This window comes from Aeromicrobium endophyticum, from assembly GCF_003586285.1.
GTDB classification, from domain to species: domain Bacteria; phylum Actinomycetota; class Actinomycetes; order Propionibacteriales; family Nocardioidaceae; genus Aeromicrobium; species Aeromicrobium endophyticum.
Genome location: NZ_QUBR01000002.1, coordinates 1181016 through 1294649, shown reverse-complemented (window position 1 = coordinate 1294649; position 113634 = coordinate 1181016). Strand labels below are relative to the sequence as shown.

Here is a 113634-nt window from a genome sequence, read left to right as displayed (position 1 = left end):
AGCGCGTGACGCTGGCCCACGCCATCATCGGCTGGGTGCGCGGCACCGGGCTCATGGGCGCCAACGACCCGCTGGTCGAGGCCGTCGAGGCGGCGGGCGTCCGCACGTGGACGCCGTCCGACATGGCAGCGGCCCTGCTCGCGACGTGCGAGCCGGCTGCTCGGGTCGCGGCTCTCGACGAGCCCCTCACGGTGGATCTGACCGGCGGGCTCGGCGGCACCAAGATCGACATGGCCGCGCTGGCCGAGGGCATCGAGCGTCCGGTCACGGTCGCGCAGGACGACACCGGCACCATCACGGCGCTGGCGCCGTCGCCGGCCCAGCTCGACCGCGTCGAGCAGCTCGACTGGGCACCCGTCGACACGCGTCCGGAGGACCTCGTGGTCATCGTGGGCGCCGGCGAGCTCGGGCCCTACGGCTCGGCACGCACCCGCTTCGAGGTCGAGGTGAGCGACGAGCTGTCGGCCGCCGGCGTCCTCGAGCTGGCCTGGTCGACCGGGCTGGTCAGCTGGGACACGCAGGGTGGCGGCTGGTTCGACACCGCGACGCAGGAGAAGGTCGACGAGGCCGATCTCGTCGAGCGGTACGAGGAGACGGTCCGCGAGGCCGTCGGCATCCGCCGCTACGTCGACGAGGGCGCGATGGTCGACAACACCGCGCCGCTGCTGACGTCGGTCTACCTCGACGACGACCTGTCGTTCTCGGTGGGCAACGAGGCCGAGGCCCGCGCGCTGCGCGACGCCGACCCCGAGCGGACCGTCATCGCGGCGTCCGCCGACGGAGACTGGACCGTGACGCGCAAGGCCGGCACCGAGATCCGCGTGCCGCGCCGCATGAAGCTGACCCGCACGGTCGGCGGCCAGATCCCGACGGGCTTCGACCCGACGGTCTGGGGCGTCCCGGCCGAGATGGTCGAGTCGATCGACCGCGTCGCGCTCTGGAACCTCATCTGCACGGTCGACGCCTTCCTCTCCAGCGGCTTCACGCCGTCCGAGCTGATGCGCTGGGTGCACCCCGCGCTGGTCGCCAACACCCAGGGCACCGGCATGGGCGGCATGCAGTCGATGCAGTCGCTCTACATCGACACGCTGCTCGGCGAGAGCAAGGCCAACGACATCCTGCAGGAGGCTCTGCCGAACGTCATCGCGGCGCACGTCGTGCAGTCGTACGTCGGCTCGTACGGTGCGATGGTGCACCCCGTCGCGGCCTGCGCCACGACCGCCGTCTCGGTCGAGGAGGGCGTCGACAAGATCCGTCTCGGCAAGGCGGAGTTCGTGGTCTCGGGCGGCTTCGACGACCTGAGCATCGAGGGCATCGTCGGCTTCGCGGACATGTCGGCCACCGCCGACTCGGGCGCGATGAAGGCCAAGGGCATCGAGGACCGCTACTTCAGCCGCGGCAACGACCGTCGCTACGGCGGCTTCGTCGAGTCGCAGGGCGGCGGCACGATCCTGCTGGCCCGCGGCGACGTCGCGGCCCGCATGGGCCTGCCCGTGCTGGGTGTCGTGGCCTACGCCGGCTCGTTCGCCGACGGCGTCCACACGTCGATCCCGGCTCCGGGCATCGGTGCACTGGCCGCCGGTCTGGGCGGACGTCGCTCGGCGCTGGCGCGCGGTCTGGCGTCGGTGGGCCTGACGGCCGACGACGTCGCGGTGCTGTCGAAGCACGACACGTCGACGGGCGTCAACGAGCGCAACGAGTCCGAGCTGCACGAGCGGCTGGCGGCGGCGATCGGTCGCAGCGACGGCAACCCGTTGTTCGTGGTGTCGCAGAAGACGTTGACGGGTCACGCCAAGGGTGGTGCGGCGGCGTTCCAGATCATCGGCCTGTGCCAGGTGCTGACGGGCGGTGTCGTGCCGCCCAACCGCAGCCTCGACTGCGTCATGGACGACCTGGCCGAGCACGAGCACCTGGTGTGGCTGCGTGAGCCGCTGCGCACGGGCCAGCTCAAGGCCGGTCTGGTCACGAGCCTCGGCTTCGGACACGTCGCGGGCCTGCTCGCGATCGTCCACCCGCAGGGCTTCGTGGCGACGCTGTCGGACGACGAGCGCGACGCGTACCTGGCGCGGGCCGAGGAGCGGCAGATCGAGGGCCGCATGCGCCTGGTGCGCGCGATGTACGGCGGTGCGCCGCTGTACTCGCGTCCCGGCGACCGCCGGCTCGGCACCGACGGCGTCCGCACGCGGGAGGCGGGCATGCTGCTCGACCCCGCCGCGCGGCTGGGCGACGACGGCGCCTACTTCGGGGCTGCCTGCGAGTGACGGTCGTCGGGGTCGGGGTCGACCTGGTCCACGTGCCGTCGTTCGTGGACCAGCTCGACCTGCCCGGCACGCGGTTCGAGGGCGCCTTCCTGCCCGGTGAGCTGCGCGACGCCCGGGGTCGCACGACCGACCCCGGGCGTCACCTCGCGGCCCGCTGGGCGGCGAAGGAGGCGGTCGTGAAGGCCTGGTCGGCGTCGATGCACGGCGAGGCGCCGGTGATGTCCGAGCACGTCCACCACCTGATCGAGCTCGTCGCCGACGCTTGGGGGCGTCCGCGCATCCGCCTGCACGGCGAGGTGGCGCGTCACCTTGCAGGTCACGCGATCGAGGTCTCGCTGAGCCACGACGGCGACTACGCCGTCGCCTACGTGATCCTCACCCGCCCCTAGGCCCACCCGACGGCCCTCGCGGTTTACCACGCCGGCAGGGCAAACCGATTTCGCGGTTCACCACGCCGGCAGGGCAAACCGGGCGGGGGCACGGCAGGCTTGCCACGCCCGGACACGGGTTGCCGCGTCCGGGCGCCTTGTCGTACGTCAGCTCAACGGGATGTGGACGGCGTTGCGGGTGTACAGCGTGCGAGACCGCTCGATACCGCGCTGGATCATGCCCGCGGTCTCGGGCTGGACGTGATCGTCGAGGCCGTGCCAACTCCAGCGCGACATGCCGAACAGCTGCTCGCGCACGGCGTCCTCGCGCACCTTCTCTGCGACGACGGTCGCGCCGGGGTCGCTGCGGTCGGGGTTGAGGCGTCCGTACTTGGAGAGGCCGTCGAACTCGCCGGTGTGACGCGCAGCCAGCCACGTGAAGTCGGTGCGCGCCACGAAGCGTCCGTCGGCGTCCTCGATGACGTGCTGGAGCTCGGGGCGGGGGATCGCATGGCGCCACATCATGTGCAGCGACCTCACCTCGCCGACGGTCTCGAGGCGGCCGTCCGAGAGGCGGATGGCAAGGCGCGCCCGCCGCGAGCCGAGCCAGTGGGCGAACTGTTGGCCCGCCTCGAGCATCGTCTCGGCGTCGATGCCGTGGTCGCGCATGGCGGAGCTGGCCACCACCATGCCCGCCTCGACGGAGGACTGGCTGCACGTCTCGAAGACCGCACGGATCGGCGCGACGACGAGCAGACCGCCCACCGTCCGCACGTCCTCGTCGGGCACGACGGTGCCGCGATGGAAGACGACCCCAGCCTCCCTGCGCCCCGACCGCCCGTCCAGGCGCGTCACGTGCACGGTCGCGAGGTCGGCGCCGTAGACGTCCAGCCCGAGGAGCGCGGCTGCGGTGTGGTGGCTCGCGACGTATCCCGGTCCTAGCTTGTCGAGCACCGAGCGGGCCAGGACGCAGTGCCGCTGGGTCGGAGACAGGTGGGACCACGCTGCCTCGAGCACGTACGTGCCGTGCCGGATGCGGCGAAGGATGCCGGCACGCATCGCCCGGCGGATCGTCGCGTCGTCGTGCCCGATGTCGTTCAGCTGGTGTCGCATGACGTAGCCGCTGTTGATCTCGATCACGAGGCGCAGGTCATCCACCCATCGACCATCTCGACTGGTCGGGGCGGGGGCTATCGGCATCCGGAGCGCTGTGGACAACCGGACGGCGGCAGAGCGCTGTGGACAGCCTCGTCAGGGCGCGGCAACCGTCGTCCGGACGAGGCAGGCTTGCCCCGCCGGGACCCGGTTTGCCCTGCCGGCGTGGTAAACCGCAGCGGGCGGGGCGGGGCTAGCTGTGCTCGGCGCTGAGGAGGTAGGACGCGAGCAGGCGCTTGAGCTCGATGATCGACTCGCTGTGCTCCTGGCCGTCGCGGATCGAGAAGTTGAGCATCGAGTAGGCGACGTGCACGAGCACCTCGGCCATGATGGTGCGGCGCTCGCGGGGCGTGCCGGGGGTCAGGGGCGCGAGGGCGCGCGAGACCTCGGCAGCCAGCTCGCGCTCGGTGACGGCGGCCGTCGCCCGCGTGGCCGGCGTCGACTGCACGGCGAGCCACACGGCCCGCCGCGACGGGTGGCTGACCCACAACGCCGCCATGTGGTCGATCAACCGGTCGAGGAACTTGAGCCAGTCGAGCGTGGGGATCGCCTCGGCGAACGTGCGCAGCTCGCTGCGCACCGCGACGGCGTCGACGCGGTCGAGCTCGCACACGATGACGTACTTGTTCTGGAAGAACTGGTACAGCGTGCCGATCGGCAGGTTGGCGCGGCTGGCGACCTCTTCGCACGTGAACGACTCGAAGCCGACCTCGAGCAACAGCTCACGCGACACCTGGAGCAGGTGGTCGAACTTCTTCTGGCTCCGCTCCTGCGTCGGGCGGCGCCGGGGTTCGAGGATCTCGGCCGTCACCCGCGCCACCCTAGCGTGAAGCGGCGATACCCGCCTCGATCAACGGTGCGATGGCGTCGCCGATGCCGTCGAAGCCCGTGCCCACGGTCTGCCCGTGCGCGTGCCGGTAGTGGATGCCCTCGAGGATCACCGCGAGCTTGAAGTACGCGAGCGACAGGTGGTACCCCATGTCGCTGACGTCGCGTCCCGAGCCCGCCGAGTAGCGCTCGATGACGGCGTCGCGGTCGAGGTAGCCGGGTGCGTTGGCGGCATCGGTGACGAGCGCGCCGGAGCCGGGGTTGAGCTCGGCCAGCCCTTGGTAGGCCAGCATGAGGGCGACGTCGCTGAGCGGGTCGCCGAGCGTGCTCATCTCCCAGTCGAGGACGGCCGTGATGCGGTCGTCCTGCACCAGCGCGTTGTCGAGCCGGTAGTCGCCGTGGACGATCGTGCCCTCGCCGCTGTCGGGCACGCCGGCGTCGAGGTGGGCCACCAGCTGGTCCATGCCGGGCAGCTCGCGGCTCGTGGACGCGGCGAGCTGCTTCTTCCAGCGCGACACCTGACGTCCGATGTAGCCGTCGGGCCGGCCGAACTCGCCCAGCCCCACCGCGCGGTAGTCGACGGCGTGCAGCTCGACCAGCGTGTCGACGAGCCGCTCGCTGATCAGGCGCGTGCGCTCGGGCCCGAGGGGCTCGAGCTGGGACGCACGGCTGTACGGGGTGCCGGCGACGCGCTCCATGACGTAGAACGGTGCGCCGATGACCTCCACGTCGTCGCACAGGGCGACCATCGCCGGCACCGGCACGGGGGTGGTCGCCAGCGCCGCCATGACGCGGTACTCGCGCGACATGTCGTGCGCCGTGGCCAGCACGTGCCCCAGGGGAGGACGCCGCACGACGTACTCGTGGTCGCCGTCGGTGACCAGGTAGGTCAGGTTCGACTTGCCGCCCGTGATGAGTGACGCCTCGAAGGTGCCGCTCACGGCGTCGGGGGAGACGCCGGCCAGCCAGTCGGCGACGGCGCGGGTGTCCAGCCCCTGGGGATCGGTGCTCATGGGCGTGTCAGTCCTTCGGTCCGCCGGCGACGTAGATGACCTGGCCGGAGACGAAGCCCGCGCCCTCGCTGACCAGGAACGACGCCGTGTGGGCGATGTCCTCGGGCTGACCGACGCGCTGCACCGGGATCTGCTCGGCGCTGAACTTGATGAAGTCGTCGAAGTCGACCTTCATGCGGGCCGCGGTCGCTGCGGTCATGTCGGTCTGGATGAAGCCGGGCGCGATGGCGTTGGCGGTGATGCCGAACTTGCCCAGCTCGATGGCCAGCGTCTTGGTGAACCCCTGCAGGCCGGCCTTGGCGGCCGAGTAGTTGGCCTGGCCGCGGTTGCCGAGAGCGGACGTGCTCGAGAGGTTGACGACGCGGCCGTAACCCGCCTCGGTCATGTGCTTCTGGGCGTACTTGGTCATCAGGAACGAGCCGCGCAGGTGCACGCCCATGACGAGGTCCCAGTCCTCGACCGTCATCTTGAACAGCAGGTTGTCGCGCAGTATGCCGGCGTTGTTGACGAGGATCGTCGGGGCGCCGAGCTCGTCGGCGATGCGGGTGACCGCTGCTGACACCTGCGCCTCGTCGCTCACGTCGGCGCCGACGGCCAGGGCGGTGCCACCGGCGGCGGTGATGGCGTCGACGGTGCCCGCGCAGGCGGCCTCGTCGAGATCGACGACGGCGATGCGGTGGCCGTCGGCGGCCAGGCGCTGGGCGACGGCTGCGCCGATGCCGCGGGCGGCTCCGGTCACGATCGCGGTACGGGATTCGGTCACGGTGTGCTCCTCAGGGCCAGGTGGTTCTAAGCGCTTGCTTAGTCCGGACGTCAGCACGTTATCGCACCGACGGTCGGGTGCGCGAGATCACCGGCCGACACGGTGCGCAAAGATGAGGGGTTCCTCATCTTTGTGTATAGTTGAGGAAAACCTCATGTTTAGGAGCCGATGTGCCGAAGCTCGATCGTCCGGCGGTCGCCGACGCCACGGTGTCGACCGATCCGCACGAGCTGCCCGATCAGCGCGCCATCCTCGCCGAGCGCCGCACCAGCCGGTTCGCCCGCGTCGAGCCCAAGGGCAAGCGGGTCTACACGGCGCGTGAGCGCGCCGAGATGCTGGTGGACCCAGGATCCTTCGTCGAGATGACGCCGATGCGCTCGGCGTCCCCCGGCGCGGGCAGTGGTGTCGTCTCCGGCTGGGGCACGACCGACGGGCACTCGGTCGTCGTCGTCTCGCACGATGCAGCCGTCGCCTCGGGTGCGATCGGCGCCGTGATGGCCGAGGCCATCCAGAAGGCCCAGCGGTTCGCCATCGACAAGGGCTACCCGATCGTCTACATCAACGACTCGGGTGGAGCCCGCATCCACGACGGCATCTTCGCGCTGCACGGCTGCGGCGGCATCTTCGCGCTCAACATCGAGGCCCAGAGCCGCATCCCGCAGATCTCGCTGATCCTCGGACCCTGCGCCGGAGCGGCCGCCTACTCGCCGGCGCTGACCGACTGGACGATCATGGTCAAGGAGCAGGGGCAGATGTTCCTGACCGGCCCCGACATCGTCAAGGCCGCCACCGGCGAGGACGCGTCCGCCGAGGACATCGGCGGCTCGCAGCTGCACACGAAGGTCAGCGGGGTCGCACACCTCGAGGTCGACAGCGAGGAAGAGGCCTTCCACGCCACCCGCCTGCTGCTGTCGTTCCTGCCGACGCACAAGGGTGGCGCGCAGAAGCGCCACGACCCCGTGCCGGCCAACCCGCACTCCGTCGAGGCGCTGCCGACCCTCGTGCCCGAGAAGTCGAGCATCGTGTTCGACATGAACAAGCTGCTCGACGGCGTGCTCGACAACGGCGCCCGCCTCGAGCTCATGCCGGAGCACGCCCCCAGCATCCTGACGCTGTTCGCCCGCATCGACGGGCACGCCGTCGGCGTCCTGGCCAACCAGCCCAACGCGCGCGGCGGCATCCTCGACTCGAAGGCGTCGGTCAAGGCCGCCCGCTTCGTCGAGTTCTGCGGACGGTTCGACCTTCCCGTCCTCACGTTCGTCGACGTGCCCGGCTTCCTGCCCGGCACCGTCGAGGAGGGGCGAGGCGTCATCACGCATGGCGCCAAGCTCCTCAAGGCCTACGTCGACACCAAGAGCCCCAAGCTCACGGTCGTCGTCCGCAAGTCGTACGGCGGCGCCTACATCGCGATGGGCTCGGCCTCGCTCGGCGCCCACGCCAACTGGGCCTGGGCCAATTCCGAGATCGCCGTCATGGGGCCCGGCGGCGCCGTGGCGCTGCTGCACCGCCGCGCGCTCAAGGAGGCCGAGGAGCCGACGGTCCTGCGCGACGAGCTCGCCGCCGTCTACCGCGAGGAGGTCGCCCGTCCGTACCTGGCGGCCGAGGCCGGCATCGTCGACGACGTGATCCTGCCCGAGGAGACCCGCGACCGCATGATCGCCGCGCTCCGCATGCTGACGCACGGACAGGGGTCGTGATGCACCTCGCACGCGCAGAGATCGTCTCGAACGTCTGGAAGATCGAGGTCCGCGAGGGCGACCAGGTCGGGCCGGGCGACGTGCTGGCCGTGCTCGAGTCGATGAAGATGGAGATCCCTCTCGTCGCCTCGGTCCACGGGCACGTCGGCAAGATCCTGGTCGAGCTGGGCCAGATCGTGCAGGAGGGCGACCCCGTCATCGAGATCGACGAGACCGCCGGCGCCTGACGCCGCGCAGGTGCGGGCCGGCTGACATCATCGAGGACGTGCACGAACACCACATCCCGATGCGCTGGGCCGACATCGACTCGCTCGACCACGTCAACAACGTCGTCTACCTCACGTACGCCGCCGAGGCGCGCGCCGCGATGGTCGCCGCCGACGAGCTCGCGGACGGTCTGACCGCCGTCACGATGACGGTGCGCTTCGTGCGTCCCCTTCGCCTCGGGCGCCGACCCGTGGTGGTCGTCGGCGAGGTCGACGGCGACGACGTCGTGCAACGCATAGCGCTCGACGGCGAGGCCGGCCGCACGGTCTTCGCCGAGGTCACGACCCGCATGGGGGAGCGCAGTCCCGCGGCACTGCGCGACGACGTGCCGACCACCCCGCTGAGCCTGCGCCGCGACGACCTGGGCCCCGGCGGCCACGCGTCGTCGGCGAAGGTGTTCGAGCTGTTCCAGGAGACCCGCGTGCTGCACATCTCGACGGCTCTGTCGTCGATGCGTCCGGGACGGTTCGTCGTCGGCACGTCGGCCGTGACGTTCCGCGACGACATCGGCTGGAGGCCCGAGCCCCTGCGCGCGTCAGCCTGGATCAGCCGCGTCGGCAACGGGTCGTTCGAGATGCGCTCCGAGCTGTCGGACGGCCGTGCCGTGCTCGCGGAGTCGACGACCACGTTGGTCGGCTTCGATCCGGCCACGCAGACGTCGAAGTCGTTCGACGACGCCGAGCGTCAGCAGCTGCGCGACCTCGTCCCCGTCTCCGCCTCGTAGGCGGTGGGTCCGCCACCGTCTGGGACGTCAGAAGGGTGCGGATGCACCTCCCGCGGGGTCTACAAGGAGTTCACCATGCTCGCCTGTCGGTTCATGGTCGAACTCCGCCGCTGCGGTCAGCCGGCACGCTTCAGGCTCTACGCGGAGTTCACCATGCTCGCGTGTCGGTTCATGGTCGAACTCCGCCGCTGCGGTCAGCCGGCACGCTTCAGGCTCTACGCGGAGTTCACCATGCTCGTCTGTCGGTTCATGGTCGAACTCCGCCGCTGCGGTCAGCCGGCACGCTTCAGGCTCTACGCGGAGTTCACCATGAACTGCGCGGCGTGCTGGGCGTAGGCCCAGAACTGGGCATCGTGCTCGGGGGAGAGGGCGGCCCGGTCGAGCCCGGCGCGGAAGTGCACCAGCCAGCGGTCGCGGGCCTCGGGGGTCACCTCGAACGGCGCGTGCCGCATGCGCAGACGAGGGTGGCCCCGCTGCTCGGAGTAGGTGGTGGGGCCACCCCAGTACTGCTCGAGGAACATGCGGAACCGGTCGCTGGCCGGCCCGAGGTCCTCCTCGGGGTACATCGGACGCAGCAGGTCGTCGCCGGCCACCCCGGCGTAGAAGGTGTCGACGACCAGCTTGATGGTGTCGTGGCCGCCGATCGCCTCGTAGAAGGTCTGCTCGGTCGTGGGCTGCTCGGTCATCCCTGCTCCTGGTGGATCGTGGCGACGGGGAAGGTCGTCGGCATCGTGATGCCGGCCCGGTCGAACTCGGCCTTGATGCGCTGACGCATCGCGCGGGCGACGAGCCACTGCTGTGCGGGCGCCGTCTTGAGCACCACGCGCACCACGACGCCGTCCTTGTCGAAGCGCTCGACGCCCCACACCTCGGGAGCCTCGATGATGACGTCGTGGAACTGCTCGTTCTCGTACGTCGTGGTGGCCACCTCCTGCAGGATGCGCTGCACCTGGTCGAGGTCCGCGTTGTACGAGACCGTCACGTCGAGCACCGTCCGGGCCCAGTTCTGGCTCTGGTTGCCGACGCGCAGGATCTCGCCGTTGCGGACGTACCAGACGGTGCCGTTGACGTCGCGCAGGCGGGTGATGCGCAGGCTGACGGCCTCGACGGTGCCGGTGGCCTCGCCCAGGTCGACGGTGTCGCCGACGCCGTACTGGTCCTCGAGGATCATGAAGATGCCGGACAGGAAGTCCTTGACCAGGTTCTGCGCGCCGAAGCCGAGCGCGACGCCGACGATGCCGGCGCTCGCGATGATCGGCGCGATGTCGATGTGGACGGTCGACAGGGACGTGACGACCACGACCGCCAGGATCATCCCGGTCGAGACGCTCTTGAGCAGCGAGCCCATGGTCTCGGTGCGTTGCTGCCGCCGCGCGTGGTTGGCCGGTTTGAGCCCGTCGAGGAACTCGCCGGCGCGGCTGTCGGCGATGAAGCCCGGCATGTTGCCTCGCGCGGCACGGTGGACCAGGCGGTCGACGGCGCGGTTGATGAACCAGCGGAACGCCAGACCGATGACGATGATGAGCAGGATCCTGCCGGGCACGGCGACCAACGAGTCGTAGGCGAAGCCGTCCGGCAGCTTCCAGTCGATGTCGAGGTGAGGCATTGCTCCAGCCTACGGGTGGATACGATGGGGCCCATGAAGACTCCTGCTCGCGTGCTCGGTCTCGTGCTCGCCACCGTCGTGACGTTCATCGCCGGCTCGGGTGCGGCCTTCGCCGACGCCCCCACGGGCGGAGCCTGGCCCGAGGGCGAGGGGCGCAGCGTCCTCGACACGATCATCCTGTTCGGCGGCGGCACGGCCGGCCTGTTCATCGTGGTGGCGCTGTTCGGACTGCTCACGGCCCGCAACAACTACGTGCCCCCGTCCCCGGGCACCGAGATCGAGACGACGTCGAGCGACAACAGCCCCGCGCACCACTGAGGCGCACGGGGCCGCTCGGCTTCAGCAGGTCTCAGCGCGGCGCCATGCGCAGCGCACCGTCCATGCGGATCGTCTCGCCGTTGAGGTAGTCGTGGTCGACGATCATCGTCACGAGCTTGGCGTACTCGGCCGGCTCGCACAGCCGCTGCGGGAACGGGACGCCGGCGGCCAGACCGGCCCTGAACTCCTCGCTGACCGTCGCGAGCATCGGCGTGTTGACGATGCCGGGCGCGATCGTGCACACGCGGATGCCGTACTGGGCGAGGTCGCGAGCGGCCGGCAGGGTCATGCCGACGATGCCGCCCTTCGACGAGGCATAGGCGACCTGGCCGATCTGGCCGTCGTACGCGGCGATCGAGGCGGTGTTGACGATGACGCCGCGCTGGCCGTTCTCGTCGGGCTCGGTCTGCGCGATCGCCTCGGCGGCCAGCGCCAGCACCGTGAAGCTGCCGACCAGGTTGATCTGGACGATCTTGGCGTACAGGCCGAGATCGTGGACGCCCTTGCGGCCGAGGATGCGCGCCGACGGCCCGATGCCGGCGCAGTTGACGACGGTGCGCAGGGGCAGGGTCTCGGACGCCGTCGCGACTGCGGCCCGCACCTGCTCCTCGTCGGTGACGTCGGCGGCGAGGTAGGTGACCCCGGCGACCTCGGGTGCCGCCTCGATCGACGAGGCCAGGTCGATCGCGTAGACGGACGCACCCAGGTCGGCCAGGTGGGCCGCGGTCGCGGCGCCGAGTCCGGACGCGCCGCCGGTGACGATGGCCGCGGTGTCGTTGATCTGCATGGTTCTCCTTCTGGGAATGTCTCGATGGTGGGGGTCAGGCGCCGAGGTTGCGGCTGATGACGAGTCGTTGGATCTGGTTGGTGCCCTCGAAGATCTGCATGACCTTGGCCTCGCGCATGAACCGCTCGACCGGGAAGTCCTTGGTGTAGCCGGCGCCGCCGAGCACCTGCACGGCGTCGGTGGTGACCTTCATGGCGTTGTCGGTGCAGACCAGCTTGGCGATCGACGCCTGGCGCGTGTACGGGCGACCGGCATCCTTGAGCCTCGCCGCGGCGAGGTAGGTGGCACGGGCCGACTCGACGGCTGCGGCCATGTCGGCGAGGACGAAGGCGAGGCCCTGGTGGTCGATGATCGCCTTGCCGAACGCCTCGCGCTCGCGGGCGTAGGCGGTGGCGACGTCGAGCGCCTCCTGGGCCAGGCCGGTCGCGACGGCGGCGATGCCGAGCCGTCCGGCATCGAGCCCGGCCAGCGCGATCGAGAGTCCCTGCCCCTCGGCGCCCAGGCGGTGCGACTCCGGGACGCGGACGCCGTCGAACAGCATCGTCGCCGTCGTGGACGACATGAGGCCCATCTTCTGCTCGGGGTTGTCGGCGGTCAGGCCAGGCGTGTCCGCCGGGACGAGGAAGCAGGAGATCCCGCGACCTCCGTCGTCGCTGGTGCGCGCCATGACCTTGTAGAAGTCGGCCTGGCCGCCGTGCGTCGTCCAGGCCTTCGCGCCGTCGATGACGTACTCGTCGCCCTCGCGGACGGCCCTGGTGCGCATCGCGGCGGGGTCGGAGCCGGCATGGGCCTCCGACAGGCAGTACGCGCCCAGCTGCTCGCCCGACAGCATCCGGGGCAGCCACTCCTGCTTCTGCTGCTCGGTGCCGGCCGTGAACAGGCCGAAGCACGACAGGGCGTGCACGCTCACGCCGACGCCGACGCTGGCCGACGCCGACGCGATCTCCTCGAGTGCCTGCAGGTACACCTCGTACGACTGATTGCCGCCGCCGACGTCCTCGGGGTACGGCAGGCTCAGCAGGCCTGCGCGACCCAGCGTGCGGAACACGTCGCGCGGGAACTCGGCCCGCGCGTCGAGGTCGGCGATGACGGGTCGCAGCTCCTTGGCGACGATCGAGCGCGTCAGGTCGATCAGGTCGGCCGACTCCTCGGTGGGCATGAGTCTCTGGGCGGGCATGGTCCTCCTCGTGGCTGTACGCATTACAGTACCCCAGGCTCAACCCTGGTACAGTCGCCCCATGCAGGAGGGTGGCGAGGTGACCGGACGCGCGGCCGACCTGCGCGACGCCCTGATCGACATCGTGCTCACCGAGGGGTTCGCCGACCTGCAGATGTCCGACCTCGCGGCGCGGCTCAGCTGCTCGAAGTCGACCCTGTACGCGATCGCTCCCAGCAAGGAGCAGCTGATCGTCTCGATCGTGCGGACGTTCTTCCGGCGGGCCACCGAGCGGGTCGAGGCCGCCGTCGACCCCGCCGCGTCCGCCAACGACCGCATCCACGCCTACCTGACGGCCGTCGCGACCGAGCTGGCCCCGGCCTCGGCCCGCTTCTTCGCCGATCTCGAGCGCTTCGCCCCGGCCGGCGACATCTACCGGCAGAACACGCAGCTCGCCGCCGCCCGGGTGCAGGAGCTCGTGGTCGAGGCGGCGCCCGGCACCGACGCGGCCTTCCTCGCCGCGGTGGCCCGGCTGGTCATGGAGTCGATCCACCGGGGAGACGTGTCCCGCGCGACGGGCCTCGACGACTCGGCGGCGTACCGCTCGCTGGCCGACCTCGTCCTCGCCGGCCTGTCGGCACCGACCACCTAGACCGCCGACAGCGCTCAGGCCCGCAGGACGTCGTCCATCGGCGGACGCTGCACCGTCGTGGTGGTGCGCTCGACCAGCCGCATCTGCTCTCCGTCGCGGCGAAACAGCGTGGCTGTGCTGACGACCTCGTCGGTGCCACCGGGCCCCACGCGCAGGTCGAAGGCCGCACGCACGTGCTGCGTCATGGCGCTGAGGGCCGCGAGGTCCTGGTGGCGGTGCAGGCGCAGGCCGAGATCGACCTGCGCCATGGCCGACAGCCCGTGGTCGCGCAGCACGTCGATCATCAGCCCGATGTCGACGCCGTAGTCGGAGACGAACGGGATCGACCTCAGCGCCTCGACGCGGAAGGCGCACTCGCCGGCCAGCGGCTGCACGAAGCCCGAGAGCAGCGGTGCCCGTTCGAGGATCAGGGGCCGGGCCACCAGCTCGGTGACCCTCCCGCCGCCGGACGAGCGGGTGGTGCCCGCCGACCACGGACGGTCGTAGAACGCCTTGACGAACACCAGCCGGTGGTCGGTCAGCAGCGGTCCGAGCAGGCCGACGACGAAGTCGGCCGTGAACTCCTGCACGTCGGCGTCGAGGTAGACGCCGATGTCGCCGGTCATCACGGCGAGGGCCTTCCACATCGCCTCGCCCTTGCCGGTGCGGCTGCCGACCTCGGGCACGACGTCGTCGACGTGGACGACGCGGGCCCCCGCGGCGCGGGCGACGTCGGCCGTGGCGTCGGTGGAGTGGGAGTCGACCACGACGATCTCGTCGACGAGCGGGACGCGCTCGACCAGCTCGGCGCAGATCGTGGCGACGATGGCGCCGAGGGTGGCCTCCTCGTCGCGAGCGGGGATCAGCACGCTCACGCGACGGCCTGCCTTGGCCGCAGCCAGTGCGACCGCGTCGAACTGCTGTGCGCGGTAGGTGTGGGTGTCGAACCAGAGCGGGACCGGCGAGACCTCAGGCAAGGCCGCGCACCACCCTGGTCGGCGGCCGGTCGCCGCGGATGCTCGCCGTCATCTCGAGCACGCGTCGCGTGGCCACGACGTCGTGCGCGCGGAAGACCGCGGCGCCGGCTGAGGCCGCGAGCGCCGTGGCCGCCAAGGTGCCCTCGTGACGCTGGTCGACGGGCTGACCGAGGGTCTCGCCGATGAAGTCCTTGTTCGACAGCGCCATCAGCACGGGCCAACCGGTGGTGACGAGCTCGTCCACGCGGCGCAGCAGCTCGAGGCCGTGCCACGTGTTCTTGCCGAAGTCGTGCGTGGGGTCGATCAGGATGCCGGCTCGGGGCACCCCACGGGCGACGAGGTCGTCCGCAGCGGCGACGGTCTGCTCGACGACGTCGCGCACGACGTCGTCGTAGTGCACGCGATGAGGACGCGTGCGAGGTACGGCACCGCCGGTGTGCGAGCACACGTATCCGCAGCCGAACTCGGCCGCGACGTCGCCGAGGCCCGGATCGGCACCGGCCCAGGTGTCGTTGATGATGTCGGCGCCGGCGTCGGCACAGTGCCGTCCGACCTCGGCCCGCCACGTGTCGATGCTCAAGAACGCGTCGGGGAACTCCTCGCGGACGGCGGCCACGAACGGCACGGTCCGGCGGATCTCCTCGTCGACGTCGACGGCGTCGCCGGGGCCGGCCTTGACGCCACCGATGTCGACGATGTCGGCCCCTGCGGCGATCGCCCGGCGGACCGCGTCGCGAGCCGCCCCGTCGGCGTAGGTCGCACCGCGGTCGAAGAACGAGTCGGGCGTCCGGTTGACGATGGCCATGACGAGGGCGCGGTCCCGCTGGACGGGTCGACCCCGAAAGGTCAGGTCGACCGTCATCGCGCACCTCCCACGTGGCCTGGGGGTCAGGTCCTCGACGATTCTCCTATGCCCGGACAAGCCCTGCCCGGCGGGGCGACCGCGTGTGCGGCCGCCCCGCCGGGCAGGTGACCGTCTGGATCAGGACGCGGCCTGGGCCCGCAAGGCGCGTGCGAGGTCGTCGCGCCCCTCGGAGACGTAGCGCTTGGCCGCCGGGTTGGCCGAGGTGGACGCCAACCACGCATCGACCTTGTCGAGGGTCTGCTGCGAGGGGTTGGCCAGCGGGAACAGGTAGACCAGCGCGACCTGACCGATCCAGACGCCCATGTCGTCGATGATCGTGCCGGCCATGTCGAGGTAGCGGTCGACGAACGGCTCGAGCACGTCGGCCTGACCCGACACCTGGAACGCGAGAGCCGTCGACCGACGGGTCTCGTTGGGCGTGGACGGGTCGACCGCGGCGGTCTGCCACGCCGCTTCCTTGGCCTCGGTGGTCGGACGGATCGCCCGCGCGGCCGAGGCGTGCTCCTGACCGGAGATCGTGTTGTCGCGCTCGAGCTCGGCGGCGATCTCGGCCTCGTCGGCGTCGCCGATGCGTGCCAGCGCCGTCACGATCGTCCAGCGCAGGTCGGCGTCGAGGGTGAGGCCCTCGAGGTCGCCGGCGAGGATCGAGCGCAGCCGCTGCGGCTGGGACGATGCCGAAGCGAGGGCGCGCACGAGCGCCAGCTGGTGGTCGCTGCCCGGCTGGGCGGCGTCGACCAGCTGGTTGAGCCCGGCCTCCCAGCGCTCGGCGAGCGCCGGCCGCTGGTCGGGAGCGGTGTAGAGGTTGACGGCGCTGTTGCCCTGACGCAGGAGCGAGCCGACCGCGGTGAGGTCGGTCTCGGAGCCGACGCCTGCGAGCACCAAGGTGACGAAGTCGGCCCCGGACAGCTCGGCGTCGCGGGTCATGTCCCATGCCGATCCCCAGCTGAGCGCACGGGGCAGCGACTCCTCGAACGTCGCGATGCTCTCGGTGAGCGTGGCGAACGAGCGCTCGTCGAGCCGGATCTTGGCGTAGGTCAGGTCGTCGTCGTTGAGCAGGATCAGGTCGGGCTGCACCTTGCCGACCAGCTCGTCGATCGACGTCGACGCACCGCGGATGTCGGTCTCGACACGGTCGGTGCGCACGAGCTTGCCGTCGACGCGGTTGTACAGGCCGATCGCGATGCGGTGGCGCCGCAGCGTCGGGTAGGCCTCGATGGCGCTCTGCTCGACCGAGAACGCGGTGAAGGCACCCGACGCATCCGCCTCGAAGGACGCACGGAGCGTGTTGACGCCGGACGTCTGCAACCACTCGGCGGCCCAGTCGCCCAGCTCACGGCCGGATGCCGCCTCCAGCTCGACGAGCAGGTCGGACAGCTGCGTGTTGCCGAAGGCGTGCTTGCCGAAGTAGGCGCGCAGCCCCGCGAAGAAGTCCTTCTCGCCGACCCAGGCGACGAGCTGCTTGAGCGCCGAGGCGCCCTTGGCGTAGGTGATGCCGTCGAAGTTGGCCTCGACCGCGTGCAGGTCGTAGTTGTCGGCGGCGATGGGGTGCGTCGAGGGCAGCTGGTCCTGGCGGTAGGCCCAGTTCTTGCGCGCGTTGGTGAAGCTGGTCCAGGCCTCGGTGTACTGCGTCGCGTGCGTGGAGGCGTGCGAGGCGGCGAACTCGGCGAACGACTCGTTGAGCCACAGGTCGTCCCACCACTTCATGGTGACGAGGTCGCCGAACCACATGTGGGCCATCTCGTGCAGGATCGTGTTGGCGCGGCTCTCGTAGGCCGCGACGGTCTGGCGGCTGCGGAAGATCATCTCGTCGCGGAACGTGACCGCGCCGGCGTTCTCCATCGCGCCCATGTTGTACTCCGGCACGAACAGCTGGTCGTACTTGCCGAACGGGTAGCCCATCTCGAAGGCGCCCTCGAAGAAGGCGAAGCCCTGCTTGGTGACGGTGAAGATGTCGTCGGCGTCGAGGTGCGCGACAACCGACTGGCGGCAGAAGATGGCGAGCGGGATCTCGTCGTACGAGCCCTGGTAGGAGTCGGTGACCGACACGTACTCGCCGGCGACCAGCGCCGTGATGTAGGTCGACATCGTCTTGGTCTCGGCGAAGTGCCACGTGCTGCTCGGCTGACCGTCAGGGGCGTCGCCGGCGGGCACGGGCTCGGGGGTGGGGGAGTTGGACACCACGGCCCAGTGCGACGGGGCGGTCACGTGGAAGACGAAGGTCGCCTTGAGGTCGGGCTGCTCGAAGGTCGCGAACACGCGGCGGGCGTCGGGCACCTCGAACTGCGTGTAGAGGTAGACCCTGCCGTCGACCGGGTCGACGAAGCGGTGCAGGCCCTCGCCCGAGTGCGAGTAGGGCAGCGTCGCGCGGACGACCAGCTCGTTGGACTCGGCCAGGCCGGTCAGCGCGATGCGGCTGTCGGCGTAGGCCGAGAGGTCGACGGTCTCGCCGTTGAGGGTGATCTCGGAGACGTCGCCATCGACGAGGTCGACGAACGTCGAGGCGCCGGGCGTGGAGGTGAAACGGAGGGTCGTGACCGACCCGAACCGCCCAGGACCGTCGGGGGCTGCGGTGTCGTGGGTGAGGTCGAGCTGGACGTCGTAGGTCTGGGTGGAGACGACGGACGCGCGCTCGCTGGCTTCTTCGCGGGTGAGGTTGGTACCAGGCATGTTCGCCATGCTGTCACGTGCCCACGACACGGTCGAGGCGGGTGACGCGCGCGATCTCGGGCAGGATGGAGGCATGGCCTTGATCCCCTTCGCGACGTCCGAGCGCTCGACCGTCGGCATCGAGTGGGAGCTGGCGCTGGTCGACTCCGACTCCGGCGACCTGCGACAGGTCGCCCAGACGGTCCTCGACGCGGTGCAGCCCGAGGGGCTCGAGCAGCACCCGCACATCCGTCAGGAGCTGCTGCTCAACACCGTCGAGGTCGTCTCCGGCGTCTGCAAGACGGTCGGGCAGGCCGGCGCCGACCTGCAGCGCGCGATCGACGAGATCCGTGAGGTCACCGACCCGCTGCGGGTCGAGCTGATGTGCGCCGGCACGCACCCGTTCGCGAACTGGACGCACCAGAAGGTCACCGACAAGGAGCGCTACGCGACGCTGATCGACCGCACGCAGTGGTGGGGCCGCCAGATGCTGATCTACGGGGTCCACGTGCACGTCGGCATCGAGGACCGCGACAAGGTGCTGCCGATCAGCCGGGCGATGCTGGCCTACTACGGCCACCTGCAGGCGCTCAGCGCGTCGTCGCCGTTCTGGGGCGGCAAGGAGACCGGCTACGCGTCCAACCGCGCGCTGATGTTCCAGCAGCTGCCGACGGCCGGTCTTCCGTTCCAGTTCGAGCAGTGGAGCCAGCTCGAGGGCTACGTCGACGACATGCTGCACACCGGCGTCATCGACGTCTTCGACGAGATCCGGTGGGACCTGCGGCCGTCGCCGAAGTTCGGCACCCTCGAGGTGCGGGTGTGCGACGGCATCCCGACGATGGCCGAGCTCATGAGCGTCTCCGCGCTGACGCACTGCCTCGTCGAGCACTTCTCGTCCGAGCTCGACGCGGGACGCGAGCTGCCGACGATCCCGCCGTGGTTCGCCCAGGAGAACAAGTGGCGGTCGGCCCGCTACGGCATGGACGCGATCCTGATCCTCGACAAGAACGGCCACGAGGACCTCATCACGACCGATCTGCACCGCCTGCTCGAGCGCCTCGAGCCCGTCGCCGAGCGGCTCGGCTGCGTCGACGAGCTCGGCGGCATCCACGACATCATCGCCGGGGGAGCGTCGTACCAGCGCCAGCGCCGGGTCGCCGCCCTCAACGGCGGCGAGCTCGACGCCGTCGTCGGTTCGCTGGTCGAGGAAATGCGCGCGGGTCGTCCGGTGTTGACCCCGTCATGACTTCTACCGAGACCGTCGACTTCTGGTTCGACCCCCTGTGCCCGTTCGCCTGGATCACCTCCCGCTGGATGCTGGAGGTCGAGAAGGTGCGCGACGTCAAGACCGAGTTCCACGTCATGAGCCTGTCGGTGCTCAACGACGGCAAGGACGTCCCCGACGAGTACAAGGAGATGCTGGAGCGCGGCTGGGGCCCCGTCCGGCTGGCGATCGCGATCGAGCAGCAGCACGGACAGCAGGCGCTGCGCGACTACTACACCGCGATCGGCACCAAGCGGCACAACGAGCAGCAGGACTTCACCGCCGAGCTCTACGCCACGGTGCTCGACGAGATCGGGCTGCCGGCCGAGCTGGCGAAGGCCGCCGACGACACGTCGCTCGACGACGCCGTGCGCGCGTCCCACCAGGTCGGCATCGACAAGGTCGGCGAGGACGTCGGCACGCCGGTCATCGAGATCGCCGGCATCGCCTTCTTCGGCCCCGTGCTGCAGAGCATCCCCAAGGGCGAGCAGGCCGGATCGGTCTTCGACGGCGCGCGGCTGCTCGCCGGGTTCCCCGACTTCTTCGAGCTCAAGCGCACCCGCAAGGGCGAGCTGTCGTTCGACTGAGGTCGGCGACCTCGTCCTAGGCTGGGTCGCATGACGCTGCACCCCCAGTCACGTGCTCTGCTCGACGCGATGGGCGACGACCCGGCGCCCATGACGCCCGAGCAGGTCGCGGTGGTCCGTGCCGCGGCCCGGACGGCTGCCCTCGAGGGCACCCGCATCGGCCTCGACCACGTCGCCGACGTGACCGCCGACGGCGTGCCCTGCCGGCTCTACCGGCCCCGGCAGGGCGCACCCGTCGCGCTCTACGTGCACGGCGGCGGCTGGGTGCTGCACGACCTCGAGACCCACGACGCCTTCTGCCGCTACCTCGCCCACGTGACGGGCTGGGCCCTGCTCGCCGTCGACTACCGGCGAGCTCCCGAGCACCCGTACCCGGCACCGCTCGACGACGTCCAGACGGCCGCGGCGTGGCTGCGCGCCCACGACCGCGAGCACCGGGTCGACGCCTCGTTCCTGCCGGGCATCGGCGACTCGGCCGGCGCCAACCTCGTCGCGGGCCTGTGCGTGCGCGACGCCGCCGCACTCGACTTCCAGGTGCTGCTCTACCCGCCGGTCGACCGCCGGGCCGTCCTGCCCGCCGAGCTGCACAACGCGGCGCTGGGCGTGGACGGCATGGAGTGGTTCTGGGACGCCTACGCGCCCGGCGAGCTCGGCGACCACCCCGAGGTGTCGCCGGTGAGGGCCACCGACCTGGCCTCCCACCCGCCGGCGTACGTGGTGACCAACGAGCACGACGTGCTGCGCGACCAGGCCGAGGCGTACGCGGCGCAGCTGGGCGAGGCGGGGGTCGAGGTGCTGGCGCACCGCGTGCTCGGCACGGTCCACTCCTTCTGGCGTCAGCCCGAGCTGTTCGACGCCTCGCGGTCGACCGTCACCGTGGTCGGCGCGCTGCTCGACGCGCACCGGTCGCGCGGTCGCTGACTGGCATACTGTCCGCGTGCCTGACGAGTCCCTCCGCGAACGCTACGAGCGACGTCGGCTCCTCTTCGTCCACAGCCACCGCACCAGCCTGCGGGCCCGGCGCAAGGCCGCCACGATCGTGTGGGGCGCCGCGGCCGCACTGGTGGTGGTCGCGCTCGCCGTGCGCACCCTCGTCGACGGGCTGCCCGGCGTCGACGTCGTGCTGGCCTCCGTCCTCGCCTCGGCGCTCACCGCGGCGGCGCTGCGCAGGCCGGCCGTCGCCCCTCACGCGCACGGTCTCCCGGGCGTCCCCGACGGGCCGTGCCCGGCCACCGCGCCGGTTCTCGGCCCTTGGGTCGTCGGCAGCAGGTTCGCCGGACCCCTGACGCTGCTGGCGGTCGCAGCAGGCCTCTCCGCGCTCGTCGTCGCGGTCCCGCTCGTCGCCACGGTGGTGCTCGCGGGCCGCGTGCTGGTCTACGCCGCGGGCGTCCGGCTCCGCACGCGTGCCATCGCCAAGGCGCTGGTGGCGCACCAGCCGCGGTTCGCCATCGCCTACGCCGGCTACGGCGGAGGCCCCACCCACCTCACGATGTGGGAGGAGCCGCTGCTGAGCGCGGGGTTCCCGGGGGTCGTGCTCAACTTCCGCGAGCAGTACTGCGAGTACCTGAGGGCCAACACCGACCTGCGATCGCCGTTCGTGCAGCTGAGCCCCGACGCGGTCCGCGACCTGAAGGTCCTCACCGTGCCGAGCCTGAAGTGGTTCTTCTACCTGCACAACGCCAAGTCCAACGCGCGGTTCATGGCGATGCCCCACGTCACGCACGTCTGGCTGGGCCACGGCGACTCCGACAAGCCGGCGAGCGTGTTCGCCCGCCACGCCGACTACGACCTGCTCGTCGTGTCGGGCACGGCGGCGATCGAGCGCTACGAGAACGCCGGCGTGGTCATCCCGCGCGAGAAGTTCGTCGTCCTCGGACGGCCTCAGGTGCACGAGATCGAGGCACCGACCCGCAGCATCGCCGACGTCGACCGCCCAGTCGTGCTCTACGCCCCCACCTGGCAGGGCAAGCGTCGCCGGGTCAACTTCTCGTCGCTGCGGCAGGGCGGCGCGATCGTGGAGACGCTCATCGCCGCCGGCGCCGACGTGATCTTCCGCCCGCACCCGCTCTCGAAGCGCCACCACCGGCTCGAGAACTTCGTGCGCCACATCGACCGCGTCCTGGCCATCGACACCGAGAACCCCGAGACCCCAGGTCAGCACCACTACGGCGAGCTGCCCACCCAGGTCTGGACCCTCAACGACTGCATGAACCGGTCGGACGCCCTGGTGTCCGACGTGTCGAGCGTCGTCTCCGACTGGCTGCAGTCGGGCAAGCCCTACGCGATGGTGAGCACCCGCTGGCCCGCCGACGAGTTCCGCGAGCTGTTCCCGGTCGCCCGCGGCGCCTACGTCCTCCCGGGCGACATGCAGGGGGCCGACGAGATCCTGGCCGACATGCTCGGCGACGACTCCATGGCGCCCGCCCGAGAAGAGCTGCGCAGAGCGGTGCTCGGCGGCTTCTCGGGACGGGAGTCGGCCGAGGCGTTCGCGGCATACTTCCACGATCGCTTTGCCGGGGTCGCGCCCTGACGGTGGGGGCTGGAAGACTGGTGCCATGCGCATCCACATCGCCGCCGACCACGCCGGCTTCGAGCTCAAGACCCACCTCATCGCCTGGCTGACCGACCACGGCTACGAGCCGGTCGACCACGGGGCCCACGCCTACGACGCCGAGGACGACTACCCGCCGTTCTGCGTCGCAGCCGCCGCGGCCGCCGTCGCCGAGCCGGGCTCGCTGGCCGTCGTGATCGGCGGATCGGGCAATGGCGAGCAGATCGCCGCCAACAAGGTGCAGGGTGCCCGCGCCGCGCTGGCATGGAGCACCGAGACCGCGTCGCTGGCCCGTCAGCACAACAATGCGCAGATCGTGTCGATCGGCGCGCGCATGCACACCGCCGACGAGGCCATGGCGATCGTCGAGACCTTCCTGACCACCGCCTGGAGCGAGGCGGCGCGCCACCAGCGCCGCATCGACATGCTGCTCGACTACGAGAAGACCGGCCAGTTTGCCTGAGGGGCACACGCTCCATCGCCTGGCCCGCGACCTCGAGGCGGCGTTCGCCGGGCGACGGGTGCGATCGGCCAGCCCGCAGGGCCGGTTCGCGGCCGAGGCGGCACGGCTCGACGGCCGGGTGCTCGAGAGCGCCGAGGCGTTCGGCAAGCACCTGTTCGTGGCCTTCGCCGACGTGCCCGAGCAGGTGCACGTCCACCTCGGCCTCTACGGGTCGTTCGTCATCAGCCCGGGGGTCGGTCACCCCGTCGTCGGGCAGGTCCGGTGGCGTCTCGAGGCGCAGGCGTCGGCCGATCTCCGCGGTCCCAATGCCTGCGAGCTGCTGACGCCGCCCGAGGTCGATGCGGTGCTCGGCCGTCTGGGTCCCGACCCCCTGCGGGCCGATGCCGATCCCGACCGGGCCTGGCACCGCATCCACCGCTCGCAGGTGCCGATCGCGGCGCTGCTGATGGACCAGAGCGTGCTGGCGGGCGTGGGCAACGTCTACCGGGCCGAGGTGCTGTTCCGGCACCGGGTGGCCCCCATGACGGCCGGACGGCGTCTGCCGCGGGTGCGCTGGAACGCGATGTGGGACGACCTGCGCGAGCTCATGCAGGTCGGCGTCGAGCGGGGACGCATCGACACCGTCCGCCCCGAGCACGAGCCCGAGGCCATGGGGCGCGACCCGCGCGCCGACGACCACGGCGGCGAGGTCTACGTCTACCGCCGCGACGGCCAGCCGTGCCTGGTGTGCGCGACCCCGATCCGCCGCCGACTCGTCGCCGGGCGAAACCTGTTTTGGTGTCCGTCGTGCCAGCAACGCGGATAGGCTCGGACAGGTGACGTCCCCTCTGCGCCGAGCGCTGCCCTCCGTGGCGGACTACCTCGATCAGCGCATCGTGCGGTGGCGCACGGGCACGTCCGAGGGGCAGGTGGCGGTCGTCGTGGCGCTGGTGGCCCTGTCGGCGGTCATTCTGGCGGCGTCCCTCGTCTCGTACTCGACCTTCCCGGCGCCCACCTTCGTCGTCCCGCTGCTGCTGGGCACGATGCTGCTGCGCTACCGGCCGCTGCTCACGCTGGTGCTGCTCATCGCCGTGTGCGTCGCGGTGACGGTCACTGCCGAGTACGTGCGGGCCGTCGACGCGGGTCTTCCGGGCTTCACGCCCGGACGTGTCAGCACGCTCGTGACGATGGCGGTCGTCGCGATCCTCGTGCTGTTCGAGTCGAGCCGTCACCGCAGCGGGCTGCCGGGTCCGCTCGGCGAGGCCATGCTGGTCGACCTGCGCGACCGCCTTCAAGCGCAGGGGGTCGTGCCGCCGCTGCCCGACGGCTGGACGTCCCAGTCGGCGATGGTGTCGTCGGGGGGCACCAAGTTCGCCGGCGACTTCCTGGTGGCCAACCTGTCCGACGACGAGACCAGGCTCGAGATGGTCATGGTCGACGTGTGCGGCAAGGGCGTCGCCGCCGGCACCCAGTCGCTGCAGTTCGCCGGAGCGCTCGGCGGGCTGATCGGGGCCCTGCCGCCGCTGGGGCTGTTCGCGGCCGGCAACGACTTCCTGCTGCGCCAGAGCTGGGACGAGGGCTTCGCCACCGCGGTGCACGTCCTGATCGACCTGCGCACGGGCGACTACTCGATCATCAACGCGGGTCACCCGCCGGCGCTGCGGTGGGACGTCGCGACCGGCGAGTGGATCATCGACGGTGCCAGGGGCACGGCGCTCGGCATCACCAAGCGTCCCGACTTCCACCAGACCACCGGCCGGCTCGACGTCGGCGACGCCTTGATGTTCTACACCGACGGCGTCGTCGAGAGCCGCACACAGGACTTCACGTCGGGCATCGAGTGGCTGCGCACGACGGCCGCCGACATCGTCTCGAAGGGCTTCGACCAGGCCTCCCGCAAGATCATCAAGCAGGTCACCGCCGGCGACGACGATCGCGCGGTGCTGATCCTCAACCGCACGGTCGTCGCGGTCGAGACCGCGGTCGGCACGCCCGACGACGCGAGCAGCCCGCGCCAGAGCGTCTGACGCCCCGCCGCACGATCCGGGCGGGAACGACGAAGGGCCCCTCGGTGAGGGGCCCTTCAGCGGAGCGGACGACGAGACTCGAACTCGCAACATTCTGCTTGGAAGGCAGAGACTCTAGCCAATTGAGTTACGTCCGCAGGTGCTGCCGAAGCAGCGGGACCATGATGCCACATCGGTGCCCGGTGGCACCCATCCGGTGCCGGCGCCTACGTGCGGACGACGAGATCGGCGTGGTGCCGGGTCTGCTCGGCCGCGAAGTGCTCGGCCTCCTGGGCGGCCCACACGTCCCAGTAGGGCGCGTAGGTGTCGCCGTCGCGGGCCAGGGCGCGCTGCTTGCGGACGTCGGCGGGTGCCTCCACCCAGATCAGCAGGCTCAGGAACGGACGCAGCACCGAGGCGCCGCTGCCCACGCCGTCGAGCACGAGCAACCGGGACGGACGCACCCGCAGCTCGGCACCCGCGACCCCGCGCTGCCAGTCCCACCGGCGTGCCGAGCCGGTGTCGCCGACCGCGACGGACGCGAGGACGTCCGCGACGACCGGCGGCGTCAGGGCCAGACCGTGCCACCCGGGGTAGAGGTCCTCGAGGTGCAGCACGTCGGCCCCCGTCGCGTCGGCCAGTCCGCCGGCGAAGCCGGTCTTGCCCGCGCCGCTCGGACCGTCGACCGCGACGACCGTGGTCGTGCCGCACGCCGGGAGCCTGGCATCGAGGTGCGCGACGACGGAGTCGTACCGGTGGGCGTCCACGGCCCCAGTGTCCCCTAGACTGACGCGGCTACGGGATGTAGCGCAGCTTGGTAGCGCGCGCCGTTTGGGGCGGTGAGGTCGCAGGTTCGAATCCTGTCATCCCGACTCGGTCCAGATCCGCGGACCAGTGCACCGGATCGGGCCGGTGATCCGGTTCGTTCCTCCGCAGATCTGGGTCGGAGTGGACGGTTGCCCGACGCGTGACGTTCACCCTCTCCTGACGTTGCGGATGCGCTGACCTGCGGCACTGAGGTACGTGAGCATCGCACCGGTCGACGATCTCGGCCGCCGCAGGTTCCTGATGGGTGGGTTGGGCGTCGCCGCGGGGCTGGGGGTGCTCGGCCCGGCCGCCCTCGCCACCCCCGCCTCGTCGTCGCAGCCCCGCGTCTTCGCCCACGGCGTCGCATCGGGTGATCCCCTCCCGGATGCCGTCGTGCTGTGGACGCGGGTCACGCCGAGCCCCGAGTGCCTGCCGGGGGCGGGTCGAGGACCCGACGTCGACGTCACCTGGCAGGTCGCCCGCGACGACGACTTCGAGGACGTCGTCGCGAGCGGTGTCGTCCGCACCGGCCCGCGCCAGGACCACACGGTCAAGGTGGACGCCGCGGGGCTCCGGCCCGCCACCGACTACCGCTACCGCTTCGTGCTGGCCGGCCAGGCGTCGCCGGTCGGACGCACGCGCACCGCGCCGTCGCCGGGCGACTCGCCGGCGCAGCTGCGGTTCGGCGTGGTCTCGTGCGCCAACTGGCAGGCGGGGTGGTTCACGTCGTACCGGCACCTGGCCGAGCGCGGCGACCTGGACGCCGTCATCCACCTCGGCGACTACCTGTACGAGTACCAGCCCGGCAAGTACTCGTACGGCCACGACCAGGTCGACATCCGTCTGCACGACCCCCAGCGCGAGATCGTCAGCCTGCGCGACTACCGCCGGCGCCACGCGCAGTACAAGACCGATCCCGACCTGCAGGCGCTGCACGCAGCCGTCCCGTTCATCGTCACCTGGGACGACCACGAGGTCGCGGACGGCAACTGGTCGGGCGGCGCGTTCGAGCACCAGCCCGCGACCGAGGGTCCGTGGAAGAAGCGGGTGCGGGCCGCGCACCGCGCGTACGACGAGTGGATGCCGGTGCGCATCTCGGGAACGGCCGTGACCGGTGACGGCGACCGCATCTACCGCCGGCTGCAGTTCGGGCAGCTCGCCGACCTGTCGATGCTCGACCTGCGCAGCTACCGCAGCGAGCGGGTACAGCCGGGCGACCCCGCGATCGACGACGTGCAGCGCACGATCGCCGGCGGACCGCAGCTGGCCTGGCTCTCGGACAACCTCAGCACGTCGCCGTGCCGCTGGAAGCTCGTCGGCAACCCCGTGATGGTGGCGCCCGTGCTGATGCCGCCGCGTCCGCAGCGGGAGCAGGACGCCCTGAGCCAGCACGTCGCCACCTCGACCCGCCGCACCTCCGAGCCCAACACCGACACCTGGAACGGCTACACCTCCGACCGCGACCGGCTGCTCGGACGCCTCGAGGACGACGGCGTCACCGGCGCGGTGTTCCTCACCGGAGACGTGCACACCGCCTGGGCCACGGAGGTCCCGTCGCCGAGGACCGGTCGACCGATCGCCGCCGAGCTGGTGTGCAACTCGCTGACCAGCAACAACGTCGACGACTTCATGGGCACCCGGCCGCGCACGACGTCCCTGACCTTGGAGGCCGCGATCCAGCAGGAGAACCCCCACGTGAAGTGGGTCAACCTGGACGACCACGGCTACGCGGTGCTGCACGTCACCGCCGACGGCGTGCAGATGGACTGGCACGCCATCAGCGACCGGCGCGACCCGGACGCGACGTCGCGCGTGCTGGCGTCGTGGGCCGTGGCCGCCGGGAGCGCACGGGTGCGACCCGTGCGCGACCCGGTGACGGCCTGACGGACGACTACTTCGACGCGCTGGGCGCCGGGGCGTCCTGAGGGGCGGGCGGGGCCTGGCCGTCCTTCGGCGGCTTCGGTGCCTGGCCGTCCTTCGGCGGCTTGGGGGCAGTGGGCTTCTCCCCGTCCACCGGCGGGACGGGACGCTCGCCGCTCGCTGCGCCGGGCCCGCCCGGCCCGGGGCCCTTCGCGTCCGGTCCACAGCCCTCGGGAGCGGTCGGAGCCTTGCCGTCGGTGGGCGGGGCGGGGAGCGCCGCGCCGTCCTTGCCGCCGGCGCCGCCACCCTGGGTGCCGGGTGTCGCCGCCGATCCGCCGGCCCCCTCGCCGGACGTCCGCGGAGAAGCCGTCGGGGCGGGGTCCGACGAGCTGGCGACGGCGGCCGTGACGCCCAGCGCGGTGATGCCGACGGCGGCGGCCGCGCCGACCAGCAGCATCGTGCGGCGGCGTGGGGCGGCCTTCTTCGCGGCCGGCTGGTGCTGTTCGCCCGGCTGCACGGGCTCGAGCGGTGCGGTGTCGTTCATGTCGTGGTCGTTCATGGTGTCCTTCCGGCGGCACCCCGGTGGTGCCTCGTGAACGACGATGCGGAGCCAGCCTGAAGCCGACCTGAAGCACAGGGTGCTGACAGGTCATCTTCAGCGGGACTTCAGCCCGCCTGCGCATGATGGGTCCATGGTCAATCCCGCGCGCGTCCTGGTGGTCGAGGACGACGACACGATCCGCACCGCCCTCGTCGCGGCGGTCGAGTCGCGCGGGTGGGTCGCCTCGGCGATGGCCGACGGCGACGGCCTCGAAGGCGTGCTCGGCACGTTCCGCCCCGACCTCGTCCTGCTCGACTGGATGCTGCCCGGACGCTCCGGGATCGAGCTGGCGAAGGTCGTCTCGGCCACCGGCGACGCCGGGATGATCCTGCTGACGGCGCGCGACGGCGTCGACGACAAGCTGCAGGGCTTCGGTGTCGGCGTCGACGACTACCTGGCCAAGCCGTTCGTCATGGCCGAGCTCGTCGCCCGGATGACCGCGATCCTGCGACGCCGGGGCCGCGCGCCCGGCGTCCTCGAGATCGGGGACCTGCTGGTCGACCTCGATGCCGGGGCGGTCGTGCGGGCGGGGCAGGCCGTCGTCCTGACCGGCACCGAGCTGCGGCTGCTGGCGTTCCTGGCGGGCGAGCGCGGGCGGACGCTGTCGAAGACGCAGATCCTCACCCAGGTCTGGGGGTACGACAGCTACGACCCCAACCTGGTCGAGGTGCACGTCAGCTCGCTGAGGCGCAAGCTCGAGGAGAGCGGGGGGTCGCGGCTCATCCAGACCGTGCGGGGCATCGGCTACGTGCTGCGGGCCGCATGAGGTCGCGCGACCGCTCGGACGGCGTCCGCACCCGCTCGCTGCGCACCCGTACCGTCGCCTCGGTCCTCGTGGTGCTCACGGGCCTGCTGGTGGTGCTGGGCGTCACGGTCGACGCCGCACTCGGCTCACGCCTGCGCGGCGAGATCGAGCAGCGTCTGCAGGACCGCATCGAGACGGCCCAGGCCTTGAGCGGGTCGGTCGACGACGATGCGCTGGTCGACCGCCTGTCGGGGCAGGGCGTCTCGGCGTTCCTGCGGACGTCCGACGGGACGGTCCACACCTCGGGCCCGTCGCCCGAGGAGATCTCCGCCGAGCCCGGTCCGCCTCCGGGCGGCAAGGGACGACCCGCGCCGCGTCCGCCGGAGCCGACCGCCGCGAGCGGCCGGATCACCGAGATGGGCTCGGTGCTGACGCTGGACGCCGAGCTGGCCGACGGCTCGATCGTGCGCGTCGCGGCCGACTCGAGCCAGGTCGAGGCGACCCTGGCCCAGCTGCGGACGGTCCTGGTCGTGGCCTCGGTCGCGACGGTGCTGCTGGCCGCCGCCGTGCTGCTCGTGGTGGTGAGGCGGTCGCTGTCGCCCCTGGACGACATGACCCGGGTCGCCCGGTCCATCACGTCGGGCGACCGCGGGCGGCGCCTGCGCCCCGACCGTCCGCGCACCGACATCGGCCGCACCGCCCTGGCGTTCGATGCCATGCTCGACGAGGTCGAGGGTGCCGAGCGGTCGGCGCTGCGGGCCGAGCAGGGGCTCCGGGACTTCCTGTCGGACGCCGCTCACGAGCTGCGCACGCCGGTCGCGGGCATGCAGGCCGCGGCGGAGAGCCTGCTGCGCAACCAGGCGTCGCGGGCCGAGCGCGAGCAGCTGGCCGTGCAGGTGGTGCGCGAGGCGCGGCACGCGGCGCGACTCGTCGACGACATGCTGCTGATGTCGCGTGTCGACCAAGGGCTCGAGCTCGTGCTCGAGCCGCTCGACCTGGTCGCTGCGGCCCGCAACGCCGCGGACCGGCCGCTGCCGGGCAGCGCCGCGACGGTCGACGTGTCGGGCGAGGCGGTGTGGGTGCTGGCCGACGCCGATCGCGTCGCCCAGGTGCTGGGCAACCTGCTCGCCAACGCCGGCCGGGTCGCGGGCACGGTGCACATCGACGTCCGCGCGGTCGGCGGGCGGGCGGTGGTGGACGTGACCGACGACGGTCCCGGCGTACCGCCGGCCGACCGCGAGCGCATCTTCGAGCGTCTGGTGCGCCTCGACCAAGGACGCGACCGTCACGCCGGGGGAGTGGGGCTCGGCCTGGCCGTCGCCCGCGGCATCGCCGAGGCCCACGGTGGGAGCCTCACGTGCGAGCCGTCGGACGTCGGCGCGCGGTTCCGGCTCGTGCTGCCGGCGACCTCCGCCGCGGACGAGGTCGACGCAGGTGCATTCGGCGTCAATTCGCTCGCATGAGAGACTGGAGGGACGCTTTGACGGCCGACCGCGGCCGCAGCGGGTCAAGCAGACCCCCCACCGAGATCATGCAGGAGTCACCCACGTGAAAAGCACCACCGAGACACTGAGCCCGACACGGGTCAAGCTCACCATCGAGGTGCCGTTCGAGGAGTTCAAGCCCAGTCTTGACGCCGCCTACAAGACCATCGGCTCGCAGATCACCATCCCCGGATTCCGCAAGGGCAAGGTCCCCGCGGCGATCGTCGACCAGCGCGTCGGCCGCGGCCCGGTGCTCGACGAGGCCATCAACGCAGCGCTCCCCGGCTGGTACAGCCAGGCGTTGCAGGACACCAACCTCCAGCCGCTGAGCCAGCCCGAGATCGACCTGTCGAAGTTCGAGGACGGCGAGCCCATCGAGATCACCGCCGAGCTCGACGTGCGTCCTGAGCTGACGCTGCCCGACCTGTCCACGATCGAGGTCACGGTAGAGGACGCCGAGGTCTCCGACGACGACGTCGCCGAGCAGCTCACCGCCCTGCAGGAGCGTTTCGCGACGTTCGCCGAGGTCGACCGCGCGGTCGCCGAGGGCGACTTCCTGACGATCGACCTGTCCGCCGCGCAGAACGGCGAGGAGATCCCCGAGGCCCAGGCCAAGGGCATGCCCTACACGGTCGGCAAGGCCACGATGCTCGAGGGCCTCGACGAGGCCGTCATCGGCCTGTCGGCCGGCGAGACCAAGACCTTCACGACGCAGCTCGTAGGCGGCGAGCTCGCCGGCCAGGACGTCGACGTGACCGTCACGGTCGGCGACGTCAAGGAGCAGCAGCTGCCCGAGCTCGACGAGGAGTTCGCGCAGACCGCCTCGGAGTTCGACACGATCGACGAGCTCAAGGCCGACCTGACCGAGCGCGTCACCCGCGGCAAGCGCATGGAGCAGGCCAACGAGGCCCGCGACCTGGTGCTCGACGAGATCGTCAGCAAGATCGACGCCCCGCTGCCCGAGACCCTCGTCACCGAGGAGCTCACGAGCCGCCGTCAGCAGATCGAGCAGCAGCTCGCGATGGCCGGCGTGCCGTTCCAGCAGTACCTCGACGACGAGGAGCAGACCGTCGACGAGTTCGAGGCCGAGCTCGAGAAGCGCGTCCGCGACTCGCTGGTCGCGCAGTTCGTGCTCGACCAGATCGTCGCCGAGCAGGAGTTCGGCATCGACGACAACGAGCTCTCGCAGCACATCATGCGGCGTGCGCAGCAGTCGGGCGAGGACCCCAACTCGTACATCCAGCACATCATGGAGCACAACCACGTGCCCGAGATGGTCAGCGAGGTGCTCCGGGGCAAGGCGCTGGCATCGCTGGTCGAGGGCGCCAAGGTCACCGACAAGTCGGGCAACGTCATCGAGCTGTCGAAGCTGCGCGCCGACGGCACGATCGGCTCGGACGACGACGAGGCCGCCGACGACGCCGAGGGCGACGACAGCAAGTAGCAGGCAGTCCTCCGGTCCGGCCGGGGTGATCGACGCCTCCCCTCGGGGAGGTTCACATCCCGGCCGGATACCGGCAGTATGTAGAACATGTCCGCCGAGCCCGCACGTACCACCGACGTCGCGGCGCTGGCGCTCGACTACGGCGACCGGCTGATCGTCGGCACGGCCCGTGAGATGCACCAGGCCGTCGCCAGGCGGGTCTTCCGCGCCACCCGCCTGGTGGGCGGACGTGTGCCCGAGCCGCTGCACGATGCGGTCGTCACCTCGGTCTACGGGGCCGTCTCCGGCGTCCTGCGGGTCTCGAGCGGGTCCGTGCGCGCGCTGGCGTCACGAGGCGTCGGACGTCCGGTCGAGTCGAGCCACCGCGGGCGCCTCGTGGTCGCCGCGATCAACGGGCTGATCGGCGACGAGCTGCGCATGCTCGACGATCCCCAGGCCATCACGATGGCGATCCGCGCCGAGGGCGCCGACGTGCCCGCGAGCGGCTGGCCGCTGGCCGAGGCGTTCCGCGGTGCCACCAGCCACCCGGTGATCTTCCTGCACGGCCTGTGCGAGAACGACGAGTCGTGGTCCAACGGGGCCAGGACGATCGGCACGACGTACGCCGAGCGCATCGCCGCCGAGACCGACGGCACGCCCGTCATGGTCCGCTACAACACGGGCCTGCACATCTCCGAGAACGGCAAGCACCTCGACGCTCTGGTCCAGCAGCTCGTCGCCAGCTGGCCCGTCGACGTGACCCGCATCACGCTGGTCGGCCACTCGATGGGCGGCCTCGTGGCGCGGGCGGCCACCAACCACGCGACGGCGGCCGGCGAGACCTGGCAGCACCTGGTGCGCGACGTCATCTGCCTCGGCACGCCGCACGCCGGTGCCAACCTCGAGAAGGTCGCGCACCTCGGCTCGAGGCTGCTGCGGTTCTGGCCCGAGTCGCGTCCGTTCGGCTCGATCCTCGACGCCCGCTCGGCCGGCATCGTCGACCTGAGGCACGGCTACATCACGCGCGACGAGTGGGAGGGCCAGGACCTCACCGGGCAGTGGGGGCTCGACCGCATCGCCGCGGCCCCGCTGCCGCACGCCGAGTACCACTTCGTGGCGGCCACCTTGGGCGCGTCGCAGCGGCACCCGCTCAGCTCGGTGCTGGGCGACCTGCTGGTGCACTTCTCGTCGGCCACCGGCGTCGGACGCAACGGCCCCATCGTCGACGGCGCCCGGTTCGAGTACCTGTCGAGTGCGCACCACTTCGCCCTGCTCAACCACCCGCAGGTCGGCGACTGGATCGTCGAGTGGCTCACCGCGCGCACCCGCGACCCGCTGGCCATCGCGGCTCCCCGCCAGGCTTGACACCGTCCCCGTGCCTCGACAGGCTCGGGCCACCGACCGCAGGAGCAGCATGTCGAACCAACCGCTCATCCAGCACAGCATCGAGATCGCCGCACCGCCCGCCGCGGTGTGGGCCATCGTGTCCGACCTGCGCCGCATGGGGGAGTGGAGCCCGCAGTGCGTCCGCATGACCGTGCTGGGACGCGAGGTCGGGGTGGGCACCCGCACGATCAACCTCAACCGCGACGGCTGGAAGCGTTGGCCCACGAGCTCGCGCGTCGTGGTGTTCGAGCCCGAGCAGACGCTGGCCTTCCGCGTGCCGATCAACCGAACGGTCTGGACGTACGAGCTCGAGCCCAGCGCCTCGGGCACGGTGCTGACCGAGAGTCGTCGGGCGCCGTCGGGCGTCTCGAGGTTGTCGAACATCGCGGTCGGTGCCGCGCTCGGCGGCACCGAGGCGTTCGAGGCGTCGCTGTCCGACGGCATCCGTCGCACGCTCGAGCGCATCAAGGCCGAGGCGGAGGCGTCCTGATGGCAGGTCAGCCGCCCCTCGAGGCATCGCTCGAGATCGCCGCGCCGCCCGAGCGGGTGTGGGCTGCGCTGTCCGACCTCTCGGCGATGCGCCGGCGCAGCCCCGAGCTGGTCGGGACGCTCATGCGCGGCGCACCGCGGGTCGGACGCCGGGCCGTGCACCTCAACCGGCGCAAGGCCGTGGTCTGGCCGACGTCCAGCCGCATCACGCGCTGGAAGGACCCCGCCCACGACGGCGGCCACGGGGCGCTGGCCTTCCGCGTCTGGCCCACCGACGTCGAGTGGTCCTACGAGCTCGAGCCGTCGGCGGCGGGCACCCTGGTCACCGAGCGGCGCACGGCCATGCCCCGCCCGTCGCTGCTGGTGCGCGTCATGGCGCGCTACGCGATGGGCGGCGCCGACCAGCACGACGTCGAGCTGCTCGACGGCATGCACCGCACCCTCGCCGCCCTCCGCACCGACGCCCAACGTTGACGCGTGGGTTACGCCCCGTCGACGCGTGGGTTGTGCCCTGTCGACGCGTGGGTTTCGCCCCGCCCACGCGTGGGTTGCGTCGGCGCAACCCACGCGTCAAAGGTCCGGAACCCACGCGTCAAGGGTCCGGAACCCGCGCGTCAGGGGGGCGGAACCCACGCGTCAAGGGTCCGGAACCCGCGCGTCAGGGGGGCGGAACCCGCGCGTCAGCGGTCGACGAGGGTGAGCTCGAAGGCGTAGAGATCGGGACGGTAGGCGTGGCGGCCGTACTCGACGGCGCGACCGGCGTTGTCGTACGCCGTGCGCTGCATCGTCAGGAGGGGCGCGCCCTTGCGCTCGCCGAGCAGGCGGGCCTCGTCGACGGACGCCCCGCGGGCCCCGATGCGCTGGCGCGCCACCCGCATGACGATGCCGGACGCGCGCAGGTGCGCGTAGAGGCCGGTCTCGGACAGGTCGAACGAGTCGAGGTCGACGACGTCGATCGGGATGTAGTTGTGCATGTGCGCGAGCGGCTGGCGGTCGACAAACCGCAGCCGCTCGAGCGACCAGACGTCGGCACCCTTGGCGAGCTGCAGCTCGCGGGCCACGTCGTCGTCGGCAGCGATCTTGCCGACCGCGATGACCTCGGTACGCGGCTTCTGCCCGGCCGCGCTGAGGTCGTCGAACAGGCTCGTGAGCTCGACCGAGCGACGGATCTTGCCGTGGACGACCTGCGTGCCCACCCCGCGCTTGCGCACGAGCATCCCCTTGTCGACGAGCACCTGGATGGCCTGGCGCATCGTCGGGCGCGAGAGCCCCAGCCGCTGCGCGAGGGCCACCTCGTTGTCGATGCGTTCGCCGGGGGCGATCGTCCCCTCGAGGATGGCGCGCTCGAACTGCTCGGCGATCTGGAAGTACAAGGGCACCGGGCTCGAGCGGTCGAGGGTGAAGGTGGGGCCAGGCATGGCGACAATCTAGCGGCTATGTCCGCTTTGTCCATATGTCATGACAAAGGCTTGACAGTCTCCTGTGTCGTGAGACACACTCGCTCGAGACGAGTTTGTCACGACATATACACAGCACAGAAACGCGAGGACCCCGTGTCGACGACCCTTGAGCCCCAGGGCCAGGCCCCCCTCCGCATCGCCGGTGCACCCATCTCGTGGGGCGTCTGCGAGGTGCCCGGCTGGGGTTACCAGATGCCGGCCGACCGGGTCCTCACCGAGATGCAGTCGCTCGGCCTCGGTGCCACGGAGTTCGGTCCCGACGGCTTCCTGCCCACCGACCCCGCCGAGAAGGCCGCCTTCCTCGAGGGCTTCGGCCTCCAGGCCGTCGGCGGCTTCCTGCCCGTCGTGCTGCACGACCCGGCCCACGACCCCCTGACCGACGTCGACCCGTTCATCGACGCCTGCCTCGCGTCGGGCGCCGGCGTCGTCGTCCTGGCCGCCTCGACCGGCGCCGACGGCTACGACGCCCGTCCGGTGCTCGACGAGCTGCAGTGGAAGACGCTGCTCGCCAACCTCGACCGCATCGCCGACCACGCCGAGTCGCGTGGCGTCGTCGCCGCGATCCACCCGCACATCGGGACGCTCGTCGAGAACGCCGACGACGTCCAGCGCGTCCTCGAGGGCTCGCACGTCGGACTGTGCGTCGACACCGGCCACCTGGCCGCCGCCGGCGCCGACCCCGTCGCGATCACCTTGGCCAACCTCGACCGCGTCAAGCACGTCCACCTCAAGGACGTCGACGCTGCCGCCGCGGCCAAGGTCGTCTCGGGCGAGGTAGCCTTCGCCGACGCCGTCGCGGCCGGCATGTGGCAGGTGCTGGGACAGGGCGACGTCGACATCCGCGCCATGATCGACGCGCTGCGCAGCCACGGCTACGACGGCTGGTACGTCCTGGAGCAGGACGTCATGTTCAAGGACGGCGCGCCCCAGGGCGAAGGACCCGTCGCCGACGTACGCTCGTGCCTCGACTTCGTGAAGGATGCACTGGCGTGACGACTGCCCACCACGAGCTCATCACGATGGGCCGCGTCGGTGTCGACATCTACCCCGAGCAGATCGGCGTCGGCCTCGAGGAGGTCTCGTCGTTCGGCAAGTTCCTCGGCGGCAGCGCGACCAACGTCGCGGTGGCCGCCGCACGCTTGGGGCACCGCTCGGCCGTCGTCACCCGCACGGGCGACGACCCGTTCGGCCGCTTCATCCACCAGGCGCTGCAGGGATTCGGTGTCGACGACCAGTACGTCACGTCGGTGCCCGGCGTGCCGACACCGGTCGTGTTCTGCGAGATCTTCCCGCCGGACGACTTCCCGCTGTACTTCTACCGCGGCCCGAAGGCGCCCGACCTGCACATCAGCGCCGACGAGCTCGACTACGACGCGATCCGCGCCGCCGACATCTTCTGGGTCACCGTCACGGGCCTGTCGCAGGAGCCCAGCCGCGAGGCGCACCTGGCCGCTCTCGAGGCCCGCGCGGGTCATGGCACGACGGTCATCGACCTCGACTACCGCCCGATGTTCTGGGAGTCGCCCGAGGCCGCGACCGCAGAGATCGCCAAGGTGCTGCCCTTCGCGACCGTGGCGGTCGGCAACAAGGAGGAGTGCCAGGTCGCGATCGGCGAGACCGATCCGCAGGCCGCCGCCACGGCGCTGCAGGCCGCGGGCATCGAGCTCGCGATCGTCAAGCAGGGCCCGCTCGGCGTGCTGGGCGTGCGGGGCGACGAGTCCGTCGTCGTGCCGCCCGTCCCCGTCCAGGTCGTCAACGGCCTCGGCGCGGGCGACGCGTTCGGCGGCGCCCTCGTCCACGGGCTGCTGACCGGCGCCAGCCTCACCGACACCCTGTCCGGCGCCAACGCCGCCGGATCGTTCGTCGCCGGACAGCTGTCCTGCGCCGACGCGATGCCGACCGTGGCCCAGCTCGAGACCTATCTGCAGGAGAACGGCCGATGACCGCACCCACCACCGTGACCGCCGCCGACGTGCAGGCGATCACCACGACGCGCGCCACCGACCCGGGTCGCATCGCGCGTCTCTGGGCCGAGCGCCGTCAGCCCGCGCGCGGCCTGGTCGGCCAGAACCCCGACGGACGGCTCATGCTGATCGCCGCCGACCACCCCGCCCGCGGCGCGCTCCGCGCCGGCGACGACGCCCTGGCGATGGGCGACCGGTCCGAGCTGCTCGACCGCATGGTCCGTGCGCTGTCGCGCCCCGGCGTCGACGGCGTGCTCGGCACCGCCGACGTCATCGAGGACCTCCTCCTGCTCGGGGCGCTCGACGACAAGGTCGTCATCGGCTCGATGAACCGCGGTGGCCTCGCGGGGACGGTCTTCGAGATCGACGACCGCTTCACGGGCCACGACGCCGCGACGATCGCGTCGTTCGGGTTCCAGGGCGGCAAGATGCTGTTCCGCATCGACCCCAACGACGCCTCGACGGTGCGCACGATGGAGGCCACGGCCAACGCCGTCGCCGATCTCGCGTCGCGCGGCCTCATGGCGATGGTCGAGCCCTTCATCTCGGGACGCGGCGACGACGGCAAGGTGCGCAACGACCTGTCGACCGAGGCCGTCATCCGGTCGGCCACGGTCGCCGCCGGCCTGGCGCCGACCAGCGCCTACACGTGGCTCAAGCTGCCGGTCATCGACGACATGGACGCCGTGCTGGCCGCGACGACCCTGCCGGTGCTGCTGCTCGGCGGCGAGGTCTCCGCCGACCAGGGCGCCCAGCTCGCCACCTGGTCGAAGGCGCTGGCCAACCCTGTCGTGCGCGGCATGATCGTGGGCCGCAGCCTGCTGTTCCCGCCCACCGGCACCGTCGAAGAAGCCGTCGACGCGACCGTGGGGCTGATGCAGCGATGACGACGAACGTGCTGCGATCGGGCGAGGCGGCCAGTGGGCCGTTCGCGCTCGAGATCACCCCCGAGGTCGCGGGCTGGCAGTTCAGCGGCCTGCGCGTGCTCGAGCTCGCGGCCGGCCAGGCCGAGCAGCTCGACACCGGCGACTCCGAGGTCATGGTGCTGTCGCTGGGCGGCGCTGCCGACGTGAGCGTCGACGGTCAGGCCTTCGCGCTCGAGGGTCGCGCCACCGTCTTCGCCGGCCCCAGCGACGTCGTGTACGCGCCCCGTGACGCGAGCCTGACGATCGCCAGCACGGACGGCGGACGCTTCGCGCTGGCCTCGGCGGTCTGCCACGAGCGCCTCGAGCCGGCCTACCTGCCCAAGGCCGACGTGCCGGTCGAGATGCGAGGGGCCGGCCAGTCGAGCCGTCAGGTCAACAACTTCGGCGTCCCCGGCGTGCTCGACGCGGTCAACATGATCGCGTGCGAGGTGCTGACGCCCGGCGGCAACTGGTCGTCGTACCCGCCGCACAAGCACGACGAGGAGCGCGACGGCGAGACTGCGCTCGAGGAGATCTACTACTTCGAGGTCGCCGACGGGCCTGCGGGGCCGGGCATCGGCTTCCAGCGCGTCTACGGCCACGAGAACGCCGACATCGACGTCTCGGCCGAGGTGCGCACGGGCGACGCGGTGCTGATCCCGCACGGCTGGCACGGTCCGTCGATCGCGGCCCCGGGCTACGACCTCTACTACCTCAACGTCATGGCCGGCCCGGGCGACGAGCGGGCCTGGCTGATCTGCGACGACCCGGCCCACACGTGGATCCGCGACACCTGGGCCGACCAGCCCGTCGACCCCCGCCTGCCGTTCGGAACGACCGGATCACCCGGAAAGGGCGACCTCTGATGACCATCCTCACCGTCGCACAGGCGACCGTCCGCTTCCTCGAGGCCCAGTACACCGAGCGCGACGGCGTCGAGCGCCCGTTCTTCGCCGGCTGCTGGGGCATCTTCGGCCATGGCAACGTCGCCGGCGTGGGCCAGGCACTGCTCGAGCGCGAGCTCTCGGACGATCCGTCGCATCTGCGCTTCTTCCACGGCCGCAACGAGCAGGCGATGGTGCACGCCGCCGTCGCGTACGCCCGTCAGCGCGATCGCCTCGTGGCGATGGCCGTCACGGCATCCGTCGGCCCCGGCGCCACCAACATGCTCACGGGCGCGGCCCTGGCCACGATCAACCGCCTGCCCGTCCTGCTGCTGCCCGGTGACACCTTCGCCACCCGGGTCGCCAGCCCCGTGCTGCAGGAGCTCGAGAACACCCAGCAGGGTGATATCTCTGTCAACGACGCCTTCCGTCCCGTCTCGGCCTACTTCGACCGGGTCAACCGTCCCGAGCAGCTCGCGTCCGCGCTGCTGCACGCGACCCGCATCCTGACCGATCCGGCCGAGACCGGCGCCGTGACGCTCGCGCTGCCGCAGGACGTCCAGGCCGAGTCGTACGACTTCCCCGACGAGCTGTTCGCCAAGCGCGTGTGGCACGTCGCGCGCCCGGTGCCCGAGCCGTCCGCCCTCGACCGGGCCGTCGCGGCGATCCGCTCCGCCCGCAAGCCCTTGGTCGTGGCCGGCGGAGGCGTGACCTACTCGCAGGCCAACGACGCGCTGCGCACCTTCGTCGAGGCCACCGGCATCCCGGTCGGCGAGTCGCAGGCCGGCAAGGGCGCGCTGCCCTACGACCACCCGCTGTCGGTCGGCGCGATCGGTGCCACCGGCACGACCGCCGCCAACGCGCTCGCCGCAGAGGCGGACGTCGTGATCGGCATCGGCACGCGCTACAGCGACTTCACGACGGCGTCGCGGACGGTCTTCGAGAACCCCGACGTGCGGTTCGTCAACCTCAACGTGTCGGCCTTCGACACGCACAAGCACTCCGCCACCGGTCTGGTCGCCGACGCCCGCGAGGGCCTGACCGCGCTCACCGCGGCACTCGACGGCTGGACGGCCGACGCCGCCCACGGCGAGCGCGCCACGGCCCTGGCGGCCGAGTGGGACCAGATCGTGCAGCGGGCCTACGACGGCGAGGGCGCACCCGCCGTCGCCGAGGGCCTGGCCATCCAGTCGCAGGTCATCGGCGCGGTCAACGAGCTGTCCGACCCCCGCGACGTCGTGCTGTGCGCGGCCGGCTCGATGCCCGGTGACCTGCACAAGCTGTGGCGCACCCGCGACCGCAAGGGCTACCACGTCGAGTACGGCTTCAGCTGCATGGGCTACGAGATCGCCGGCGGCCTCGGGGTCAAGATGGCGGCGCTCGACCAGGCGCACGACGGCGACGACGCCGACCGCGACGTGTTCGTCATGGTCGGCGACGGCTCGTACCTGATGATGAACACCGAGCTCGTCACGGCCGTGGCCGAGGGCGTCAAGGTCATCGTCGTGCTGGTGCAGAACCACGGCTACGCCTCGATCGGCGCGCTGTCGCAGTCGCTGGGCTCGCAGCGCTTCGGCACCGCCTACCGCTACCGGGCCGCCGACGGCAGGCTCGACGGCGCGAAGCTGCCGGTCGACCTGGCCGCCAACGCCGCCAGTCTCGGCGCCGACGTGCTGGCGGTCCACGGCATCGACGAGTTCCGCGCCGCGGTGCTCACGGCCAAGGCGTCCACCCGCACCACCGTCATCCACGTCGAGACCGATCCGTTGGTCCCGGCCCCCGACAGCCCCGCGTGGTGGGACGTGCCGGTCTCCGAGGTCTCGGTGCTCGAGTCGACCCAGCAGGCCCGCGCCGTCTACGACGACCACAAGACCCGCCAGCGTCCGTACCTGACGCCGGCCCCCGACCAGACCGCCTCCACCGTGAAGACGGCCACTCCAGAGGAACTCTCATGACTCAGTACGACCACTACGTCGACGGCGCACCGTTCCAGGGCGAGAGCGACCGCTTCGGCGACGTCTACGACCCCGCCCGCGGCATCGCGAAGTCCCAGGTGCGGCTCGCGACCTCCGCCGACGTCGACGCCGTCGTCGTCTCGTCGGCGAAGGCCTTCGAGACGTGGAGCGAGACCTCGGTGACGGCGCGCTCGCGCATCATGTTCGACTTCCGCCAGCTGCTGGTCGAGCACGAGGACGAGCTCGCCGCGATCATCAGCTCCGAGCACGGCAAGACGATCGACGACGCCAAGGGCGAGGTCGTCCGCGGCCGCGAGGTCGTCGAGTTCGCCGCGGGCATCCCGCAGCTGCTCAAGGGCGAGTACAGCGACCAGGTCTCGGGCAACATCGACTCGCACACCTTCCGCCAGCCGATCGGCGTCGTCGTGGGCATCACGCCGTTCAACTTCCCGATCATGGTGCCGCTGTGGATGCACCCCGTCGCGATCGCCTGCGGCAACACCTTCGTGCTCAAGCCGTCCGAGCGGGTGCCCGGTGCGTCCGACCTGGTCGCGCGCCTCTACACCGAGGCCGGCCTGCCCGACGGCGTGTTCAACGTCGTCCACGGCGACAAGGTCGCGGTCGACGCGATCCTCGAGCACCGCGACGTCGCCGGCGTCTCGTTCGTCGGCTCCACGCCGATCGCCAAGTACGTGCACGAGAACGCGAGCCGCACCGGCAAGCGCGTGCAGGCCCTCGGCGGCGCCAAGAACCACGCCGTCGTGATGCCCGACGCCGACCTCGACTTCGCCGCCGACCACATCGTGGCCGCGGGCTACGGCTCGGCCGGGCAGCGCTGCATGGCCATCTCGGCCGTCGTCGCGGTCGGTCCGACCGCCGACACCCTCGTCGAGAAGATCCGCGAGCGCTCGACCGACCTGAAGGTCAGCGTCGGCACCGACCCGGACGCCGAGATGGGCCCGGTCGTGACCAAGGCCTCGCGCGACCGCATCGTCGACTACATCGGCCAGGGCGAGGCGGCCGGCGCGACCGTGGTCGTCGACGGCCGCGACCTGGTGGTCGACGACTACGAGGAGGGCTTCTTCGTGGGCCCCTCGCTGCTCGACCAGGTCACCCCTGACATGTCGGTCTACACCGACGAGATCTTCGGACCCGTGCTCACCGTGCTGCGGGTTCCGACGCTGGACGCCGCGATCGAGCTCATCAACTCGAATCCGTACGGCAACGGCACAGCAGTGTTCACTTCCTCGGGTGAGGTGGCACGGACTTTCCAGCGGAAGGTCCATGTGGGCATGATCGGCATCAACGTGCCGGTCCCGGTCCCCATGGCCTTCCACTCCTTCGGGGGCTGGAAGGACTCACTGTTCGGCGATCATCACATCCATGGTCCCGAAGGCGTGAGGTTCTACACGCAGGCGAAGGTCGTCACCACCCGGTGGCCCCACGTCAGCGAGGAATCGCTCGCCCAGCTCAACTTCCCGACGGCCCAATAGCCCTACTCCTTCCGGCGCCGGGAACAACCCAAGAGAACAGGAACACACCCACCATGAAGAAGATCAAGATCGTCGGTGCGATCCTCGCTGCCGGCACCCTGCTGGCCGCGTGCAGCGGCACGGGCAGCGACAGCGGAACGGCCGACACGGCCAAGAAGGACTACACGTACGCCGTCATCACGCACGGCGCGCCCGGCGACGCGTTCTGGGACCGGGTCAAGTCCGGTGCCGAGCAGGCCGGCAAGGACTACGGCGTCAAGGTCGAGTACAGCTCGGACGCCGACCCGGCCAAGCAGTCCCAGCTCATCGACGGCGCGGTCGCCGACAAGGTCGACGGCATCGTCGTCTCGATGGCCAACCCCGACGGCCTCGAGGCCAGCGTCAAGAAGGCCGTCGCGGCGGGCGTCCCGGTCATCACGATCAACTCCGGTGTCGACAAGTTCAAGGACTTCGGCGCGATCACGCACATCGGTCAGACCGAGACGATCGCCGGGCAGGCCGTGGGCGAGAAGCTCAAGGCCGACGGCTCGAAGAACGCCATCTGCGTCATCCAGGAGGCCGGCAACGTCGGTCTGGAGGAGCGGTGCAAGGCCGTCGCCGAGACGATGGGCGGCAAGGTCGAGAACCTGCAGGTCGACGGCACCGACGACAACGCCGTCTCGGCCACGATCACCTCGAAGCTGCAGTCCGAGACCGGCATCGACACCGTCGTGACACTCGGTGGCCAGTACGCCATCGACGCCGTCTCGGCGGTCAAGGACTCCGGCAGCAAGGCCAAGGTCGCGACGTTCGACCTGTCCGAGGACGTCATCAAGGACATCCAGGCCGGGACGATCCTGTTCGCGGTCGACCAGCAGCCCTACGTCCAAGGCTTCATGGGCGTCACGGGCCTGTACCTCAAGTCGATCAACGGCAACGACATCGGCGGCGGCCAGCCCATCAACTCGGGTCCGGCCTTCATCACCAAGGAGAACGCCGACGCGGTCCTGAAGTTCGCCGCGAACGGAACCCGCTGACCTGATCCGTGGGGCCCGGCACGTCCGGGCCCCGCGGCTCACCAGCCACCCCCTACATCCACGAGCTCTTCAGCCCACCCAGGGAGCACCCATCATGACCACAGCAACCGTGACCGACGAGCGCATCGCGCGCACGTCGACGGTCACCAAGCTCTTGAAACGACCGGAGATCGGCGCGCTCGTCGCGGCCATCGTGATCTTCGTGTTCTTCGCCGCCACCACGAGCGTGTTCGCCACCGCTCCGGGAGCCAGCACCTGGCTGCGCGGCGCCTCGACGATCGGCATCATGGCCGTCGCCGTCGCCCTGCTGATGATCGGCGGCGAGTTCGATCTCTCGGCCGGCGCCATGACGGGCTTCACCGGCCTCATCGTCGGCGTGCTGACGACCGAGTACGGCCTCAACATCTGGGCCGCGATCCTCGTGTCGCTGGCGCTGGCGCTGCTGGTCGGGTTCATCAACGGGGTGCTCGTGATGAAGACGGGGCTACCGAGCTTCATCGTCACCCTCGGCACCTTCTTCGTGCTGCAGGGCATCGACCTGGCCGGCACCAAGGCGCTCATCGGGCAGGTCGCGATCCAGGGCATGTCCAACGTCCCGTACTACGACTCGGCCAAGAAGGTCTTCGGCTCGGCGGCCGACATCGGCGGCGGGCTCGTGTACGCCTCGGTCTTCTGGTGGCTGGCCGTCACGGCGATCGCGACGTGGGTCCTGCTGCGCACGCGCACCGGCAACTGGATCTTCTCGGTCGGCGGTCAGCAGACCGCTGCACGGCAGATCGGCGTCCCGGTCTTCAAGACCAAGGTCGGCCTGTTCATGACGACCGCGGGTGCCGGCTGGCTCGTCGGCATGCTGCTGCTGTTCACGACGTCGACCGTCCAGAGCAACACGGGCGTCGGCCAGGAGTTCATCTACATCATCTGTGCCGTGGTCGGGGGCTGCCTCATGACCGGCGGCTACGGATCGGCGATCGGCGCCGCCCTCGGCGCGCTGATCTACGGCATGGTCAACCAGGGCATCGTCTACTCGGGCTGGGACAACAACTGGCTCAAGGCCTTCCTGGGAGTCATGCTCCTGGGCGCGGTGCTCCTCAACGAGTGGGTTCGCAAGCGAGCGGAGACGGCACGATGAGCGACAAGAAGACCGAGCAGGCGACCAACGTCGCGGCCCCCGCCGCGGCCGGCACGGCCGTGATCGAGGTCAAGGACATCGGCAAGCGCTACGGCAACATCATCGCCCTGAGCGACGTGTCGACGTCGGTGCGCGCGGGTGAGGTCACCTGCGTGCTGGGCGACAACGGTGCCGGCAAGTCGACGTTCATCAAGATCCTCGCGGGTGCTCACGAGCACAGCGACGGCGACCTGCTGATCGACGGGCAGGCCACGACGCTCTCGAGCCCGCGTGCGGCACTCGAGCTCGGCATCGCGACGGTCTACCAGGACCTCGCGGTCGTCCCGCTGATGCCGGTGTGGCGCAACTTCTTCCTCGGCAGCGAGATCACGAAGGGCTTCGGCCCGTTCAAGAAGCTCGACGTCGACGAGATGAAGCGCATCACCAAGGACGAGCTCGCCGCCATGGGCATCGACCTGCGCGACGTCGAGCAGCCCATCGGCACGCTCTCGGGTGGTGAGCGGCAGTGCGTCGCGATCGCCCGGGCCGTGTACTTCGGTGCCCGCGTGCTGATCCTCGACGAGCCCACCGCCGCGCTCGGCGTCAAGCAGTCGGGCGTCGTGCTCAAGTACATCGCCAAGGCCCGTGACCGCGGGCTCGGCGTCGTGTTCATCACCCACAACCCGCACCACGCATATCCCGTGGGCGACCGGTTCATGCTGCTGCGTCGCGGCAAGAGCATGGGTGACTTCCCGAAGGCCGAGATGACCCTCGAGGAGCTGACGTCGATGATGGCGGGCGGCGCCGAGCTGGAGTCGCTCGCGCACGAGCTCGAGAAGACGATGGGCGCCGACTCCGAGATCGCGCAGACCATGAAGGCCGACGTCACGTGAGCGCACGCCCTGTGACGGGCACGCCCGCGCTCCGCGTCGGGATCGTCGGCTTCGGCTGGATGGGCCAGGTGCACGCCCGTGCCCTGTCCCGTCTGCTGCAGCACTATCCCGATGCCCCGCTCGCGCCGCGACTGGTCGCTGTGGCCGACAACGCGCCCGACGACCGCACGAAGCGGGCGGCCGACGCCTACGGCTTCGAGCACCTGCTGACCGACTGGCGCGAGCTCGTCACGCACGACGAGATCGACCTGGTGTGCGTCACCGGGCCCAACTTCATCCACCGCGACGTGGCGGTGGCTGCGGCCGAGGCCGGCAAGCACCTGTGGGTCGAGAAGCCCGCCGGTCGCAACGCCGCCGAGACCGCCGAGATCGTGGCGGCCGTCGAGGCCGCCGGCGTCCAGGCGGCCACGGGCTTCAACTACCGCAACGTCCCCGCCGTCGACCGTGCCCGCGAGATCGTGGCGTCGGGACGCATCGGCACCGTCGAGCACACCGTCGTGCGGTTCCTGGCCGACTACTCGGCCGATCCGGACGCCGCGCTGTCGTGGCGCTTCCAGAACGAGTACTCCGGCTCCGGCGTGCTCGGCGACCTGGTGAGCCACGCGGCCGACCTGGTGCAGCACGTGGTGGGTCCGATCGCCGAGCTGGTCGTCGACCGCGCGACGTTCATCCCGCAGCGGCGGGCCGCGCTGCCCGGTGCGATGCACTACGAGAAGGGTGCCGGCGACCTCGGTGCGGTCGAGAACGAGGACTACGTCAACGCCCTCTTCCGGCTCCAGGACGGCTCGCGAGGCATCCTCGAGTCGAGCCGCACCGCCGTCGGCGAGCAGAACACGTACGGCTTCGAGGTGCACGGCACCCAGGGCGCCGTGCAGTGGGACTTCCGCCGCATGAACGAGCTGCGCGTGTCGAGCGTCGACCCGTCGGCCGGCCAGCCCTACCTCAACAGCTTCTACACGACCGAGTACGCCGGTCCGGGCGACGGCGAGCTCAGCGTCTTCCAGCCGGGCACCAACAACCCGATCGGCTTCGACGACCTCAAGGTCGTCGAGGCGCGCCGGCTCGTCGAGTCGATCGCGACCGGCCGTCCGGTGGGTGCCACCATCCACGACGCGTTGACCGCCGCCCAGGTGCTCGACGCGATGATCACCTCCTCCGACGAACGAAAGTGGGTCAGCCTGTGAGCCTTCGCGTAGGCGTGATCGGTGCGGGTGCCATGGGTGCCGATCACATCCGGACCATCTCGAGGAGCGTGCCGTCGGCCCGCGTCTCAGCGGTGTACGACTTCAACACCGACACGGCCAGGGCGGCAGCCTCGCCGGTGGGTGCCGACGTCGTCAGCTCGGCCGAGCAGCTCATCGACTCGGCCTCGGTCGACGCGGTCATCATCGCCTCGCCCGACCGCACGCACGCCGACCTGGTGCGCGCCTGCCTCGCGGCGGGCAAGCAGGTGCTGTGCGAGAAGCCTTTGGCCGTCACGGCCGACGAGGCCTACGGGGTCGTCGAGGCCGAGGTGGTCGGCGGACGCCGCCTGCTGCAGGTGGGCTTCATGCGCCGGTACGACCCGGGCTTCGTCTCGCTCAAGCGCACGATCACCGACGGGACGGTCGGCGAGGTGCGGATCGTCCACGCGATCCACCGCAACGCGTCCAGCAGCACCAGCACCGACGATGCCGGGCTGATCACGGGATCGATGATCCACGAGCTCGACACGATCCCGTGGCTGCTCGACGACGAGATCACCGATATCCGGGTCGAGTCGCCCGTCGTGGACGGCTTCCGTGACCCGCAGCTCGCGACGATCTGGACGAAGGGCGGTGTCATGGTCACGGCCGAGGTGTTCGTCAACGCCGCCTACGGCTACGACGTCCGGTGCGAGGTCGTCGGCTCGCGGGGCACCGCCTCGCTGGCACCGGCGGAAGCCGTCAGCACCCGGGTCGCCGGGGTAGACGGCGTCCCCGTGCGTGACGACTTCGTGGCGCACTTCGCCGACGCCTATCGCATCGAGCTGTCGACGTGGGCCGACGAGGCCCTCGCGGGTCGCACCACGGGCCCGAGCGCATGGGATGGCTACGTCGCCAACGCGGTGGCCGAGGCGGGAGTGGCCTCTCTGGCGTCCGGCGCCCGCGAGCGAGTCACGCTGAAGGACCGCCCCGCCCTCTACGCCTGACGTCGGCGCGGCGAGCGCCCGAGTGGTGCAGAGCTGTCGGCCGAGGACTCTCAGTCCAACAGCTCTGTGCCACTCGCAGGGCCGGAGGTGCTGCGGGCGACGAGGTGGGGTGCCAGGACGACCTCGCGCGGATCGCCTCCGTCGAGCAGGTCGAGGGCCCCGTCGATCGCGGCCTCGGCCATCTCGGCGGCATTCTGCGAGATCGTCGACATCTGGGCGTGCGGCCCGACGGCCAGCCGCGAGTCGTCGTAGCCGACGACGGACACGTCGCCGGGGACGTCTACCTGCCGGCGCACCAGCAGGTCGAGCACGCCCGCGGCGCAGCGGTCGTTGAAGGCGACGACGGCGGAGGGACGCGCGGGGGCGTAGAGCAGGGCCTCGGCGGCACGTGAGCCGTCGTGCTCGGTGGGCCCGCCTGGGACGATCTGCGCCTGCGACGTGAGCCCGTGGCGCTCGACGGCGAGCGCGAAGCCGCGCCGGCGGTCGTCCGCACCGGGAGCATCGGCGCCGTCGACGTGCACGAGGCGGCGGTGGCCCAGCGACACGAGGTGGTCGACGGCCAGTCCCACCCCGCCGGCGTCGTCGCTGTGCACCGACGACACGCCGTCGACCTCGCTGCGCCGGGCCACCAGCAGCAGCGGGACGCGCTGCGCCGTGCTGGCGAGCACGGCGTCGTCCAGCGCGGAGCCCAGCAGCACCGCGACCTCGCACCGCTCGCGCAGCAGGGCCTGGATCGCGACGTCCTCGTCGCGCGTCGGCGCGACGGCGCTGATGGCGAGATCGTAGCCACGAGCGGCCGCAGCGCCGTAGAGGTGCTCGACGAGATCTCCGTGGAAGGCCTGCTGAAGGTCGAACGTGACGCCGATGAGTCGTGAGCTGGACTGGCGCAGCTTGCGGGCCCGCTCGTCCCGGACGTACCCCATGCCGTCGGCGACGGCCTGCACACGGGCGCGGGTGGCATCGCTGGCACCCGGCACCCCGCGCATCACGATCGAGACCAGGGCCGTCGAGACGCCGGCCTCACGGGCGACGTCGGCGAGGGTCGGCCGGGCCGTTCCCGCCCGCCTGCCGCCGGGTTGGGTCATGCGTCGTCCTCGTGTCGTGGTGGCGCATCGTGCTGGTTGACGACGCTCGTCGGGGAGTCTATCGTCGTCGATCTAGAACGTTCTAGTCGAGAGAAGTCCCATGATTCCCACCTCCGTCCGCATCGGCCTGATCGGTGCCGGCCGCATCGGCACCTCGCACGCCAACGTCATCGCCCGGCGCGTGCCCGAGGCGACCCTCGTCGCCGTGGCCGATCCACGCCCCGGCGTCGCCGCAGACCTCGCCGAGCCCTTGGGCGCCCGCGCCGAGACCTCCGTCGAGGCCGTCCTCGCTGCCGATGACGTCGACGCCGTGGTCATCGCAGCCTCGTCGGTCGCCCATGCCGACCTCATCGTCGCCGCGGCCGCAGCCGGCAAGCACGTCTTCAGCGAGAAGCCCGCCGGCATGACGCTCGACGAGATCGACGGCGCCCGTCGCGCCACGGCCGACGCGGGCGTCGCGTTCCAGGTCGGCTTCAACCGTCGCTTCGCCCGCGAGTTCGTCGAGGCGCACGACGCGATCGTCGCCGGCCGGCTCGGTACCGTCCGCCAGCTGCGCTCGCTGACCCGCGACCCGGGCCGGGGGCCGTCCGACCCCGACGTCGTCCCACCGTGGACGATCTTCACCCAGACCCTGATCCACGACTTCGACACGCTGAACTGGCTCAACCCCGGGGCGCAGGCGGTCGACGTCGTCGCGACGGCCGGCTCGCTGACGGCACCGGGCCACCCGACGCTGCTCGACCACGCCACGGTCGTCATCCGCTACGACAACGGCGCCATCGCGACCGCCGAGGCGAGCTTCGCCGCGACGTACGGCTACGACGTGCGCGGCGAGGTGCTGGGCTCGGAGGGCATGGTCACGATGGGTGACGGTGCGCAGTCGTCCCTGCGCCTGCACAACGCCGACGGGCGGCTCGCGGCGACGTCGCACAGCGACACCGATCTGCTGATCGACGCCTACACGGGCGAGCTCGCCGAGTTCGCGCAAGCCGTGCGCGACGGGCGCGCGCCGGCGGTGACGGGCGACGACGCCTTCGGTGCGTTCGCGATCGCCCAGGCGTGCATCGACTCGATGACGTCAGGCGCTCGCGCCTCTGTCGCGCAGGGAGTCTGACATGGCCTTCGACCTCGCGATCTGCTCCGAGATGGTCTACACCGACCTGCCGCACCTCGAGCGGGTCGAGCGCATCCATGCCGCCGGCTTCGCCAACGAGATCTGGGACTGGACCGCCAAGGACGCCGCCGCGCTCGTCGCGACCGGCGCCCGGTTCACGTCGATGACGGGCTACGTCAGCGGCGACCTGGTCACACCCCAGGGCGCCGACGACCTGCTGCGCACGGCCGAGCAGTCGATCCCCTTCGCGCAGGCGATCGGGTGCCCGTCGCTCAACCTGCACGGCACGGGCCTCGGCGAGGGCGGCATCCCCGTCCGTCCGGTCGAGGTCGTGACGGGGGACATGTGGCTGGCGGCGGCGCGCACCCTGTCGCGCGTCGCCGAGCTGGGTGCTCGGCACGGCGTGACCTTCGTGCTCGAGAACCTCAACACCGAGGTCGACCATCCCGGCACGCCGTTCGCGAGGGCCGCCGACACGCTCGCGCTGGTCGCAGCGGTCGACAGCCCGCACCTGAAGATGAACCTCGACCTCTACCACGCGCAGATCGGCGAGGGGAACCTCGTCGACCTGATCCGGCGGGCCGCTCCGCACATCGGCGAGGTGCAGGTCGCGGACGTCCCCGGACGCTGCGAGCCCGGCACGGGCGAGGTCAGGTGGCCGTTCGTGGCCCAGGCGCTGGCCGATGCGGGCTACGACGGTGTCGTGGCGATGGAGGCCTTCGCGATCGACCCCTCGGTCGAGGGCAGCGATCGCGCGCTTGAGGCCTTCCGCGCCGCCTTCACCCTCTGACGCTTCTCCTCAGCGGTGCCCGCGGGTTTCCCACGGCCTCGTGGGAGCCCGGATCGGGGCCTCAGCGGTGGGGGAGGAAGGCGCTGGGCTCGTTGTAGGGCGTGACGACCTGGATGTGCGACGGCAGCGAGTGGACGGGCCCGGGCAGCGCGCCGTGGGCCTGCATCACGACCCGGCACGCCCGCCGCATGTCGTCGCGCAGGTCGTGGTGCAGCACGGCCGACAGTCGGCGCGAGCGCAGGAGCCCCGCGTTGTCGGCGTCGAGGTCGTGCGCCACGAACGCCCGGCAGGTCCGTCCCGCGCGCCTGAACGCCTCGAGCGTCGCGACGTTGCCCCCGCCGATCGAGTAGACCGTGTCGATCGTCGCGTCGGCCTCGAGCGCCGCGGCGACGGAGTCGAGCATCGTCTCGTCCAGCCCGTCGGTCTCGGCGACCTCGTGCACGCGGCGGCCGGGAGCGAGCTCGGCCCAGGCGTCGCGGAAGCCCGCCCCCCGGTCGTCCTCGCCGCGGAACGCCGCACTGCTCAGGGTCGTGAGGGCCGCCCCGTGGCCGTCCGGCGTCCACTGCGACAGCAGGTAGGCGGCCGTCGCCCCCGCAGCGCGGTTGTCGATGCCGACGTAGGCGATGCGCCGACTGCTCGGCACGTCGGTCACGAGCGTCACGACCGGGATGCCGGCCTGCACCAGGTCGTCGACGGCTGCCACGACCGCGGGGTGGTCGGGTGCCTTCAGCACGACTCCCTGCGAGCCCCGCCGCGCGATGGTCGCGAGCGTCCGAACGACCTGGTCGGGGGAGCTGGCCTCCTGCAGGTGGAACCGCGCCCGGATCACGGCGGGTCGCAGGTGCGGCAGCTCGGCCTCGAGCGCCGACCGCACCGCCGACGAGAACCGTGCGGGCGCCTGCATCACGAGATCGACCAGGAACGTCCGTCCCGCCACCCGCACCTGGGACGCCTGACGGTCGAGCTCGGCGATCGCCTGCTCGACCTCCGCGACCGTCCCGGCGCGCACCCCGGGGCGCCGGTTGAGCACGCGGTCGATCGTCGCGAGGCTGAGCCCGGACTGCTGCGCGATCTCACGCATCCGGTAGGGGTGTGCCATACGTGCTCCGTGTCACGATGAGGTGTTCTTGAGGTGTTCGAGGTACCCGTCGAGCATACGTCTGGCACTAGCGTCGAGGCATGACCGCAACCCAGGAGGATGCATGACCGCCACGATCCACGGCACCGCCGGCCGGCCAGCGCGACTGCGCGAGTCCGACTGCCGCCTCGACGACTTCGAGTCCGTCGTGCAGACGTCCACCGACGTCGACGACTACCCGCACGCCGACCGTGTCGAGCAGGGCGTGCTGGTCTACGACTCGGCCGTCCTGCGCGCCGCCGCGTCGACGCCGGAGGAGGAGGTCGAGGTCGAGGGCGAGCTGGCACGGGCTCTCAGCGACGGGCCCGGCATCGTCGTGCTGAAGGGCGCCTTCGACGACACCTCGGTCGTCGACCGGGTCACCTCCGCCTTCGACGCGATCATCGACGACGAGCGGACGGCCGGCACCGCGCCGGGCGACCACTTCGCCAAGCCCGGCGCCAACAGCCGCGTCTGGAACGCGCTCGAGAAGCTCGCGGTGCGTGATCCGGAGGCCTTCGTCGACTACTACGCCAACGACGTCCTCGCGCTGGTCTCGCGGGCATGGCTCGGCCCCGGCTACCAGGTCACGTCGCAGGTCAACGTCGTGCGTCCTGGAGGCGTGGCCCAGGACCCTCACCGCGACTACCACCTGGGCTTCCTGTCCAACGAGGTCGTCGAGCGCTACCCGGCGCACGTCCACGTGCTGTCGCCGGTGCTGACGCTGCAGGGCGCCGTCGCGCACTCCGACATGCCGGTCGAGAGCGGACCCACGCTCTACCTGCCCCACTCGCACAAGTACGTCCCCGGCTACCTCGCGTGGCGCCTGCCGCAGTTCCGCGAGTACTTCGCCGAGCACCGCGTGCAGCTGCCGCTGGCGAAGGGCGATGCGGCGTTCTTCAACCCCGCCGTGTTCCACGGGGCGGGCGACAACGTCTCGACCGACGTCCAGCGCATGGCCAACCTGCTGCAGGTCTCGTCGGGCTTCGGGCGGGCCATGGAGTCGGTCGACCGGGCACGGATGGTCACCGCCGTCTACCCGGCGCTCGCCGCCCGCGCCGCTGCCGGCTGGACCGCCGAGGCGCTGGCCTGCGCCGTCGCCGCGACGGCGGAGGGCTACCCGTTCCCGACCAACCTCGACCGCGACCAGCCGATCGGCGGTCTCACACCGCTTTCGCAGGCCGACATCGTGCACCAGGCCCTGGCCGGAGCCTGGTCTCCCTCGCAGCTCGACGACGCGATCGACGCGTACGCGGGTCGGAGGAGCACCGATGGCTGAGCCGATGCTGGCCGGCAAGGTCGTGCTCGTCAGCGGAGGCACCCAAGGCGTGGGCGGCGCGGTCGCGCGGGCTGCCGTCGCCGAGGGCGCGACGGTCGTGGTGACCGGACGACGCGCGGACGTCGGCGAGGCCTTCGTCGGTGCGCTCGGGCCCGCCGCGAGCTTCGTTCCGTGCGACGTCGCCGACGTCGAGCAGGCGCGGGCCGCGGTCGCCACGACGATCCAGCGGCACGGACGCATCGACTGCCTGGTCAACGCCGCCGGCCTCACCAGCCGCGGCACGCTGCTCGACACGACGCCCGAGCTGTTCGACGAGCACGTCGCGGTCAACCTGCGGGGCCCGTTCTTCCTGATGCAGGCGGCCGTCGCCGACATGGTGGCTCGGGGTGCGGGCGGCACGATCGTCAACGTCCTGACGATGTCGTCGCACGGGGGACAGCCCTACCTCGCGCCCTACGTGGCGAGCAAGGCCGGCCTGGCGGGCCTGACCCGCAACGCGGCGCACGCCCACCGATGGGACCGCATCCGCATCAACGGGATCAACATCGGCTGGACCCAGACGGAGGGCGAGGACGCCGTGCAGCGCGAGTTCCACGACGCCGACGACTCATGGCTGGCGGAGGCCTCGGCGTCCCAGCCGATGGGACGGCTCGGCCAGGTCGACGACATGGCGGCGCTGGCCGTGCTGCTGCTGTCCAATCGCAGCGGCGTCGTGACGGGCTCGGTCATCGACTGGGACCAGCACGTCGTCGGCGCCTCCGACTGAGCAGGTCGGGCACGACGCGCGTATGCCATCAGCGAACAGCCGTGTTTTCGCGTGTGTTCGTCCCCGGTGCCGTCTAGGTTTGTGGACGTGAACACATCTGACAGCTCCAGCCCACTGTCGCCGAGGATGGCCGGCGAGGCCGGCCCCTCGGATCTCGACGGCCACATCTACCAGCGCCTGCTCAAGGAGCGCATCGTGTTCCTCGGGTCCGAGGTCCGCGACTCCAACTCCAACGCGATCGCCGCGCAGATGCTCCTGCTCAACGCCGAGGATCCGCAGGCCGACATCTACCTCTACATCAACTCGCCCGGCGGTTCCGTCGACGCCGGCATGGCGATCTACGACACGATGCAGTTCATCTCCAACGACGTCGCGACGTTCGGCATGGGCCTGGCAGCCTCCATGGGCCAGTTCCTGCTGGCGGCCGGCACGGCGGGCAAGCGCTACGCCCTGCCGCACGCGCGCATCATGATGCACCAGCCGTCCGGCGGCATCGGCGGCTCCGCCTCCGACATCAAGATCCAGGCCGAGCAGAGCATCCTGCTCAAGAAGCAGCTCAACCAGCTGCAGTCGTTTCACAGCGGCCAGACCGTCGAGCAGATCGAGCTCGACTCCGACCGCGACCGCTGGTTCACGCCCGACCAGGCCAAGGAGTACGGCCTGATCGACCACGTCGTCCGCAGCGCAGGAGAGGTTGTCCGATGAGCTACTACATCCCGCAGTGGGAAGAGCGCACGAGCTACGGCTTCCGTCGCATCGACCCCTACACCAAGCTCTTCGAGGACCGCATCATCATGCTGGGCACCCCGATCAGCGACGACGTCGCCAACGCGGTCATGGCGCAGCTCATGTCGCTGCAGGCCATGGACCCCGATCGCGACATCAGCATCTACATCAACAGCCCCGGTGGCTCGTTCACCGCGCTGACGGCGATCTACGACACGATCCGCTACATCAAGCCCGACGTGCAGACCCTGTGCCTGGGTCAGGCCGCCTCGGCCGCAGCGATCCTGCTGGCCGCCGGCACGCCCGGCAAGCGCCTGGCTCTGCCCAACAGCCGCATCCTGATCCACCAGCCCTACACCGAGGGCACCGGCGGACAGATCTCCGACCTCGAGATCCAGGCCAACGAGATCTTCCGCATGCGTGAGCTGATGGAGAAGATGATCTCCGACGCCACCGGCAAGCCGATCGAAGAGGTCAGCAAGGACGTCGACCGCGACAAGATCCTGACGGCCCAGCAGGCCGTCGAGTACGGACTCGTCGACGAGGTGCTCGACACGCTGAAGACCCCCGCCATCTGATCGCTCGGCAGGCAAGTTGCCGTCCGACATACGGCCGGTGACCGAGACGACGACGCTATTCGCCGCTACGGTGGAAGCACGTCATCTCGGTCACCCAGGCCCCGTCACCACAGCACTCCGGTAGCAGCTACCGGCACGAAAGGGACCCCCATGGCACGTATTGGTGAGACAGCCGATCTGCTCAAGTGCTCCTTCTGCGGCAAGAGCCAGAAGCAGGTCAAGAAGCTGATCGCCGGTCCCGGGGTCTACATCTGCGACGAGTGCATCGACCTGTGCAACGAGATCATCGAGGAAGAGCTCGCCGAGGGTGCCGAGCTGAGCCTGGGCGAGCTGCCCAAGCCGCACGAGATCTACGACTTCCTCAACGGCTACGTCATCGGTCAGGACGGCGCCAAGAAGTCGCTGGCCGTGGCGGTCTACAACCACTACAAGCGCGTCCAGGCCCAGGCGTCCAGCGGGCGCGGCAAGGACGACCAGGTCGAGCTGGCCAAGTCCAACATCCTCATGGTCGGCCCCACGGGCTGCGGCAAGACGTACCTCGCCCAGACGCTGGCGCGCATGCTCAACGTCCCGTTCGCGATCGCCGACGCCACGGCCCTGACCGAGGCCGGCTACGTCGGCGAGGACGTCGAGAACATCCTCCTCAAGCTCATCCAGGCCGCCGACTACGACGTCAAGAAGGCCGAGACGGGCATCATCTACATCGACGAGGTCGACAAGATCTCGCGCAAGAGCGAGAACCCGTCGATCACCCGCGACGTCTCCGGCGAGGGCGTGCAGCAGGCGCTCCTGAAGATCCTCGAGGGCACGACGGCCTCGGTGCCTCCGCAGGGCGGGCGCAAGCACCCGCACCAGGAGTTCATCCAGATCGACACCACCAACGTGCTGTTCATCGTCGGCGGCGCGTTCGCCGGTCTCGACCAGATCATCGAGCAGCGCAGCGGCAAGATGGCGCTGGGCTTCAGTGCGGCGCAGCAAGACATCGGGGCCAAGGCCGAGCCGCACAAGCTCTACTCCAAGGTGCTGCCCGAAGACCTGCTCAAGTTCGGCCTGATCCCTGAGTTCATCGGTCGTCTGCCGGTCATCGCCGCCGTCGACAACCTCGACAAGGACGCCCTCGTGGCGATCCTCACGCAGCCCCGCAACGCCCTCACCAAGCAGTACGTCCGCCTGTTCGAGATCGACGGTGTCGAGCTCGAGTTCAGCACGGACGCCAGCGAGGCGATGGCCGACCTGGCGCTGGCTCGCGGCACCGGCGCGCGCGGCCTCCGCTCGATCATCGAGTCGGTGCTCGAGCCCGTGATGTACGAGATCCCGAGCCGCGACGACGTGGCCAAGGTCATCGTCAACGCCGCGACCGTCGCCGGTCACGAGGGTCCGCAGATCCTGACCCACGACGAAGCGGCCAAGAAGGCGTCGTAGCCAGCCCGGCAACCGCCCTCGTCTGGGCAGCTTCGACAACCATGCGGCGGCCCGTGTCGGGCTGCGCATCATGGGCTACCGGCCCGGCCGGCGTCTCCGCCGGGCGCGGGTACCCGTCTTCGCCGGAATCTGCCTCCACGACACCGTCGCGCCGCCTCGCACGGCTCAGCGTCAGGTGCGACGTGCCCCCGACGCCGAGGTCGTCACCTACGCGACAGGCCACTTCGCGATCTACCGAGACCCGTGGTTCGAGCCGGCGGTGGCCGACCAGGTCGACTTCCTGAGGCGACGGGTGCTCGACCCGGGCTGATACTGGTCGCGCGCCGCCGTCGTTACCTGCCGGTAGGTTGGAGACATGACTTCCGTCGACATCGCCCTGCTCGGAGCCACCGGATTCACCGGTGGGCTCACCGCCGACTACCTCGGCACCCATCTGCCCGACGGGGCGACGTGGGCGATCGCCGGTCGCAACCAGGCCAAGCTCGAGGCCGTGGCCGAGCGCATCGACGCCCTCGGTGGCGTGCGCCCCGAGATCATCTCGGCCGAGACCGACAACGCCGACTCGATGGCGGCCCTCGCGGGCAGCACCCGTGTGCTCATCACGACGGTCGGGCCCTACGTGCAGCTCGGCGAGCCGGCGGTCAAGGCGGCCGCCGAGGCCGGCATCGCGTACGTCGACCTCACCGGCGAGCCGGAGTTCGTCGACGCGATGTGGCTCAAGTACCACGAGACCGCCCAGCGCACCGGCGCGCGTCTGGTCCACGCCTGCGGATTCGACTCGATCCCGTACGACCTGGGCGTGCTCTACACGGTCGAGCAGCTGCCGGCCGGCGTGCCGATCGACGTCAAGGGCTACATCCGCGCCGGCGGCACCGCGTCGGGCGGCACCTACCACTCGGCGATCGGTGCGTTCTCGCGACTTCGTCAGTCGGCCCGCACCGCCGCCGAGCGCAAGAAGCTCGAAGGGCGTCCCGAGGGGCGTCGCGTGCGGGGCGGCGGCTCGATCGGTCGGGGCGCGCAGGGCCGGGGCTGGGCGCTGCCGCTGCCCACGATCGATCCCCAGATCGTGCTGCGGTCGGCGCGCGCCCTCGAGCGCTACGGCCCCGATTTCAGCTACTCGCACTTCGCCCAGTTCAAGAAGCTGCCGATGCTGGCCGGCACGGTCGTCGGGGGAGCGGTGCTGATGGCCGGCGCGCAGCTGCCGCCCACGCGCTCGCTGCTGCTCAAGCTCAAGTCGCAGGGTGACGGCCCCGACGAGCAGAAGCGGGCGAAGTCGTGGTTCTCGCTGCGCCTGATCGGGGAGGCAGGTGGCACGACGGTCGTCACCGAGGTCGCGGGCGGCGATCCGGGCTACACCGAGACGGCCAAGATGCTCAGCGAGTCGGCCCTGTGCCTGGCCTTCGACGACCTGCCCGACGTCTCGGGTCAGACCACCACCGCGGTCGCGATGGGCGACGCCCTCATCACGCGGTTGCAGGCTGCCGGCATCACGTTCCGCACCCTCTGACCCCGCAAGGTCAGCTCGTCCGCCGGCGTCACCCTGTCGCCGAGTGGCGCAACCTCGTCGCCGAGTGGCGCAACCCCGTCGCCGACTGGCGCAACCCCGCCGCCGAGTGGCGCAACCCCGCGGGACACGCCGTCCCACTTTCGCAGGATTGCGCCACTCGCGGGTTGTGGGGGCAGGGCCCGGTGAGGGTCAGGCCGGTGGTGCGGGAGTCGCGACGACCGTGAAGCCGGTCGCGGCCTCGTCGGTCGTCAGGGTGGGCTCGGCGGCGACGCGTCCGGCGGCGCGGACGTCGTCGAAGGCCAGCGACAGCAGCGCCAGGTCGGCCGCGGTGCCGGTGATCGACAGCTCGCCGATCTCGGTCTTCTGGCTGACCTTGGCGACCGACTTGGCCCCGCGGATGTCGGCGAGAACGGTCGCCGCAGCAGCCAGCACACCGGGATCCTGCTCCGAGGTCGTCAGGTCGGTCGAGCCGCTGGGCCACGTGGCTCGGTGGATCGAGCCCTCCTGCCACCACGACCAGACCTCTTCGGTCACGTACGGCAGGAACGGCGCCAGCAGGCGCAGCTGCACCGACAGCGCCAGCACGAAGGTCGCCTTCGCCGACGCTCCACCGGCGTCGTCACGGCGCGCGCGCTCCTTGACCAGCTCGAGGTAGTCGTCGCAGAAGTCCCAGAAGAACTTCTCGGTCACCTCGAGGGCCGTCGCGTAGTCGTACGCCTCGAAGGCGGTGGTCGCCTCGTCGACGACGCCCCGCAGGCGGCTCAGCAGGGCCAGGTCGATCGCCTCGGTGACGCGGGCGGGGTCGAGGTGCGACGCGTCGGCGCCGAGCCCGTACTGCTCCTCGGCGGCGAGCACGAACTTGCTCGCGTTGAGCACCTTCATCGCGAGGCGGCGACCGACCTTCATCTGCGCCTCGTCGAACGGGGAGTCGGCACCAGGTCGGGCGCCGGCAGCACGCCAGCGGACGGCGTCGGCACCGTACGACTGCAGGATCTCGTCGGGGACGACGACATTGCCCTTGCTCTTGCTCATCTTCTTGCGGTCGGGGTCGACGACGAAGCCCGACAGCGCGGTGTGCGACCACGGGACGCTGCCGTGCTCGAGGTGGGAGCGGACGATCGTGGAGAACAGCCAGGTGCGGATGATGTCGTGACCCTGCGGTCGCAGGTCCATCGGGAAGGTCTTGGCGAACAGCTCGGGATCGCGCTCCCAGCCGCACACGATCTGCGGGGTCAGCGACGACGTGGCCCAGGTGTCGAGCACGTCGGGATCGGCCATGAACCCGCCGGGCTCACCGCGCTGCGAGTCGTCGAAGCCCGGAGGGGCCTGCGACGCGGGGTCGACCGGCAGGCTGGCCTCGTCGGCCAGGATCGGGTCGTCGTACACCGGCTCGCCGGCCTCGTCGAGGCGGTACCAGACCGGGAACGGGATGCCGAAGAAGCGCTGGCGTGAGACCAGCCAGTCGCCGTTGAGGCCGCCGATCCAGTTGGTCAGGCGCGACTGCATGTACGTCGGGACCCACTCGATCTCGTCGCCGCGCGCGATCAGCTCGGTGCGCAGGTCGGCGGAGCGTCCACCGTTGGCGATGTACCACTGGCGGGTCGAGACGATCTCGAGCGGCTTGTCGCCGCGCTCGTAGAAGTTGGCCATGCGCTGCGTCGGCTTGGGGTCGCCGTCGAGGTCTCCGGACTCCTTGAGCGCCGCGACGGTGAGCTCGCGGGCGGTGAACGTCGTCTTGCCGGCCAGGCTCGCGTACAGCTCGCGACCGGACTCGGTGGCGATCCACTCGGGGGCGTCGGGCAGGATGCGGCCGTCGCGACCGATGATCGTGCGGTTGGGCAGTTGCAGCTCACGCCACCAGATGACGTCGGTGAGGTCGCCGAAGGTGCAGCACATCACGATGCCCGAGCCCTTGTCGGGCTCGGCGGACGCGTGCGCGACGACCGGCACCTCGACCCCGAACAGCGGGGAGGTGACGGTCGAGCCGAACAGCGGCTGGTAGCGCTCGTCGTCGGGGTGGGCGATGAGGGCGACGCAGGCACCGATCAGCTCGGGGCGGGTCGTCTCGATGAAGATGGGCCCGTCGGCACCGTGGAAGGCCACCCGGTGGTAGGCGCCGGGGTACTCGCGCGCCTCGAGCTCGGCCTGCGCGACGGCGGTCTGGTACGTCACGTCCCAGAGCGTGGGGGCGTCCTGCTGGTACGCCTCGCCGCGGGCGACGTTGCGCAGGAACGCGCGCTGCGACACGACCTGCGAGTCGTCGCCGATCGTCGTGTACTGCTGCGACCAGTCGACGCTGAGGCCGAGCGTGCGCCACAGCTGCTCGAAGACCTTCTCGTCCTCCTCGACCAGCTGGTTGCACAGCTCGATGAAGTTGCGGCGGCTGATCGGCACCTGACGCTTGGCGTCGGGCTCGGCCGGCGGCGTGTAGTCGGCCTCGTACGGCAGGGTCGGGTCGCAGCGGACGCCGAAGAAGTTCTGCACGCGGCGCTCGGTCGGCAGGCCGTTGTCGTCCCAGCCCATCGGGTAGAAGACCTCCTTGCCGCGCATGCGCTGGTAGCGCGCGACGAGGTCGGTGTGGGTGTACGAGAACACGTGGCCGACGTGCAGCGAGCCCGAGACGGTCGGCGGCGGCGTGTCGATCGAGTAGATCTCGTCGCGCGACTTCGAGCGGTCGAAGGCGTATGTGCCCTGCTCGGCCCACCGGGCGGACCAGGTGGCCTCGAGACCTTCGAGGACGGGCTTTTCGGGGACGCCGCGCAGTTCGTTGCTCACGACAGTCAAGTCTATGGGGGCGACGCCTCGCCGCCCCCATAGCCCTGCAACCTCGGTGCAGCTACGCCTTGTGCGCCGGCTCGCCGGACACGTCGACCGGCTCGGCCGGGTGGGCGTCATCGGCGAGGTGCTCCGGCCCGTCGGTGCGCCACAGGGCGCTCGGCCACCAGATGTGTCGTCCGATGTCGAGGTTGAGCGCGGTCACGAGCACGGAGCGGACGATGATCGTGTCGAGCAGGACGCCCACCGCGACCACGAAGCCGAGCTCGGCGAGGAACACGATCGGCAGCGTCGCCAGCGCCGTGAACGTGCCGGCGAGGACGAAGCCGGCCGAGGTGATGACGCCGCCCGTCGCGGCCAGCCCGATCAGCGCGCCCCTGCGGGTGCCGTGCTTGAGCGACTCCTCGCGCACCCTCGTCATCAAGAAAATGTTGTAGTCGATGCCGAGGGCGACGAGGAACACGAAGGCGAACAGCGGGAACGACGAGTCGGCACCCTCGAAGCCGAACACGTGGCGGAACACCAGGGCGCTGATGCCGACCGCCGCCGCGAACGACACCACGACCGTCACGAGCAGGACCAGCGGTGCCGCGATCGAGCGCAGCAGCAGGCCGAGGATCAGCAGCACCACCACGAGGATCACCGGGATGATGAGCTTGTTGTCGGCGCTGGACGCGGCCTGGACGTCCTTGTTGACCGCCGTGTTGCCGCCGACGATCGCATCGGCTCCGTCGACGGCGTGCACGGCGTCGCGTACCCGGTCGATCGTGTCGAACGCCGCGTCGGAGTCGGGCGCCGAGGTCAACGTGCCCTCGAGGTAGGCCACCGGGCTGCCGGCCGGGCTCTTGACCGCCACGGATGCGGGGTCGATGCCCCCGGCGGAAGCGAACGCCTTCTGCACCTCGGGGGCCTTGTCGCCCTTCGCGATGATCGCGACGGGCGAGCCGGCGCCGCCGGGGAAGTGCGCGGCGAGCTTCTTCTCGGCCACGACCGACGGCTGCTCCTTGGTGAAGCTGTCCTCGTTGGACAGGCCGGTCGCATTGAGCTGCAGGATGCCGAACGACAGACCCACCAGGACGAGCGTCGTGACGACCCAGACGGCGCGTGGGGCCCTCGTGATGCGCTGGCCGACCTTGGCCCACACACCGGTGTCGCTCTTGATCGGGTCGCCGAACCGCGGCACGAACGGCCAGAAGATCCAGCGGCCGAAGATCACGAGCAGAGCGGGAAGCGTGACCAGCATCGTCAGCAGTGCGACCGCGATCCCGGCGGCGCCGACTGGGCCGAGACTGCTGGTCGAGTTCATCTGTGCGAGCGTCAGGCACAGCAGGCCGATGATCACGGTCGCTCCGCTGGCCAGGATCGCGGGAGCGGCGCGGTGAAGCGCGTGAGCCATGGCCTCGTGCCGATCCTCGTACCGGTGCAGCTCCTCTCGGTAGCGCGCCACGAGGAGGAGGGCGTAGTCCACGCCGGCCCCCAGCACCAGGACGCTGAGGATGCCGGCGCTCTGGCCGTTGACCGTGAGGTCGGCGTACTTGGCCAACAGGTAGACGATCCCCTGCGCTGGCAGCACGGCGCCGAGCACGCCGGCCAGGAGGAACAGGATGGCCAGCTGCAGGCTGCGGTAGGTGATCAAGAGGATCACGAACACGATGCCGACGGCCGAGAACAGCAGGATGCCGTCGATGCCCGAGAACGCCTCGGCCTGGTCGGCGCCCAGGGCGGCCGGGCCGGCCAGGCTGACCTCCAGGCCGTCGTTGCCGCGATCGGCGATCTTGGTGATGTCGTCGACCCGGTCGGGCAGCGCCTCCCACCCGTCGCTGTTGATCGTGATGGTGGCGATGACCTGCAGAGCCTCGCCGTCCTTCGACGGGAACGGCCCGAGGACGGTGGAAACGTCCTTGACCCCCTTGAGGTCGGCGGCGTCGGCGGTGGCCTTGGCCCGGTCGGCCGGCGTCGTGCCCCCGTCGCGCTCGTACAGCACGACGGCCGGGATGTCGTCGGGGTTGGCGAAGGCCTTCGACTGCTGGATGACCTTGGTCGACTCGGCATCGCCGGGAAGCCACGAGGCGACGTCGTTGTCCTGCACGCTGGTGAGCTTGGAGCCCAGCATGATGCCCACGCCCACGATGAAGACCAGCGAGAGCAGGAGCACGACCCACTTGGCCCAGCGGTGGGCGATCCACCCTGCGATGCTGCGGTTCACGGTGTCTCCTCGGGGGGTGTGTTCTAGTTAGGAACACTATGGCGGAACCAGGCGACGTTGAGAACAGGTGGCGACCCTGACTCGTCCCTGACCTGCTGCGATACTGGGACGGATGACACCCACGTACGCGGAGGTCGAGCGCGCGCTCCTCGGCCGCTGGCCCGAGTCCCGCCTCGAGCCCTCCCTCGACCGGATCGCCGCGATCTGCCGGCTCCTCGGCGACCCGCAGGACGCCTATGCGGTCGTCCACCTGACCGGCACCAACGGCAAGACGTCGACGAGCCGCATGATCGACACCTTGCTGCGGGCCCTCGACCTGCGCACCGGACGGTTCACCAGCCCGCACCTGCAGTCGATGACCGAGCGCATCTCGCTCGACGGCGTCCCGCTCACCGAGGCGCAGTTCGTCGACGCCTTCGCCGACGTCGCGGCCTACGCCCAGATCGTCGACGACTCGTCGCAGCACCCGCTGTCGTACTTCGAGATGATGGTCGCGATGGCCTACGCGGCCTTCGCCGACGCCCCGATCGACGTCGCCGTGGTCGAGGTCGGCATGGGTGGCTCGTGGGACGCGACCAACGTCGCCACCGGCCAGGTCGCGGTCGTCACGCCGATCGGCGTCGACCACGCGGCCTACCTGGGCGACCAGCCCGAGATCATCGCGGTCGAGAAGTCCGGCATCATCAAGCCCGGCTCGCACGCCGTGCTGGCCGAGCAGTCGCCCGAGGTCATGGACGTGCTGATGCGTCGCACGGTCGACGTCGGCGCGATCGCGCTGCGCGAGGGCATCGACTTCGGCGTCAACGACCGCGTCACGGCGCTCGGCGGTCAGCAGATCAGCCTGCAGGGCCTCTCCGGCGCGTACGACGAGATCTTCCTGCCGCTGCACGGCGCCCACCAGGCACACAACGCCGCGTACGCGCTGGCCGCGGTCGAGGCGTTCACCGGCAGCAAGCAGCTCGACCCCGACCTCGTCCGCGGCGCCTTCGCGCAGGTCACGTCGCCCGGCCGGCTCGAGGTCGTCCGGCGCAGCCCCACGGTGCTGCTCGACGCGGCGCACAACCCGCACGGTGCCGAGGCCACGATCCAGGCCGTGCAGGACGCCTTCTCGTTCAGCCCCCTGATCGGCGTCGTCGGCGTCATGGCCGACAAGGACGTCGAGGAGATGCTGCGCATCTTCGAGCCCGTCATGGCCGAGATCGTCATCACCCAGAACAGCACCGACCGCGCGATGCCGGCCGACGAGCTGGCCGAGATCGCCGGCGACATCTTCGGCGACGAGCGTGTCGTCCTGGTGCCGCGGCTCGACGACGCGCTCGAGCGGGCTGTCGCGATGGCCGATGGTGGCGAGGGCGGCGACGACGCGATCGGCAGCGGCGGCGTGCTCGTCACCGGCTCGGTCGTCACGGTCGGCGAGGCGCGCGTGCTGTTGGGCGGCACCGTCGCATGAGGGGGCTCGCATGAGGGGCATGTGCGCGGCGATGCTCACGCTGCAGGCCATCATCCTCGGCCTGTCCGTGCCGGTGCTGATCTCCGTCGAGGACGTCGACAAGACGCTGGCGCTGACCCTGGGTCTCGGGCTGGCCGTGCTGTGCGTCGTGGTCGCCGGCTCGCTGCGCCGTCCCCAGGCCTACTGGATCGGACACGCGATCCAGGTCGCCACGATCGCCCTGGGCCTGCTGGCGCCCGCGATGTTCTTCGTCGGCGCGATGTTCGCTGCCCTGTGGTTCGGAGCCTTCTTCCTGGGGCGCCGCATCGAGGACGACAAGGCCCGGTGGGCTCGTGAGGCTGCCGAGGCCGAGCAGGCCGGCACCGACGACGTCTGATCAGTCACTCGCGAGGGGTGTCGCCGCCGGCCGCCGACGGTAGTGTCGGTCGCATGGTCAGGGTGCTGGCGGTCGCGGACGAAGAGGTCGCCGCGATGCCCGCACGGGCGCGAGACCTCCAGGTCGACCTCGTGCTGGCGGCGGGCGACCTGCCGTGGGACTACCTCGAGACCCTCGGCGACCTGATCGGTGCGCCCGCGGCGTTCGTCCCGGGCAACCACGACCCGCGCATCTCGCGGACGTCCACGGGTCCGCGAGGTTTCGTCGCCGCCGACGAGCACGCGGTCACCGTCGGCGGTCTGCGAGTCGCGGGCCTCGGAGGATGCGTCCGCTACAACGGTGGCGACCACCAGTACACGCAGAAGCAGTACGACCGGCGGGCGCGGACGTTGCTCAAGCGGGCGGCCGACCAGCCGGTCGACGTGCTGCTCACGCACGCCCCTCCGCTGGGCCTCGGCGACGACGACGATCCCAGCCACCTCGGCATCTCGGCCCTGCACGGCGTCCTCGAGGCGTTGCGTCCCACGTGGCACCTGCACGGCCACATCCACCCGTTCGGGATGCACAAGGCCGACCGCCAGGTGGGTCCCACCACGGTGCGCAACGTGATCCCGTGGCAGGTCATCGACATCGAGCCCCGCGCGTCCGTCGTGACCGCGGCCGCGCACGAGGAAGTCTGAGATGGTCAGCAGCTCGGGTTCGCCCCGCGTCGACGCCGAGAGCGACTTCATGCGTGCCAGGCGTCACCAGGTGCTGTCGAGCCTGGCAGCCCGCCTCACCGGCGGCACCGAGGACGTCGTGCAGTCGATGTCGTTCGACGAGGTCGTCGACGCCCTCGGCCGACGTGGCGAGCACTACGTCGGCACCAAGGTCATCCCGCTCGACGCCATCGTGGGCTCGGTCGACAAGGTGCGCGACTTCGACCGCCGGTTCAGGCCCACCTCGGCCGTCAGCCGGCAGCGGTGGGAGCGGCTGGCCCGCGCCAGCCGCACCGGCGAGGTCATCCCGCCGATCGACGTCTACCAGATCGGTGACTACTACTTCGTGCGCGACGGGCACCACCGCGTCTCGGTGGCCCGCAGCCTGCGGGTGACCCTCATCGAGGCGCGGGTGACGGCCATCGAGACCTTCCTCGCGCCCGTCGGCATCGAGGCGCGTGCTGCGCTCGAGCTCAAGTTCTGGCGCCGGCTGATGCTGCAGCGCGTCCCGTTCACGGGCGAGGCGCGGGCCGCGGTGGCTGTCGACGAGCCGTCGATGTACGGCGAGATCGCCGAGGCGGCCGAGGCCTGGGCGACGCGCACGATGCACGCCGAGGGTGCCTACATGGACCGCGACACCATGGCGGCGCGCTGGTACGCCGAGGAGTTCCGCCCGGTGGTCGACATGATCGAGGAGGCCGGTGTCCGCGGCGACGACGAGCGTCCTGCCGAGGCCTACGTGCGGGTCGCCTGCGAGCGCTACCGACTGATCCGCGAGCACGAGTGGAACGCCGAGGTGCTCGAAGCCGTCAAGAAGGGCAAGAAGAAGCGCACCTAGCCCAGAGATGCGGAGAAGCGGACCGAACCCCGGTGAGGATTCGGTCCGCTTCTCCGCATCTGTGGGCGGGTCTAGAGCCCGACGGTCAGGTTGTCGCCGCTGGCCGGGTCGAACAGGTGCATCTTGTCGGTGTCGATGAACAGCGTCGTGTCGCTGTCCTCGGCGGCCGAGCTGGCGGCGTCGAGCGAGACGACCAGCTGCGTGCGCAGCGAGTCGCTGTCGGACTCGCGGGCCAGCTCCTTGAGCTGGTCCTGCACCTTGGCCTCGGCCTCGTAGGGCACGTAGGCGTACTGCTGGTCGCCGAGCCACTCGCGGACGTCGATGTGCGCCGCGAACGTGCGCGTGGAGTCGAGCTTGCCCTCCTCGATGACCGAGACGTCCTCGAAGTGCTCGGGACGGATGCCGGCCATGAGCAGGCCCTTGCCCTCGGTCTTGGCGGCCTTGTCGGCCGGCAGCGGGAACGTGCCGAACGGCAGCGTGACCTCGCCGTTCTCGACCGTCGCAGGTAGGAAGTTCATGGGCGGCGAACCGATGAAGCCGGCGACGAAGAGGTTGACGGGCTGCTCGTAGAGCTCGCGCGGGGTGGCCAGCTGCTGCAGGATGCCGCGCTTCATGACGGCGACGCGGTCACCGAGGGTCATGGCCTCGGTCTGGTCGTGCGTGACGTAGACCGTCGTGATGCCGAGCTTCTTCTGCAGGCGGGCGATCTCGGTGCGCATCTGGCCGCGCAGCTTGGCGTCGAGGTTGGACAGCGGCTCGTCGAACAAGAAGGCCTTGGCGTCGCGGACGATCGCGCGTCCCATCGCGACGCGCTGGCGCTGGCCGCCCGAGAGGTTGGCCGGCTTGCGCTCGAGGTGCTCGTCGAGGTCGAGCGTCTTGCTCGCCTCGCGCACCTTGGCGTCGATGTCCTTGTCCTTCCACTTGGCCAGGCGCAGCGGGAACGCGATGTTCTCGTAGACCGTCAGGTGCGGGTAGAGGGCGTAGTTCTGGAAGACCATCGACAGGTTGCGGTCGCGGGGAGCCAGGTCGTTGACCCGCTCGCCGCCGATCAGCATGTCGCCCGAGGTGATGTCCTCGAGGCCGACGATCATGCGCAGGAGCGTGGACTTCCCGCAGCCCGAGGGTCCGACGAGGATCAGGAACTCCCCGTCGGCGACGTCGATGCTGACGTCGTTGACGGCCGGGAACCCGTCGCCGTACTTCTTGACGATGTTCTTCATCTCGATGGTGGCCATGTGATCAACCCTTCACTGCACCGGCGGTCAGGCCGGCGACGATCTTGCGCTGGAAGAACAGGACGAGGACGACGATCGGGATCGTCGCGACGACGGCGCCCGCCGCCAGGACCGATGCCGGTCGGCTGAACGGGTCGTCGCCCACGAAGAACGACAGCGCCGCCGGGATGGGACGAGCTTTGTCGGTCGACGTCAGGGAGATGCCGAAGACGAAGTCGTTCCAGGCGAAGAAGAACGTCAGGATCGCCGCGGTGAAGACGCCGGGGGCCGCGAGCGGCACGATGACCTTGCGGAACGCCTGCCACGACGTGGCGCCGTCGACCTGCGCGGCCTGCTCCATCTCCCACGGGATCTCGCGGAAGAAGGCCGAGAGCGTCCAGATCGCGAGCGGCAGCGTGAACGACATGTACGGGATGATCAGACCGGGCCAGGTGTTGTAGATGCCGAGCGTGCGCCACATGTCGAACAACGGGCCGACCAGCGAGACGACGGGGAACATCGCGATCACCAGGGCCGTCGTGAGCACGAACTTCTTGCCCCTGAACTCCAGCCGCGCGATGGCATAGGCCGCGAGCGTCGCGAGGATGACCGAGAGCAGCGTCGCGATCAACGAGATGCCGATGGAGTTGATGATCGACTGGCGGAACTGGTCGTCCTTGAGCACCTTGGTGTAGTTGGCCCACCCCGCGCCGCCCCCGCTGGACGGGAAGAAGCCGGGAGAGCCGTTGGTGACGGCCTCCTGCGACTTGAACGACAGCGAGACGATCCACGCGACCGGCAGGAGGCACCAGATCAGGATCAGGGCGCAGCCGAGGATGGTGCCGAGATTGCCCTTGAGGTTCTTCATGTCAGCCCTCCTGCCGTGCGTCGGCCAGATTGACCCTGAACAGCTTGACGATGATGAAGGCCACCACCAGCACCGACAGGAACAGCAGCACCGAGAGTGCCGAGCCGATGCCCAGCTGGAACTGCTCGATGACCTGCCGGTAGGTCAGGAACGAGATTGACTCGGTGCCGTTGGCGCCTGCGGTCATCACGAAGATGTTGTCGAAGATGCGGTAGGCGTCGAGCGCGCGGAACAGCACCGCGACCATGATCGCCGCCCGCATGTTGGGCAGGATCACCTTGTAGAGCCGCTGCCACCACGTTGCGCCGTCGACCTTGGCGGCCTCGAGCATGTCTTCCGACACCTGGGCCAGACCGGCGAGTAGCAGCAGCGACATGAACGGGGTGGTCTTCCAGATCTCGGAGGCCATGATCGCGATCATCGACGAGTGGTACTGGCCGAACCAGTTGAAGTCGTCGCCCACGAACGGCAGCCAGCTGTTGACGAAGCCGTTGGTGTTGGAGAACGCGAACTGCCATGCGAAGCCCGAGACCACGGTGATGACGCCGTAGGGGATCAGGATCGAGGTGCGGATGACACCGCGGGCGAAGATCACCTTGTGCATGACCATCGCGAAGGCGAAGCCGATGACGAGCTCGAACGCGACCGTGATGATCATGATCATCACGGTGTTGCCGGTGTCCTTCCAGAACAGTGAGTCGGTCAACGCCGTGACGTAGTTGTCGAGCCCGATGAACTTGCGGTCGTCCGGAGCGGTCAGCGAGTAGCTGAACAGCGACAGGTAGAGCGCACGCAGCATCGGGAACGCGGTGACCAGAAGCATCAGCGCCAGCGGCAGCGCGACCAGCTTGAGTGCCAGACGGTTCTCGGAGCGGGACCGGTCGGAGGTCGGCGCCTTGGCCTTCTTGCCCTTGCCGGCCTTGGCCTCGTTGGCGATCGCGGATGTCATAGCAGGGCCTTTCCGCTCAGGACAGCCTTGAGGAAGGCGGCCGACTTGGCGGGCGTCGACGGCCCGACGGACGTCGGCGAGTGCCAGCGGGACTGGATGGCGCTGGATATCTGGCTGTAGAACGCGCTCTTGGGGCGGGGGCCGCCGGAGTCGACGCTGTCGCTCCACAGGGCGAGCAGGTCGGCCGGGTAGGCCTTCTTGAGCTCGTCCGAGTCGTACACCGACTTGCGTGACGGCATCAGGCCCTCGTTGACGGCCAGGTCGCTCTGGGCCTTCGCGCTCGTCACGCAGACCGCGGCCTGCTTGGCGAAGTCAGGGTGCTTGGAGTACGCGCCGACGCCGATGTCGATGCCGCCGATCGGGGGCTTGGACTCCTCGCCCTGGACGGTCTGCGGGTAGCGCGCGTAGCCGAGGTCTTCGAGGCCTGCCTTGTCGGCGGGACCGCCGGGCTTGCCGACCAGACCCTCGTAGTTCTTGTAGACGAAGGTCCAGTTGGTCATGAACTCGCCGGCGCCCTTGTCCGGGAACATCTGCCCGAGGCTCGTGCCCTCGTTGGACGTGGTGAAGTCGGCCTGCTTGGCGCCGGACTTCGCCAGCTTCTCGATGACCGCGGCGGCGTCCTCGCCGGCCTTGGAGTCGATCGTGACCTTCGCGTCGCGGCCGGACTCGACGGTGTCGGGGTCGAGGATGTTGCCGCCGGCGCCCTGGATGAGCGAGTTGATCCACACGACGTAGGCCTCGTACTTGTTGGCCTGCACGCCGACGGTGCCGTCGTTGTCGGCCGCGGCGTCGATGACCTGGTCCCACGTGACGGGCTGGGTCATGTCGAGACCTGCCGCCTGGGCCAGCGACTTGCGGTACCAGAGCACCTGCGTGTTGGCCCACTGCGGCGCGGCGACGACCTTGTCGTCCCAGGTGACCGTCTCGGCTGAACCCTTGAGCACGTCGTCGTCGAGCACCTTGTCCTTGAGCTCGCCCTCGAACGGCAGCAGCCACTTGGCGTTGGCGAACTCGGGCACGAACACCGGGTCGAGGCTCATGAGGTCGGTCGAGCTGTCCTTGGCCGCCAGGCGCCGCGCGAGCTGCGTGCGCTGGTCGGTCGCGCTGGACGGCAGCAGCTGGATCTTGATCGTGTAGTCGTCGGTGCTGCAGCTCTTGGCCAGCGCGTTGAGCGTGTCCTGCCCGTCCGGGTTGATGTACCAGTTGAGCGTCGGCTTGCCGCCGTCACCGCCACAGGCTGTCAGGACGCCCAAGGACAACGCTGCCGCTGCCAGGCCGGCGGCGGCCCTACGGGCACGTCGTGCGGTCATGTCTCCCCCTACCGGACCCTGGCGCACGGCGTCTGGGGTGATGCCGGTCACAGGGTCGACACGAACCTAGTCTCGGGCCGAAGGCTCCGCAACAGCGGGTCGCGCCACGAGCCAGACGGCCTCGTCCGAGCCCAGCAGGCGCACCGGCTCGATCTCGCTGCTGGCGACGACGATGACGGCGTCGGCGGGCAGCTCGACGGGTGTGGCGCCGAGGTTGGCCAGCACCGTGACCGCGCCCGCAGGGGAGGAGACCGTGAACGCCAGGACGTCGTCGGGCTGACCGTCGAGCCACGTCAGCTCGCCGCGGCCGAGGCGGTGGTCGCGGCGCAGCCGCAGCAACGTCGTGTAGAGGTCGAGCGTCGAGCCCGAGACGCCGCGCTGCCGGTCGGGCGCGAGCTCGCCGTACTCGGCGGGCTGGGGAAGCCAGGAGCGGTCGGACGGCCCGAAGCCGAAGGACGGCTCGCCCGCCTGCCACGGGACGGGCACGCGGCAGCCGTCGCGTCCGATCGACGCGCCGCTGGTGCGCGCGAACGTCGGGTCCTGCCGGGAGTCGTCGGGCAGGCGGGTGGCCTCGGGGAGCCCCAGCTCCTCGCCTTGGTAGACGTAGGCCGACCCGGGCAGCGCGAGCATCACGGTGGTGGCGGCACGGGCGCGGCGCAGCCCGACGACGGCGTCGGGCTGGGGGCTCTCCGGCCCGATGCCGGCGATCTTCTGCAGCCCCGGCCGCTGGGGGTACCCGAGCCGCGAGGCGTGCCGCACGACGTCGTGGTTCGACAGCACCCACGTCTGCGGCGCCCCCACGGCCGCGGCCTGCGCCAGCGAGTGGGTGATGGTCTCGCGCAGGTCGGCCGCCAGCCACGGGGTCATCAGGTACTCGAAGTTGAACGACTGGTGCAGCTCGTCGGCGCGGACGTAACGGGCGAGAGCCTCGCCCGGCAGCACCCAGGCCTCGGCGCACAGGATGCGATCGGCGTCCTCGCCCTCGATGGCGTACGAGTCGGCGATCCGGCGCCAGTCGCGGTAGATGTCGTGGACGCCCGGCTGGTCCCACATGGGCAGGCGCGACGTCGGGTCGGCGGAGTCGTCGTCGGCGAGGTCGGCCTCGATGTCGGGCAGCCCCTCGGCCTTGATCATCCCGTGCGCGACGTCGATGCGGAAGCCGTCGACGCCGCGGTCGAGCCAGAAGCGCAGGACGTCCTGCATCTCGTCGCGCACCTCGGGGTTGGTCCAGTCGAGGTCGGGCTGGCTGGTGTCGAACATGTGCAGGTACCACTCGCCCGGGCGTCCGTCGGCCTCGGTGACGCGGGTCCAGGCGCGTCCGCCGAACTTGCTCTGCCAGTTGTTGGGCGGCAGCTCGCCGGACTCGCCCCGGCCCTCGCGGAACAGGTAGCGGGCGCGCTCGGGGCTGCCCGGCGGCGACGCGATCGCGGCGCGGAACCACGGGTGCTCGCTGGAGGTGTGGTTGGGCACGATGTCGACGATGACGCGCAACCCGAGGTCGTGGGCCCGGGCCGTCAGCGCGTCGAAGTCGTCGAGGGTGCCGAAGACGGGGTCGACGTCGCGGTAGTCGGCGACGTCGTAGCCCGCGTCGTTCTGGGGCGAGGTGTAGAACGGCGACAGCCACACGGCGTCGACGCCCAGATCGGCGAGGTACGGCAGGCGGGCCGTGATGCCGGGCAGGTCGCCGATGCCGTCGCCGTCTGCGTCGGCCCACGACCGCGGGTAGATCTGGTAGATCACGGCGTCTCGCCACCAGGGCGTGATGGTCATGGTCGGTCACGCTACGTTACTGGTCATGTCGCAACGCACCCTCGTCCTGATCAAGCCCGATGCCGTGCGTCGGGGCCTGGTCGGGCAGATCCTCTCCCGGTTCGAGTCCAAGGGCCTGACCCTGGTGGCGCTCGAGCAGCGCACCATCGACGCGGCACAGGCCGACGCGCACTACGCCGAGCACGTCGAGCAGCCGTGGTACCCGCCGCTGCGCGAGTTCGCGATCTCCGGCCCGCTCGTCGCGCTGGTGCTCGAGGGCGACGAGGCCATCTCGGTCGTCCGCCTGCTGAACGGCGTGACGGACGGCCGCGCCGCGGCGCCCGGCACGATCCGCGGCGACCTGTCGCTGTCGAACCGCGAGAACCTCGTGCACGCGTCCGACTCCGAGGAGTCGTCCGCCCGCGAGATCGCCCTCTGGTTCCCGCACCTCTGACCCCTCGGCAAGCGCACCTGGCCGCGAGCGGCGCAGTCTCGCGCTTCTGAGACGGCGCGCCGCGCAGAACTGCGCCACTCGCGACCGGGTTCGCGCCACTCGCGCGTCCGGGCGTCGCTCAGACGAAGGTGGGGGGCACGAGGCAGTGGACGACGTCATGGAACTGGCCGCGGACGTCCTCGGGCAGCCAGATCACGTGGTTCGACTGCGACGCCATGTCGACGTCCTCCTGCAGCGTCACGACGTCGACGACCTGCCGCGGGTTGTCGCGGTCGCGCGGCTCCAGCTGCAGAAGGGAGACGCGCATCGTCACGCCGAACGGGTTGGGGTTGACCATGCCGATGCCCCAGAAGTCGGCCGGCTCGTCGGTGGCCTTCTGCTCGAGGTCGATCATGACCGTGCGGGTGGGGTTCTCGAGCGCCGGGTGGTCGATCTCCTCGGCCGAGACCAGCTCGATGTCGACGCCCCGCACCTGACGTGAGCCCTGCCCGTCGAAGCGCAGCACCTCGGTGAGGGTCCCGTTGGCCGGCAGCACGGCGCGTCCGAGGTGCGAGCCGTTGACGGTGACCGTCGTGACGTGCGGCAGCTCCATCCCGTACATGCTGCGGGGCGTGAAGCGGAGCGTCGGCTGCACCGACACGTCGGTGTTGTTGGTGATCGACAGCGTCTGGTCGAGCGAGCCGTCGGCGGCCACCGGGACGTACCTGACGGTGAACGGCTGGGGCTTGCGCTGGCGTCTCACGCCGACCACCCTAGCGAGCCGTCGGCGGCACGGTTTCGGCCTGGTGGCGCTCACCGCCTACCCTGGGTGACATGCCTGTCGAGTCGCTGTTCCCCCGCCTGGAGCCCCTCCTGCCGTCCGTCGGCAAGCCCATCCAGTACGTCGGGGGCGAGCTCAACGCGACCAACAAGGACTGGGACGCAGCAGAGGTGCGGTGGGCGCTGATGTACCCGGACGCGTACGAGGTGGGCCTGCCCAACCAGGGCGTCCAGATCCTGTACGAGGTGCTCAACGAGCGCGACTGGATCCTCGCCGAGCGCACCTACGCGGTCTTCGCCGACATGGAGAAGGTGATGCGCGACAACGACATCCCGCAGTTCACGGTCGACGCGCACCGACCCGTGCGGGCCTTCGACCTGATGGGCATCTCGTTCTCGACCGAGCTCGGCTACACCAACTTCCTCACCGCGATCGACCTGGCCGGTATGCCGCTGCACGCCGTCGACCGCGGCGACGACGACCCCATCGTGATCGCCGGTGGACACTCGGCCTTCAACCCCGAGCCCATCGCCGACTTCATCGACGCCGCGGTGCTCGGCGACGGCGAGGAGATCGTGCTGGCGATCAGCGCGGTCGTGCGCGAGTGGAAGGCCGAGGGGCGGCCGGGCGGACGCGACGAGGTGCTGCTGCGCCTGGCCAAGTCGGGCGGCGTCTACGTGCCCAAGTTCTACGACGTCACCTACCTGCCCGACGGACGCATCCAGCGCGTCGTGCCCAACCGTCCGGGCGTCCCGTGGCGCATCGCCAAGCACACGCTGATGGACCTCGACGCGTGGCCGTACCCCAAGAACCCTCTCGTGCCGCTGGCCGAGACGGTGCACGAGCGCTTCAGCGTCGAGATCTTCCGCGGCTGCACGCGCGGCTGCCGCTTCTGCCAGGCCGGGATGATCACGCGCCCGGTGCGTGAGCGCTCGATCGAGGGCATCGGTGCGATGGTGCAGAACGGCCTCGACAAGACCGGCTTCGAGGAGGTCGGTCTGCTGTCGCTGTCGAGCGCCGACCACACCGAGATCGGCGAGGTCGCCAAGCAGCTCGGCGACCGCTACGAGGGCTCCAACACCTCGCTGTCGCTGCCGTCCACGCGCGTCGACGCCTTCAACATCACCCTGGCCAACGAGTTCAGCCGCAACGGCCGCCGCTCGGGCCTGACGTTCGCGCCCGAGGGCGGCAGCGACCGCCTGCGCAAGGTCATCAACAAGATGGTCTCCGAGGACGACATCATCGCGACCGTCGCCGCGGCCTACTCGCACGGCTGGCGACAGGTCAAGCTCTACTTCATGTGCGGCCTGCCCACCGAGACCGACGACGACGTCATGCAGATCGGCGAGCTCGCGAAGCGGATCATCCAGACCGGGCGCGAGGTCAGCGGTCGTCACGACATCCGCTGCACCGTCTCGATCGGCGGCTTCGTGCCCAAGCCGCACACGCCGTTCCAGTGGGCGTCGCAGCTCGACCACGAGACGACCGACGCCCGTCTGCAGAAGCTGCGCGACGCCGTCCGGGCCGACAAGAAGTACGGCAAGGCCATCGGCTTCCGCTACCACGACGGCAAGCCCGGCACGATCGAGGGACTGCTGTCGCGCGGCGACCGTCGTGTCGGCCGGGTCATCGAGGCGGTGTGGCGCGACGGCGGACGCTTCGACGGCTGGAGCGAGCACTTCTCGTACGACCGCTGGGCCGGCAAGGCCGAGGAGGCGCTGGCCGACGAGCCCGTCGACCTCGACTGGTACACCGTCCGCGAGCGCGAGTACGCCGAGGTGCTGCCGTGGGACCACCTCGACGCGGGCCTCGACCGCGACTGGCTGTGGGAGGACTGGCAGGACGCCATCGACCCCGACGGCGCGCTCGAGGTCGAGGACTGCCGCTGGACGCCGTGCTTCGACTGCGGCGTGTGCCCGCAGATGGACACCGAGATCCAGATCGGCCCGACGGGCAAGAACCTCCTGCCGCTCACGGTCGTCTGACCGAGCAGACCGGGCCGGATTCCCACGAGACCGTGGTATCCCGGCACGGGTCTGAGGTAGGCGGGGCGCGTCTGAGGTAGGAGAGGTGTGCGCAGGTCAGGGCATTCGCCCGATGTGGAGGGGCTGCCTCAGCGACGAGTGTGAGTGGTGTCGAGAGGAGACATCATGATCACCGAATTCACCGCCCAGTCCATCGCTCACCAGCAGGAGCACGAGCTCGTCCGGACGCTCGAGCGCCGCCGCCTCGCCGCCGAGCGCGCCGTCAACGAGCACGGGGGAGACCGTCTCGCCCTGATCGCCCACCTGGCCCGCGAGAGCCGCCGGGCCGCGGCGCCGCGGGCGACCTCCCCGCACCCGGCAGGCTGAACCGTCGGCCCGTCAGTCGCGGTGCTCGAGGCCCAGCGTGTCCTCGAGCATCACGGGACGGGCGACGATCGTCCCGGTCACCGCGATGACGCCCGCCAGCGCGATCAGGCACACCAGCGGCGCCGTCCACGACCCGGTCGCGTCGTGGAGGGCGCCGACGCCGAACGGCCCGAGCCCTGCCAGGAGGTAGCCGAAGCCCTGCGTGGTCACCGAGAGCGACGCGGTGCCGGCCGTCGTGCGGGTGCGGCGGGCGATCATCGTGAGCGACCACGTGAAGGCGCCGCCGCCGGCACCGAGCAGGGCGGCCCAGAGCCACGGCATGGTCGTGGGCGCCAGCAGGACGCCGAGCCAGCCCGTCGCCGTCAGCACCGCGAACCCCCATGCCAGGTACGGCCGGTCGCCCGTCAGGCGCATCAACCACGGCAGGCTGAGGGTCAGCGGGATGCCGACGGCGCTGATGAGGGCCAGCAGGGCCCCCGCCGCGCCGTCCGAGATGCCGGCGTCGGTCATGATCTCGGCGAACCACCCGAACTGCGCATAGGCGGCGGCCGACTGGGCCGCGAAGAGCAGCAGCATGGCCCACGCGAGCGGGGACCGCAGCACCAGCGCCAGCGGCAGGCGCTGGTGCGGTGAGGGTGCCGCGTGGACGTCCTGACGCAGCATCACGAGCCATGGCAGCAGCGCGACGACCGCGAGGACGGCCCACGCCGCGAGCCCCTGCCGCCAGCCGCCGAGGGCATCGGCGAGGGGGACGGTCGCGACCGACGTGGTCGACGCGCCCGCCATCAGGGCCGCTCCGTACAGCGAGCTGACGAGCGGCACGCGATCGGGGAAGTGCGCCTTGACCAGTGGCGGCAGGATGACGTTGCCGACGGCGGCGCCGGCGAGTGCCACGACGCTGCACAGCAGGAAGACGAGCTTGTCGTCGACGAGCGAGCGGGTGGCGATGCCGGTCGCGGCGAGCACCAGCACGGCGGCCGCGGCCCGGTGCAGGCCGGCTCGGCGCACCAGGCCTGCGGTGCCGACGCCGAACACCGCGAAGCACACGACGGGCAGCGTCGTCAGGACGCCGGCGACGGTCGCGCTCATCGTGAGGTCGTCGCGGACGCTGCCGAGCACCACGCCGATGCTTCCGACCGCTGCGCGCAGGTTGACGGCCAGCAGGATGATCGCGGTGCCGACGAGCCACCTGCCGCCGGCGGTGGGAGCGGTGGGGGAGGGGGAGCTCGATGTCACCGGTCCATCGTCCACGGTCGCCCCGCGGGTAGCCTCGACGGGTGACGACCCTCCAGGGAACCCCCAATCCCGAAGCGCCGAACCCGCAGCTGCCGATCGTGCAGAAGCTGCGCATCCGCTACGCCAAGCGCGGGCGGCTGCGCTTCACGAGCCACCGCGACTTCGCGCGGGCGTTCGAGCGTGCGGTGCGCCGAGCCGGCATCCCGATCGCGTTCTCGTCCGGCTTCACGCCCCACCCGAAGATCTCCTACGCGAACGCCTCGCCGACGGGCGCGGCGAGCGAGGCCGAGTACCTCGAGATCGGCATGACCCGCGCGTGCGACGCCGACGAGGTCCGCGGGCTGCTCGACTCCGCGCTGCCGCCGGGCCTCGACATCGTCGACGTCGTGGTGGCCAAGCCGGGCGCGCTGGCCGACCGGTTGCAGGGCAGTGCGTGGCAGATCGCGCTGCCGGGTGTCGCCGTCGATCACGCCCGTTCGGCGGTCGACGGATTCCTCGCCGCCGACGAGGTCCTGATCGAGCGGATGATGAAGCGGGGCTTGCGCACGCTCGACTGCCGGGCCGCCGTGCTGCGCCTCGTGGCGCGTTCAGACGACGCCTCGGCCGGACCGTGTGCGATACTGGACGTGGTTGTGCGACACGACACACCGTCGATACGACCAGACGACGTTCTTGCCGGACTCCGTTCCAGCGGGGGCCTCGAGCTCGAGCAGACGCCTATCGCGACTCGCTTGGCCCAGGGCCCTCTCGACACGGACGAAGGCACGGTAGGCGATCCACTTGCCTTCGACCGCGACGCGCCCTGACCGGGTGCCGACCGCGGCGGCAGGTGCGGGAGTCGATGTGACAGACCGGGGCGCGCCGTCGCACCCAGGCGCGTGGCGCAGGGGTTGACCGAACTTCAGGTCCGCAGGCCGGACCGCAGACGAGCCAGGGGCCGATCCCGATCGGCGCAGGGCGAAGGAGAGCGCATGCTCGACGAGAACGAGACACCCACCGACAGCACCACCCCCGCACCGCAGACCCGCCGCCGCGCGGCCGGCCGGCCGGCAGGTCCCCCGGCCGCGGTCAGCTTCTCCGCCCCGGCCGCGCCCGTGACGCCCGCCAAGGCGCCGAAGGTCGACGAGCCCGTCGAGGACGAGCCCGAGGCCGTCGTCGAGGAGCCGGTCGCCCCGGTCAAGAAGGCCGCCCGCCGGCGTCCCGCCAAGAAGGCTGCCGCGCCCGAGCCGGCACCCGAGACCGCCGACGCCGACGTCGACGACGATGCCGACCAGTCCTCGGCCGCCGCCGAGCCTGCTGCCCCCGCCGCACCTGTCGTGATGGCGATGTTCCAGGCCCCCGAGCCTGGTCTGGCGCCCGCGCGTCCCAACCGGCGCGAGGTCGAGCCCGACGCCGACACCGACGACCGCGACGACAACGACCAGGACGACGATCCCGACGCGCCGCGCAGACGTCGTCGCAGCCGTGGAGGGCGTCGCCGCCGCAAGGGCGAGAGCGACTCCGACGACTCGACCGACGAGTCCGGCGAGTCCGACGACGACACCGAGGACGACGGCAACGGCGGCACGCGTCGCCGCCGGCGTCGTGCCCGGGCCGGCGAGGGCGCCGACGTGCACCCCGACGACCCCGAGAACACGGTGGTCCGCGTCCGCAACGGCCGCAGCGCCGAGGACGAGATCACCGGCGTCCAGGGATCGACGCGCCTCGAGGCCAAGAAGCAGCGCCGCCGCGAGGGTCGCGAGGCCGGACGCCGCCGCGCCCCGATCGTCTCCGAGGCCGAGTTCCTGGCCCGTCGCGAGTCGGTCAAGCGCGAGATGGTCGTGCGTCAGCGCGACGACTACACGCAGATCGCCGTCATCGAGGACAACGTGCTCGTCGAGCACTACGTGGCCCGCGAGTCGCAGGTCTCGATCATCGGCAACGTCTACCTGGGCAAGGTCCAGAACGTGCTGCCGAGCATGGAGGCGGCCTTCGTCGACATCGGCGCCGGCCGCAACGCCGTGCTCTACGCGGGCGAGGTCGACTGGACCACGCTCGGCAACGGCAAGGCGCGCAAGATCGAGGACGCGCTGACGCCCGGCCAGACCATCCTGGTGCAGGTCAGCAAGGACCCGATCGGCCAGAAGGGCGCGCGCCTGACGAGCCAGATCAGCCTGCCCGGGCGCTTCCTCGTGCTGGTGCCCGGTGGCCAGACCAGCGGCATCTCGCGCAAGCTGCCCGAGAACGAGCGCACCCGCCTCAAGACGCTGCTCAAGGAGGTGCTGCCCGACAACACCGGTGTCATCGTGCGCACCGCCGCCGAGGGCGCCACCGAGGACCAGCTGACCCGCGACGTCACCGCGCTGTCGGCGCGGTGGGAGGTCATCGAGGGCAAGGTGGCGGCCGGCAAGGCGCCCGAGCTGCTCTACTCCGAGCCCGACCTGATGATCAAGGTCGTCCGCGACCTGTTCAACGAGGACTTCCACGGCCTGGTCGTCGAGGGCGACGACGCCTGGGACATGGTCAAGGGCTACATCGACCACGTGGCACCCGACCTGACCGACCGCGTCAAGCGCTGGGACAACCCCGAGGTCGACGCGTTCACGTCGTACCGTCTCGACGAGCAGATCCACAAGGCGCTCGACCGCAAGGTGTTCCTGCCCTCCGGCGGGTCGCTGGTCATCGACCGCACCGAGGCCATGACGGTCGTCGACGTCAACACCGGCAAGTACACCGGCTCCGGGGGCAACCTCGAGGAGACCGTCACCAAGAACAACCTCGAGGCCGCCGAGGAGGTCGTGCGCCAGCTGCGGCTGCGCGACATCGGCGGCATCATCGTCGTCGACTTCATCGACATGGTGCTCGAGAGCAACCGCGACCTCGTGCTCCGACGCCTCGTCGAGTGCCTGGGCCGCGATCGCACGCGGCACCAGGTCGCCGAGGTGACGTCGCTCGGACTCGTGCAGATGACGCGCAAGCGCATCGGCACGGGCCTGCTCGAGTCGTTCAGCCACGAGTGTGACCACTGCCACGGCCGTGGCGTCCTGATCCAGGACGCGCCCGTCGAGCCCAAGCGTGACGAGCCCCGTCGCGGCCAGCGCGGCGGCCGGGGCAATGGCGGCGGCAACGGCAACGGTGGTGGCGGCCGGGGCAACGGCGGCCAGCAGAACCAGGGCGGTCCGTCGAACGGCAACCGCGGCGGTGGCCCCAAGCCCGCCGAGCCCAAGCCCGAGGCGCACAGGCCAGACGCCCCCAAGACGTCCCCCGCACCCGTCCCGGACGCCCTGAGGCCCGTCGTGCCCGCTCAGGACGTCCCCGACGCCCGGAGCCCCGAGACTGCCACGGCGGCAGCCCCGGCAGCCCCGGCGGCGACCGAGACCGCGGCACCTGCGGCTCCTGAGGCGCCTGCCACCGACTCCTCGGCACCCACGGTTGCCGAGACCCCCGACAAGCCCGTCACGGTCCGTCGCACCACGCGCAAGCGTGGGTCGGCGAGCAAGCCCGCCGGTCCGCCGGCACCTGCCGAGCCGCTCCCTTTCGGTGGTGGCGGCGACGGGGGAGATGACCCCGTTTTGACCCGCGAGGGTCCGGCTACGTAAACTAGTCCTTCGGTGCGCTCAGCGCCCCGTCTTTCGCGCGTCCTGCTTCCTTGTGGGCGTGCCCCAGCGTTGAAATGAGTGAGGATTCCGTGGTGTACGCAATCGTGCGCAGTGGCGGCAACCAGCAGAAGGTTGCTGTCGGCGACGTCATCGAGATCGACAAGGTCGTCCAGGCCGAGGGCGAGACGGTGTCGCTTCCCGCCGTTCTCTTCGTCGACGGCGAGACAGTGACGGCCGATGCCGACTCGCTGGCCAAGATCACCGTCACGGCCGAGGTTCTCGGCCTGGCCAAGGGTCCCAAGATCGTGATCCAGAAGTACAAGAACAAGACCGGTTACAAGAAGCGCCAGGGTCACCGTCAGAAGTACACCCAGGTCAAGATCACCGAGATCAAGAAGTAGAGGACTGAGCACATGGCACACAAGAAGGGCGCAGCCTCCACCAAGAACGGCCGCGACTCCAACGCGCAACGCCTCGGCGTGAAGCGCTTCGGCGGTCAGCTCGTCAACGCCGGCGAGATCATCGTTCGCCAGCGCGGCACCCACTTCCACCCCGGCACCAACGTGGGCCGTGGCGGCGACGACACGCTGTTCGCGCTGTCGGCGGGTGCGGTCGAGTTCGGCCGTCGTCGTGGACGCAAGGTCGTCAACATCGTTCCGGACGCTCCGGTCGCGTAACGCCCGGAGCTCCACCAGCACCACCAGTAGCAAGCAGTACAACCAGTCGTTGGGGCGGTCCGCAGCTGCGGACCGCCCCACCGTTGTTTCACCGGTCCACCCCGTCCTGAGGTGCCCGGGCAATCGACGCCCCCCTCGGGGCCCGTACGGAAGGAGCGGCCGATGGCTGTCCCCAGCTTCGTCGACAAGGTGACGCTCCACGTCGCGGGCGGGTCCGGTGGCGACGGTGTGGCCTCGGTCCACCGCGAGAAGTTCAAGCCCCTCGGCGGCCCGGACGGTGGCAACGGTGGCAACGGCGGCAGCGTCATCCTGCAGGTCGGCGCCGATGTCACGACGCTGATCGACTACCACCACGAGCCGCACCGTCGCGGCACCAACGGGGCTCCCGGGGCGGGCAACAACCGCAGCGGCAGCAACGGCGACGACCTCGTGCTGCGGGTGCCCGACGGAACGGTGCTCAAGGACGCGTCGGGCGAGATCCTGGCCGACCTCGTCGGTCCCGGCACCGAGCTGGTCATCGCGGCCGGCGGTCGCGGCGGGCTGGGCAACGCCGCGCTGGCATCGTCCAAGCGCAAGGCCCCTGGCTTCGCGCTGAAGGGTGAGCCGGGCGACGAGCTGACCATCACGATGGAGCTCAAGGTCGTGGCCGACATCGGCCTGATCGGCTTCCCGAGCGCCGGCAAGTCCAGCCTCATCGCCTCGCTGTCGAGGGCCCGACCGAAGATCGCCGACTACCCGTTCACGACCCTGGCGCCCAACCTGGGCGTCGTGACGGCCGGCTCCACGACCTTCACCGTCGCCGACGTCCCGGGGCTGATCGAGGGCGCCAGCGAAGGACGCGGCCTCGGTCACGACTTCCTGCGGCACGTCGAGCGCTGCGCTGCGCTGATCCACGTCATCGACTGCGCGACCGTCGACCCCGGTCGCGACCCGCTGACCGACCTCGACGTCATCGAGGCCGAGCTCAAGGCCTACTCCGAGGCCACCGGAAGCGACCTGCTCGACCGTCCGCGCCTCGTGGCCCTCAACAAGACCGACGTGCCGGATGCCAAGGAGATCGCCGGCTTCGTCCGCGGCGAGCTCGAGGCACGCGGTCTCGACGTGTTCGACGTGTCGGCCGCCAGCCACGCCGGTCTGCGCGAGCTGTCGTTCGCGATGGCCGAGATCGTCGCGTCGCGCCGCGCGGCCACCCCGGTGGCCGAGGTCACGCGCATCGTGCTGCGGCCCAAGGCCGAGGCCGGTGTCGGGCGCGAGTTCACCATCGACCAGGTTAACGGCCAGTGGGTCGTGCGCGGCGAGAAGCCCAAGCGGTGGGTGCGCCAGACCGACTTCGCCAACGACGAGGCCGTCGGCTTCCTCGCCGACCGGCTCAACCGTCTCGGTGTCGAGGACGAGCTGCTCAAGCAGGGCGCCCAGGCCGGCGACGACGTCGTCATCGGCGACGAGGACAACGCCGTCGTGTTCGACTTCGACCCGCAGGTCAGCGCCGGCGCCGAGGTGCTCGGACGCCGCGGCGAGGACCTGCGCATCGACCAGTCCGACCGCCGCACCAACGCGCAGCGCCGCGAGGAGCTCGCGGCCAAGCGCGCCTTCGAGGCCGAGCGCCGCGAGGCCCGCGGCGAGAGCCGCGAGCCCGACTGGACCTTCCCCGAGGACGAGGATGACCTCGAGGGTGGCGCTCTCGAGGGCGGCGAGGGCGAGGACGTCCGCTAGTGGCGCGCGTCGTCGTCAAGGTCGGCTCGTCGTCGCTCAGCTCGGCCGGTGGCGGCCTCGACGGTGAGCGCGTCGACGCGCTGGTCGACGCGCTGGCGGCGGCCCGCTCCAGGGGCGACGAGATCGTCCTGGTCAGCTCGGGCGCCATCGCCGCCGGCCTGGCCCCGCTGGGGCTGGCGCGACGCCCGCGCGACCTGGCCACCCAGCAGGCCGCGGCCAGCGTGGGGCAGGGGGCTCTGATCGCGAGGTACGCCGAGCGGTTCTCGCACCACGGCCTCGTGGTGGGCCAGGTGCTGCTGACCGCCGACGACGTCACCCGCCGCAGTCACTACCGCAACGCCTTCCAGACCTTCGCCCGGCTGCTCGACCTGGGCGTCGTGCCGATCGTCAACGAGAACGACACCGTCGCCACGAGCGAGATCCGCTTCGGCGACAACGACCGTCTCGCGGCCCTCGTCTCGCACCTCGTCCACGCCGACCGCCTGGTGCTGCTGTCGGACGTCGACGGTCTCTACGACGGCGACCCGTCGGCCGAGGGCACCACGCTGATCGACGACGTCCACGGCGAGGACGATCTCGCGTCGCTCGACATCGTCCGCCCGAGCGCGTCGGCGATCGGCACCGGGGGGATGGTCACCAAGGTCGAGGCCGCCCGCATCGCCACGGGCGCCGGCATCCCCGTGCTGCTGACGTCGGCGGCGCAGGCCGGTTCGGCGCTGGCGGGTGGACGCGTCGGCACGACGTTCCACGCCACGGGTCGGCGCCGTCCCACGCGGCTGCTGTGGCTCGCACACGCCAGCACCACCAAGGGCCGCGTGCACCTCGACGCGGGCGCGGTGCGCGCCCTCACGCAGCGCAAGGCCTCGCTGCTGCCCGCCGGCATCACGGCGGTCGGCGGCACCTTCTCGGCCGGCGACCCGATCGACCTGCTGGGCCCCGACGACGTCGTGATCGCGCGCGGCATCGTCAACTACGACAGCGCCGAGCTGCCCGCGCTGCTCGGACGGTCGACGCACGATCTGGCCGCCGAGCTCGGAGCCGAGTACGAGCGCGAGGTCGTCCACCGCGACGACCTGATGCTGGTCTGAGCCTGCCGGGCGGTGCGCCGGCGTCCATCTCGGCGACCGCGGTGGACGCTGGCGCACCGCCCCGGAGGTCAGGGGCCCACTAGGATCTGGGGCGTGAGAGAACTGGTCCACGCCGCCGCACGGCGCGCCCGCACCGCCGCCGCGACCCTCGCCGTCACCACCCGTGCCGATAAGGACGCCGCCCTGCACGCCATGGCCGACGCCCTGGTGGCAGGCACGGCGTCGATCGTGGCCGCCAACGACGTCGACGTCCGGCTCGCCCGCGAGGCCGGCACGGGCGAGAACGTCGTCGACCGCCTGCGTCTCGACGCCGATCGCGTGGCGGCCTTCGCCCAAGGGCTGCGTGACGTCGCCGCCCTGCCCGACCCGGTCGGCGAGGTCGTGCGCGGGTCCACGCTGCCCAACGGTCTGCGCATGCAGCAGGTGCGCGTGCCGATGGGCGTCATCGGCATGATCTACGAGGGGCGCCCCAACGTCACGGCCGACGCCGCGGCGATCTGCCTCAAGGCCGGCAGCGCGGTGCTGCTGCGCGGCTCGTCGTCGGCGGCCCGGTCGAATGCGGCGATCATCGAGATCATGCGCGAGGCCCTCGCCGCCACGGGTCTGCCCGTCGACGCGATCCAGCAGGTGCCGGCCGACGACCGGTCGTCGGCCACCCACCTCATGCAGGCCAGGGGCCTGGTCGACCTGGTCATCCCGCGCGGCGGTGCCGGCCTGATCCAGGCGGTGGTCGAGCAGTCGACCGTGCCGGTCATCGAGACCGGCGTGGGCAACTGCCACGTCTACGTCGACGCCGACGCCGATCTCGACATGGCGCTTGACATCGTCCTCAACGCCAAGACCCACCGCACCAGCGTCTGCAACGCGGCCGAGTCCCTGCTGGTGCACCAGGCCGTCGCCGACACGTTCGTGCCGCGCGTCGTCGCGGCGTTGCACGAGGCGGGGGTCACGGTCCACGGCGACGCGACGTTCGTCGGTGCCCACCACGACGTCGTGCCGGCGACCGACGACGACTACGCCGCCGAGTACCTCTCGCTCGACATCTCGGCCCGGGTCGTCGCGTCGATCGACGAGGCCGTCGAGCACATCCGCCGCTTCTCGTCGGGGCACACCGAGGCGATCGTGACGTCGTCCCTGGCGTCGTCGACCCGGTTCACCACGGGTGTCGACTCGGCCGCGGTCATGGTCAACGCCTCCACCCGCTTCACCGACGGCGGAGAGCTGGGATTCGGGGCCGAGATCGGCATCTCCACCCAGAAGCTGCACGCCCGGGGTCCCATGGGGCTCACCGAGATGACCACCACGACGTTCGTCGTGACCGGCGACGGCCACGTGCGCTGACGGCGCACGCGGCTGTCGTCGTCGCTGATGACTCGCCGCCGCGACTGCACTGATATCCTCGCGTCATGCATTCGTTCCTCGTCGCCGCCGAAGAGTCCGAGCACCAGCTGCGCGACATCGGGATCAACCCGTACGGTGTCGGCGCCATCGCGCTGACCATCCTGGTGGTCCTCGTCCTGGCCCTGCTGGCGTTCGGCAAGGGTCGCGAGCACTCCTGATCCGCATGGACACCGCCCGTCGACGCGTCGGGGTCATGGGCGGCACGTTCGACCCCATCCACCACGGCCACCTGGTCGCCGCGAGCGAGGTCCAGTCGTGGTTCGACCTCGACGAGGTCGTCTTCGTACCCACCGGTCAGCCGTGGCAGAAGGCCGACCGCACGGTCTCGCCGGCCGAGGACCGCTACCTGATGACCGTCATCGCGACGGCCGCCAACCCGCGCTTCAACGTCAGCCGCGTCGACATCGACCGGCACGGCCCCACCTACACGATCGACACGCTGCGCGACCTGTCGGCGCTGCACCCCGACGCCGACCTGTACTTCATCACCGGAGCCGACGCGATGGCCGCCCTGCTCACGTGGCGCGACCACGACGAGCTGTTCGACCTGGCGCAGTTCGTCGGCGTCACCCGTCCGGGGCACGAGATGGACGAGGCGACGCTCGACGGCCTGCCGGCCGACCGCATCACCCTCGTCGAGATCCCGGCCCTCGCCATCTCGTCGACCGACTGCCGCGACCGGGTCGAGCGCGACGAGCCCGTCTGGTACCTCGTCCCCGACGGCGTCGTGCAGTACATCGGCAAGCACGAGCTCTACCGGGCGTCCACACCGCCCGCCGCGACCACCAGAAGAGGCACCACCACATGACAGCCACCGACCGCGCCGTCGAGCTGACGCGCGCCGCCGCCGACGCCGCCGACGACAAGCTCGCCACCGACATCATCGCCTTCGACGTCTCCGACCAGCTCGCGCTGACCGACGTGTTCCTGCTGTGCTCGGCCTCGAGCCAGCGCCAGGTCAAGGCCGTGCAGGACGCCATCGAGGAGCGGATGATCGCCCTCGGCGTCAAGGCGGTCAGGCGAGAGGGCGAGCGCGAGGGGCGCTGGGTGCTGCTCGACTTCCAGGACATCGTCGTGCACGTGCAGCACCAGGAGGAGCGGGTCTTCTACGCCCTCGAGCGGCTGTGGAGCGACTGCCCGACCGTTCCCGTGGCATGACGCTCGCATCCCACCAGCGACGCGTCGTCCTGTGGCGCCACGGGCGCACCGAGTGGAACGTCGCCGGTCGCGTGCAGGGCCAGACCGACACCCAGCTCGACGACGTCGGGCGTCAGCAGGCCCGCTCGGCCGCGGCGCGGCTGGCCGCCCTGCGCCCCGAGCGCATCGTCAGCTCCGATCTGGTGCGCGCCCACCACACCGCACTGCGGCTCGCCGAGCTGACGGGGCAGGAGGTCGAGCTCGACCCGCGGCTGCGCGAGATGAACTTCGGCGAGCGCGAGGGCATGACGTGGCGCCAGGCGTGGGCGGAGTTCCCCGACGGCATGCGGGCCTGGGTCGAGGGCGACCAGACCCAGATCCCCGGCAGCGAGACGTACCGGGGTGCGGGGGAGCGGCTGGCCGAGGCGCTCACCGACCACCTGACCCGGCTGTCGGCCGGCGGCACGCTGGTCGTGGTGGCCCACGGGGCCGTCCTGCGCACGGGAGCCTGCGCGTTCCTGCAGATCCCGGAGTCGCACTGGTCGAGCTTCGGCGGCCTGAGCAACTGCTCGTGGGCCGTCATGGAGGAGAACCGCAACGGCGACTGGTCCAAGTGGCGGCTCACGGAGTGGAACGCCGGGACCCTCCCCGAGCCCGTCATGTCGGACGAGGAGTGACCCCCGGTTTGGGCCATCCGGAGGCGGCACGCTAAGATTGGCGAGGCCCTGCTGAAGGGGCCAACGCGGGGCATTGGCGCAGTTGGTAGCGCGCTTCCATGGCATGGAAGAGGTCAGGAGTTCGAATCTCCTATGCTCCACAGACACCATCAGCTCGACGACACCGCCCGCCAGGTCCTCCTGGCGGGCGGTGTCGTTCGTGGTGGTCCCAGGCGGTGTCGCGGACGACTATCCGCGCACGACCTCGGGTGACGTGCGGTGCGAGCTCGCGAAGATCCACGACCGCATCAGGACGAAGCGCATGACCGTCACGAACAGGTTCGCGGCGGTGAGTGCCACGACCTCGACGAGCGGGTGCCCGTCCCCCTCGACGGCGCGCAGCGCCCAGATCGTGCCGCTGGTGACCAGCAGCCCGCAGGCGAACACGAGCAGTCCTTGGAGGTGGTGGCGGAGCGCTCGGTCGGGCCCGCGCAGACCGAAGGTGAACCGGCGGTTGGCCGCCGTGTTGGCCACCGCGGTGAGGGCGAGAGCGGCCGCATTGGCCTCGAGGGCTCCCAGGGCGCCCCGCAGCAGCAGGTAGAGCAGCCCGTACGCCGCGGTCGACAGCACGCCGATGATCGCGAAGACGACCATCTGCGCGCTGAGGCGACCTCTGGCACTGTCGGACGTGGCGCGGCCCAGCGCCTGTGCCACTTCGGCCAGCGGGATGCGTCCGCGCACCAACGACCACCCGAGCCGTCCCATGCCGCGCAGGTCGGCCAGCGCGGTGCGGACGACGTCGACCCGGCTGTCCGGGTCGTCCACCCAGTCGACGGGCACCTCGTGGATGCGCAGCCCGGCACGCTCGGCGACGATCAGCAGCTCGGTGTCGAAGAACCACTCGTCGTCCTCGACGAGCGGCAGCAGCTGGGCGGCGACGTCGCGGCGGATGGCCTTGAACCCGCACTGCGCGTCGGAGAACCGGGCACGCAGGGCACTGCGCAGCAGCACGTTGTAACCGCGGGAGATGACCTCGCGCCGCGGGCCCCTGGTCGTGCGCGACGTCCGGGCCAGGCGCGAGCCGATCGCCAGGTCGGAGTGCCGTGACAACAGGGGCGCGACCAGCGGCAGGAGCGCGTTGAGATCGGTCGACAGGTCGACGTCCATGTAGACGAGCACCTCGGCGTCGGAGCGCGACCAGGCCTCCTTGAGCGCACGACCGCGGCCCTTGCGGGTCAGGCTGACGACCCGCACGTCGTCGAAGCGGGCGGCGAGCTCGCGCGCGAGCCGGTCGGTCGCGTCGGTGCTCGCGTTGTCGGCGATCGTGATGCGGTGCTCGAAGGGCAGGCCCCGCAGGTGGGCTCGCACCTTCTCGACCGAGGCCACGAGGGCCTTCTCCTCGTTGTGGACGGGGATGACGACGTCGAGCGCGGGTGCGGGGCGAGGGGAGGTGCGGGCAGCGGGCGCCTCGACGGTGGCGGTCATCGGAGGCCTCCGCTCAGGTCGTAGATCGTCACGCCGTCGACGGTCTGGGCCGTGAAGTTCGCGGCCACCCAGGCGGCGATCTCCGAGCTGGAGCTGGACCCGCCGTTCGCCCGGCCGCCCATGCCCCCTCCACCGATGAAGTAGTGGATCTCGCCGTCGGCGACCCGCTGCTCGAACTGGGCCAGCGTGGGGCTCGGATCGGATCCGTTGAAGCCACCGATCGCCATGACGGGCAGCCCCGTGGCGAGCTGGTAGCCGGCCGCGGTGTTGGAGCCCACGGCGGCCGCGACCCAGGTGTACGAGTCGGCGTCGGTCGCCAGGAGGGCATCGATGGCGTCGGTCGACTGCGAGCCGTTGAGCAGGCCTCCGGCGCCTCCGCCCCGGCCACCGGGCACCTGCACCTGGCCGCCCGCCTGGTTCGGCAGCTGCCGTCCCTGCGTCATCCCGGGCGGCGGACCTCCCATGCCGCGGCCGCCGAAGCCGCCCGCGCCGCCGGCGCTGGGACCGGCCGACGGGATCGAGCCGGTGTGCGGCGTCGCGGCGGTGTCGACGGCATAGGCGGCCGGCCCGGCGATCACGGCGGCCAGGGCCGTGGCGATCACCGCGATCACCGCACGTCGGGTCAGCAGGCGGTGCAGCACCAGCAGGAAGGCCGACGACATCCCGACCGCGACCACGGCGTACCTGAGCCACGGCACGAAGTCGTCCGAGCGGTCGAGCAGGACGAAGCTCACGACCGAGGTCATGGCGACCACGAAGCAGGCACCCAGGGTGGCCACGACCGTCCGGCGCTCGTCCCACAGGATGCCGGCGCCGATGCCGACCAGCGCGGCGATCGCCGGTGCGAGCGCCACCGTGTAGTAGGCGTGGAAGATGCCGGCCATCAGGCTGAAGGTCAGGCCCGTGACCAGCAGCCACCCGCCCCACACGACGAGGCCGACGAGCTGCCGGTCGGAGCGTCCGGCGTGCCGGCGGAACCACAGGCCCAGCCCGAGGAGGACGAGCGCCGCAGGCAGCAGCCACGCCACCTGTCCGCCGATCTCGGACGTGAAGAGCCGGAGCAGACCCGTCTCGCCCCAGCCTCCGCCGCCGCCCACCGAGCCGGTCTCGTTGCCGTTGAGGCGTCCGACGCCGTTGTAGCCCAGCGTCAGCTCGAGGATCGAGTTGTTCTGCGAACCGCCGATGTAGGGACGGCTCGAGGCCGGCCACAGCTCGACGATCGCGATCCACCAGCCGCCGGCGACGACCATCGATCCGAAGGCGATCAGCAGGTGCTTGAGCCGCGTGCCGACCGTGACGCGCGCGGCGAGCAGGTACACCAGCGCGAGCGGCGGAAGCACGAGGAACGCCTGCAGCATCTTGGTCAGGAAGGCGAGGCCGACGAGCGCGCCGCCGAGGGCCAGCCACCGCACGTCCCGCGCCGGGTTCTCGATCGCGCGCACCGTGGCGTGCACCGAGCCGATCAGCAGCAGGGTCAGCAGGGCGTCGGGGTTGTTGAAGCGGAACATCAGCACGGCCACGGGCGTCACCGCGAGGACGGCTCCGGCGAGCAGCGACGCCCAGGCGCTGTGCGTCGTCCGGCGCACGGTGGCGTACAGCAGCCCGACGGACGCCACGCCCATCAGCGCCTGAGGCACGAGGATCGCCCACGACGACAGCCCGAACAGGCGCACCGACAGCGACATCGGCCACAGCGACAACGGGGTCTTGTCGACCGTGATCGAGCTGGCCGCGTCCGACGAGCCGAAGAAGAACGCCTTCCACGACTCCGAGCCCGCCTGGACGGCCGCGGAGTAGAACGAGTTGGCCCAGCCCGACGAGCCGAGCCCCCACAGGTACAGCAGCGCCGTGCCCAGCAGCAGACCGAGGAGGGCGGGCCGGACGTACGGGGAGTCGTCGTCGCGTCCGCGCCACAGGCGGTGGGCTCGAGATGGCATCGGCGACGCGGTGTCGTGGGCCGCGGGGGACTGGTCGGCCGGTCGTGGGGGCGAGATCGTGGTCTGGGTCATGGCATCCACGATGTGGCCGGGTGCTGGGGCGGCGGTGTGGTGAGTCTGTGCCCTCCCTGTGACCGTCCGCCCGCCGGGGTGCGGTCAGTCGGCGGGCAGCGTCAGCGAGAACGTCGTGTCGCCCGGGACGCTGCGCACCGTCGCTTGGCCGCCGTGCGCGTGCATGATCGCCTCGACCAGCGACATGCCGAGGCCCGCGCCACCGGAGGCGCGGGTGCGCGAGGAATCGCCGCGGGTGAACCGCTCGAAGACCGTCGGCAGCAGCTCGGGGTCGATGCCGGGGCCGTCGTCGTGGACGTCGATGCGCACCTGCTCGGCTCGGACCAGGCGGACCGACACGGTCGTGCCCGGGGGCGTGTGCCGCGTCGCGTTGGTGACGAGGTTGGTCACCGCCTGGTGCAGCCGCTGCTCGTCGCCCGTGACGGTGACGGGCTCGGTGGGGACGTCGAACGTCCAGCGTCGCTCGGGGTCGCGCACGCGCGCGTCGTCGACGGCCTCGACGACGAGGCGGGTCAGGTCGACCGGTCGACGCTCGACGTCGCGACCGGCGTCCAGCCGGGCCAGCAGCAGCATGTCCTCGACGAGGGTCGACATGCGCGCGGCCTCGGACTCGACCTTGGCGAGGATCTGGTCGGGGTCGTCGCGCCCGGTGCGGCGGCTCAGCTCGGCGTACCCCTTGATGGTCGACAGGGGGGTGCGCAGCTCGTGAGAGGCGTCGGCCAGGAAGCGCCGGACCTGCTGCTCGCTCTCGTGGCGGGCGTCGAGCGCCTGCTCGACGTGGCCGAGCAGCTGGTTGAGGGCCCCGCCGACCTGACCGACCTCGGTGCCGGGATCGGTCAGGCCGGCGGGCACGCGAACGGTCTGGCCCACCTCGCCGGACGACAGCGGCAGGGCGGTGACCTGGTGGGCCGTCGCGGCGACGTCGCGCAGCGGTCGCAGCTGGCGTCGCACCAGCAGGCGTCCGATGAACGCCGCCGCGACGGTGGCAGCGAGGGCGAGGAGCACCTCCCACCACACAAGGCTCGAGATCGTCCCGTCGACGTCGTCGCGGGGGAGCCCGACCACGAACGTCGAGCCGTCGGGCGCCGTGTCGGCCAGCACGCGGTACGAGCCGTACGCGGGCAGGTCGACGTCGTGCGCCGTCCCGTCGGCGGCGATGTCGGCCAAGGCGTCTCGAGCGGCGGTGGAGATGCGGGGTGCGTCGCCGCTCTGCGTGACGATCGAGCCCGGACGTCCCGGCACCACCGTGATGAGCCCGACGTCCTGCCCCCGGCCGGGATTGGGCCGGCCCTCGCCGGGACGCCCGTCGTCGAACACGAACATCGGTGCGCGCTCGGCGCGGGCGAGGGAGTCCGACAGCTTCTCGTCGAGCCGGTCGGTGAGGTAGGTCCCCATCACGAGGGTGACGGCCGCCGCGACCAGCAGGCTGGCCACGGCGACCAGGGCGACGACCGTGACGACGAGGCGTCCGGTCAGCGACGACGGCACGATCGACCGCACGGGTCAGCCGACCGGCTTGAGGACATAGCCGGCGCCTCGCTTGGTGTGGATCATCGGCTCGTGCCCCGCGTCGACCTTCTTGCGGAGGTAGGAGATGTAGAGCTCGACGACGTTGTCCTGTCCGCCGAAGTCGTAGTCCCACACCCGGTCGAGGATCTGGGCCTTCGAGAGCACCCGCCGCGGATTGCGCATCAAGAAGCGCAGCAGCTCGAACTCGGTGGCCGTCAGGTCGATCTCGCGTCCGGCCCGGACGACCTCGTGGCTGTCCTCGTCGAGGGCCAGGTCGCCGACCTGGATGACCGAGCTGGGCCGGGCGTCCATCGCACCGGCACGACGCATCAACCCGCGCAGCCGGGCGATGACCTCCTCCAGGCTGAACGGCTTGGTGACGTAGTCGTCGCCGCCGGCGGTCAGGCCCGCCACGCGGTCCTCGACGGAGTCGCGGGCGGTCAGGAACAGCACGGGGACGTCCGGCGCGAAGGCGCGGACCTTGCGCAGCACCTCCATGCCGTCGTAGTCGGGCAGCATCATGTCGAGCACGATCGCATCGGGGACGAGCTCGCGCGCCGCGGCGACCGCCTTGCGCCCGGTGCCGGCGGTACGGACGTCCCAGCCCTCGTAGCGCAGCGCCATCTGGAGCAGCTCGGCGATGTTGGGCTCGTCGTCGACGACGAGGACGCGGAGGGACGAGCCGTCGGCACGGGTCAAGGAGCTGGTCACGGCCCCAGTCTGGTGCTCGTGCTGGAACGTTGCCTAGGAGTCGGCTGTGACTCACCTGTGAGGCGCCGACCCAGGTGATGATGGGCTGCGTCACAGGTGAGTGACAGGGACGGCCGCGATCCTGGCGGCATGAGAGACATGGCAGACAAGCAGAGCATCGACGAGTCCGCGGGCACGGCCCGGTCGACGCGCACGATGGTCGTCGCGGCCCTCGTCACCGTGGCGCTCGGCGCCGGGGCCGGGGCCGCCATCGGCAGTGCGAGCGGTGGAGCGGACGGGTCCGGCAGGGGCTTCGCGGGCCGACCACCCGGACAGGCGCCGGCCGGCGGGCCGGCAGGGCAGATGGGCCAGGTGCCCGACCCGGCGAGCCTCCCGGGCCGTGGAGGAGCCGGCACGGGCGGGATGCCGTCGATGCCGTCGCCGCCGTCGACGGGGACCGACGGTGTCTCCGCCGACGGCACCACGGCCGTGATCTAGCCGGGGTCAGACCACCAGGGCGATCGCGATCACGGCCGGCAGCGACACGAGCGACGCGATGCTCGTGACGACGGTCATGGTCTTGAGCGCGCCCTGGGTCGTCAGGTTGAGCAACGACTTGAACATCCAGAAGAAGTTGCTGTTGACCTGCAGCGCGAACATCGAGCCCGAGGCGATCGCCAGACCGATGGCGATCGGCGCGACGCCCGTGGAGGCGACGACCGGCGCGATGATGCCCGCGGCGGTGATGGCCGCGACCGAGACCGACCCGATCGCCAGGTGGAGCAGTGCCGCGATGAACCACGCCAGCAGCACGCTCACGATGATCGGCGCGCCCGCGTCGGCCGAGAACAGGTCGGACAGCGTCTTGTCGAGACCGGTCGACGTGATGACCTCGCCGAGCGAGCCGCCGATGCCCGTGATGAGCAGGATCTCGCCGGTGGTGCTGAACCCGGACGAGAGTGCGGTGTCGGTGGACTCGCGGCCCGCCGTCGAGCGCGACAGCAGGTAGGCCCCGACGAGCCCGACGAACAGGGCGATGTTGGCGTCGCCCAGGAACGCGATCGCCGGGCTCGAGACGTCGAGCACGTCGGCGAAGGCCCCGAAGGCGATCATCGCCAGTGGCACCAGGATCGGCAGCAGCAGGACGACCAGCGGCAGGCCCCGCTCGTCGGACGTCGTCGCGCGCGAGCGCTCGTCGGCGGCCTCGGCCGATGCCGTCTCGCGCTCGGCGGCCGCACCGTCCTCCTCGTCCTGCTCGGGCCTCCAGTAGCGCGTGCGCAGGAGCAGCGAGAACAAGAACGTCGTCACGAGCGCCGTGAGGGGCCCGAGCACGATGCCGTAGACCAGCCAGGTGCCCAGGGGGATGTCGAGCAGGCCGGCGATCGAGACCGCCGCCAGGCCGGGGATCACGAAGACGTAGCCGGCGAAGATGCCGGTGCCGATGGCGCCGGCGAGCAGCGGCAGGCCCCGTCGGCCGATGTGCGGCGCGGACGACCGGGCCAGCGGTGCCGCGAGCACGACCTGGACGTCGACGTAGATCGACGGGAAGATCGTCGACAGCGCGCCGGCCAGGGCGTACGGGAGGCGGCCCGGCCCGACGAGCCGCAGCAGGGCGTGCACGAGCCGGGTGAACGTGCTCATCGAGTGGAGCAGGGCCCCGATCAGCACGCCGAAGCCGATCAGGAGACCGACCTCGGCCATGATCGAGCCGAATCCTGTGGTGATGGCCTCGACCGTGCCGGCGAAGCCGACGCCCGCCGCCAGTCCGAGGTACAGCGAGGCGATGATCAGCGAGATCACCGGATCGACCTTGAGAGCGATGATCAGGCCGACGGCCAGAACGATCGCGACAGCAGTGTGCAAGACCTCCACGGCAGGTTCCCCCCGGTACGACAGCTAGGTGCGTCGCACTCTACTGCGACCCACGTCACGCAACGACCGCCCGCGCCCGCGATGTCGCTGTAGCGTGTGGCCGTGCCTCGACCGTCGTTGCGAACCGCCTTCATCGGCGTGGTCGTGGCGCTGGTGGGGCTCCACCTGGCCTCGGTGACGCTGGCGGCCCTGCCGCCCAACCGCTACTCCGACGCGGTGCGGAGCCAGACGTCCTACCTCGATCCGTACTTCACCCAGAACTGGCGGCTCTTCGCGCCGAGCCCCATCTCGGAGGACCGCAACCTGCTCGTTCAAGCCGCCTACCTCGACGCCGGCGGGAGAGCGCGTCGGACGGCCTGGATCGACTGGACGGCGGTCGAGCTCGACCTCGTCCGCCACCGACTGGTCGGCGGGCGTGCCGGCTACGTGACCAACAAGCTGGTGTCCCCGCTGCTGAGCCGGTCCGAGGCGCTGGACGACTCGCAGCGCATCGTCGCCACCAGCTCGCCCCAGGCCGACCCGCTCAGCTGGACGGAGCTCGCGGAGGCCCTGGAGGCCGCGGACACCCCGGCCACGGTGCGGATCGGGTACCTCCGCTACGACCGGACCGCCACGCGACTGGCGACGGACGTCCTGACGGCGCGGTACCCGCGGCTCGAGCTGACGGCGGTGCGCTACGCGATCCGTCGCCAGTCGGTCGTCCCGTACGCCGCCCGCGACGGCTCGGCCGCCGAGCGCCGGGCCGCTCGCCCGCCGGCGGTGCGCGACGTCGGCGGCTGGCGCCGTCCGACCCCCGGGTCGCCGGCCGAGCTGGCCGCCGTCCGCGACTTCGACCGGCGGCACCGATGATCGCGCGCGCCGTGGGCTGGCTGACCGACACCAAGCACTCCACGTACGGGTTGTCGGTGACCCGCATGATCCTGGGGTTCATCGTCGCGAGCCAGCTGGTCGTCAACTGGCCCGACCGGCGCTACACGTGGGGCGACGGCTCGCGCTGGACCGAGCAGGTGCAGTCCGGACGCGGGTGGCCGTCGTTCCTCGGGCTCTTCTCGCAGACCGGGGGAGCCTGGTTCGACCTGGCCTACCTCGCCACGATCGTGTTCGGGGTGCTGATGATGCTGGGGCTCTACACGCGAGCGTCGTCGTTCATGACGCTGCTGCTGTGGGTCTCGCTGTACGTCAGCAACCCGTTCGTCGGATCGGGCGGCGACGCGATCTTGCGCATGGTGCTGCTCTACATGTGCTTCACCGATGCGGGCCGTCACTGGTCGCTCGATGCTCGCAACCGCACCAGGCGGGGCGAGGTCGCGAGCATCGTCCCGGCCTGGATGAGCAACACGCTGCACAACCTGGCGATGATCCTGATCGTCCACCAGGTCGTGATGGTCTACCTGGGCTCGTCGTTCTGGAAGGTCCAGAGCCCGGTCTGGAAGGACGGCACAGCGGTCTACTACCCGCTGCAGACCGACGCCTACTCGCCGTGGAACGACCTCCTGCACCCGCTGTACGCGAACTCGACGTTCATCGCGGCGGCGACGTACTCGGCGGTCCTCGTCCAGATGTTCTTCCCGGTGTTCCTCATCTACCGGCCGACGCGCTTCCTCGCACTCGTGGCGATCACCGGGATGCACCTCGGCATCGGCCTGCTGATGGGCATCATGTACTTCTCTCTCGTGATGATCGCCGTCGACATGATCCTGGTCAGCGACGGCTCGTGGGTGCGGGCATTCCAGTGGATTCGCGGGCGTCTCGAGACCCGGCGATCGAGGCGTGCAAGCGGGAGTGCGACGCACGTCACATAACCTGGGTCACACCGGGCTCGTTGAGAGTGATGAGAAGTCAGTAAGAGTTGTGAGTACAGTACTCAGCAGTAACGTGGCGGTCGTCACATCTGCGGTACCAAAGCTCGTGCTCGTCACCGGCCCACATGACTCAAGGGAGCGCTCGTCCAGATGAACAAGCTTGCCAGGAACACCTTGGCCCTCGGAACGGCGACGATGATCGTCACCGCCGGAATTTCATTCTCCGCCTCGGGCGCGGATGCGACGAAGTCGTACTCGACGGGACGGTTCCTCACCGGCTCGATCGGCGGCACCAACCTCGACGCCCTGGCGCAGCTGCGCGGCGTCACGGCCGCCAACCCGGGCAACCCGGGTGCCAACAAGAATCCGCTCGACGTCACGGCACTGTCCACGCTGCCCATCAACATCCCCGGCGGCGTCGACCTCGACCTGCCCAAGTTCCTCAGCCCCAGTGGTGCGGCCGGTGCCATCAACCAGTACGCCTCGGCCGAGTCGACCTCCAAGGCCGTCGGTGCCTCCGGCGCGATCAACGACTCGGGTGCGGCGGTGACCACCAACGGAGGCGTGCCGGCGGACGCCAAGATCTCCCTGGCCGGCGGCCCGCTGTCGAGCATCAACAAGAACCTCGCCAGCATCGATCTGGGCCTGGGAGCGTTGTCGTCCAACACCACCGTCGACAAGGGCAACCCGACCCGCAGCTACAAGATCGCGGGCCTCAACCTGCAGGCCGGGGTTCCGCTGATCGCCGGTCTGGTCGGCGACATCAGCACGGCCGTCGCGCCCCTCGACGCGCTCGACGACATCACGCTGTCACCGGAGCAGCTGTGCGCCGTCTCGGGCACCACCCTCAACGTCGCTTCGACGACGATCCTCGAGCTCATCCCCGCAGGCGTCGCGCGCGATACGATCGACGCGCTCCTGAACCCGCTGGTGGGCGACGACATCACCCAGGTCGACCTGTGTGACAGCGACAGCGGGCTGGTCGGTCAGATCCTGGCCGCCATCAACCAGACGGCCTTGGCCGACCTGGTCGAGGTCCAGGTGACCGGTCTGAACAACCTCACCACCGGGCTCGACGACCTCACCGGCGGTGGCGTCTCCCTCGACCTGAGCGAAGGCAAGATCACCCTCGACCTCGCGGCGATCCTCTCGGCGGCCGGGCTGAACATCAACCAGCTCCCGCCCAACACCAACCTGCTGAACTACATCACCACCGACCTCATCAACGGCAAGATCACGACGGTCCTGGACTCGGCGATCAACAACGTCGTCACGAACCTCGGCAAGGTCGACATCGCGGTCACGATCGCCGGCAACCCCGTCCCGGTCAAGCTGAGCCAGCTGACGGGCCAGGCTGTTCCGCCGCTGGTCGCCGGGCTGACGCAGGCCAGCAACCTGGTCAAGGACCTCGGCACCCCCATCGACCAGGCCCTGGGGCAGCTGGCTCCGGGCCTCAACCAGGTGCTGAAGGTGACGGCGAACAACCAGTCGTCGTCCAAGTCGCCGACGCTCAACACCGGCACCGTGACCGCGGGCAGCACGTCGAAGTCGAGCAACATCAGCACGGCCGCGGTGGGCGACTACTACCGCACCTCGGCCCTCAAGATCGACGTGCTGACCAGCTCGGTCACGCTCGACATCGCCGCCTCCGAGGCGGCGACGCTGGCGGCCGACCGGCCCGCCGACCAGGCCGCTGCCGGCCCGGGCGACGATCGCAACGCCGACACGCCGAACAACGACCGTGACAGCGACACCGTCTCCGACGGTGCGCAGGCCGATGCCGACAACGGCGACGACTCCGACACGGTGGCCGACTCCGACGCGCAGGCCGATGCCGACGTGACGACGACGCTGCCGTCCACGGGCGCGCCGAACCTGCTCCCGTTCTGGCTGCTGGGCATCGCCCTGCTGCTGTTCGGTGGCGCGGTGCTGCTCAACGAGAAGCGTCGACTGAACCAGGTCTAGCCCGACTGTCACGACTGCCGGCCACCCGGGTGGCCGGCAGTCGTGCGTCCAGGCCCCGACCCGACCACGACCTAGGATGGCCCGCATGCCGCCAACCCCACCGGAGGACGTCGCTGCACGTCCCCGGCACCGGTGGATCGTCGAGGTGCTGCTCGCGGTGGTCGTCGTGCACTCGGTCGTGCTGGCCCTGTGGTTGGCACCGTCGAGCCCGCTGCGGGACGCGGTCGGCGACGAGCGCCTGGCCAGCTACGTCGACCCGTACTTCCAGCAGGGGCGTGACGCCGTCGGGGTCGGCACCCAGCAGGTCGACGAGTCGTTCAGCGTCCGTGCCTTCGTGGCTCCCGACGGCGGGGGCAAGGGGTCCGTCACGTCGTGGGTCGACCTGACCCGCCTCGACAACCGGGCCAACGCGCACGCGCTGGCTCCGCGGCGCGTCCACCTGATCGCCCGGCGGCTGGCGACGAACCTCAACCTGGCGATGTTCAACCTCACGGCGACCCAGCGCAAGGTCGTCCGCAAGCTCACCGCCGACGACCTGCCGAGCGCGGTCACGGTCTCGCTCGACAAGGCCGGCGGCCGGCCCGCCGCCGTCCGCTTCTTCCAGGCCTACGACCAGATGGCGACGCAGTTCGCGTCGCTGTACGCCCAGTCTCGGTGGGCCGGCGAGGGACGGGTGGTGCAGGTGCAGTTCCGGGTGGGCCGTCGCACGGTGCCGCCGTACGCGCAGCGGGCCAGCGCGTCGCTCGACGACCAGCCCTTCCTCGACTTCTCGTTCGGGTGGCGGCGCGTCTTCCGTGGCTCGCTCGAGGCGCGCGAGACCTTCGACTCCTTCGTGGGGGAGCGATGACGACCACGTGGCGCAACCTGGTGCAGTCCGTGGCGGAGGCGCGGGGCCGCGTCGACGACTGGCTCGTCGGCAGCCGGCACGCGACCTACGCGGCGGCGGTGTGCCGCATCGGTACCGCCCTGGCCGTGCTCGGCCTGCTGGTGTCGAACTTCTCGACCCGTGACCTGTGGGTCGGTCAGGCCTCGGTCTGGGCCGAGCCTGCGCGGGCCATCAGCCGGTTCCCCGAGCTGCGGCTGCTCGACGGCGTCAGCTCGGACGTCCTGGCGTTCATCTACGTCCTCACCATGGCCGCCAGCCTGGCCCTGGCGCTCGGCTGGCACGCCAAGGCCGCCACGGTCGTGACCTTCGTGGGATTCATCGCGATCGTCGGCCAGAACCCCGTGGTCGGCTCACCGGGAGACAACCTCGTCCGGCTGACCCTGCTGTGGCTGCTGCTGATGCGCTCGGCCGACCACTGGTCGCTCGACGCGCTCCGCCGGAGCCGCCGGCTCGCGGCGGGCAAGGAGGCGTCACGCGAGGAGGACGCCCTGCCGCCGTGGCTGTCGTCGGGTCTGCACAACGTCGGTCTCGTCGCCCTGTGCGCCCAGACGGTGCTCGCCGCGATGGCGGCAGGGCTCGACAAGGTCGCCGACCGGGGGTGGCAGCACGGGACGGCTCTGTACTCGACGATGCAGCTGCCGGAGTCGCGGCCGTTCCCGGCCCTCTCCGACCTGCTGAGCCGCAACGAGGTGCTGCTGGCCGTGCTGACGTACGGGGTGCTGCTCTCGCAGCTGTTCTTCGGGCCGTTGCTGCTCAACCGGTTCACCCGTCGCTTCGTCATCGTCCTGGCGGTGCTCGTCAACGTGGTGCTGGCTGTCGTGTTCGCGCAGCCCTGGAGCGCGCTCAGCACGATTGCCGTCACCGCCCTGTTCGTCTCGGACGAGACGTGGCAACGCGTCGAGGACGTCGTGCTGACGACGACGCAGCCGGCGGCCGACTGGGTGCTCGACCGCGGCTACGACCTGCTCGACGTCGCCGACGCTGCGCGCTACCGCGTCTTGCTGCCGGTCGTGGACTGGGTGCGCTTCACCGTGCTGCGTCGCTAGCTGCCGGGTCGCCGGTGCGGGCGGCGACCCGTCGGCCCGACAGCACGAGCACCACGACCGGCACCGTCAGCACGGCAGCGGCGGCGTTGAGCGTGCCGAAGCCGCTGAGCGCCACGACGAGCCCGGCCAGGAGGCCCCCGGACGCCCCCGCCAGGTTCATGGCGAGGTCGGAGAATCCTTGGACCAGTGGTCGCGCACCAGCCTCGACCGAGGTGGTCAGCGCCGCAGCGCCGGCGATGACCGAGGCCGACCAGCCGATGCCGAGCAGGGTCAGGCCCACCGTGATCTGCACCTGCGAGTCGCCGGAGGTGCCGGCGACGCCCGCGGCGAGCAGCAGGACCGCCTGCCCGAGCAGGATCGTGCGGTCCTGGCCCCATGCGTCGGCGAGCCAGCCCATGACGGGGGAGAGGGCGTACATGCCGGCGATGTGCAGGCTGATGGTGAGGCCGATGACCTCGAGCGAGGCGCCGTGGTCCTCCATGTGCACCGGGGTCAGCGCCATGACCGACACCATGACGGCGTGGGACGAGGCGACCACCCAGATCGCCGTCAAGGTGCGCCCGCGGACGTACGGCAGCGCCGCGCGGGCACCGCGCGGCGCCGGCTGCGAGCCGGCGGGGCGCCCGATGAGGGGATCGGGACGCAGCAGCACGACGGTGAGCAGCCCGGAGGTCGCGAACGCGGTCGCGGAGAACAGCATCGGGCCTGACAGGTCGGGCAGGCCGAGGACCCCCGCGACCGCCGCGCCGGGCCCGGTCAGGTTGGGCCCGATCACCGCGCCCACGGTCGTCGACCAGACGACCACCGACAGCGAGCGGCCGACCTGTGCGGGCGCGGCCCGGTCGACGGCAGCGAAGCGTGACTGCAGGTTGGCGGCCGTGCTGCCGCCGAACAGCAGCAGGCCGACCAGCGCGACCGGCAGCGACCGTGTCTCGGCGCCGACGACCGTGACGGCGGCTCCGGACGCTCCGGCGAGCCAGCCGAGCGTGAGGGCGGGCCGGCGTCCGCTGCGGGCGGCCAGGGACGACAGCGGGATCGTGAACGCCGCAGCGCCCAGCGTCAGCATCACGACGGCCATGCCCGACCAGCCCGACGAGCCCGTGATGTCCTTGACCAGCAGACCACCGACGGCCAGGCCTGAGCCGTTGCCGATGCCGCCGACGACCTGCACCAGCACCAGCACCGACACGATCCGCTTCTGTGGCGCACGGCTCGTTCCTCGCCGTTCCAGCGGCTCGTTCCTCACCGCTGCCGGGCTCCGCCCGGGCGCCTGCCTCGCTTCGCTCGGCCCGTGGTCACCATGCGGCGCACGTTGCTACGACCAGACGGCGATGCGTTCGGCGGGGTCGAGCCAGAGCTCGTCGTCGGGGGTGACGTCGAACGCGGCGTAGAAGGCGTCGATGTTGCGGACGACCTGGTTGCAGCGGAACTCCGGCGGCGAGTGCGGGTCGAGGGTGAGGCGCCGCACGGTCTCGGCGGGGCGCACCTTCGACTGCCAGGCCTGGGCCCACGAGACGAAGAAGCGCTGGTCGGGGGTGAGACCGTCGATGGGGTCCGCGGCGGGCTCGGTCAGCCGGAAGGCGCGGTAGGCGATGCCCAGCCCACCGAGGTCCCCGATGTTCTCGCCGATCGTGAGCGAGCCGTTGACGGTCTTGCCGTCGGCGCCCATCGGGCTGAGGGCGTCGTACTGCGCGACGAGGGCCGAGGTGAGCTTCTCGAAGGCCGCCCGGTCGTCGTCGGTCCACCAGTTGCTCAGCGCGCCGGTGCCGTCGTACTGCGATCCCTGGTCGTCGAAGCCGTGGCCGATCTCGTGCCCGATGACGGCCCCGATGGCCCCGTAGTTGACGGCGTCGTCGGCGTCGGCGTGGAAGAACGGCGGCTGCAGGATGGCCGCGGGGAACACGATCTCGTTCATCGTCGGGTTGTAGTACGCGTTGACGGTCTGCGGCGTCATGTACCACTCGTCGCGGTCGATCGGCGAGCCGATCTTGGCCAGCTCGCGGTCGGTGGCCACGGCGATGGCGCGGCGGACGTTGCCGAGCAGGTCGTCGGGTGCGGTCTCGAGGGCGGAGTAGTCGCGGAACTCGTCGGGGTGGCCGATCTTGGGGTTGAACGAGTCGAGCTTGTCGTGGGCGCGCTTCTTGGTGTCCTCGCTCATCCACGGCAGGCCGGCGATGCTCTCGCGGTAGGCCTCGATCAGGTTGCCGATCAGCTCGGTCATGCGCTCCTTGGACGCCGGCGGGAACTCGGTGCGCACGTAGATCTTGCCGACCGCCTCGCCCATCGCCCCCTCGACGAATCCGACACCGCGCTTCCAGCGGGGGCGCAGCTCGTCGGTGCCGCTGAGCGTGCGTCCGTAGAACTCGAAGTTGGCGGCGACGAAGGCCGACGACAGGTAGGGCGACGCGCTGTGGACGACCTGCCAGCGCAGCCAGTCCTTCCAGGCCTCGAGCTCGTCGGCCACCAGCAGGGTCTCGAGGCCCTCGAGGAAGGACGGCTGGGAGACGACGACCTCGGCGATGACGGCCGAGGGGACCTGCGCCCCGCGCGACCACGACGTCCAGTCGAACGACGGCGACAACGCCTGCAGGCCGTCGGCGTCGAGCAGGTTGTAGGTCTTCTGGGCGTCGCGGCACGACACGCGGTCCCAGTGGAACGAGGCCAGGCGGGTCTCGAGGTCCATGATGCGCGCGGCCCGTCCGGCCGCGTCGTCGAGCCCGGCGAGGTCGAGCATCGTGGTGAGGTGGACGACGTAGGCGTCGCGGATCTCGGCGGACTCGTCGTCGCGGTAGTACGACTCGTCGGGCAGGCCGATGCCGCCCTGGCCGAGGTGGGTGACGTAGCGGTCGGGGTTGCCGCGGTCGGGGCCGATGTACATGCCGAACACGCTGCCGACGCCCTGGCGGTCGAGCTCGCCGAGCGTCGTCACGAACGAGGCGATGTCGGTGACGGCGTCGACCTGTGCGAGCTCGGCGGCCAACGGCTCGGCTCCGAGCTGCTCGACGCGCTCCTCGTCCATGAAGCTGGCGTAGAGGTCGCCGATCTTGCGCTGCTCGTCGTCGGCGGGCGACTGGCTCGCGGTCTCGATGATCGTGCGGACCGTGGCCTCGGCCTCGTCGACCAACGTCACGAACGAGCCGGCGGTGGCGCGGTCGGGCTTGATCTCGGTGCGGTCGAGCCACGGTCCGTTGACGTGCCGGAAGAGGTCGTCCTGCACGCGGACGGCGGGGTCGAACTGGGTCATGTCGATGCCGTGGTTCACGCCGTTAGGCTACACAGGTGAGGGTAGCCAGATGAGCGCGAATCGTCCCGTCCGACTGACAGTCGTCCGCACCGAGCAGCTCGCGCCGTCGATGCGCCGGCTCGTGCTCGGCGGCGACGAGTTCGAGACGTTCGCCGACCGGGTGCGGGCGCTGCCGCAGCGCTACACCGATCTCTACGTCAAGCTCGTCTTCCTCGCCGACGGCTTCGAGTACCCCGTGCCGCTCGACCTGGGGGTCGTCAAGGAGACGATGCCGCAGGAGGCGTGGCCCGTGCTGCGCACCTACACGGTCAGCGAGGTCGACGAGCAGGAGCGCCTGGTGACGATCGACTTCGTCGTCCACGGCGACGAGGGGGTCGCGGGGCCGTGGGCAGCCGCTGCACAGCCCGGCGACACGATCCACCTGCGCGGTCCCAACGGGGGCTACGCGCCCGATCCCTCCGCCGACTGGCACCTGATCGTCGGCGACGAGTCAGCACTGCCGGCCATCGCCGCATCGATCGCCGCGCTCGACGACGAAGCGACGGCGGTCGCGTTCGTCGAGGTCGACGGCCCCGCCGACGAGCGTGACCTGGGGGGCCCGGCGGGTCTCGAGCTGCACTGGCTGCACCGCGGGGAGGAGGCACCCGGCACCACGACGCTGCTCGACGACGCCGTGCGGGCGATGCCGTGGCGCGAGGGCCGGGTGCAGGCCTTCGTGCACGGCGAGTCGGCGCTGCTCAAGAGCGTCCGGGCCTACCTGCTGCGCGAGCGGCGGGTCGCGCGCGCCGACGTCTCGGTCTCGGCCTACTGGCGCCGCGGCACGACGGAGGAGGGCTTCCGGGTCTGGAAGTCGCAGCAGACCGACGCCGTCATGCGTCCGTCGACCTGATCCGACCCGCGCCGCACGCTCGCGAGTGGCGCCAGCCGGTGCGCGAGTGGCGCAGACGCGCGGGAATCGCCGTCCCAGAAACGCAGAACTGCGCCACTCGCGGTGCTGGGGTGCGGGGCGCGGGCGACGGGACCGGTAGCCTCGTCGGGTGACTGAACTGCGCAACGTGGCCGTCATCCTCGCAGGTGGCACCGGTACGAGGGTCGGCCTGTCGATCCCCAAACAGCTCATCAAGATCGCCGGCAAGACGATCATCGAGCACACGATCGCTGCCTTCGAGGCGTCGCCGCTGATCGACGAGATCGTGATCCTGATGACGCCGGGTCACCTCGACCCCGTCCGGGCGATCGTGCAGAACGGCGGCTACGACAAGGTCTCCCAGATCGTCGAGGGCGGCCAGACGCGCAACGAGTCGACCAGCCGGGCCCTCGAGGCGCTGGGCACCGACGAGTGCAACGTGCTGTTCCACGACGCCGTCCGCCCGCTCGTGTCGCAGACCATCATCGGCGACGTCGTCGCGGCGCTCGCGACGCACCAGGCCGTCGACACGGCGATCCCGTCGGCCGACACCGTCGTCCAGGTGCACGAGACGCCGGTCGACGACACCGGAGCCGAGACCATCGAGGACGTCCTGCAGCGCTCGCTGCTGCGTCGCGGCCAGACCCCCCAGGCCTTCCGGCTGTCGGTCATCCGCCGCGCCTACGAGCTGGCGTGGAAGGATCCCGACTTCACCGCGACCGACGACTGCACCGTCGTGCTGCGCTACCTGCCCGAGGTGCCCATCGCGGTCGTCACGGGCCACGACCGCAACATGAAGGTCACCGAGCCGATCGACGTCTACATCGCCGACAAGCTCTTCCAGCTGCACTCGGCCGACGTGCCCGACCAGCTCACCGACGAGCAGTACCGCGAGGCCCTGGCCGGCAAGACCATGGTGGTCTTCGGCGGGTCGTACGGCATCGGCGGCGACATCGCCGAGCTCGCACGCGGCTTCGGCGCGACGGTCCACACCTTCTCGCGATCGTCCACCAACACCCACGTCGACCGCCGTGAGGACATCGCGGCCGCGGCCAAGACCGTGCTCGAGTCCTCCGGATCGATCGACTTCGTCGTCAACACCGCGGGCGTGCTGGTCATCGAGGACCTCGCAGACACGTCCGAGGAGACGATCTTCGCCGCGACCGAGATCAACTACCTCGCCCCGATCTTCATCGCCCAGGAGTTCTACCCGCACCTGGCGTCCGCCGCAGGCTCGCTGCTGCTGTTCACGTCGTCGTCGTACACGCGTGGCCGCGGCGGATACTCGCTGTACTCGTCGGCCAAGGCGGCCGTGGTCAACCTGACCCAGGCGCTCGCCGACGAGTGGGCCGGCGAGGTGCGCGTCAACTGCGTCAACCCCGAGCGCACGGGCACCCCGATGCGGACCAAGGCCTTCGGCGAGGAGCCCGAGGGCACCCTGCTCAGCTCGAAGGTCGTGGCCCGTCAGTCGCTCGACGTGCTGCTGTCGCAGCAGACCGGCCACATCATCGACATCCGGCGCGAGGACGGCCCCGCGGCGATCGGTGGCGGCAGCTGAGCAGCCGGTCTGCCGGGCGTCAGTGCTTGGCGTTCTTGCGCAGTGCCCGCCGCAGCTGACCGATGCGGACGGCGCCCGGCACGGCCGCCACGAGGGCGCCGATGACCGCCGACAGCAGCAGGGCGATGGCCAGCGACAGCCGTCCCTCGAAGCCGAGGAACTTGATCGAGACCTTCTCGTAGTTCTGGACGATGAAGACCAGGAAGCCGATCGCCAGCACGGCGGCCGTGATGAGGCCCACCCACAGCCCGCTGGCCCGCGTGCGCTTGACCCGTCCGTGACGGTCGAGACCCGCGGCGGACGCCTCGGGCCTGTCGGGGGTGGCTGCGTCGGGGCGTGCGGCAGCGGGCTCGGGACGGGCGGATGCCGGCTCGGCCGATGCGTCCTCGGGGGGAAGGGGGCTGGTCATGCGCCCATCGTGCCAGCATCGCGCGTCCCGCGCCCGTCGTGCGTCGTCCGGGTCACGACCGGCGGACGCCGATAGGATCCGAGCCGTGAAGACCTTCATCAACGTCATGCTCGGCATCGTGGTGATCGCGCTGATCGCCGCTGTCTACTTCATGATCACGACGACGGGCGGGGGCGACGACGAGCCGAAGGCGACCCCCGCGCCGCAGAAGATCGTCTACATGTCCACCAGCGGGGTGGTCGACAACATCGAGCGACGCCTCGAGCGGCGCGCCGGCCGCGACCTGCGGATCCGCTGCCCGAAGAAGGTCGACAAGGCCGTCGGCACCACGTTCCGGTGCAGCGTCCGCACCGCCACGGGCACCGAGCGGATCGCGTTGGCGACCGTCACGATCGACGGGCCCGACGGCGACTTCACCTGGACGTCCAGCTCGAAGGCGCTGCGCAGCACGGAAGCCGGCAGCACGACACCGGCCCCCGCTCCCACGCCTGGTTCGTAGCGCGGGACCCGGGGGCCGGTGTCGTGGCCTCGGAGAGGCCGGTCGGTCAGAGGCAGTTCTGCGCGTAGTAGACGCCGATGCGCTGAGCGGCCTGGATGTACTCGTCCATGCCGCTCGCCGCCTTGCCGGACCCCGGGTTCATCATCGAGGTCAGGAACGACGACATGATGCCGATGTCGCCCTTGACGTCGGCGGGGGCGATCTTCTCGAGATCCTGGTACGACTTGACCAGGTCACGAGCGGTGTCCTGCAGCTGGCTGGGATCGGACGTGCCGTTGCCCAGCACGTTCATGCTCTTCTCCTGGATGTCGGTCAGCTCGCTGCAGAACGCGCCGGCCGGCTTGGACCCGCCGGCATCGGGGCTCGGGAACGTCGGGGTGGTGGGCGACGGCAGCGTGGCCGCCGAGGGTGACGGCGTCGGGTCGTCGTCGGAGTCGTCGGGCTCGGGAGCGTCGGTCGTCTTGCTGTCGCCACCGGTGATGGTCGGCTTGTCGTCGTCGCCCCCGAAGACCTTGGTCGCGCCGAAGGCGGCGCCGCCGATCAGCAGCAGGATGACCGCGACCATGGCGATCACGATGCCGAGCGGCTTGCCCGTGCCGCTGCCACCGCCCTCGGTCGCCGCGCCCTGCGGCGGGGCGCCGCTGGGCGGGACCGCGCCGAAGGCGGCCGTCGTGGCCGCGGGTGCCTCGTAGGCGGGCTGGTGCGGGAACACGGGCGCCGGCTGCGGGGCCGACGGCTGCACCGCGGTGGGCTCGGGTGCCCACGACTGCTGGGGGATCTCGGCCGTGGGCTCGGGGGCCGAGGACTGCTGCGGGATCGACACCGTGGGCTCGGGGGCCTGCTCGGCGGCGGGCGGCGTGACGGGCTGCTCGGCGACCGGGACGACAGGCTCGGCGACCGGCGAGACGGGCTCGGCGGGTGCGACGGGCTCCTCGGCGACCGGCGGGGTGACGGGCGCCGCGGCCTCGGCGGGAGCAACCGGCTCGACCGGCGCCACGGGTGCCACCGGCGCGACGGGAGCGGCTGGGGCCGGCGGTGCTGCCGGAGCGGGCGGGGCCTGGGGAGCCTGGGCCGCCGCGTACGACGCGCGGGCCGCGAGGGCGGCGTTGACGGTGGGATCGCCGCGCTCGCCGAGCCACTGCAGCAGCCCGTCGTACGCCGACGGGTTGAACACGATGGCGGCCCACGTGGCGCGATCGGCCTGTGCGAGCTCGGCCAGGCGAGCGGGGGGCGTGGACGGATCCTGCGCCTCGCGGACGAGATCTTCAGATGACATGTGGGTTCCTTCCCCCGGAGGTGTCCGCCAACCCGGCGAACGTGCACGAAGACTATCTGTCTTGGCGCGCTTCGTCGCGTCAGCCCCGTCGGGACGTGATCCGTCGAGCGGGCACCACCACGGCGGGTGGCAGCAGGAGCGTGGCGCCGTACGCGAGGGTCCCGCGCACCGTCCCGTGGGTATCGACGCGGCGGGCCCACGCACGAGTCATCCAGCGGGGGTTGCCGGGGTGCTCGTCGTGCTGGGCCGAGTCGGCCACCTCGGCCGTCGTCCTGGTCGCGCTGCGGAAGTAGGCGCTCTCCCAGACATCGCGCGACGGCCGGCACCCGGACGCGAGTAGCTGCTCGACGCGGTCGGCGATAGCGGCCGGGGCGGGCCGGTCGCGGTCGCCGAACCAGCTGTGCAGAAAGGCGTCGGACGGCGTGCCGAGGTCGTCGGCATCGATCTGGTCGAAGGTCCTCAGCAACCCGCTGTCGAGGAAGACGTGGTTGCCGTGCCGCTCGTGCACGCCGAGGTCGAGCACGAGGGCCACCCGTGTCCCGCGGTCGATCGCCTCGAGGCAGGCGGTCGACGACATCGTCACGAGCAGGTCGACGCGCTCGAGGAGCTCGGGCACGGGGGTGTGGTCGATCCGGAAGTTGGCGGGCAGGTCACCGGGGGGCAGCAGGTCCTCGGGCGCGTGCGACATGCGGTGGAAGGTGTCCTCGCCGGGACGGTGACGGGGCTTCAGCAGCACCTCGCGGCCCGGATGACGCCGGGCGTGCTCGACCAGGCGCCGGTAGACGTAGGCGCGCTCGGCCGCCGGCGCCGGCACGGTCGGCTGGTCGGCGTACAGGACCGTCGACACCGCTCCGCTCCGCGGAGGTCGGGGCGCGGCCGACAGGAACGGCAGCCCCGAGAGCACCAGGTTGTCGGTCGGGATGCCCAGCGTCTCGCCGGTGCGGCGGAAGTGCGCCAGGTCGTCGGTCGAGTTGACCGCGACGACGTCGGTGCCGGAGCGGTCGAGGTACCCGGCCGTGATCTTCTCGATGATGATGCCGACCCATCCCGACACCAGCACGGGGCCGGGGCCGACCCCGCCGGCGAGCGCGTCGGCCACGGCGAGGCTGAGCCGGTGCGTGGACGGGCCGGCCAGGGCGCTGACCACGACGTCGCTGCCCAGGCAGGCCGCCACCAGGTCGTCCCACGGCACCCGGTCGACCCGGTCGAATCCCGCGTCACGCACCTGCTGCGCCGACAGCGCCGAGCGGGTGTCGGGCACGACGACGCGCGTGGCGAAGTCTCGCGCCTCGAGCTCGTCGCGGATGCCGGCGCACCACTTCAGCTGCGAGTCGAAGGCGGCGACGAGCAGGGCCGTGCGCGGTGTCGGGGCGTCCACTCCCGCACGGTATCCGCGGCGCGGGGCCTGCAGACGGGCTGCGCCGACGATTCACCGACTGTTGGGCGCCGGTTGTCCGCGTCGTCGCCGGCCGGGCGCGCCGGCGACGACGGGCGTCCGCACGCCCCGTGACGTTCGCGGCGCGGTGACGTCGCGTTCACCCGCAGGTCGCCGGTGCTTCCTAGCGTCCGGAGGACACCCGGCCACGTGGCCGGCCCCGCACCACGACCGCCCAGGAGGTGACCCGCATGGTCCACGACCAGGTGTGCGCCGTCATCCCCGCCCGCGGCGGCTCCAAGGGGGTCCACCGCAAGAACCTGCGTCCGCTCGGCGGCGAGCCCCTGGTGGCCCGAGCCGTCCGGACGCTGTCGGACGCCTCGTCGATCGGATCGGTCGTCGTCTCGACCGACGACCCGCAGATCGCTGTCGTCGCGAGTCGCTCCGGCGCGCGGGTCGTCGAGCGTCCCGCCGGGCTCTCGGGCGACGAGGCGTCGTCGGAGTCGGCCGTCGAGCACGCGCTCGCCCACCTGGCCTCGCTCGGGATCGAGCCCGAGGTGACGGTCTTCGTGCAGGCGACCAGCCCCTTCATCCGCCCGGCGGACGTCGACCGGGCCGTCGCCCTCGTGCTGACGGGCGAGTGCGACGTCGCCTTCAGCGCGGCGCCGGCCGACGTCCACCTGTGGCGTCATGGCGTCGACGGCCCCGAGGGGGTCAACCACGACGCGGCGGTGCGGCTGCGGCGCCAGGACCGCGACCGCGAGCACGTCGAGACCGGCGCCTTCTACGCGATGCGCACGAGCGGGTTCCTCGCGCACGGGCACCGGTTCTTCGGACGGCTGCGGATCGTCGAGGTCGCTCCCGACGACGCGCTCGAGATCGACACCGAGCACGACCTGGCGCTCGCTGAGCTGCTGCACGCCGGCCGGGAGACCGCGTCCGAGGCGCGGCTCTGCCCGATCCCGGCCCGTGCGGTCGTGACGGACTTCGACGGCGTCCACACGGCCGACCGCGTGGTCGTCGACGAGCACGGGGTCGAGTCGGTCGAGGTCAACCGCTCCGACGGCATGGGCGTGGCACGCCTGCGCCGGGCCGGCATCCCGTTCCTGATCCTGTCGTCCGAGACCAACCCGGTGGTGGAGGCGCGGGCGGCCAAGCTCGGCGTCGAGGCCGTCACCGGCTGCCACGACAAGCTGAGCGCGCTCTGCGGCTGGGCCCGCCGGCACGGCATCGACGTGGCCGACATCGCCTTCCTCGGCAACGACGTCAACGACCTGGCGTGCCTGCGGGCCGTCGGGTGGCCCGTCGTCGTGGCCGGCGCCCACCGAGACGTCCACGTGGCGTCCCCCATCGTGCTGCGTCGCCATGGTGGCGACGGAGCGGTCCGGGAGCTCGCCGACCGCGTGCTCGCCGGTCACGAGGAGCGGCCGTCCGACGGCCGCGCCACCACAACAGAAGGGCAATGACCATGACCGAATGGGTTCAGATCGGCGACGAGATCGTCGGCCACGGACGTCCCACGTACGTGATCGGCGAGATCGGCATCAACCACAACGGTGACGTCGCCGTGGCCAAGAAGCTCATCGACGTCGCGGCGCTCGCCGGGGCGCAGGCGGTCAAGTTCCAGAAGCGGACGCCCGCGATCTCGACGCCGGCCGACATGAAGGCGACGCGCCGCGAGACGCCGTGGGGCGAGATGAGCTATCTCGACTACCGCTACCGGGTCGAGTTCGAGCGCGAGCAGTACAGCGAGATCGCCGCCCACGCGATGGCCCAGGGCGTCGACTGGTTCGCCTCGCCCTGGGACGTGCCGTCGGTCGAGTTCCTCGAGGAGATGGGCGTGGCGACGCACAAGGTCGCCTCGGCCTCGGTCACCGACCTGCCGCTGCTGCGCGCGCTGGCCGCGACCGGCAAGCCGATCATCCTGTCGACCGGCATGAGCACGATCGAGCAGATCGACGCCGCCGTCGAGATCCTCGGCACCGACCGTCTGGTCATGCTGCACGCCACGTCGACCTACCCGCTGCCCCCGGACGAGGCCAACCTGCACATGATCCCGGTGCTCTCGGCGCGCTACCGCGTGCCGATCGGCTACTCGGGCCACGAGCGGGGTCAGCAGATCTCCGTGGCGGCCGTGGCGCTGGGGGCCACCGCCGTCGAGCGCCACATCACGCTCGACCGGTCGATGTGGGGCTCCGACCAGGCTGCCAGCCTCGAGCCGCACGCCTTCATGGACCTGGTGCGCGACATCCGCGTGGTCGAGAAGGCGCTCGGAGACGGCGTCAAGCGGGTCATGCCCGGTGAGCACGCCCAGCTGAAGCGCCTGCGGCGGGTCGACGTCGCCGCGGCAGCGGTGTGACGCAGGCGCTCGTCGTCACGGACTCCGACTCGTACGTCAAGTGGGGGGCCGCACTGGCCGGGCAGCTTCCGGCTGCCTGGCCGGTGCGGCTCGTGGTGCTGCGGGGCAACGCCGAGCCCAGCGCGCGGCAGGTGGCCGAGGCGCTGGCCGGCACCCGGTTCGCGCCGGCGGACGTCGAGCGGGTCGGCCGGGCCGGGCTGGTCGAGGTGCTGGAGACGTGGCAGCCGGACGTCGTGGTCGCAGCGGCGCGAGGGATGGCCGTCGAGGCGCTCGGCTCGTTGCTGGCGGAGACGGGCGTCCGGCCGGTCGTGGTGTCGGGCCTGGCCGGCATCTCGATCCCCGTGCTCACTCCGGGGCTGCGGTACCGGCGCTGCGCCGACGTGTTCGTGCTGCAGAGCCGGCGCGAGCTGCGGGAGTTCGCCGCGGTCGACCGGCGGCACCGCTTCGAGCTCACGACCATCCCGTACCTCGACGTCGACCACCGGGCCAGCGAGGTGTCGCGCGACCGCATCGTGTTCGCGGCGCAGGCCATGGTGCCGGCCTCCCGGCGTGACCGTCTGTGGATGCTGCAGCGACTCGTCGAGACGGCCGAGGCGCACCCGCACCTGACGGTCGTCGTCAAGGTGCGGGCCCGAGGTGGCGAGCCGCAGACGCACGTCGAGGAGCTCCCGTACGAGGACCTGCTGGCCGAGCTGGCCGGATCGGGCAGGTCGCTGCCGCCCAACCTCGTGGTCGAGGGCGGTGCGATGAGCCTGCACCTGCGTCGTGCGGTCGGTCTCGCGACGATCAGCTCGACGGCGCTGCTGGAGGCCGTCGCCCATGGCGTGCCCTGCCTCGCGATCGACGACTTCGGGGTGGGCGAGCGGCAGATCAACACCGTGCTCGTCGGCAGCGGCCTGCTGGGGTCGACCGACCGGCTCGTCGCCGGGGCGTTCCGGCACCCCGCGCCCGAGTGGCTCGACGACAACTACCTGCACGACCCGGCCGCCAACACGTGGGTCGCCGCCGTCGAGGAGCTGCTCGTCCGTCGCGGCCGGGGCGACCTGCCCCCGCTCCCGGGCGCGTCGCGCTCACCGCTGCGGCGGGTGCGCACCGCGGTGCTGGCCCAGCTGTCGTTCGTGCCACCGCGCGACCGTGCCTCGGGGCTGCATCGTGCCTTCGTGCTCGCCGGCTTCTGGGAGCACCGACGACGGTGGGCCGTCAGGCGGGACGGCCGGCGGTCCCGGCCCGGGCCTCGGCGGACGGACGACGCTCCCACCAGCGGCAGCCGATCATGACCGCGGCGGCGAGCGTCCAGCCAGCCAGGATGTCGACGACGTA

General features: G+C 71.0%; 107 protein-coding genes and 3 tRNA genes (2 of these 110 running past the window's edge). 73 read left to right on the top strand and 37 right to left on the bottom strand.

Annotation, left to right across the window (positions count from 1 at the left end; translation table 11 throughout):
• On the top strand, positions 1 to 2261 hold the 3' end of the coding sequence (locus DX116_RS16830; protein WP_119705346.1) for a type I polyketide synthase. It extends 6754 nt beyond the left edge of the window; the window shows 2261 of its 9015 coding nt (coding positions 6755-9015); the start codon falls outside the window, past its left edge; the stop codon is at positions 2259 to 2261.
• Positions 2258 to 2650 (top strand): holo-ACP synthase AcpS, encoded by a 393-nt coding sequence (gene acpS / locus DX116_RS16825; RefSeq protein ID WP_119705345.1) that lies wholly within the window; start codon positions 2258 to 2260, stop codon positions 2648 to 2650. Before DX116_RS16830 ends, acpS begins: the two co-directional genes overlap by 4 nt.
• A gap of 147 nt (positions 2651 to 2797) precedes the next feature.
• Here the strand turns inward: acpS and DX116_RS16820 are convergent, their stop codons facing one another.
• From DX116_RS16820 to fabG, 4 genes are all read right to left on the bottom strand, one after another.
• A complete protein-coding gene (locus DX116_RS16820) occupies positions 2798 to 3787 on the bottom strand; it encodes a type IV toxin-antitoxin system AbiEi family antitoxin domain-containing protein (RefSeq protein WP_119705344.1) in 990 nt (329 codons plus the stop codon).
• 190 nt (positions 3788 to 3977) lie between these two features.
• Complete coding sequence (locus DX116_RS16815) at positions 3978 to 4595, bottom strand: TetR/AcrR family transcriptional regulator (protein WP_233556854.1); 618 nt, start codon at positions 4593 to 4595, stop codon at positions 3978 to 3980.
• 10 nt (positions 4596 to 4605) lie between these two features.
• Positions 4606 to 5625, bottom strand: a complete 1020-nt coding sequence (locus DX116_RS16810) for a phosphotransferase family protein (protein WP_119705342.1) — start codon at positions 5623 to 5625, stop codon at positions 4606 to 4608.
• 7 nt (positions 5626 to 5632) lie between these two features.
• Positions 5633 to 6388 (bottom strand): 3-oxoacyl-ACP reductase FabG, encoded by a 756-nt coding sequence (gene fabG, locus DX116_RS16805; RefSeq protein ID WP_119705341.1) that lies wholly within the window; start codon positions 6386 to 6388, stop codon positions 5633 to 5635.
• Between the two features lie 170 nt (positions 6389 to 6558).
• On the opposite strand from fabG, the gene DX116_RS16800 reads away from it, so the two are divergent.
• Genes DX116_RS16800 through DX116_RS16790 form a run of 3 tightly spaced genes read left to right on the top strand, consistent with a single transcriptional unit; the run spans position 6559 to position 9076 of the window.
• Positions 6559 to 8085, top strand: coding sequence for an acyl-CoA carboxylase subunit beta (locus DX116_RS16800; protein ID WP_233556852.1), 1527 nt, complete (start codon positions 6559 to 6561; stop codon positions 8083 to 8085).
• Positions 8085 to 8312: a biotin/lipoyl-binding carrier protein gene (locus DX116_RS16795; RefSeq protein ID WP_119705340.1), complete on the top strand. Its 228-nt coding sequence runs from the start codon at positions 8085 to 8087 to the stop codon at positions 8310 to 8312. Before DX116_RS16800 ends, DX116_RS16795 begins: the two co-directional genes overlap by 1 nt.
• 38 nt (positions 8313 to 8350) lie before the next feature.
• On the top strand, positions 8351 to 9076 hold the full coding sequence (locus DX116_RS16790; RefSeq protein WP_233556850.1) for a thioesterase family protein: 726 nt from the start codon (positions 8351 to 8353) through the stop codon (positions 9074 to 9076).
• 293 nt (positions 9077 to 9369) lie between these two features.
• Here DX116_RS16790 and DX116_RS16780 read toward each other — a convergent pair whose 3' ends face one another.
• Together DX116_RS16780 and DX116_RS16775 are read right to left on the bottom strand one after the other, a co-directional pair.
• On the bottom strand, positions 9370 to 9762 hold the full coding sequence (locus DX116_RS16780) for a globin (RefSeq protein ID WP_119705337.1): 393 nt from the start codon (positions 9760 to 9762) through the stop codon (positions 9370 to 9372).
• On the bottom strand, positions 9759 to 10682 hold the full coding sequence (locus tag DX116_RS16775) for a mechanosensitive ion channel family protein (RefSeq protein WP_119705336.1): 924 nt from the start codon (positions 10680 to 10682) through the stop codon (positions 9759 to 9761). Before DX116_RS16775 ends, DX116_RS16780 begins: the two co-directional genes overlap by 4 nt.
• 33 nt (positions 10683 to 10715) lie before the next feature.
• On the opposite strand from DX116_RS16775, the gene DX116_RS16770 reads away from it, so the two are divergent.
• Complete coding sequence (locus DX116_RS16770) at positions 10716 to 11000, top strand: hypothetical protein (protein ID WP_147393700.1); 285 nt, start codon at positions 10716 to 10718, stop codon at positions 10998 to 11000.
• Positions 11001 to 11031: 31 nt separating this feature from the next.
• Here DX116_RS16770 and DX116_RS16765 read toward each other — a convergent pair whose 3' ends face one another.
• Together DX116_RS16765 and DX116_RS16760 are read right to left on the bottom strand one after the other, a co-directional pair.
• Entirely contained in the window at positions 11032 to 11787 is a 756-nt protein-coding gene (locus DX116_RS16765) for an SDR family NAD(P)-dependent oxidoreductase (protein WP_119705334.1), read from the bottom strand.
• Between the two features lie 34 nt (positions 11788 to 11821).
• Positions 11822 to 12964: an acyl-CoA dehydrogenase family protein gene (locus DX116_RS16760; RefSeq protein ID WP_119705333.1), complete on the bottom strand. Its 1143-nt coding sequence runs from the start codon at positions 12962 to 12964 to the stop codon at positions 11822 to 11824.
• Between the two features lie 61 nt (positions 12965 to 13025).
• Between DX116_RS16760 and DX116_RS16755 the strand changes: the two genes are divergently transcribed.
• Positions 13026 to 13595 carry a TetR/AcrR family transcriptional regulator gene (locus DX116_RS16755; protein ID WP_119705332.1) on the top strand — a complete coding sequence of 190 codons (570 nt, stop codon included), beginning with the start codon at positions 13026 to 13028 and terminating at the stop codon, positions 13593 to 13595.
• Positions 13596 to 13609: 14 nt separating this feature from the next.
• Here the strand turns inward: DX116_RS16755 and DX116_RS16750 are convergent, their stop codons facing one another.
• The 3 genes from DX116_RS16750 to pepN all read right to left on the bottom strand — a co-directional run bounded on the left by DX116_RS16750 (position 13610) and on the right by pepN (position 18083).
• Positions 13610 to 14551: a glucosyl-3-phosphoglycerate synthase gene (locus DX116_RS16750; protein ID WP_119705331.1), complete on the bottom strand. Its 942-nt coding sequence runs from the start codon at positions 14549 to 14551 to the stop codon at positions 13610 to 13612.
• Positions 14544 to 15413: a dihydropteroate synthase gene (gene folP, locus DX116_RS16745; RefSeq protein WP_119705330.1), complete on the bottom strand. Its 870-nt coding sequence runs from the start codon at positions 15411 to 15413 to the stop codon at positions 14544 to 14546. The genes DX116_RS16750 and folP overlap by 8 nt, the downstream gene beginning before the upstream one ends.
• 120 nt (positions 15414 to 15533) lie before the next feature.
• Positions 15534 to 18083 carry an aminopeptidase N gene (gene pepN / locus DX116_RS16740; RefSeq protein ID WP_119705329.1) on the bottom strand — a complete coding sequence of 850 codons (2550 nt, stop codon included), beginning with the start codon at positions 18081 to 18083 and terminating at the stop codon, positions 15534 to 15536.
• A gap of 73 nt (positions 18084 to 18156) precedes the next feature.
• On the opposite strand from pepN, the gene DX116_RS16735 reads away from it, so the two are divergent.
• The 7 genes from DX116_RS16735 to DX116_RS16705 are packed head-to-tail and all read left to right on the top strand — an operon-like array spanning position 18157 to position 24933.
• Positions 18157 to 19308, top strand: a complete 1152-nt coding sequence (locus tag DX116_RS16735; RefSeq protein ID WP_119705701.1) for a glutamate--cysteine ligase — start codon at positions 18157 to 18159, stop codon at positions 19306 to 19308.
• Entirely contained in the window at positions 19305 to 19913 is a 609-nt protein-coding gene (locus tag DX116_RS16730; protein ID WP_119705328.1) for a mycothiol-dependent nitroreductase Rv2466c family protein, read from the top strand. The genes DX116_RS16735 and DX116_RS16730 overlap by 4 nt, the downstream gene beginning before the upstream one ends.
• Before the next feature lie 30 nt (positions 19914 to 19943).
• Entirely contained in the window at positions 19944 to 20834 is an 891-nt protein-coding gene (locus tag DX116_RS16725; protein WP_119705327.1) for an alpha/beta hydrolase, read from the top strand.
• Between the two features lie 16 nt (positions 20835 to 20850).
• Positions 20851 to 22443 carry a CDP-glycerol glycerophosphotransferase family protein gene (locus tag DX116_RS16720; protein WP_119705326.1) on the top strand — a complete coding sequence of 531 codons (1593 nt, stop codon included), beginning with the start codon at positions 20851 to 20853 and terminating at the stop codon, positions 22441 to 22443.
• A 25-nt stretch (positions 22444 to 22468) separates the two neighbouring features.
• The gene (locus DX116_RS16715; protein WP_119705325.1) at positions 22469 to 22927 is read left to right on the top strand and encodes a ribose-5-phosphate isomerase; all 459 of its coding nucleotides are present in this window, start codon (positions 22469 to 22471) and stop codon (positions 22925 to 22927) included.
• A complete protein-coding gene (locus DX116_RS16710; RefSeq protein WP_119705324.1) occupies positions 22920 to 23732 on the top strand; it encodes an Fpg/Nei family DNA glycosylase in 813 nt (270 codons plus the stop codon). Before DX116_RS16715 ends, DX116_RS16710 begins: the two co-directional genes overlap by 8 nt.
• Positions 23733 to 23742: 10 nt before the next feature.
• The gene (locus DX116_RS16705) at positions 23743 to 24933 is read left to right on the top strand and encodes a PP2C family protein-serine/threonine phosphatase (protein WP_147393699.1); all 1191 of its coding nucleotides are present in this window, start codon (positions 23743 to 23745) and stop codon (positions 24931 to 24933) included.
• Positions 24934 to 24996: 63 nt separating this feature from the next.
• On the opposite strand, the gene DX116_RS16700 is transcribed toward DX116_RS16705, so the two are convergent.
• Positions 24997 to 25070, bottom strand: a tRNA-Gly gene (locus DX116_RS16700).
• A 69-nt stretch (positions 25071 to 25139) separates the two neighbouring features.
• Positions 25140 to 25679 carry a nucleoside/nucleotide kinase family protein gene (locus DX116_RS16695; protein WP_119705322.1) on the bottom strand — a complete coding sequence of 180 codons (540 nt, stop codon included), beginning with the start codon at positions 25677 to 25679 and terminating at the stop codon, positions 25140 to 25142.
• 31 nt (positions 25680 to 25710) lie between these two features.
• Here DX116_RS16695 and DX116_RS16690 point away from each other — a divergent pair.
• Positions 25711 to 25784 (top strand) — tRNA-Pro (locus DX116_RS16690).
• Positions 25785 to 25935: 151 nt separating this feature from the next.
• The gene (locus DX116_RS16685) at positions 25936 to 27603 is read left to right on the top strand and encodes an alkaline phosphatase D family protein (RefSeq protein ID WP_233556848.1); all 1668 of its coding nucleotides are present in this window, start codon (positions 25936 to 25938) and stop codon (positions 27601 to 27603) included.
• Between the two features lie 7 nt (positions 27604 to 27610).
• Here the strand turns inward: DX116_RS16685 and DX116_RS16680 are convergent, their stop codons facing one another.
• The gene (locus DX116_RS16680; RefSeq protein WP_147393698.1) at positions 27611 to 28123 is read right to left on the bottom strand and encodes a hypothetical protein; all 513 of its coding nucleotides are present in this window, start codon (positions 28121 to 28123) and stop codon (positions 27611 to 27613) included.
• Positions 28124 to 28271: 148 nt separating this feature from the next.
• Between DX116_RS16680 and DX116_RS16675 the strand changes: the two genes are divergently transcribed.
• The 6 genes from DX116_RS16675 to DX116_RS16650 all read left to right on the top strand — a co-directional run bounded on the left by DX116_RS16675 (position 28272) and on the right by DX116_RS16650 (position 34181).
• The gene (locus DX116_RS16675) at positions 28272 to 28946 is read left to right on the top strand and encodes a response regulator transcription factor (RefSeq protein WP_119705320.1); all 675 of its coding nucleotides are present in this window, start codon (positions 28272 to 28274) and stop codon (positions 28944 to 28946) included.
• On the top strand, positions 28943 to 30388 hold the full coding sequence (locus tag DX116_RS16670; RefSeq protein WP_119705319.1) for a sensor histidine kinase: 1446 nt from the start codon (positions 28943 to 28945) through the stop codon (positions 30386 to 30388). The genes DX116_RS16675 and DX116_RS16670 overlap by 4 nt, the downstream gene beginning before the upstream one ends.
• 85 nt (positions 30389 to 30473) lie before the next feature.
• Positions 30474 to 31853 carry a trigger factor gene (gene tig / locus DX116_RS16665; protein ID WP_119705318.1) on the top strand — a complete coding sequence of 460 codons (1380 nt, stop codon included), beginning with the start codon at positions 30474 to 30476 and terminating at the stop codon, positions 31851 to 31853.
• An 87-nt stretch (positions 31854 to 31940) separates the two neighbouring features.
• Positions 31941 to 33197 (top strand): esterase/lipase family protein, encoded by a 1257-nt coding sequence (locus DX116_RS16660; protein WP_119705317.1) that lies wholly within the window; start codon positions 31941 to 31943, stop codon positions 33195 to 33197.
• A 49-nt stretch (positions 33198 to 33246) separates the two neighbouring features.
• Entirely contained in the window at positions 33247 to 33708 is a 462-nt protein-coding gene (locus DX116_RS16655; protein ID WP_119705316.1) for an SRPBCC family protein, read from the top strand.
• Positions 33708 to 34181, top strand: coding sequence for an SRPBCC family protein (locus DX116_RS16650; protein ID WP_119705315.1), 474 nt, complete (start codon positions 33708 to 33710; stop codon positions 34179 to 34181). Before DX116_RS16655 ends, DX116_RS16650 begins: the two co-directional genes overlap by 1 nt.
• A gap of 206 nt (positions 34182 to 34387) precedes the next feature.
• On the opposite strand, the gene DX116_RS16645 is transcribed toward DX116_RS16650, so the two are convergent.
• On the bottom strand, positions 34388 to 35125 hold the full coding sequence (locus tag DX116_RS16645) for a GntR family transcriptional regulator (protein WP_119705314.1): 738 nt from the start codon (positions 35123 to 35125) through the stop codon (positions 34388 to 34390).
• A gap of 135 nt (positions 35126 to 35260) precedes the next feature.
• Here DX116_RS16645 and DX116_RS16640 point away from each other — a divergent pair, with 135 nt between their 5' ends.
• From DX116_RS16640 to DX116_RS16590, 11 genes are all read left to right on the top strand, one after another.
• Positions 35261 to 36160: a TIM barrel protein gene (locus DX116_RS16640; protein ID WP_233556846.1), complete on the top strand. Its 900-nt coding sequence runs from the start codon at positions 35261 to 35263 to the stop codon at positions 36158 to 36160.
• A gap of 26 nt (positions 36161 to 36186) precedes the next feature.
• Positions 36187 to 37110, top strand: coding sequence for a 5-dehydro-2-deoxygluconokinase (iolC, locus tag DX116_RS16635; protein WP_119705699.1), 924 nt, complete (start codon positions 36187 to 36189; stop codon positions 37108 to 37110).
• Positions 37107 to 38018, top strand: coding sequence for a Cgl0159 family (beta/alpha)8-fold protein (locus DX116_RS16630; protein ID WP_119705312.1), 912 nt, complete (start codon positions 37107 to 37109; stop codon positions 38016 to 38018). Before iolC ends, DX116_RS16630 begins: the two co-directional genes overlap by 4 nt.
• A complete protein-coding gene (iolB, locus tag DX116_RS16625) occupies positions 38015 to 38902 on the top strand; it encodes a 5-deoxy-glucuronate isomerase (RefSeq protein WP_119705311.1) in 888 nt (295 codons plus the stop codon). Before DX116_RS16630 ends, iolB begins: the two co-directional genes overlap by 4 nt.
• Positions 38902 to 40875 carry a 3D-(3,5/4)-trihydroxycyclohexane-1,2-dione acylhydrolase (decyclizing) gene (gene iolD, locus DX116_RS16620; RefSeq protein ID WP_119705310.1) on the top strand — a complete coding sequence of 658 codons (1974 nt, stop codon included), beginning with the start codon at positions 38902 to 38904 and terminating at the stop codon, positions 40873 to 40875. Before iolB ends, iolD begins: the two co-directional genes overlap by 1 nt.
• Positions 40872 to 42368 (top strand): CoA-acylating methylmalonate-semialdehyde dehydrogenase, encoded by a 1497-nt coding sequence (locus DX116_RS16615; protein WP_119705309.1) that lies wholly within the window; start codon positions 40872 to 40874, stop codon positions 42366 to 42368. Before iolD ends, DX116_RS16615 begins: the two co-directional genes overlap by 4 nt.
• A gap of 53 nt (positions 42369 to 42421) precedes the next feature.
• Positions 42422 to 43384, top strand: coding sequence for a sugar ABC transporter substrate-binding protein (locus tag DX116_RS16610; protein WP_119705308.1), 963 nt, complete (start codon positions 42422 to 42424; stop codon positions 43382 to 43384).
• A gap of 94 nt (positions 43385 to 43478) precedes the next feature.
• On the top strand, positions 43479 to 44513 hold the full coding sequence (locus tag DX116_RS16605; RefSeq protein ID WP_119705307.1) for an ABC transporter permease: 1035 nt from the start codon (positions 43479 to 43481) through the stop codon (positions 44511 to 44513).
• Positions 44510 to 45385 (top strand): ATP-binding cassette domain-containing protein, encoded by an 876-nt coding sequence (locus tag DX116_RS16600; protein WP_119705306.1) that lies wholly within the window; start codon positions 44510 to 44512, stop codon positions 45383 to 45385. Before DX116_RS16605 ends, DX116_RS16600 begins: the two co-directional genes overlap by 4 nt.
• Positions 45382 to 46569, top strand: a complete 1188-nt coding sequence (locus tag DX116_RS16595) for a Gfo/Idh/MocA family protein (RefSeq protein ID WP_233556844.1) — start codon at positions 45382 to 45384, stop codon at positions 46567 to 46569. Before DX116_RS16600 ends, DX116_RS16595 begins: the two co-directional genes overlap by 4 nt.
• Positions 46566 to 47555, top strand: a complete 990-nt coding sequence (locus tag DX116_RS16590; RefSeq protein WP_147393697.1) for a Gfo/Idh/MocA family oxidoreductase — start codon at positions 46566 to 46568, stop codon at positions 47553 to 47555. Before DX116_RS16595 ends, DX116_RS16590 begins: the two co-directional genes overlap by 4 nt.
• Before the next feature lie 50 nt (positions 47556 to 47605).
• Here DX116_RS16590 and DX116_RS16585 read toward each other — a convergent pair whose 3' ends face one another.
• The gene (locus tag DX116_RS16585; RefSeq protein ID WP_119705304.1) at positions 47606 to 48640 is read right to left on the bottom strand and encodes a LacI family DNA-binding transcriptional regulator; all 1035 of its coding nucleotides are present in this window, start codon (positions 48638 to 48640) and stop codon (positions 47606 to 47608) included.
• 100 nt (positions 48641 to 48740) lie between these two features.
• Here DX116_RS16585 and DX116_RS16580 point away from each other — a divergent pair, with 100 nt between their 5' ends.
• Both DX116_RS16580 and DX116_RS16575 read left to right on the top strand, forming a co-directional pair.
• Positions 48741 to 49754, top strand: a complete 1014-nt coding sequence (locus DX116_RS16580; protein ID WP_119705303.1) for a Gfo/Idh/MocA family oxidoreductase — start codon at positions 48741 to 48743, stop codon at positions 49752 to 49754.
• A gap of 1 nt (position 49755) precedes the next feature.
• Entirely contained in the window at positions 49756 to 50544 is a 789-nt protein-coding gene (locus tag DX116_RS16575) for a TIM barrel protein (protein ID WP_119705302.1), read from the top strand.
• A 61-nt stretch (positions 50545 to 50605) separates the two neighbouring features.
• Here DX116_RS16575 and DX116_RS16570 read toward each other — a convergent pair whose 3' ends face one another.
• On the bottom strand, positions 50606 to 51643 hold the full coding sequence (locus tag DX116_RS16570) for a LacI family DNA-binding transcriptional regulator (RefSeq protein ID WP_119705301.1): 1038 nt from the start codon (positions 51641 to 51643) through the stop codon (positions 50606 to 50608).
• A 103-nt stretch (positions 51644 to 51746) separates the two neighbouring features.
• On the opposite strand from DX116_RS16570, the gene DX116_RS16565 reads away from it, so the two are divergent.
• The 7 genes from DX116_RS16565 to DX116_RS16540 all read left to right on the top strand — a co-directional run bounded on the left by DX116_RS16565 (position 51747) and on the right by DX116_RS16540 (position 57939).
• Positions 51747 to 52940: a phytanoyl-CoA dioxygenase family protein gene (locus DX116_RS16565; protein WP_119705300.1), complete on the top strand. Its 1194-nt coding sequence runs from the start codon at positions 51747 to 51749 to the stop codon at positions 52938 to 52940.
• Positions 52933 to 53706: an SDR family oxidoreductase gene (locus tag DX116_RS16560; RefSeq protein WP_199716107.1), complete on the top strand. Its 774-nt coding sequence runs from the start codon at positions 52933 to 52935 to the stop codon at positions 53704 to 53706. The genes DX116_RS16565 and DX116_RS16560 overlap by 8 nt, the downstream gene beginning before the upstream one ends.
• A 126-nt stretch (positions 53707 to 53832) precedes the next feature.
• The gene (locus DX116_RS16555) at positions 53833 to 54411 is read left to right on the top strand and encodes an ATP-dependent Clp protease proteolytic subunit (RefSeq protein ID WP_119705299.1); all 579 of its coding nucleotides are present in this window, start codon (positions 53833 to 53835) and stop codon (positions 54409 to 54411) included.
• A complete protein-coding gene (locus DX116_RS16550) occupies positions 54408 to 55010 on the top strand; it encodes an ATP-dependent Clp protease proteolytic subunit (protein ID WP_119705298.1) in 603 nt (200 codons plus the stop codon). The genes DX116_RS16555 and DX116_RS16550 overlap by 4 nt, the downstream gene beginning before the upstream one ends.
• A gap of 150 nt (positions 55011 to 55160) precedes the next feature.
• On the top strand, positions 55161 to 56432 hold the full coding sequence (clpX, locus tag DX116_RS16545) for an ATP-dependent Clp protease ATP-binding subunit ClpX (RefSeq protein ID WP_119705297.1): 1272 nt from the start codon (positions 55161 to 55163) through the stop codon (positions 56430 to 56432).
• A 175-nt stretch (positions 56433 to 56607) separates the two neighbouring features.
• Positions 56608 to 56742: a hypothetical protein gene (locus DX116_RS20435; RefSeq protein WP_267897699.1), complete on the top strand. Its 135-nt coding sequence runs from the start codon at positions 56608 to 56610 to the stop codon at positions 56740 to 56742.
• 45 nt (positions 56743 to 56787) lie between these two features.
• Complete coding sequence (locus tag DX116_RS16540) at positions 56788 to 57939, top strand: saccharopine dehydrogenase family protein (RefSeq protein WP_119705296.1); 1152 nt, start codon at positions 56788 to 56790, stop codon at positions 57937 to 57939.
• 189 nt (positions 57940 to 58128) lie between these two features.
• Here the strand turns inward: DX116_RS16540 and valS are convergent, their stop codons facing one another.
• The gene (gene valS, locus DX116_RS16535) at positions 58129 to 60714 is read right to left on the bottom strand and encodes a valine--tRNA ligase (protein WP_233556842.1); all 2586 of its coding nucleotides are present in this window, start codon (positions 60712 to 60714) and stop codon (positions 58129 to 58131) included.
• A 61-nt stretch (positions 60715 to 60775) separates the two neighbouring features.
• Positions 60776 to 62920, bottom strand: coding sequence for an MMPL family transporter (locus DX116_RS16530; protein ID WP_119705294.1), 2145 nt, complete (start codon positions 62918 to 62920; stop codon positions 60776 to 60778).
• Between the two features lie 112 nt (positions 62921 to 63032).
• On the opposite strand from DX116_RS16530, the gene DX116_RS16525 reads away from it, so the two are divergent.
• From DX116_RS16525 to DX116_RS16510, 4 genes are read left to right on the top strand one after another with little or no spacing between them, the layout of a single operon-like run.
• Positions 63033 to 64370 (top strand): bifunctional folylpolyglutamate synthase/dihydrofolate synthase, encoded by a 1338-nt coding sequence (locus DX116_RS16525; RefSeq protein ID WP_119705293.1) that lies wholly within the window; start codon positions 63033 to 63035, stop codon positions 64368 to 64370.
• A gap of 10 nt (positions 64371 to 64380) precedes the next feature.
• Entirely contained in the window at positions 64381 to 64746 is a 366-nt protein-coding gene (locus DX116_RS16520) for a DUF4233 domain-containing protein (RefSeq protein ID WP_119705292.1), read from the top strand.
• Between the two features lie 53 nt (positions 64747 to 64799).
• Entirely contained in the window at positions 64800 to 65426 is a 627-nt protein-coding gene (locus DX116_RS16515; RefSeq protein ID WP_119705696.1) for a metallophosphoesterase family protein, read from the top strand.
• Between the two features lies 1 nt (position 65427).
• Positions 65428 to 66282 (top strand): ParB N-terminal domain-containing protein, encoded by an 855-nt coding sequence (locus DX116_RS16510; protein WP_119705291.1) that lies wholly within the window; start codon positions 65428 to 65430, stop codon positions 66280 to 66282.
• Positions 66283 to 66353: 71 nt separating this feature from the next.
• Here DX116_RS16510 and DX116_RS16505 read toward each other — a convergent pair whose 3' ends face one another.
• From DX116_RS16505 to DX116_RS16485, 5 genes are all read right to left on the bottom strand, one after another.
• Positions 66354 to 67517, bottom strand: coding sequence for an ABC transporter ATP-binding protein (locus DX116_RS16505; RefSeq protein ID WP_119705290.1), 1164 nt, complete (start codon positions 67515 to 67517; stop codon positions 66354 to 66356).
• Between the two features lie 4 nt (positions 67518 to 67521).
• Entirely contained in the window at positions 67522 to 68364 is an 843-nt protein-coding gene (locus DX116_RS16500; protein WP_119705289.1) for a carbohydrate ABC transporter permease, read from the bottom strand.
• A 1-nt stretch (position 68365) separates the two neighbouring features.
• Positions 68366 to 69313, bottom strand: coding sequence for a carbohydrate ABC transporter permease (locus DX116_RS16495; protein ID WP_119705288.1), 948 nt, complete (start codon positions 69311 to 69313; stop codon positions 68366 to 68368).
• Positions 69310 to 70623, bottom strand: coding sequence for an extracellular solute-binding protein (locus tag DX116_RS16490; protein WP_119705287.1), 1314 nt, complete (start codon positions 70621 to 70623; stop codon positions 69310 to 69312). Before DX116_RS16490 ends, DX116_RS16495 begins: the two co-directional genes overlap by 4 nt.
• A gap of 66 nt (positions 70624 to 70689) precedes the next feature.
• Positions 70690 to 72393 (bottom strand): glycoside hydrolase family 13 protein, encoded by a 1704-nt coding sequence (locus DX116_RS16485; RefSeq protein ID WP_119705286.1) that lies wholly within the window; start codon positions 72391 to 72393, stop codon positions 70690 to 70692.
• A gap of 25 nt (positions 72394 to 72418) precedes the next feature.
• On the opposite strand from DX116_RS16485, the gene ndk reads away from it, so the two are divergent.
• The gene (gene ndk, locus DX116_RS16480; protein WP_119705285.1) at positions 72419 to 72826 is read left to right on the top strand and encodes a nucleoside-diphosphate kinase; all 408 of its coding nucleotides are present in this window, start codon (positions 72419 to 72421) and stop codon (positions 72824 to 72826) included.
• Positions 72827 to 72944: 118 nt separating this feature from the next.
• On the opposite strand, the gene DX116_RS16475 is transcribed toward ndk, so the two are convergent.
• Positions 72945 to 73568, bottom strand: a complete 624-nt coding sequence (locus tag DX116_RS16475) for a hypothetical protein (RefSeq protein WP_147393696.1) — start codon at positions 73566 to 73568, stop codon at positions 72945 to 72947.
• 71 nt (positions 73569 to 73639) lie between these two features.
• On the opposite strand from DX116_RS16475, the gene DX116_RS16470 reads away from it, so the two are divergent.
• On the top strand, positions 73640 to 75571 hold the full coding sequence (locus DX116_RS16470; protein WP_119705283.1) for a TIGR03960 family B12-binding radical SAM protein: 1932 nt from the start codon (positions 73640 to 73642) through the stop codon (positions 75569 to 75571).
• Positions 75572 to 75736: 165 nt separating this feature from the next.
• A complete protein-coding gene (locus DX116_RS16465) occupies positions 75737 to 75937 on the top strand; it encodes a hypothetical protein (protein WP_119705282.1) in 201 nt (66 codons plus the stop codon).
• Positions 75938 to 75949: 12 nt separating this feature from the next.
• On the opposite strand, the gene DX116_RS16460 is transcribed toward DX116_RS16465, so the two are convergent.
• Entirely contained in the window at positions 75950 to 77173 is a 1224-nt protein-coding gene (locus tag DX116_RS16460; RefSeq protein ID WP_158592019.1) for an MFS transporter, read from the bottom strand.
• A gap of 41 nt (positions 77174 to 77214) precedes the next feature.
• On the opposite strand from DX116_RS16460, the gene DX116_RS16455 reads away from it, so the two are divergent.
• From DX116_RS16455 to DX116_RS16405, 12 genes are all read left to right on the top strand, one after another.
• Positions 77215 to 77979 carry a TIGR03936 family radical SAM-associated protein gene (locus DX116_RS16455; RefSeq protein WP_199716106.1) on the top strand — a complete coding sequence of 255 codons (765 nt, stop codon included), beginning with the start codon at positions 77215 to 77217 and terminating at the stop codon, positions 77977 to 77979.
• A gap of 165 nt (positions 77980 to 78144) precedes the next feature.
• Positions 78145 to 80751: an Rne/Rng family ribonuclease gene (locus tag DX116_RS16450; RefSeq protein WP_119705280.1), complete on the top strand. Its 2607-nt coding sequence runs from the start codon at positions 78145 to 78147 to the stop codon at positions 80749 to 80751.
• Positions 80752 to 80843: 92 nt separating this feature from the next.
• Positions 80844 to 81152, top strand: a complete 309-nt coding sequence (rplU, locus tag DX116_RS16445) for a 50S ribosomal protein L21 (protein ID WP_119705694.1) — start codon at positions 80844 to 80846, stop codon at positions 81150 to 81152.
• 12 nt (positions 81153 to 81164) lie between these two features.
• Positions 81165 to 81428 (top strand): 50S ribosomal protein L27, encoded by a 264-nt coding sequence (gene rpmA, locus DX116_RS16440; protein WP_119705279.1) that lies wholly within the window; start codon positions 81165 to 81167, stop codon positions 81426 to 81428.
• 162 nt (positions 81429 to 81590) lie between these two features.
• Positions 81591 to 83141 carry a GTPase ObgE gene (gene obgE / locus DX116_RS16435; RefSeq protein WP_119705278.1) on the top strand — a complete coding sequence of 517 codons (1551 nt, stop codon included), beginning with the start codon at positions 81591 to 81593 and terminating at the stop codon, positions 83139 to 83141.
• Positions 83141 to 84229, top strand: coding sequence for a glutamate 5-kinase (gene proB, locus DX116_RS16430; RefSeq protein ID WP_119705277.1), 1089 nt, complete (start codon positions 83141 to 83143; stop codon positions 84227 to 84229). The genes obgE and proB overlap by 1 nt, the downstream gene beginning before the upstream one ends.
• 93 nt (positions 84230 to 84322) lie before the next feature.
• Positions 84323 to 85570: a glutamate-5-semialdehyde dehydrogenase gene (locus tag DX116_RS16425; RefSeq protein ID WP_233556840.1), complete on the top strand. Its 1248-nt coding sequence runs from the start codon at positions 84323 to 84325 to the stop codon at positions 85568 to 85570.
• A gap of 65 nt (positions 85571 to 85635) precedes the next feature.
• Positions 85636 to 85788, top strand: coding sequence for a hypothetical protein (locus tag DX116_RS20170; protein ID WP_188111764.1), 153 nt, complete (start codon positions 85636 to 85638; stop codon positions 85786 to 85788).
• 5 nt (positions 85789 to 85793) lie between these two features.
• Complete coding sequence (nadD, locus tag DX116_RS16420) at positions 85794 to 86438, top strand: nicotinate-nucleotide adenylyltransferase (protein ID WP_119705276.1); 645 nt, start codon at positions 85794 to 85796, stop codon at positions 86436 to 86438.
• Positions 86435 to 86788 (top strand): ribosome silencing factor, encoded by a 354-nt coding sequence (rsfS, locus tag DX116_RS16415; protein ID WP_119705275.1) that lies wholly within the window; start codon positions 86435 to 86437, stop codon positions 86786 to 86788. Before nadD ends, rsfS begins: the two co-directional genes overlap by 4 nt.
• A complete protein-coding gene (locus DX116_RS16410) occupies positions 86785 to 87444 on the top strand; it encodes a histidine phosphatase family protein (RefSeq protein ID WP_119705274.1) in 660 nt (219 codons plus the stop codon). Before rsfS ends, DX116_RS16410 begins: the two co-directional genes overlap by 4 nt.
• Positions 87445 to 87511: 67 nt before the next feature.
• A tRNA-Ala gene (locus DX116_RS16405) sits at positions 87512 to 87584 on the top strand.
• Positions 87585 to 87672: 88 nt separating this feature from the next.
• Here the strand turns inward: DX116_RS16405 and DX116_RS16400 are convergent.
• The 4 genes from DX116_RS16400 to DX116_RS16385 all read right to left on the bottom strand — a co-directional run bounded on the left by DX116_RS16400 (position 87673) and on the right by DX116_RS16385 (position 93137).
• Positions 87673 to 88908, bottom strand: coding sequence for a glycosyltransferase (locus tag DX116_RS16400; RefSeq protein ID WP_119705273.1), 1236 nt, complete (start codon positions 88906 to 88908; stop codon positions 87673 to 87675).
• Positions 88905 to 90917 (bottom strand): mannosyltransferase YkcB-related protein, encoded by a 2013-nt coding sequence (locus DX116_RS16395; protein ID WP_119705272.1) that lies wholly within the window; start codon positions 90915 to 90917, stop codon positions 88905 to 88907. Before DX116_RS16395 ends, DX116_RS16400 begins: the two co-directional genes overlap by 4 nt.
• Before the next feature lie 84 nt (positions 90918 to 91001).
• A complete protein-coding gene (locus tag DX116_RS16390) occupies positions 91002 to 92417 on the bottom strand; it encodes a sensor histidine kinase (protein WP_233556838.1) in 1416 nt (471 codons plus the stop codon).
• A gap of 3 nt (positions 92418 to 92420) precedes the next feature.
• Entirely contained in the window at positions 92421 to 93137 is a 717-nt protein-coding gene (locus DX116_RS16385) for a response regulator transcription factor (RefSeq protein WP_119705271.1), read from the bottom strand.
• Between the two features lie 129 nt (positions 93138 to 93266).
• Here DX116_RS16385 and DX116_RS16380 point away from each other — a divergent pair, with 129 nt between their 5' ends.
• Positions 93267 to 93614 carry a hypothetical protein gene (locus tag DX116_RS16380; protein ID WP_147393695.1) on the top strand — a complete coding sequence of 116 codons (348 nt, stop codon included), beginning with the start codon at positions 93267 to 93269 and terminating at the stop codon, positions 93612 to 93614.
• A 6-nt stretch (positions 93615 to 93620) separates the two neighbouring features.
• Here the strand turns inward: DX116_RS16380 and DX116_RS16375 are convergent, their stop codons facing one another.
• Positions 93621 to 94988: a GntP family permease gene (locus DX116_RS16375; protein WP_119705269.1), complete on the bottom strand. Its 1368-nt coding sequence runs from the start codon at positions 94986 to 94988 to the stop codon at positions 93621 to 93623.
• A gap of 102 nt (positions 94989 to 95090) precedes the next feature.
• Between DX116_RS16375 and DX116_RS16370 the strand changes: the two genes are divergently transcribed.
• From DX116_RS16370 to DX116_RS16350, 5 genes are all read left to right on the top strand, one after another.
• Positions 95091 to 95837: a DUF5819 family protein gene (locus tag DX116_RS16370; RefSeq protein WP_147393694.1), complete on the top strand. Its 747-nt coding sequence runs from the start codon at positions 95091 to 95093 to the stop codon at positions 95835 to 95837.
• Positions 95834 to 96790, top strand: coding sequence for an HTTM domain-containing protein (locus DX116_RS16365; RefSeq protein WP_119705267.1), 957 nt, complete (start codon positions 95834 to 95836; stop codon positions 96788 to 96790). Before DX116_RS16370 ends, DX116_RS16365 begins: the two co-directional genes overlap by 4 nt.
• Positions 96791 to 96940: 150 nt before the next feature.
• Positions 96941 to 98755 (top strand): choice-of-anchor G family protein, encoded by a 1815-nt coding sequence (locus tag DX116_RS16360; RefSeq protein WP_119705266.1) that lies wholly within the window; start codon positions 96941 to 96943, stop codon positions 98753 to 98755.
• An 85-nt stretch (positions 98756 to 98840) separates the two neighbouring features.
• A complete protein-coding gene (locus DX116_RS16355) occupies positions 98841 to 99602 on the top strand; it encodes a DUF5819 family protein (RefSeq protein ID WP_147393693.1) in 762 nt (253 codons plus the stop codon).
• Entirely contained in the window at positions 99599 to 100687 is a 1089-nt protein-coding gene (locus DX116_RS16350) for an HTTM domain-containing protein (RefSeq protein ID WP_119705264.1), read from the top strand. The genes DX116_RS16355 and DX116_RS16350 overlap by 4 nt, the downstream gene beginning before the upstream one ends.
• Here the strand turns inward: DX116_RS16350 and DX116_RS16345 are convergent.
• Both DX116_RS16345 and DX116_RS16340 read right to left on the bottom strand, forming a co-directional pair.
• The gene (locus DX116_RS16345) at positions 100668 to 101876 is read right to left on the bottom strand and encodes an MFS transporter (RefSeq protein ID WP_233556836.1); all 1209 of its coding nucleotides are present in this window, start codon (positions 101874 to 101876) and stop codon (positions 100668 to 100670) included. The genes DX116_RS16350 and DX116_RS16345 overlap by 20 nt on opposite strands.
• Before the next feature lie 126 nt (positions 101877 to 102002).
• Positions 102003 to 103931 carry a M13 family metallopeptidase gene (locus DX116_RS16340; protein ID WP_119705690.1) on the bottom strand — a complete coding sequence of 643 codons (1929 nt, stop codon included), beginning with the start codon at positions 103929 to 103931 and terminating at the stop codon, positions 102003 to 102005.
• A 49-nt stretch (positions 103932 to 103980) separates the two neighbouring features.
• Here DX116_RS16340 and DX116_RS16335 point away from each other — a divergent pair, with 49 nt between their 5' ends.
• Both DX116_RS16335 and DX116_RS16330 read left to right on the top strand, forming a co-directional pair.
• The gene (locus DX116_RS16335; RefSeq protein WP_119705263.1) at positions 103981 to 104820 is read left to right on the top strand and encodes a siderophore-interacting protein; all 840 of its coding nucleotides are present in this window, start codon (positions 103981 to 103983) and stop codon (positions 104818 to 104820) included.
• Between the two features lie 148 nt (positions 104821 to 104968).
• Positions 104969 to 106396 carry a bifunctional cytidylyltransferase/SDR family oxidoreductase gene (locus tag DX116_RS16330; protein WP_119705262.1) on the top strand — a complete coding sequence of 476 codons (1428 nt, stop codon included), beginning with the start codon at positions 104969 to 104971 and terminating at the stop codon, positions 106394 to 106396.
• Between the two features lie 19 nt (positions 106397 to 106415).
• On the opposite strand, the gene DX116_RS16325 is transcribed toward DX116_RS16330, so the two are convergent.
• Positions 106416 to 106805 carry a LapA family protein gene (locus DX116_RS16325; protein ID WP_119705261.1) on the bottom strand — a complete coding sequence of 130 codons (390 nt, stop codon included), beginning with the start codon at positions 106803 to 106805 and terminating at the stop codon, positions 106416 to 106418.
• Positions 106806 to 106890: 85 nt separating this feature from the next.
• Here DX116_RS16325 and DX116_RS16320 point away from each other — a divergent pair, with 85 nt between their 5' ends.
• Entirely contained in the window at positions 106891 to 107304 is a 414-nt protein-coding gene (locus DX116_RS16320; RefSeq protein ID WP_119705260.1) for a hypothetical protein, read from the top strand.
• A gap of 46 nt (positions 107305 to 107350) precedes the next feature.
• On the opposite strand, the gene DX116_RS16315 is transcribed toward DX116_RS16320, so the two are convergent.
• Together DX116_RS16315 and DX116_RS16310 are read right to left on the bottom strand one after the other, a co-directional pair.
• On the bottom strand, positions 107351 to 108580 hold the full coding sequence (locus tag DX116_RS16315) for a variant leucine-rich repeat-containing protein (RefSeq protein WP_119705259.1): 1230 nt from the start codon (positions 108578 to 108580) through the stop codon (positions 107351 to 107353).
• A 79-nt stretch (positions 108581 to 108659) separates the two neighbouring features.
• Positions 108660 to 109958, bottom strand: coding sequence for a DUF6716 putative glycosyltransferase (locus DX116_RS16310; RefSeq protein WP_199716105.1), 1299 nt, complete (start codon positions 109956 to 109958; stop codon positions 108660 to 108662).
• Between the two features lie 248 nt (positions 109959 to 110206).
• Here DX116_RS16310 and DX116_RS16305 point away from each other — a divergent pair, with 248 nt between their 5' ends.
• From DX116_RS16305 to DX116_RS16295, 3 genes are read left to right on the top strand one after another with little or no spacing between them, the layout of a single operon-like run.
• A complete protein-coding gene (locus DX116_RS16305; protein WP_119705258.1) occupies positions 110207 to 111421 on the top strand; it encodes an acylneuraminate cytidylyltransferase in 1215 nt (404 codons plus the stop codon).
• Positions 111422 to 111423: 2 nt separating this feature from the next.
• Positions 111424 to 112314 carry an N-acetylneuraminate synthase family protein gene (locus tag DX116_RS16300; RefSeq protein ID WP_119705257.1) on the top strand — a complete coding sequence of 297 codons (891 nt, stop codon included), beginning with the start codon at positions 111424 to 111426 and terminating at the stop codon, positions 112312 to 112314.
• Entirely contained in the window at positions 112311 to 113591 is a 1281-nt protein-coding gene (locus tag DX116_RS16295; RefSeq protein ID WP_119705256.1) for a DUF6716 putative glycosyltransferase, read from the top strand. Before DX116_RS16300 ends, DX116_RS16295 begins: the two co-directional genes overlap by 4 nt.
• Here DX116_RS16295 and DX116_RS16290 read toward each other — a convergent pair.
• Positions 113515 to 113634, bottom strand: the end of a protein-coding gene (locus tag DX116_RS16290) for a phosphatase PAP2 family protein (protein ID WP_147393692.1). Its footprint extends 834 nt past the window's final position; only the last 120 of its 954 coding nucleotides appear in the window; its start codon lies off the right edge, out of view; the stop codon is at positions 113515 to 113517. The two genes, DX116_RS16295 and DX116_RS16290, sit on opposite strands and share 77 nt — an antisense overlap.

Excerpts from the sequence above, each read along its gene's own strand:
- clpX (WP_119705297.1), top strand. The coding sequence starts at position 55,161 with ATGGCACGTATTGGTGAGACAGCCGATCTGCTCAAGTGCTCCTTCTGC.
- DX116_RS16540 (WP_119705296.1), top strand. The coding sequence starts at position 56,788 with ATGACTTCCGTCGACATCGCCCTGCTCGGAGCCACCGGATTCACCGGT.
- DX116_RS16350 (WP_119705264.1), top strand. The coding sequence starts at position 99,599 with ATGACGACCACGTGGCGCAACCTGGTGCAGTCCGTGGCGGAGGCGCGG.
- DX116_RS16630 (WP_119705312.1), top strand. The coding sequence starts at position 37,107 with ATGACCGCACCCACCACCGTGACCGCCGCCGACGTGCAGGCGATCACC.
- DX116_RS16360 (WP_119705266.1), top strand. The coding sequence starts at position 96,941 with ATGAACAAGCTTGCCAGGAACACCTTGGCCCTCGGAACGGCGACGATG.
- DX116_RS16755 (WP_119705332.1), top strand. The coding sequence starts at position 13,026 with ATGCAGGAGGGTGGCGAGGTGACCGGACGCGCGGCCGACCTGCGCGAC.
- DX116_RS16670 (WP_119705319.1), top strand. The coding sequence starts at position 28,943 with ATGAGGTCGCGCGACCGCTCGGACGGCGTCCGCACCCGCTCGCTGCGC.
- DX116_RS16570 (WP_119705301.1), bottom strand. The coding sequence starts at position 51,643 with ATGGCACACCCCTACCGGATGCGTGAGATCGCGCAGCAGTCCGGGCTC.
- DX116_RS16645 (WP_119705314.1), bottom strand. The coding sequence starts at position 35,125 with ATGCCTGGCCCCACCTTCACCCTCGACCGCTCGAGCCCGGTGCCCTTG.
- DX116_RS16575 (WP_119705302.1), top strand. The coding sequence starts at position 49,756 with ATGGCCTTCGACCTCGCGATCTGCTCCGAGATGGTCTACACCGACCTG.
- DX116_RS16400 (WP_119705273.1), bottom strand. The coding sequence starts at position 88,908 with ATGACCGCCACCGTCGAGGCGCCCGCTGCCCGCACCTCCCCTCGCCCC.
- ndk (WP_119705285.1), top strand. The coding sequence starts at position 72,419 with ATGTCGCAACGCACCCTCGTCCTGATCAAGCCCGATGCCGTGCGTCGG.
- DX116_RS16675 (WP_119705320.1), top strand. The coding sequence starts at position 28,272 with ATGGTCAATCCCGCGCGCGTCCTGGTGGTCGAGGACGACGACACGATC.
- DX116_RS16810 (WP_119705342.1), bottom strand. The coding sequence starts at position 5,625 with ATGAGCACCGATCCCCAGGGGCTGGACACCCGCGCCGTCGCCGACTGG.
- DX116_RS16515 (WP_119705696.1), top strand. The coding sequence starts at position 64,800 with ATGGTCAGGGTGCTGGCGGTCGCGGACGAAGAGGTCGCCGCGATGCCC.
- pepN (WP_119705329.1), bottom strand. The coding sequence starts at position 18,083 with ATGCCTGGTACCAACCTCACCCGCGAAGAAGCCAGCGAGCGCGCGTCC.
- DX116_RS16725 (WP_119705327.1), top strand. The coding sequence starts at position 19,944 with ATGACGCTGCACCCCCAGTCACGTGCTCTGCTCGACGCGATGGGCGAC.
- DX116_RS16410 (WP_119705274.1), top strand. The coding sequence starts at position 86,785 with ATGACGCTCGCATCCCACCAGCGACGCGTCGTCCTGTGGCGCCACGGG.
- DX116_RS16680 (WP_147393698.1), bottom strand. The coding sequence starts at position 28,123 with ATGAACGACACCGCACCGCTCGAGCCCGTGCAGCCGGGCGAACAGCAC.
- DX116_RS16465 (WP_119705282.1), top strand. The coding sequence starts at position 75,737 with ATGATCACCGAATTCACCGCCCAGTCCATCGCTCACCAGCAGGAGCAC.
- DX116_RS16325 (WP_119705261.1), bottom strand. The coding sequence starts at position 106,805 with ATGACCAGCCCCCTTCCCCCCGAGGACGCATCGGCCGAGCCGGCATCC.
- DX116_RS16585 (WP_119705304.1), bottom strand. The coding sequence starts at position 48,640 with ATGACCCAACCCGGCGGCAGGCGGGCGGGAACGGCCCGGCCGACCCTC.
- DX116_RS16485 (WP_119705286.1), bottom strand. The coding sequence starts at position 72,393 with ATGACCATCACGCCCTGGTGGCGAGACGCCGTGATCTACCAGATCTAC.
- iolC (WP_119705699.1), top strand. The coding sequence starts at position 36,187 with ATGGGCCGCGTCGGTGTCGACATCTACCCCGAGCAGATCGGCGTCGGC.
- DX116_RS16780 (WP_119705337.1), bottom strand. The coding sequence starts at position 9,762 with ATGACCGAGCAGCCCACGACCGAGCAGACCTTCTACGAGGCGATCGGC.
- DX116_RS20170 (WP_188111764.1), top strand. The coding sequence starts at position 85,636 with ATGCATTCGTTCCTCGTCGCCGCCGAAGAGTCCGAGCACCAGCTGCGC.
- DX116_RS16335 (WP_119705263.1), top strand. The coding sequence starts at position 103,981 with ATGAGCGCGAATCGTCCCGTCCGACTGACAGTCGTCCGCACCGAGCAG.
- DX116_RS16355 (WP_147393693.1), top strand. The coding sequence starts at position 98,841 with ATGCCGCCAACCCCACCGGAGGACGTCGCTGCACGTCCCCGGCACCGG.
- DX116_RS16495 (WP_119705288.1), bottom strand. The coding sequence starts at position 69,313 with ATGACATCCGCGATCGCCAACGAGGCCAAGGCCGGCAAGGGCAAGAAG.
- DX116_RS16795 (WP_119705340.1), top strand. The coding sequence starts at position 8,085 with ATGCACCTCGCACGCGCAGAGATCGTCTCGAACGTCTGGAAGATCGAG.
- DX116_RS16500 (WP_119705289.1), bottom strand. The coding sequence starts at position 68,364 with ATGAAGAACCTCAAGGGCAATCTCGGCACCATCCTCGGCTGCGCCCTG.
- obgE (WP_119705278.1), top strand. The coding sequence starts at position 81,591 with ATGGCTGTCCCCAGCTTCGTCGACAAGGTGACGCTCCACGTCGCGGGC.
- iolD (WP_119705310.1), top strand. The coding sequence starts at position 38,902 with ATGACCATCCTCACCGTCGCACAGGCGACCGTCCGCTTCCTCGAGGCC.
- DX116_RS16395 (WP_119705272.1), bottom strand. The coding sequence starts at position 90,917 with ATGACCCAGACCACGATCTCGCCCCCACGACCGGCCGACCAGTCCCCC.
- DX116_RS16605 (WP_119705307.1), top strand. The coding sequence starts at position 43,479 with ATGACCACAGCAACCGTGACCGACGAGCGCATCGCGCGCACGTCGACG.
- DX116_RS16600 (WP_119705306.1), top strand. The coding sequence starts at position 44,510 with ATGAGCGACAAGAAGACCGAGCAGGCGACCAACGTCGCGGCCCCCGCC.
- DX116_RS16560 (WP_199716107.1), top strand. The coding sequence starts at position 52,933 with ATGGCTGAGCCGATGCTGGCCGGCAAGGTCGTGCTCGTCAGCGGAGGC.
- DX116_RS16775 (WP_119705336.1), bottom strand. The coding sequence starts at position 10,682 with ATGCCTCACCTCGACATCGACTGGAAGCTGCCGGACGGCTTCGCCTAC.
- DX116_RS16650 (WP_119705315.1), top strand. The coding sequence starts at position 33,708 with ATGGCAGGTCAGCCGCCCCTCGAGGCATCGCTCGAGATCGCCGCGCCG.
- DX116_RS16765 (WP_119705334.1), bottom strand. The coding sequence starts at position 11,787 with ATGCAGATCAACGACACCGCGGCCATCGTCACCGGCGGCGCGTCCGGA.
- DX116_RS16550 (WP_119705298.1), top strand. The coding sequence starts at position 54,408 with ATGAGCTACTACATCCCGCAGTGGGAAGAGCGCACGAGCTACGGCTTC.
- DX116_RS16760 (WP_119705333.1), bottom strand. The coding sequence starts at position 12,964 with ATGCCCGCCCAGAGACTCATGCCCACCGAGGAGTCGGCCGACCTGATC.
- DX116_RS16300 (WP_119705257.1), top strand. The coding sequence starts at position 111,424 with ATGACCGAATGGGTTCAGATCGGCGACGAGATCGTCGGCCACGGACGT.
- DX116_RS16305 (WP_119705258.1), top strand. The coding sequence starts at position 110,207 with ATGGTCCACGACCAGGTGTGCGCCGTCATCCCCGCCCGCGGCGGCTCC.
- DX116_RS16565 (WP_119705300.1), top strand. The coding sequence starts at position 51,747 with ATGACCGCCACGATCCACGGCACCGCCGGCCGGCCAGCGCGACTGCGC.
- DX116_RS16470 (WP_119705283.1), top strand. The coding sequence starts at position 73,640 with ATGCCTGTCGAGTCGCTGTTCCCCCGCCTGGAGCCCCTCCTGCCGTCC.
- DX116_RS16365 (WP_119705267.1), top strand. The coding sequence starts at position 95,834 with ATGATCGCGCGCGCCGTGGGCTGGCTGACCGACACCAAGCACTCCACG.
- DX116_RS16520 (WP_119705292.1), top strand. The coding sequence starts at position 64,381 with ATGAGGGGCATGTGCGCGGCGATGCTCACGCTGCAGGCCATCATCCTC.
- DX116_RS16615 (WP_119705309.1), top strand. The coding sequence starts at position 40,872 with ATGACTCAGTACGACCACTACGTCGACGGCGCACCGTTCCAGGGCGAG.
- rpmA (WP_119705279.1), top strand. The coding sequence starts at position 81,165 with ATGGCACACAAGAAGGGCGCAGCCTCCACCAAGAACGGCCGCGACTCC.
- DX116_RS16715 (WP_119705325.1), top strand. The coding sequence starts at position 22,469 with ATGCGCATCCACATCGCCGCCGACCACGCCGGCTTCGAGCTCAAGACC.
- DX116_RS16555 (WP_119705299.1), top strand. The coding sequence starts at position 53,833 with ATGGCCGGCGAGGCCGGCCCCTCGGATCTCGACGGCCACATCTACCAG.
- DX116_RS16580 (WP_119705303.1), top strand. The coding sequence starts at position 48,741 with ATGATTCCCACCTCCGTCCGCATCGGCCTGATCGGTGCCGGCCGCATC.
- DX116_RS16610 (WP_119705308.1), top strand. The coding sequence starts at position 42,422 with ATGAAGAAGATCAAGATCGTCGGTGCGATCCTCGCTGCCGGCACCCTG.
- DX116_RS16450 (WP_119705280.1), top strand. The coding sequence starts at position 78,145 with ATGCTCGACGAGAACGAGACACCCACCGACAGCACCACCCCCGCACCG.
- iolB (WP_119705311.1), top strand. The coding sequence starts at position 38,015 with ATGACGACGAACGTGCTGCGATCGGGCGAGGCGGCCAGTGGGCCGTTC.
- DX116_RS16340 (WP_119705690.1), bottom strand. The coding sequence starts at position 103,931 with ATGACCCAGTTCGACCCCGCCGTCCGCGTGCAGGACGACCTCTTCCGG.
- rsfS (WP_119705275.1), top strand. The coding sequence starts at position 86,435 with ATGACAGCCACCGACCGCGCCGTCGAGCTGACGCGCGCCGCCGCCGAC.
- DX116_RS16315 (WP_119705259.1), bottom strand. The coding sequence starts at position 108,580 with ATGTCATCTGAAGATCTCGTCCGCGAGGCGCAGGATCCGTCCACGCCC.
- DX116_RS16490 (WP_119705287.1), bottom strand. The coding sequence starts at position 70,623 with ATGACCGCACGACGTGCCCGTAGGGCCGCCGCCGGCCTGGCAGCGGCA.
- DX116_RS16510 (WP_119705291.1), top strand. The coding sequence starts at position 65,428 with ATGGTCAGCAGCTCGGGTTCGCCCCGCGTCGACGCCGAGAGCGACTTC.
- DX116_RS16655 (WP_119705316.1), top strand. The coding sequence starts at position 33,247 with ATGTCGAACCAACCGCTCATCCAGCACAGCATCGAGATCGCCGCACCG.
- nadD (WP_119705276.1), top strand. The coding sequence starts at position 85,794 with ATGGACACCGCCCGTCGACGCGTCGGGGTCATGGGCGGCACGTTCGAC.
- DX116_RS16735 (WP_119705701.1), top strand. The coding sequence starts at position 18,157 with ATGGCCTTGATCCCCTTCGCGACGTCCGAGCGCTCGACCGTCGGCATC.
- folP (WP_119705330.1), bottom strand. The coding sequence starts at position 15,413 with ATGACGGTCGACCTGACCTTTCGGGGTCGACCCGTCCAGCGGGACCGC.
- DX116_RS16660 (WP_119705317.1), top strand. The coding sequence starts at position 31,941 with ATGTCCGCCGAGCCCGCACGTACCACCGACGTCGCGGCGCTGGCGCTC.
- DX116_RS16770 (WP_147393700.1), top strand. The coding sequence starts at position 10,716 with ATGAAGACTCCTGCTCGCGTGCTCGGTCTCGTGCTCGCCACCGTCGTG.
- DX116_RS16730 (WP_119705328.1), top strand. The coding sequence starts at position 19,305 with ATGACTTCTACCGAGACCGTCGACTTCTGGTTCGACCCCCTGTGCCCG.
- DX116_RS16525 (WP_119705293.1), top strand. The coding sequence starts at position 63,033 with ATGACACCCACGTACGCGGAGGTCGAGCGCGCGCTCCTCGGCCGCTGG.
- DX116_RS16380 (WP_147393695.1), top strand. The coding sequence starts at position 93,267 with ATGAGAGACATGGCAGACAAGCAGAGCATCGACGAGTCCGCGGGCACG.
- DX116_RS16505 (WP_119705290.1), bottom strand. The coding sequence starts at position 67,517 with ATGGCCACCATCGAGATGAAGAACATCGTCAAGAAGTACGGCGACGGG.